Annotated in this window: 104 protein-coding genes (2 of these 104 only partly in view); 34 read left to right on the top strand and 70 right to left on the bottom strand. The window is 68.0% G+C overall.

Annotation, left to right across the window (positions count from 1 at the left end; all coding sequences use genetic code 11):
- Both AC4FS2_RS01245 and AC4FS2_RS01240 read left to right on the top strand, forming a co-directional pair.
- Positions 1-1,328, top strand: partial view of an O-antigen ligase family protein gene (locus tag AC4FS2_RS01245; protein WP_491176224.1) — the 3' portion only. The gene continues 97 nt to the left of window position 1, outside the view; 1,328 of the gene's 1,425 nt are visible here — the last part of the coding sequence; its start codon lies beyond the left edge, outside the window; the stop codon is at positions 1,326-1,328.
- A gap of 12 nt (positions 1,329-1,340) precedes the next feature.
- On the top strand, positions 1,341-2,117 hold the full coding sequence (locus tag AC4FS2_RS01240) for a chain-length determining protein (RefSeq protein ID WP_491176222.1): 777 nt from the start codon (positions 1,341-1,343) through the stop codon (positions 2,115-2,117).
- Between the two features lie 10 nt (positions 2,118-2,127).
- Here the strand turns inward: AC4FS2_RS01240 and AC4FS2_RS01235 are convergent, their stop codons facing one another.
- Entirely contained in the window at positions 2,128-3,024 is an 897-nt protein-coding gene (locus tag AC4FS2_RS01235; RefSeq protein WP_491176220.1) for a DUF6492 family protein, read from the bottom strand.
- 92 nt (positions 3,025-3,116) lie between these two features.
- On the opposite strand from AC4FS2_RS01235, the gene AC4FS2_RS01230 reads away from it, so the two are divergent.
- Entirely contained in the window at positions 3,117-4,349 is a 1,233-nt protein-coding gene (locus AC4FS2_RS01230) for a rhamnosyltransferase WsaF family glycosyltransferase (protein WP_491176218.1), read from the top strand.
- Here AC4FS2_RS01230 and AC4FS2_RS01225 read toward each other — a convergent pair.
- The 9 genes from AC4FS2_RS01225 to AC4FS2_RS01185 form a co-directional block, all read right to left on the bottom strand.
- The gene (locus AC4FS2_RS01225; protein WP_491176216.1) at positions 4,346-5,506 is read right to left on the bottom strand and encodes a glycosyltransferase family 4 protein; all 1,161 of its coding nucleotides are present in this window, start codon (positions 5,504-5,506) and stop codon (positions 4,346-4,348) included. The two genes, AC4FS2_RS01230 and AC4FS2_RS01225, sit on opposite strands and share 4 nt — an antisense overlap.
- Positions 5,507-5,587: 81 nt before the next feature.
- Positions 5,588-7,120, bottom strand: a complete 1,533-nt coding sequence (locus tag AC4FS2_RS01220) for a lipopolysaccharide biosynthesis protein (RefSeq protein WP_491176214.1) — start codon at positions 7,118-7,120, stop codon at positions 5,588-5,590.
- Positions 7,117-8,355: a glycosyltransferase family 4 protein gene (locus tag AC4FS2_RS01215; RefSeq protein ID WP_491176212.1), complete on the bottom strand. Its 1,239-nt coding sequence runs from the start codon at positions 8,353-8,355 to the stop codon at positions 7,117-7,119. The genes AC4FS2_RS01220 and AC4FS2_RS01215 overlap by 4 nt, the downstream gene beginning before the upstream one ends.
- Positions 8,356-8,360: 5 nt before the next feature.
- The gene (locus tag AC4FS2_RS01210) at positions 8,361-9,491 is read right to left on the bottom strand and encodes a DegT/DnrJ/EryC1/StrS family aminotransferase (RefSeq protein WP_491176210.1); all 1,131 of its coding nucleotides are present in this window, start codon (positions 9,489-9,491) and stop codon (positions 8,361-8,363) included.
- Complete coding sequence (locus AC4FS2_RS01205) at positions 9,488-10,114, bottom strand: NeuD/PglB/VioB family sugar acetyltransferase (protein WP_491176207.1); 627 nt, start codon at positions 10,112-10,114, stop codon at positions 9,488-9,490. The genes AC4FS2_RS01210 and AC4FS2_RS01205 overlap by 4 nt, the downstream gene beginning before the upstream one ends.
- Before the next feature lie 5 nt (positions 10,115-10,119).
- Positions 10,120-11,268, bottom strand: a complete 1,149-nt coding sequence (locus AC4FS2_RS01200) for a DegT/DnrJ/EryC1/StrS family aminotransferase (protein ID WP_491176205.1) — start codon at positions 11,266-11,268, stop codon at positions 10,120-10,122.
- Positions 11,265-12,260 carry an NAD-dependent epimerase/dehydratase family protein gene (locus AC4FS2_RS01195; RefSeq protein WP_491176203.1) on the bottom strand — a complete coding sequence of 332 codons (996 nt, stop codon included), beginning with the start codon at positions 12,258-12,260 and terminating at the stop codon, positions 11,265-11,267. The genes AC4FS2_RS01200 and AC4FS2_RS01195 overlap by 4 nt, the downstream gene beginning before the upstream one ends.
- A gap of 28 nt (positions 12,261-12,288) precedes the next feature.
- A complete protein-coding gene (locus AC4FS2_RS01190; protein WP_491176201.1) occupies positions 12,289-13,341 on the bottom strand; it encodes a Gfo/Idh/MocA family protein in 1,053 nt (350 codons plus the stop codon).
- A 46-nt stretch (positions 13,342-13,387) separates the two neighbouring features.
- Positions 13,388-19,930: a DUF4082 domain-containing protein gene (locus tag AC4FS2_RS01185; protein WP_491176199.1), complete on the bottom strand. Its 6,543-nt coding sequence runs from the start codon at positions 19,928-19,930 to the stop codon at positions 13,388-13,390.
- A 212-nt stretch (positions 19,931-20,142) separates the two neighbouring features.
- On the opposite strand from AC4FS2_RS01185, the gene AC4FS2_RS01180 reads away from it, so the two are divergent.
- Together AC4FS2_RS01180 and AC4FS2_RS01175 are read left to right on the top strand one after the other, a co-directional pair.
- Positions 20,143-20,751 (top strand): acyltransferase, encoded by a 609-nt coding sequence (locus tag AC4FS2_RS01180; RefSeq protein ID WP_491176197.1) that lies wholly within the window; start codon positions 20,143-20,145, stop codon positions 20,749-20,751.
- Between the two features lie 153 nt (positions 20,752-20,904).
- Positions 20,905-21,225 carry a hypothetical protein gene (locus AC4FS2_RS01175; RefSeq protein ID WP_491176195.1) on the top strand — a complete coding sequence of 107 codons (321 nt, stop codon included), beginning with the start codon at positions 20,905-20,907 and terminating at the stop codon, positions 21,223-21,225.
- Between the two features lie 179 nt (positions 21,226-21,404).
- On the opposite strand, the gene coaA is transcribed toward AC4FS2_RS01175, so the two are convergent.
- On the bottom strand, positions 21,405-22,358 hold the full coding sequence (coaA, locus tag AC4FS2_RS01170; RefSeq protein ID WP_491176193.1) for a type I pantothenate kinase: 954 nt from the start codon (positions 22,356-22,358) through the stop codon (positions 21,405-21,407).
- 533 nt (positions 22,359-22,891) lie between these two features.
- Between coaA and AC4FS2_RS01165 the strand changes: the two genes are divergently transcribed.
- From AC4FS2_RS01165 to AC4FS2_RS01145, 5 genes are all read left to right on the top strand, one after another.
- Entirely contained in the window at positions 22,892-23,773 is an 882-nt protein-coding gene (locus AC4FS2_RS01165) for a TIGR03620 family F420-dependent LLM class oxidoreductase (protein ID WP_491176191.1), read from the top strand.
- A 32-nt stretch (positions 23,774-23,805) separates the two neighbouring features.
- Positions 23,806-24,978: an MFS transporter gene (locus AC4FS2_RS01160; RefSeq protein WP_491176189.1), complete on the top strand. Its 1,173-nt coding sequence runs from the start codon at positions 23,806-23,808 to the stop codon at positions 24,976-24,978.
- 183 nt (positions 24,979-25,161) lie between these two features.
- Entirely contained in the window at positions 25,162-27,735 is a 2,574-nt protein-coding gene (locus AC4FS2_RS01155; protein ID WP_491176187.1) for a DUF4062 domain-containing protein, read from the top strand.
- Entirely contained in the window at positions 27,719-28,600 is an 882-nt protein-coding gene (locus AC4FS2_RS01150) for a hypothetical protein (protein WP_491176185.1), read from the top strand. The genes AC4FS2_RS01155 and AC4FS2_RS01150 overlap by 17 nt, the downstream gene beginning before the upstream one ends.
- 208 nt (positions 28,601-28,808) lie before the next feature.
- Positions 28,809-29,738, top strand: a complete 930-nt coding sequence (locus AC4FS2_RS01145; protein WP_491176183.1) for a Ppx/GppA phosphatase family protein — start codon at positions 28,809-28,811, stop codon at positions 29,736-29,738.
- Positions 29,739-30,109: 371 nt separating this feature from the next.
- On the opposite strand, the gene AC4FS2_RS01140 is transcribed toward AC4FS2_RS01145, so the two are convergent.
- From AC4FS2_RS01140 to rplM, 5 genes are all read right to left on the bottom strand, one after another.
- The gene (locus tag AC4FS2_RS01140; protein WP_491154250.1) at positions 30,110-30,604 is read right to left on the bottom strand and encodes a flavin reductase family protein; all 495 of its coding nucleotides are present in this window, start codon (positions 30,602-30,604) and stop codon (positions 30,110-30,112) included.
- Positions 30,601-31,152, bottom strand: coding sequence for an NADPH-dependent FMN reductase (locus tag AC4FS2_RS01135; RefSeq protein ID WP_491176182.1), 552 nt, complete (start codon positions 31,150-31,152; stop codon positions 30,601-30,603). The genes AC4FS2_RS01140 and AC4FS2_RS01135 overlap by 4 nt, the downstream gene beginning before the upstream one ends.
- 226 nt (positions 31,153-31,378) lie before the next feature.
- Positions 31,379-32,737 carry a phosphoglucosamine mutase gene (glmM, locus tag AC4FS2_RS01130; RefSeq protein WP_491176180.1) on the bottom strand — a complete coding sequence of 453 codons (1,359 nt, stop codon included), beginning with the start codon at positions 32,735-32,737 and terminating at the stop codon, positions 31,379-31,381.
- Positions 32,738-32,751: 14 nt separating this feature from the next.
- Complete coding sequence (rpsI, locus tag AC4FS2_RS01125; RefSeq protein ID WP_491154256.1) at positions 32,752-33,216, bottom strand: 30S ribosomal protein S9; 465 nt, start codon at positions 33,214-33,216, stop codon at positions 32,752-32,754.
- A 21-nt stretch (positions 33,217-33,237) separates the two neighbouring features.
- The gene (rplM, locus tag AC4FS2_RS01120) at positions 33,238-33,684 is read right to left on the bottom strand and encodes a 50S ribosomal protein L13 (RefSeq protein WP_491154258.1); all 447 of its coding nucleotides are present in this window, start codon (positions 33,682-33,684) and stop codon (positions 33,238-33,240) included.
- Positions 33,685-34,119: 435 nt separating this feature from the next.
- Between rplM and AC4FS2_RS01115 the strand changes: the two genes are divergently transcribed.
- Positions 34,120-35,127, top strand: coding sequence for a PAS domain-containing sensor histidine kinase (locus tag AC4FS2_RS01115; protein WP_491177781.1), 1,008 nt, complete (start codon positions 34,120-34,122; stop codon positions 35,125-35,127).
- 159 nt (positions 35,128-35,286) lie between these two features.
- Positions 35,287-35,721: a VanZ family protein gene (locus AC4FS2_RS01110; RefSeq protein WP_491176178.1), complete on the top strand. Its 435-nt coding sequence runs from the start codon at positions 35,287-35,289 to the stop codon at positions 35,719-35,721.
- 187 nt (positions 35,722-35,908) lie between these two features.
- On the opposite strand, the gene AC4FS2_RS01105 is transcribed toward AC4FS2_RS01110, so the two are convergent.
- Positions 35,909-36,763, bottom strand: coding sequence for a CPBP family intramembrane glutamic endopeptidase (locus AC4FS2_RS01105; protein WP_491176176.1), 855 nt, complete (start codon positions 36,761-36,763; stop codon positions 35,909-35,911).
- Between the two features lie 76 nt (positions 36,764-36,839).
- Positions 36,840-37,094, bottom strand: coding sequence for a hypothetical protein (locus AC4FS2_RS01100; RefSeq protein ID WP_491176174.1), 255 nt, complete (start codon positions 37,092-37,094; stop codon positions 36,840-36,842).
- A 204-nt stretch (positions 37,095-37,298) separates the two neighbouring features.
- Here AC4FS2_RS01100 and AC4FS2_RS01095 point away from each other — a divergent pair, with 204 nt between their 5' ends.
- The 4 genes from AC4FS2_RS01095 (at position 37,299) to AC4FS2_RS01080 (ending at position 42,326) form a co-directional block, all read left to right on the top strand.
- Positions 37,299-37,952: an arsenate reductase/protein-tyrosine-phosphatase family protein gene (locus tag AC4FS2_RS01095; RefSeq protein WP_491176171.1), complete on the top strand. Its 654-nt coding sequence runs from the start codon at positions 37,299-37,301 to the stop codon at positions 37,950-37,952.
- A gap of 86 nt (positions 37,953-38,038) precedes the next feature.
- Positions 38,039-39,514: a tyrosine-protein kinase domain-containing protein gene (locus tag AC4FS2_RS01090; RefSeq protein WP_491176168.1), complete on the top strand. Its 1,476-nt coding sequence runs from the start codon at positions 38,039-38,041 to the stop codon at positions 39,512-39,514.
- Positions 39,515-39,526: 12 nt separating this feature from the next.
- Complete coding sequence (locus tag AC4FS2_RS01085) at positions 39,527-40,444, top strand: hypothetical protein (protein ID WP_491176166.1); 918 nt, start codon at positions 39,527-39,529, stop codon at positions 40,442-40,444.
- A gap of 298 nt (positions 40,445-40,742) precedes the next feature.
- Positions 40,743-42,326, top strand: coding sequence for a sugar transferase (locus AC4FS2_RS01080; protein WP_491176164.1), 1,584 nt, complete (start codon positions 40,743-40,745; stop codon positions 42,324-42,326).
- 58 nt (positions 42,327-42,384) lie between these two features.
- Here AC4FS2_RS01080 and AC4FS2_RS01075 read toward each other — a convergent pair whose 3' ends face one another.
- The 5 genes from AC4FS2_RS01075 to AC4FS2_RS01055 all read right to left on the bottom strand — a co-directional run bounded on the left by AC4FS2_RS01075 (position 42,385) and on the right by AC4FS2_RS01055 (position 48,815).
- Entirely contained in the window at positions 42,385-43,461 is a 1,077-nt protein-coding gene (locus tag AC4FS2_RS01075; RefSeq protein ID WP_491176162.1) for a glycosyltransferase, read from the bottom strand.
- Positions 43,446-44,222 carry a glycosyltransferase gene (locus tag AC4FS2_RS01070; protein WP_491176160.1) on the bottom strand — a complete coding sequence of 259 codons (777 nt, stop codon included), beginning with the start codon at positions 44,220-44,222 and terminating at the stop codon, positions 43,446-43,448. Before AC4FS2_RS01070 ends, AC4FS2_RS01075 begins: the two co-directional genes overlap by 16 nt.
- 58 nt (positions 44,223-44,280) lie before the next feature.
- Entirely contained in the window at positions 44,281-45,444 is a 1,164-nt protein-coding gene (locus AC4FS2_RS01065; protein ID WP_491176158.1) for an NAD-dependent epimerase/dehydratase family protein, read from the bottom strand.
- The gene (menD, locus tag AC4FS2_RS01060) at positions 45,441-47,282 is read right to left on the bottom strand and encodes a 2-succinyl-5-enolpyruvyl-6-hydroxy-3-cyclohexene-1-carboxylate synthase (RefSeq protein ID WP_491176155.1); all 1,842 of its coding nucleotides are present in this window, start codon (positions 47,280-47,282) and stop codon (positions 45,441-45,443) included. The genes AC4FS2_RS01065 and menD overlap by 4 nt, the downstream gene beginning before the upstream one ends.
- A gap of 66 nt (positions 47,283-47,348) precedes the next feature.
- Positions 47,349-48,815, bottom strand: coding sequence for a lipopolysaccharide biosynthesis protein (locus AC4FS2_RS01055; RefSeq protein ID WP_491176153.1), 1,467 nt, complete (start codon positions 48,813-48,815; stop codon positions 47,349-47,351).
- Positions 48,816-48,883: 68 nt separating this feature from the next.
- Here AC4FS2_RS01055 and AC4FS2_RS01050 point away from each other — a divergent pair, with 68 nt between their 5' ends.
- Complete coding sequence (locus AC4FS2_RS01050; RefSeq protein ID WP_491177779.1) at positions 48,884-50,089, top strand: polysaccharide pyruvyl transferase family protein; 1,206 nt, start codon at positions 48,884-48,886, stop codon at positions 50,087-50,089.
- 98 nt (positions 50,090-50,187) lie between these two features.
- Complete coding sequence (locus AC4FS2_RS01045) at positions 50,188-50,985, top strand: glycosyltransferase family 2 protein (RefSeq protein WP_491176151.1); 798 nt, start codon at positions 50,188-50,190, stop codon at positions 50,983-50,985.
- Positions 50,986-51,776: 791 nt separating this feature from the next.
- On the opposite strand, the gene AC4FS2_RS01040 is transcribed toward AC4FS2_RS01045, so the two are convergent.
- Entirely contained in the window at positions 51,777-53,243 is a 1,467-nt protein-coding gene (locus tag AC4FS2_RS01040; RefSeq protein WP_491176149.1) for an O-antigen polymerase, read from the bottom strand.
- On the bottom strand, positions 53,240-54,307 hold the full coding sequence (locus tag AC4FS2_RS01035) for an acyltransferase family protein (protein ID WP_491176147.1): 1,068 nt from the start codon (positions 54,305-54,307) through the stop codon (positions 53,240-53,242). The genes AC4FS2_RS01040 and AC4FS2_RS01035 overlap by 4 nt, the downstream gene beginning before the upstream one ends.
- Before the next feature lie 33 nt (positions 54,308-54,340).
- Between AC4FS2_RS01035 and AC4FS2_RS01030 the strand changes: the two genes are divergently transcribed.
- A complete protein-coding gene (locus AC4FS2_RS01030; RefSeq protein WP_491176145.1) occupies positions 54,341-54,688 on the top strand; it encodes a UDP binding domain-containing protein in 348 nt (115 codons plus the stop codon).
- Between the two features lie 26 nt (positions 54,689-54,714).
- Here AC4FS2_RS01030 and AC4FS2_RS01025 read toward each other — a convergent pair whose 3' ends face one another.
- The 9 genes from AC4FS2_RS01025 to AC4FS2_RS00985 all read right to left on the bottom strand — a co-directional run bounded on the left by AC4FS2_RS01025 (position 54,715) and on the right by AC4FS2_RS00985 (position 68,144).
- Entirely contained in the window at positions 54,715-57,351 is a 2,637-nt protein-coding gene (locus tag AC4FS2_RS01025; RefSeq protein WP_491176143.1) for a glycoside hydrolase family 38 N-terminal domain-containing protein, read from the bottom strand.
- A 17-nt stretch (positions 57,352-57,368) separates the two neighbouring features.
- Complete coding sequence (locus tag AC4FS2_RS01020) at positions 57,369-58,604, bottom strand: AGE family epimerase/isomerase (protein WP_491176140.1); 1,236 nt, start codon at positions 58,602-58,604, stop codon at positions 57,369-57,371.
- Positions 58,601-59,410: a carbohydrate ABC transporter permease gene (locus tag AC4FS2_RS01015; protein WP_491176138.1), complete on the bottom strand. Its 810-nt coding sequence runs from the start codon at positions 59,408-59,410 to the stop codon at positions 58,601-58,603. The genes AC4FS2_RS01020 and AC4FS2_RS01015 overlap by 4 nt, the downstream gene beginning before the upstream one ends.
- Before the next feature lies 1 nt (position 59,411).
- On the bottom strand, positions 59,412-60,266 hold the full coding sequence (locus AC4FS2_RS01010; RefSeq protein ID WP_491154296.1) for a carbohydrate ABC transporter permease: 855 nt from the start codon (positions 60,264-60,266) through the stop codon (positions 59,412-59,414).
- 92 nt (positions 60,267-60,358) lie between these two features.
- Positions 60,359-61,645, bottom strand: coding sequence for an ABC transporter substrate-binding protein (locus AC4FS2_RS01005; RefSeq protein ID WP_491176136.1), 1,287 nt, complete (start codon positions 61,643-61,645; stop codon positions 60,359-60,361).
- A 100-nt stretch (positions 61,646-61,745) separates the two neighbouring features.
- Positions 61,746-63,584 (bottom strand): class I mannose-6-phosphate isomerase, encoded by a 1,839-nt coding sequence (locus tag AC4FS2_RS01000; protein WP_491176134.1) that lies wholly within the window; start codon positions 63,582-63,584, stop codon positions 61,746-61,748.
- Between the two features lie 31 nt (positions 63,585-63,615).
- The gene (locus AC4FS2_RS00995; protein WP_491176132.1) at positions 63,616-64,509 is read right to left on the bottom strand and encodes an ROK family protein; all 894 of its coding nucleotides are present in this window, start codon (positions 64,507-64,509) and stop codon (positions 63,616-63,618) included.
- A gap of 74 nt (positions 64,510-64,583) precedes the next feature.
- Positions 64,584-65,597: a LacI family DNA-binding transcriptional regulator gene (locus tag AC4FS2_RS00990; protein WP_491176130.1), complete on the bottom strand. Its 1,014-nt coding sequence runs from the start codon at positions 65,595-65,597 to the stop codon at positions 64,584-64,586.
- A 633-nt stretch (positions 65,598-66,230) separates the two neighbouring features.
- Positions 66,231-68,144 (bottom strand): glycoside hydrolase family 127 protein, encoded by a 1,914-nt coding sequence (locus AC4FS2_RS00985; protein WP_491176128.1) that lies wholly within the window; start codon positions 68,142-68,144, stop codon positions 66,231-66,233.
- A 556-nt stretch (positions 68,145-68,700) separates the two neighbouring features.
- Between AC4FS2_RS00985 and AC4FS2_RS00980 the strand changes: the two genes are divergently transcribed.
- Positions 68,701-70,095 carry an HNH endonuclease signature motif containing protein gene (locus tag AC4FS2_RS00980; RefSeq protein WP_491176127.1) on the top strand — a complete coding sequence of 465 codons (1,395 nt, stop codon included), beginning with the start codon at positions 68,701-68,703 and terminating at the stop codon, positions 70,093-70,095.
- 235 nt (positions 70,096-70,330) lie between these two features.
- On the opposite strand, the gene AC4FS2_RS00975 is transcribed toward AC4FS2_RS00980, so the two are convergent.
- The 6 genes from AC4FS2_RS00975 to AC4FS2_RS00950 form a co-directional block, all read right to left on the bottom strand.
- Positions 70,331-71,188 (bottom strand): ABC transporter permease, encoded by an 858-nt coding sequence (locus AC4FS2_RS00975; RefSeq protein WP_491154310.1) that lies wholly within the window; start codon positions 71,186-71,188, stop codon positions 70,331-70,333.
- Positions 71,188-71,958, bottom strand: a complete 771-nt coding sequence (locus tag AC4FS2_RS00970; RefSeq protein WP_491154312.1) for an ABC transporter ATP-binding protein — start codon at positions 71,956-71,958, stop codon at positions 71,188-71,190. Before AC4FS2_RS00970 ends, AC4FS2_RS00975 begins: the two co-directional genes overlap by 1 nt.
- Positions 71,959-71,967: 9 nt before the next feature.
- Positions 71,968-73,356 carry an NtaA/DmoA family FMN-dependent monooxygenase gene (locus tag AC4FS2_RS00965; RefSeq protein ID WP_491176125.1) on the bottom strand — a complete coding sequence of 463 codons (1,389 nt, stop codon included), beginning with the start codon at positions 73,354-73,356 and terminating at the stop codon, positions 71,968-71,970.
- A 35-nt stretch (positions 73,357-73,391) separates the two neighbouring features.
- Positions 73,392-74,561, bottom strand: coding sequence for an ABC transporter substrate-binding protein (locus tag AC4FS2_RS00960; protein ID WP_491176123.1), 1,170 nt, complete (start codon positions 74,559-74,561; stop codon positions 73,392-73,394).
- Between the two features lie 167 nt (positions 74,562-74,728).
- Positions 74,729-75,640, bottom strand: a complete 912-nt coding sequence (locus tag AC4FS2_RS00955; RefSeq protein ID WP_491176121.1) for an Lrp/AsnC family transcriptional regulator — start codon at positions 75,638-75,640, stop codon at positions 74,729-74,731.
- Between the two features lie 284 nt (positions 75,641-75,924).
- The gene (locus AC4FS2_RS00950; RefSeq protein ID WP_491176119.1) at positions 75,925-77,790 is read right to left on the bottom strand and encodes a sigma-70 family RNA polymerase sigma factor; all 1,866 of its coding nucleotides are present in this window, start codon (positions 77,788-77,790) and stop codon (positions 75,925-75,927) included.
- 520 nt (positions 77,791-78,310) lie between these two features.
- Between AC4FS2_RS00950 and AC4FS2_RS00945 the strand changes: the two genes are divergently transcribed.
- On the top strand, positions 78,311-78,514 hold the full coding sequence (locus AC4FS2_RS00945) for a hypothetical protein (protein WP_491176117.1): 204 nt from the start codon (positions 78,311-78,313) through the stop codon (positions 78,512-78,514).
- 27 nt (positions 78,515-78,541) lie between these two features.
- Here AC4FS2_RS00945 and AC4FS2_RS00940 read toward each other — a convergent pair whose 3' ends face one another.
- Both AC4FS2_RS00940 and AC4FS2_RS00935 read right to left on the bottom strand, forming a co-directional pair.
- Entirely contained in the window at positions 78,542-79,375 is an 834-nt protein-coding gene (locus tag AC4FS2_RS00940; protein WP_491176115.1) for an LLM class F420-dependent oxidoreductase, read from the bottom strand.
- Between the two features lie 11 nt (positions 79,376-79,386).
- The gene (locus AC4FS2_RS00935; protein WP_491176112.1) at positions 79,387-79,929 is read right to left on the bottom strand and encodes a YbhB/YbcL family Raf kinase inhibitor-like protein; all 543 of its coding nucleotides are present in this window, start codon (positions 79,927-79,929) and stop codon (positions 79,387-79,389) included.
- Positions 79,930-79,976: 47 nt separating this feature from the next.
- Here AC4FS2_RS00935 and AC4FS2_RS00930 point away from each other — a divergent pair, with 47 nt between their 5' ends.
- Positions 79,977-80,909, top strand: a complete 933-nt coding sequence (locus AC4FS2_RS00930; RefSeq protein ID WP_491176110.1) for an aldo/keto reductase — start codon at positions 79,977-79,979, stop codon at positions 80,907-80,909.
- A 208-nt stretch (positions 80,910-81,117) separates the two neighbouring features.
- Here AC4FS2_RS00930 and AC4FS2_RS00925 read toward each other — a convergent pair whose 3' ends face one another.
- Positions 81,118-82,116 (bottom strand): magnesium and cobalt transport protein CorA, encoded by a 999-nt coding sequence (locus AC4FS2_RS00925; protein WP_491154330.1) that lies wholly within the window; start codon positions 82,114-82,116, stop codon positions 81,118-81,120.
- Between the two features lie 839 nt (positions 82,117-82,955).
- Entirely contained in the window at positions 82,956-83,321 is a 366-nt protein-coding gene (locus tag AC4FS2_RS00920; RefSeq protein ID WP_491176108.1) for a hypothetical protein, read from the bottom strand.
- A 176-nt stretch (positions 83,322-83,497) separates the two neighbouring features.
- Here AC4FS2_RS00920 and AC4FS2_RS00915 point away from each other — a divergent pair, with 176 nt between their 5' ends.
- Entirely contained in the window at positions 83,498-84,481 is a 984-nt protein-coding gene (locus tag AC4FS2_RS00915) for a TIGR03557 family F420-dependent LLM class oxidoreductase (RefSeq protein ID WP_491176106.1), read from the top strand.
- 42 nt (positions 84,482-84,523) lie between these two features.
- On the opposite strand, the gene AC4FS2_RS00910 is transcribed toward AC4FS2_RS00915, so the two are convergent.
- A complete protein-coding gene (locus AC4FS2_RS00910; RefSeq protein WP_491154335.1) occupies positions 84,524-84,670 on the bottom strand; it encodes a hypothetical protein in 147 nt (48 codons plus the stop codon).
- A 273-nt stretch (positions 84,671-84,943) separates the two neighbouring features.
- Here AC4FS2_RS00910 and AC4FS2_RS00905 point away from each other — a divergent pair, with 273 nt between their 5' ends.
- The gene (locus AC4FS2_RS00905) at positions 84,944-85,942 is read left to right on the top strand and encodes a TerC family protein (RefSeq protein ID WP_491176104.1); all 999 of its coding nucleotides are present in this window, start codon (positions 84,944-84,946) and stop codon (positions 85,940-85,942) included.
- Positions 85,939-86,766: an endo alpha-1,4 polygalactosaminidase gene (locus AC4FS2_RS00900; RefSeq protein ID WP_491176102.1), complete on the top strand. Its 828-nt coding sequence runs from the start codon at positions 85,939-85,941 to the stop codon at positions 86,764-86,766. The genes AC4FS2_RS00905 and AC4FS2_RS00900 overlap by 4 nt, the downstream gene beginning before the upstream one ends.
- Here the strand turns inward: AC4FS2_RS00900 and AC4FS2_RS00895 are convergent.
- The 3 genes from AC4FS2_RS00895 to AC4FS2_RS00885 form a co-directional block, all read right to left on the bottom strand.
- Complete coding sequence (locus AC4FS2_RS00895) at positions 86,763-87,140, bottom strand: DoxX family protein (RefSeq protein WP_491176100.1); 378 nt, start codon at positions 87,138-87,140, stop codon at positions 86,763-86,765. The genes AC4FS2_RS00900 and AC4FS2_RS00895 overlap by 4 nt on opposite strands.
- A gap of 15 nt (positions 87,141-87,155) precedes the next feature.
- The gene (locus tag AC4FS2_RS00890) at positions 87,156-87,911 is read right to left on the bottom strand and encodes an SGNH/GDSL hydrolase family protein (RefSeq protein ID WP_491176098.1); all 756 of its coding nucleotides are present in this window, start codon (positions 87,909-87,911) and stop codon (positions 87,156-87,158) included.
- 470 nt (positions 87,912-88,381) lie between these two features.
- The gene (locus AC4FS2_RS00885) at positions 88,382-88,747 is read right to left on the bottom strand and encodes a DUF7882 family protein (protein ID WP_491176095.1); all 366 of its coding nucleotides are present in this window, start codon (positions 88,745-88,747) and stop codon (positions 88,382-88,384) included.
- A 187-nt stretch (positions 88,748-88,934) separates the two neighbouring features.
- Here AC4FS2_RS00885 and AC4FS2_RS00880 point away from each other — a divergent pair, with 187 nt between their 5' ends.
- Entirely contained in the window at positions 88,935-89,390 is a 456-nt protein-coding gene (locus tag AC4FS2_RS00880) for a MarR family winged helix-turn-helix transcriptional regulator (protein WP_491176093.1), read from the top strand.
- On the opposite strand, the gene AC4FS2_RS00875 is transcribed toward AC4FS2_RS00880, so the two are convergent.
- Positions 89,387-89,713, bottom strand: coding sequence for a DUF7882 family protein (locus AC4FS2_RS00875; protein WP_491154347.1), 327 nt, complete (start codon positions 89,711-89,713; stop codon positions 89,387-89,389). The two genes, AC4FS2_RS00880 and AC4FS2_RS00875, sit on opposite strands and share 4 nt — an antisense overlap.
- A gap of 229 nt (positions 89,714-89,942) precedes the next feature.
- Between AC4FS2_RS00875 and AC4FS2_RS00870 the strand changes: the two genes are divergently transcribed.
- The 3 genes from AC4FS2_RS00870 (at position 89,943) to AC4FS2_RS00860 (ending at position 92,732) form a co-directional block, all read left to right on the top strand.
- Positions 89,943-90,971: a glycoside hydrolase family 6 protein gene (locus AC4FS2_RS00870; RefSeq protein ID WP_491176091.1), complete on the top strand. Its 1,029-nt coding sequence runs from the start codon at positions 89,943-89,945 to the stop codon at positions 90,969-90,971.
- Between the two features lie 105 nt (positions 90,972-91,076).
- The gene (locus AC4FS2_RS00865) at positions 91,077-92,060 is read left to right on the top strand and encodes a response regulator transcription factor (RefSeq protein ID WP_491176089.1); all 984 of its coding nucleotides are present in this window, start codon (positions 91,077-91,079) and stop codon (positions 92,058-92,060) included.
- 387 nt (positions 92,061-92,447) lie between these two features.
- Positions 92,448-92,732, top strand: coding sequence for a GIY-YIG nuclease family protein (locus AC4FS2_RS00860; RefSeq protein WP_491154353.1), 285 nt, complete (start codon positions 92,448-92,450; stop codon positions 92,730-92,732).
- 714 nt (positions 92,733-93,446) lie between these two features.
- On the opposite strand, the gene AC4FS2_RS00855 is transcribed toward AC4FS2_RS00860, so the two are convergent.
- Positions 93,447-94,874 (bottom strand): glycosyltransferase family 2 protein, encoded by a 1,428-nt coding sequence (locus AC4FS2_RS00855; RefSeq protein WP_491155690.1) that lies wholly within the window; start codon positions 94,872-94,874, stop codon positions 93,447-93,449.
- Between the two features lie 249 nt (positions 94,875-95,123).
- Between AC4FS2_RS00855 and AC4FS2_RS00850 the strand changes: the two genes are divergently transcribed.
- Positions 95,124-96,788, top strand: coding sequence for a sensor histidine kinase (locus tag AC4FS2_RS00850; RefSeq protein WP_491154355.1), 1,665 nt, complete (start codon positions 95,124-95,126; stop codon positions 96,786-96,788).
- Positions 96,785-97,915 (top strand): hypothetical protein, encoded by a 1,131-nt coding sequence (locus AC4FS2_RS00845; protein WP_491154356.1) that lies wholly within the window; start codon positions 96,785-96,787, stop codon positions 97,913-97,915. Before AC4FS2_RS00850 ends, AC4FS2_RS00845 begins: the two co-directional genes overlap by 4 nt.
- Positions 97,916-97,917: 2 nt before the next feature.
- Here AC4FS2_RS00845 and AC4FS2_RS00840 read toward each other — a convergent pair whose 3' ends face one another.
- Positions 97,918-98,559, bottom strand: a complete 642-nt coding sequence (locus AC4FS2_RS00840; RefSeq protein ID WP_491176087.1) for a hypothetical protein — start codon at positions 98,557-98,559, stop codon at positions 97,918-97,920.
- A gap of 92 nt (positions 98,560-98,651) precedes the next feature.
- Here AC4FS2_RS00840 and AC4FS2_RS00835 point away from each other — a divergent pair, with 92 nt between their 5' ends.
- Entirely contained in the window at positions 98,652-100,445 is a 1,794-nt protein-coding gene (locus tag AC4FS2_RS00835; RefSeq protein ID WP_491154358.1) for a DUF4012 domain-containing protein, read from the top strand.
- Positions 100,446-100,494: 49 nt separating this feature from the next.
- On the top strand, positions 100,495-101,028 hold the full coding sequence (locus AC4FS2_RS00830; protein WP_491154360.1) for a cell wall protein: 534 nt from the start codon (positions 100,495-100,497) through the stop codon (positions 101,026-101,028).
- Between the two features lie 13 nt (positions 101,029-101,041).
- Here AC4FS2_RS00830 and AC4FS2_RS00825 read toward each other — a convergent pair whose 3' ends face one another.
- The 9 genes from AC4FS2_RS00825 to infA all read right to left on the bottom strand — a co-directional run bounded on the left by AC4FS2_RS00825 (position 101,042) and on the right by infA (position 106,954).
- Positions 101,042-101,734, bottom strand: coding sequence for an endonuclease/exonuclease/phosphatase family protein (locus AC4FS2_RS00825; RefSeq protein ID WP_491154362.1), 693 nt, complete (start codon positions 101,732-101,734; stop codon positions 101,042-101,044).
- A gap of 84 nt (positions 101,735-101,818) precedes the next feature.
- A complete protein-coding gene (truA, locus tag AC4FS2_RS00820; RefSeq protein ID WP_491176085.1) occupies positions 101,819-102,655 on the bottom strand; it encodes a tRNA pseudouridine(38-40) synthase TruA in 837 nt (278 codons plus the stop codon).
- 44 nt (positions 102,656-102,699) lie between these two features.
- Positions 102,700-103,737 (bottom strand): GNAT family N-acetyltransferase, encoded by a 1,038-nt coding sequence (locus AC4FS2_RS00815; RefSeq protein ID WP_491176083.1) that lies wholly within the window; start codon positions 103,735-103,737, stop codon positions 102,700-102,702.
- A 66-nt stretch (positions 103,738-103,803) separates the two neighbouring features.
- The gene (gene rplQ / locus AC4FS2_RS00810) at positions 103,804-104,397 is read right to left on the bottom strand and encodes a 50S ribosomal protein L17 (RefSeq protein ID WP_491176081.1); all 594 of its coding nucleotides are present in this window, start codon (positions 104,395-104,397) and stop codon (positions 103,804-103,806) included.
- A gap of 42 nt (positions 104,398-104,439) precedes the next feature.
- The gene (locus AC4FS2_RS00805) at positions 104,440-105,429 is read right to left on the bottom strand and encodes a DNA-directed RNA polymerase subunit alpha (RefSeq protein WP_491154368.1); all 990 of its coding nucleotides are present in this window, start codon (positions 105,427-105,429) and stop codon (positions 104,440-104,442) included.
- A gap of 134 nt (positions 105,430-105,563) precedes the next feature.
- Complete coding sequence (rpsK, locus tag AC4FS2_RS00800; RefSeq protein ID WP_023954078.1) at positions 105,564-105,962, bottom strand: 30S ribosomal protein S11; 399 nt, start codon at positions 105,960-105,962, stop codon at positions 105,564-105,566.
- A 40-nt stretch (positions 105,963-106,002) separates the two neighbouring features.
- Positions 106,003-106,377, bottom strand: a complete 375-nt coding sequence (gene rpsM / locus AC4FS2_RS00795) for a 30S ribosomal protein S13 (RefSeq protein ID WP_491154371.1) — start codon at positions 106,375-106,377, stop codon at positions 106,003-106,005.
- Positions 106,378-106,555: 178 nt separating this feature from the next.
- Positions 106,556-106,672 carry a 50S ribosomal protein L36 gene (gene rpmJ, locus AC4FS2_RS00790; RefSeq protein WP_005050492.1) on the bottom strand — a complete coding sequence of 39 codons (117 nt, stop codon included), beginning with the start codon at positions 106,670-106,672 and terminating at the stop codon, positions 106,556-106,558.
- A gap of 60 nt (positions 106,673-106,732) precedes the next feature.
- Positions 106,733-106,954: a translation initiation factor IF-1 gene (gene infA / locus AC4FS2_RS00785; protein ID WP_028496510.1), complete on the bottom strand. Its 222-nt coding sequence runs from the start codon at positions 106,952-106,954 to the stop codon at positions 106,733-106,735.
- A gap of 395 nt (positions 106,955-107,349) precedes the next feature.
- Here infA and AC4FS2_RS00780 point away from each other — a divergent pair, with 395 nt between their 5' ends.
- A complete protein-coding gene (locus tag AC4FS2_RS00780; RefSeq protein WP_491176079.1) occupies positions 107,350-108,312 on the top strand; it encodes a hypothetical protein in 963 nt (320 codons plus the stop codon).
- A gap of 124 nt (positions 108,313-108,436) precedes the next feature.
- Here the strand turns inward: AC4FS2_RS00780 and AC4FS2_RS00775 are convergent, their stop codons facing one another.
- The 10 genes from AC4FS2_RS00775 to rpsH all read right to left on the bottom strand — a co-directional run.
- Positions 108,437-109,129 (bottom strand): DsbA family protein, encoded by a 693-nt coding sequence (locus AC4FS2_RS00775; protein ID WP_491176077.1) that lies wholly within the window; start codon positions 109,127-109,129, stop codon positions 108,437-108,439.
- A gap of 2 nt (positions 109,130-109,131) precedes the next feature.
- Positions 109,132-109,974: a type I methionyl aminopeptidase gene (gene map / locus AC4FS2_RS00770; RefSeq protein WP_491176074.1), complete on the bottom strand. Its 843-nt coding sequence runs from the start codon at positions 109,972-109,974 to the stop codon at positions 109,132-109,134.
- Between the two features lies 1 nt (position 109,975).
- Positions 109,976-110,578 (bottom strand): adenylate kinase, encoded by a 603-nt coding sequence (locus AC4FS2_RS00765; protein ID WP_491154381.1) that lies wholly within the window; start codon positions 110,576-110,578, stop codon positions 109,976-109,978.
- Positions 110,578-111,897: a preprotein translocase subunit SecY gene (gene secY, locus AC4FS2_RS00760; protein WP_491154383.1), complete on the bottom strand. Its 1,320-nt coding sequence runs from the start codon at positions 111,895-111,897 to the stop codon at positions 110,578-110,580. The genes AC4FS2_RS00765 and secY overlap by 1 nt, the downstream gene beginning before the upstream one ends.
- A gap of 106 nt (positions 111,898-112,003) precedes the next feature.
- The gene (rplO, locus tag AC4FS2_RS00755) at positions 112,004-112,558 is read right to left on the bottom strand and encodes a 50S ribosomal protein L15 (protein ID WP_491176071.1); all 555 of its coding nucleotides are present in this window, start codon (positions 112,556-112,558) and stop codon (positions 112,004-112,006) included.
- On the bottom strand, positions 112,558-112,743 hold the full coding sequence (gene rpmD / locus AC4FS2_RS00750) for a 50S ribosomal protein L30 (protein WP_135063347.1): 186 nt from the start codon (positions 112,741-112,743) through the stop codon (positions 112,558-112,560). The genes rplO and rpmD overlap by 1 nt, the downstream gene beginning before the upstream one ends.
- Positions 112,743-113,447 (bottom strand): 30S ribosomal protein S5, encoded by a 705-nt coding sequence (gene rpsE, locus AC4FS2_RS00745; RefSeq protein WP_484510412.1) that lies wholly within the window; start codon positions 113,445-113,447, stop codon positions 112,743-112,745. The genes rpmD and rpsE overlap by 1 nt, the downstream gene beginning before the upstream one ends.
- Positions 113,444-113,803: a 50S ribosomal protein L18 gene (rplR, locus tag AC4FS2_RS00740; protein WP_491154387.1), complete on the bottom strand. Its 360-nt coding sequence runs from the start codon at positions 113,801-113,803 to the stop codon at positions 113,444-113,446. The genes rpsE and rplR overlap by 4 nt, the downstream gene beginning before the upstream one ends.
- Positions 113,804-113,805: 2 nt before the next feature.
- Positions 113,806-114,342, bottom strand: a complete 537-nt coding sequence (gene rplF, locus AC4FS2_RS00735; RefSeq protein ID WP_491154388.1) for a 50S ribosomal protein L6 — start codon at positions 114,340-114,342, stop codon at positions 113,806-113,808.
- A 6-nt stretch (positions 114,343-114,348) separates the two neighbouring features.
- Positions 114,349-114,726: the 3' portion of a 30S ribosomal protein S8 gene (gene rpsH, locus AC4FS2_RS00730; RefSeq protein WP_491154390.1), read on the bottom strand. Its footprint extends 21 nt past the window's final position; 378 of the gene's 399 nt are visible here — the last part of the coding sequence; its start codon lies off the right edge, out of view — the gene reads right to left on this strand; the stop codon is at positions 114,349-114,351.

Raw genomic sequence — 114,726 nt, 5'->3', positions numbered from 1 at the left:
CCGGGCAGCGCGGCACCGTGCCCCTGCTGCTGCGCCTGGCAGCCTTCTCGATCTTCTTCTTCCCCTCGAGCATGGTCATCGAAGTGATCGGTGCAGCGGGCACCGTCCCGCTCATGCTGTGCAGCCTTCTGCTGGCTTTCTGGTTCGCGTCCTGGCTGTGGAACCTGCATCGCCCCATCGAAATGCGCTTTCCTGGCCGGCTCGCAGGAGTGATGCTCTTCTTCGCCGTGGGCGGGTCATACATCGCGCTTCATGGCGGCTGGATCGGCCGGACCAACGAAACGGCGTTGGCGTCCGCGGACCGGTGGATGATCCTGGTGGCCGCGTCGATCGGCCTCATCCTCGCTGCCGGCGAGACGGTGCGCACCATGGGCGACGTCCTGCAGCTCACCCGCTGGATCCTGGCCGGGGCGTTCTTCTGCAGCCTCGTGGGCCTGGTGCAGTTCACCACCCACATCAACCCGATGGAGTGGATCCAGACCGCGATGGCCGGCTTCACCTACAACGGCGGTGACACCGCGTTCCAGCAACGCGGAAACCTGATGCGTGTGGCGGGAAGCACCTTCCACTCGATCGAGTTCGCGGTGGTGAGCGCGATGCTGCTCCCCCTCTCGATCTGGCGGGCGCTGTACGATCCGAAGGGCAAGCGGTGGTTCCACTGGCTGCAAACAGCCCTCCTGGTCTTCGCGATCGCATCGACCGTCTCACGATCAGGCACCCTCGGGGCAGCGGTCGCCCTGGCCGTCTTCGTACCGTTCATGCCTCGTGCCGCGAGGCGCGTCGTTCTGGTCGCCCTTCCCTTCGCGATCACGTTCCTCTTCATCGCCGTTCCTGGATTCATCGGCACGCTCACGAGCGCTCTCACCGCCGACAACTCCGACCCGTCGATCTCGACGAGGACGAACAACTATCCGCGCGTGGTGCGGCTGGTGGACGAGAATCCGTGGTTCGGTCTCGGTCCCGGCAACTATCAGGCCCAGAACGCGCTCCAGATCCTGGACAACCAGTATCTGAACGCGGCCGTCAGCATCGGTCTGATCGGCTTGGCTTTCCTGATCGTCTACCTGTGGCTGCCCGCCTTCACGACGGTGCTCGCCGCACGCGCGGCAAAGGCGCCGGCCTTACGCGCTCTGGCAGGCGCGGTCGCAGGCGGCCTGGCCGTCGGGGCCGTCTGCTCAGTGACCTTCGACTCGTTGTCTTTTCCGGTTTTTGCTCTGGTGTATCCGCTGCTCGTCGGCTTGTCGGGCGCGGTTTGGAGAATGGTGCAAGGTGAGACGAGTTTTCTCGGCCGCCGGACACTGTTCACGTCTCACAACTTGGGGGAATGAGACATGGATCCTATGGCAGTACTTCGCACGGTATGGCGGCAGAAGTGGTTCGCCCTACCCGCCATCGTCATCGCCATCGCGGCGGCGGTCTTCGTCTATGTCGAGGGCCCGCGCACATACGACTCCACGCAGTCGTTCGCGTTGGCCAACCCGAAAGTGCCTTCCGAGAAGGAGATCGACGCAGACCCGTCGCTGCTCGAGCTGAACTCGGATAACCCGTACCTCCGCTCTTCCGATCCGAACCTGGTGGCCAACGTCGTCATCACGCGACTGAATTCGCAGGAGACGGCAGACCGGCTCGAGGACATGGGCATGAGCACGGACTACACCGTCAACTCGGGTGCGCTCGGGGGCGGTCTCGTGGTTTCGATCTCGGCAGCAGGCGACACTCCGCAGTCGTCGTTGCAGGCGGTCAACGAACTCGGCGCGCTCTTGACGACGTACCTGCATGAAGTGCAGACGGTCAACGGGGCGGATGAGCGCTTCTTGTTCACCGCCATCACCGTCTCCGCCCCGAGCACGCCCACCGAGCAGCTGTCGAGCCGTCTGCGCACCGTCGTGGTGGTCGGCATCGCCGGCCTGGTACTGGTCTTCGGCGCCATCTCGCTGGGCACGTGGATCGGCAATGTGCGCGCGAAGCGCGCGATGCGCGCCGCCCGCGAGCGCAACTCGACCGACGAGACCGAACCCGACACGAGCACCGGAAAACCCCCGCGTCGGGGCCGCCGCGTGCACTACAAGCCGATGGATGCGACGGTCATCGTGCAAAGCGAAGTGCGCGGCCAGTAGGCCGGCGCCGTCAGCGTCCGGGGTCTGCGATCGCGGCGATCGAGCGGCGTCGCAACTCGAGATCCGTCCCTGACTTGGCGGAGATCATGACGGCGACGTCCCCACGGTCCAGCGTGCCGAGGAAACCCATCAATGCGGACTCGTCGAGCGCACGCTCATCGGAGAAGCTCGGGCAGTGCATGTCTGTGGTGAATGGCGTCGGGGAGTGCAGGGTGGCGGCGTGTTCCGCGTAAACACCGTAAAGGACCATCTCGGAGAAGTGGAGTTCCCGGCCGACCGCAACCGGCCACGGCTTGCCGGTCGTCCGTTCGACGGTGCGCAGCGCACCCCGCACCACAGCGGGATCCCATACGCACGGCCAGCAGATGTAATCGGGTCTGGCCGGAGTCGTGCTGGCGGGCAATCCGAGGAGACGGCGGGCAACGCCATCCCAGATCATGTGTCGCGGAAGCGCGCTGGTGACGGCGTCCTCGAGGCGGTACAACGGGACGCGCCCATCGATGAGGAAATCGGTGAGGGAGAACGGCCGGACGAACTCGATGTCCGAATCGGCGACGAGAACCGTGTCCGCGGTGCTGTTCGCTGCCGCCTGAAGCTTCACGATCTGCTGAGCGATCCACCCCCGCACAGGCGGCCAGGGCGACCGCGCACTGAGCCAGGCGTTCGCGAGGGGCATGCGAAAAAAACCGCGGGGCATGACCTCACGGGCGCTCTTCACGGTGGCTCCGTCCGCCTCGAGAGGCCGGAACACCGCCAGATCGCGGGAGGGAACGATCACCGTGTGGCTCGTCCCCTCGGGGGCGAAGCGGCGGACGCTCCGGACGAGGTCACCGGCCAGTTCGCGGTCGGGCGCGTAGCTGGGTGTGATGATCTCCATGGTCGGCACGCGCGTAACGTTACCGTTCACCGTCGCAGCCTGCCGGAGCAGGGCGTACATTCGTCGAGGGAATCGTGACGCGCCTTCGGTTGCCCGCACACAGCCGACGTTCTGGGGAGAAAATGGCCGCATCAGTCCGGCAGTTGTTCGGGAGTCTCGCACGTAAGAGCCCTCGCGAGATCGCACAGCATGCGGTGCGACGTTGGAGTGATCGCCTCCATGCCGCGGAGCTCGATTTCCCGCTCCTCCCCGGCGACATCGCCGACTCCCAGGCTGTGGCCGGTACCGCGCAGGCGGCCACGCGACTGCCGGGCCGCCGCCGGCTCGGCTGGATGGTGGTCCCCCCGGGGGCGGGGTCGGGCGGGCACACGACGCTCTTCCGGATGATGGAGGCCGCCCGCGCCGCCGGTTTCCAGAACACGCTCCTCTTCTACGACCGGTACCGCAGCGACCACGCCCGCAACGTACAGGTCGTCCGTTCCGCCTGGCCATGGCTGACCTGCGACATCGAGACGGTCGGGGACACTCTGGCGGGGTTCGATGCCGTCGTCGCGTCGTCGTGGCCGACGGCACACGTGGCCGCGCGCCGCCGGCTGCCGGGCCAGCCGGTGGTGTATTTCATCCAGGACTTCGAGCCGTATTTCTACCCCCGCGGCAGTGAATACGCGATCGCCGAGGACAGTTATCGACTCGGGCACCGCAACGTCGCATTGGGGGCAATGGTCCGCGATGTGCTCGCTTCTGAGATGGGCATCGCCGCCGACCACGTACCGTTCGGATGCGACACCGAGGTCTATCGGCTGCTGGAGCCGGCGACCCGCCGTTCGGGTGTGCTCTTCTACTCCAAGCGCGGCAACGATCGGCGCGGACACCGGCTGGCGGTGATGGCGCTGGCAGAGTTCCACCGCCGGCACCCCGACGAGCCCATCCACACCTACGGCGATCCGCCCCGCGAGCTGCCGTTCCCGGTCGTCAACCACGGAAGCCTGCCGCCGGAGCAACTCAACGAGCTGTACAACACCGTGATCACCGGCATCGCCCTGTCCTTCACCAACATCTCTCTCGTCGCCGAAGAGATGCTGGCCGCCGGGGTGGTCCCGGTCGTCAACGACTCCCCGCTCGCACGCGCAGACCTCCCGAATCCACACGTCGCGTGGGCGGTCCCCACCCCCGCGGGCATCGCGGACGCGCTGAGCGCCGCCGTGTCCGCCGGCAGTGACGACGAATACCACCGCGCCGTCTCGGCGAGTGTCACAACGCCGGGCTGGGATGAGACCGGCCGCCGCCTGGCCGTGATCATCGCCGAGGAAGTGGATGCTCCCGTCCCGGTCGCCGGCGACTCCGGAAGGGGTTAGCCGGCCTGCTCGAGCGCGTCGAGTATCCGCCCGGCCACGTGGTGCCACGTGGCGGACTGCGCAGCCTGGGCGGCCAGCGCGCCGCGACGCGCCGCTTCTCCTGGGTCTGCCAGGGTCAGCATCGCTTGGAAGATCGCTTCGTCTGAGGAGGGGTCGACCGTGATCGCACCCTCCCGCAGAAGCTCCCCCGCGCCACCCTCGATCGTCGCCACAACCGGGAGACCTGCGGACGCGGCCTCCAGGTAGGCGATGGGCGAGGGATCGAACATGCTGGGAAGCACGAACGCGGTGCACGACAGGTAGAGCCGGTCCAAGAGCCGCTGTGCGTCGAGGTCGTCCCGCCGCAGCAGTCCGTGATCGATGATTCCGGCCGCGCGTACGGGGACGTGTTGACCCACCAGGTGCAGCTCGGCGGCCGGGAACCGCTCACGCACGCGCGTGAAGGCGCGCAGGACCGCGGCGCCGTTCTTGCGCTTCCAGTCCACCCCGACGAACAAGAATGACGGATGCGGGGACCGGTCGATGCCGGGCTGAGCAGCGCGGGGGCGGTGTCCCATGCCGACCACGCGTACCTTGCCCGCGGGAAGCCCATAGTCCTCCACGAACGACCTCGCCGCCCACCCGGTGCTGACGCAGTTCACGGTCGCGGCACGGGAAGAGCCGCGCTGGACGTCGATCCATCGCTTCACCGCCGCCTCGCGGAACATCGCCGCCCGGGTGTCGGAATGCGGGTGCGCCCACATGGTCTGCAGCGTGGCGTCGTCGTACGTGGCTGTCCGGGTACCGGCGAGGCTCAATCGGCCGAGGCGATAGGAGTCGGTGCCGACTGCCACCACGGCGTCGACGCCACCGAGCCCGCGCAACGAGGCGTTCATAGCGCGTTCCCTGGCGCCCATTTTCACCGGGCTGTGGTCGCTTTCTGCGGTGCCGCGCGACCCCAGCGAAGCGAGGACGTGCACGGGTGCCGAGATCGCGCGGGGAACGTCGTAACCCACCTCTTGCACGTCAAGTCCCCGCCCACGGAACGCCGACAGAAGCGCAGCCGGCGTTCCCGACCAGTGGGCGGGTGTGAGAGGGCCACGGTCGGGGTAGAGGAAGGCGATACGTTCTATGGCCGCCTGCGTTCGGGGGCGCGCAGCCTCTGTCCTATCAAGCATCGGACGCCTTTCCAGCTGGGCGGTCGCGACTCGGGGCACCGAGACGCAGCCGCGTGCACGCACGCTCCCTGAGGTCGGAGTTCATCGCCGACCCCGTCTGCGGCCGACCCGGCCGCGGACCAACGTGAACAATTCTCGCGCGGACGCCGGAAGTATGACGAACGCCAGCAGCACGTGCACCGAGAGGATGACGAAGCCCGCCGCCATGACGACGAGGGGCGCCGGAAGTCCGGAGGTGAGGACGAGTACTCCCCAGCCCGCCGCCCCCGAAACCACGGCCAGCACCATGGCGGAGGTCAACGGCCGCGCAACGGTCCACACCGAAGAGCCGATCGCGCGGGCGACGAGTACCCAGCGCGCGATCGTGGCGGTCGCCGCGACGATGGCGAAGCCGATCGCAACCGCGACGATGCCTGACCAGACGGCGATGACGGTGGCCCCCACCGTGATCGTGTCGATCACGGTGGCATAGGCCAGCCACGTCCCCGGCCTGCCGAGCCCGTAGAAGAGTCCGTGATCCAGCACCGCTCCCAGTGTGAAGATGGCCGCCAGGGCAAGGGCCTGCGAAGCGATCGCACTCTCGCCCCACTGCGGACCGAAGAGCAACGGAACCAGAATCGGCGAAAGCACGACGATCGCCGTCAGTGCCGGCGTGATGATGAGATAAGCGAGCCCCAAAGCGCGCGCGTATCCCCGGCGGAGACGCTCCGGATCATCCCGCACCTGCGCGAAAACGACCGTAGAGATCGGGGAGATCGCGGAAGAGGCGATCTCCTGCGTGGTCTGCACCAGGCGCTGGGCGACGCTCAGCCGCCCCAGGGCCGCCGCCCCGAGCACGTTCGCGATGATCGCATTCTCCGCCCACATGCGTACCAACGCCACGACGTTCACGCCGACGACTTTGCCCCCGAAACGGACCATCGTCGCGAATGTCTGACGGCCGAACGTGAAGTCGGGTCTCCAGCGAGCCGCGATCCAGGCGCCGACGAGGATGACCGCTTGCGCCACACACGTCTGCGCGATCAGCGCCCACACACCCGCACCGGCCAACGCCAGGCCGATGGCGACCGCCTGAGCGATGAGCGCCGCAGCCGCCGACTGCAGCGCCAGAGCGCGGAATCGCATGCCTCGACGCAACAGGGCGACGGGCACCGCTGATATCGCCACAAGAAGGATCGCCGGAGTCATACCCAGGACGACCATGGAGACCCCGGGCACACCGAACAGTCCCTCGAGAAGCGGGGCGCAGAGGGCGAGACCGCCCGCGAGCACGACACCGGACGAGGCCGAGTACCAGAACGCTGTGCTCGTCGTGACCCGGTCCAGCTCAGCAAGCTGCATCACATAGGTACCGAAACCCAGGTCGGCGATGAGGTACACCAGTGGCAGAATCGTCATCGCGATCGCGACGAGCCCGAAATCCGTCGGCGTGAGCAGACGCGTCAGGATGACCAAGGTCAGGAAGCCGCCCGCCTTCGCCACCCACGTCTGGGCTGCGAGCCACCCGACCCCCGCTTTGGATCGTGCGGCGAGCGATGGCTCAGCGGCCGCACTCGACGCGGGCGTCGTGGAGCCCGCCTGTTCGGGTGCTTCCTCGCCGGCGTGCGTGGTCATATCGGGTACCGATACTCTCCGTCTTCGCGTCCTCGCGCAGGCAACCCGAGCCTCCGACGCACGAGGTGGGTCGCTGCGCGGCGCTCACGGTGGAGGTCGTGAAGCCACATGCGCCCGGTGTAGCTGGTGCGTGCACGCTCGTAGACCACGGCGAGACGAGCGCCCATTGCCCTGAGACCGAACTCGCGTTCAGCGAATTCGCGGCCGAACTTTCCGAGCGCGCGTGCGCCAGCCGGGTTGGCGACCAGAGCTGTGAGGTGACGGGCGAGATCGGCCGCACCATCCGGCGGTGCCTCTGCGCTCCAGAAGCTGTTGCGGAACAGGCCGGCGGCGGTTTCCGGCGTGAAGGTTTGAGACCACCCGTTCTCCCCGATGACCACGAGGGGGACCCCGAAGGCCAGACCCCGGGCTGCCGAGCTGCCCATGCCCACACTGATGTCCGCGGCAGCGTACGCGGGGCGGGGGTCGCCGAGCGCCCCGGTGAACACGATCGCGTCTCGACCGAGCCGGGAGTTCGCCTCCTCGCCGCGGTGCCGTAGCTCCGCTTCCGACCTGCCGCCACCGACGATGACGAGGCGCACGCGCTCGTCGCGCATGCGGGCGACGGCATCGATGAGAGTGCCGACGGCGGGCGCCTTCATCTCCGGATCGAGCCGGCCGACCCAGACGACGGCGGTCTCATCCGCGGCGATCCGCCAGTCGGCGCGGAAGCGCTGCGCGTCCGCGGCGTCGGCCGTGTCGCGGTCGAGATCGACGGGCGGACTGATGAGCGTCGTTTCCCCCACGCGGGCCTCACACTCCTCGAGAAGGTAGCGTGTGCCGACGATCAGTTCGGGTGCATCGAGCGTGTAGGGGTCGATGGCCATCTCGTACGCCGTCTGAACGAGCGGACGCCGTGCCAGCCGGCAGGGACCGAGATAGGCGCCGCGGATCGTGCCCTGCCCGTACACGTGCACCAGATCCGCTCCCGCCTCTGTCGCGAGCCCTTCGAGCAGACGCGCGGCTCGAACGGCCGATGTGGGTCGTTCGAAGGGCGTCACCTCGATGCCGTACTCGGAGGCGACGTCCCGAATCGACGGGCCCGCCGGGAGCGTGTCGGCCGGCCCGACCAGAACCGAGTCATACCCGTGCTCGCGAACCGCGGCCGCGAACTGGACGGCGTTGATCTCCGTGCCACCCAGACCCAGCCCGTTCATCTGCACGAGCACCCGACCACCTTCACGGGTGCGGGTCATCCCCTTCATCGAACCAGCGCGGGCTCGCGCACGACGGCGCGAGCCAGGCTCGCCGCTACTCGTTCCTGCTGCTCCTCGAGCAGGTGGGGGAACATCGGGAGCGACAGGATGCGGTCGGCCGCCGCCTCGGCGACGGGGAACTGCCCGCGCCGGTACCCGAGGGAGGCGTAGGCCTCGGTCAGGTGCACGGGCGTCGGATAGTGGATGCCGGCACCGATGCCGTCGGCTGTCAGCTGGGCGAGCACGCGGTCGCGCTCTTCGAGCCGGATGACATACAGGTGCCACACATCGGAGTTGCCCGGCCGTACGGACGGGAGCCGGACGCCCTCGATGCCGCTGAGGATCTGCCCGTACCAGGCCGCCGCCTCCTGGCGCGCGGAGTTCCATGCGTCGAGGCGCCGAAGCTTGGCCCGCAGAACGGTGGCCTGCACCGCATCCAGGCGTGCGTTGAACCCCACGCGGTGGTGCACGTACTTCACCGCGCTGCCGTGCGCGGCCATCTCGCGCACGGCCTGAGCGACCTCGGGGTCGTTGGTCATCACCGCGCCGCCGTCGCCGGCAGCACCGAGGTTCTTGCCGGGGTAGAAGCTCGTGGCCGCCACGCGGCCCATCGCTCCCGAGCGGCCCGCCGCCGAGTACGACCCCTGCGACTGGGCGGCGTCCTCGATGACGGGGATGCCGTGGCGCTCGGCGATCGGAGTCAGAAGTTCCACGGGGGCGGTCTGACCGAACAGGTGCACGGGCACGATGGCCCGGGTGCGCTCGGTGACGGCTGCGGCGACCGCGTCCGGGTCGATGAGGAGGTGCTCGTCCTCGACGTCGACGAAGACGGGAACCGCCCCGATGCGGGAGGCAGCTTCCGCCGTCGCGATGAACGTGTTGGCGGGCATGATGACCTCGTCGCCGGGGCCGACGCCCACGGCACGGTAGGCGAGCTCGAGCGCGTCGGTACCGTTGGAGACCCCGATGACCGACTCCACGCCGAGGTAGGCGGCGTATTCCTCTTCGAAGGCGGCCACTTCGGGTCCGCCCATGAAGGCGGCCGAGCGGAACTGCTCACGCCAGCGCGGCAGCACCTCGTCGATGATCTCCGCCTGCTGTGCGGACAGATCCAGGAATGGAACGTTCTCGGTCATTTCTTCTCCCCCAGTTGGCGGGCCGGTACTCCGGCCCAGATTTCACCGGCGGGGACATCGGAGACCACGACTGCCCCCATCCCCACCGTTGCGTCGGCGCCTATCGACAACCCCTGTCGCACCGCCGCATTCATTCCGATGTACGCGGCTTCCCCCACCCGCACATCGCCCGCCAGCGCTACCCCGGAGGTCAGCGTGACGAAGTCTTCCAAGATGTCATCGTGAGTGATGGTGCAGTTCGGCATCACCACGACGTGGGAGCCGACGCGCGCATCGGCCGTGACGACGACCCCATCGAGCAGGATACTGCCCGCTGCGACGTCACTCGTGGAGCCGATCCGCACCGACCGTGCGACGTAGGTCGCATACCGGTCGGATTCCACGCCCAGCCGGCCGAGCCGGCGCACCACTTGGCGGCGGCCTGCGCTCGGTCCGATGCAGACGAGCAGCTGTTCGCTGCGGGTTGCCGCATCGGCGATCGGCCCGAGAACGGGCACACCGCCGACCTCCTGGCCGTGCAATTCCACGTCGTCGTCGAGGATGCCGGTGACGCCGGTGATCCCGGCGGCCAGCACCTCGCGCGCGAGGCCGCTCGCCCCCACGAGCAGAACCCCGTCCCCCATGACCGTCACCCCTCTGGATTGCGCAGCACCGCGATCACGCGATCCTGATCCGCTGTCGTCAGAGTGTGGAACAGCGGCAGGATGAGTGTCCGGTCGGTGAGCCGCTCCGTGACGGGCAGTGAGCCCTCTGCGGCGAGGTGACGGTAGGGGGGCTGGCGGTGCGCGGCCATGATGCCCCGGCGCGCGGAAATCCCGGCGTCGGCGAGCGTGGCGAGGAGCTGCTCGCGATCCACCGGATACGTGTCTTCGACTTCGACCCACAGCGACTGGAAGTTGCTCGTGCCCCAGTCGGGATCGGCCACCAGACGGAGCCCGGCGATTGCGTCGATTTCTCGACGATAGCGCGCGGCGTTCACCCGACGGCGTCCCACCACTTCGGGCAGCTTCGCGAGCTGCGCGATGCCGACGGCAGCCTGGAGGTCGGTCATCCGAAAGTTATAGCCGATCTCGGCGTACACCTCCGGCGGGGAGACGAGGCTCGCGTGCCGGTCGGCGGCGGAGACGCTCATGGCGTGCTCGCGCAGCATGCGTGCCCGAGCTGCCCACTCCGGGTTGCTCGTGGTCAGCATTCCCCCCTCGCCCGTCGTGAGGATCTTCCGCGGGTGGAACGACCACGCAGCAAGCTCAGCCCCCGCGCCGACCGGCCGCCCCTTGTAGGTGGACCCGGCGCCGCACGCAGCATCCTCGATCACGACGATTCCTCGCGGGTCGCAGACGGCGCGGATGGCGTCGAGATCCACCGGGATCCCGCCCTGGTCGACGACGATGACGGCGCGGGTCGCCGGCGTCAGCGCAGACTCGACCGTCTCGGCGGTGACGTTGCCCGTGAGCGCGTCGACCTCGGCGAACACCGGCCGCGCACCGACGTAGGTCGGGGCGTTGGAAGTCGCAATGAACGAGAAGGAAGGAACGACGACGTCGTCCCCGGCTCCCACGCCGGCCACGACGAGCGCGAGGTGGAGCGCGGTGGTGCAGTTCGATACGGCCACCGCCTCACCGGCCTGCATCGCGGCGGCGAAGGCCCGCTCGAACTCGGCGACCTTGGGGCCCTGCGCTACCCAGCCCGACTCGATCACCGCGGTCACCGCGGCTACCTCTTCGGCGCCGAGCCACGGCGTCATCACATTGATGCGCGACTCCTGGACGACGCTCATGCCGCCACCACCGTCCGGCCCATGGAGATCTCGTCGCGCAGCGGGCGCCACCATTCCACGAGCATCCGAAGCCCCTCTTCGAGTTCGATCGACGACTCGAAGCCCAGGTCGCGACGCGCCGCCTCGGTGTCGGCGAGCCGGCGGACCACGCCGTTGACGGCCCGCTCGGGCCCGTGCTCGACGTCCAGGTCGGAGTCCATCGCTCGAAGCAGCGCCTCGGCGAGGCCCAACAGGCTCGTTTCGGAGCCGCTGGCGATGTTGTACACGCCCTCGACGATGTCGCTCTCCGCGGCCAGGACGTTGGCGCGCGCGATGTCGGGGACGCAGACGAAGTCCATCGTCTGCGTGCCGTCGCCGAAGATCAGCGGCGGACGTCCGTCGGCAATGCGCTCCATCCAGCGCACGAGCACCTCGGTGTACAGCCCGTGCACGTCCATGCGGGGGCCGTAGACGTTGAAGTAGCGCAACACGACGTAATCGAGGCCCTGCATCGCGCGGAAGCTCCGCACCAGACCCTCGTTGAAGGATTTGGCCGCGCCGTACAGCGTGTCGTTGTTGTGGTGGTGGTGGCGTTCGGTCGTCGGGAACTCCTCCGCCATTCCGTACACCGACGCGCTCGAGGCGGCAATCAGCTTGCCGACCTTGTGACGAGCGGCAGCCTCGACGACGTTGAACGTGCCATCCACCAGCACCTCGAGCGCAAGGCGCGGCTCTTCGGCGCACTGGGTGATGCGGATGGCGGCCTGATGAAACACCAGGTCCTTGCCGGCCGTGAGCTCGTCCACCAGCGCCGCGTCCCGGATGTCTCCGTCGATCAGCTCGACCCGCCCGGTAGCGAGAGCATCGTCGAGGTTGGCACGGCGACCGCGCACGAGGTTGTCGATCACCTGCACCCGACCCGCTCCTGCGGCGACGAGTTGGTCGACCAGTGTGGACCCGATCGTTCCTGCGCCACCCGTGACCAGCACGTCGGCATTGTGAATGTTCACCATTCGAATCTCTCCCCTGTGAATTCGTGAACTACGCGGCGACAGGCGCCGTCATGGGCTGCGGTGCGCCGAAGCCGGTGAGGCTGGCCGCCGCCGCCTCGAGAACGGAAAGCACCCGGAGTCCGGCCGCTCCGTCCGTGCGTGCGGTCCGCCCCTCGCGGATGGCGGCGGCGAACTCCGTCGCAACGCCCGCGAGCGCTTCGCCCTCGGGCAGAGCCGGAGCCCAGGTGTCGCCGAGACGGTACGAGATGTGCGCGGAGCGCGCATCGGTGGTGGTGGCCTTTGAGACCTCCGCGATGTCAACTCCACGGTCGTAGACGCTCACCCGCTGCTGCGGATTGAGGTCGTCCCACACGAGCGTCCGCTTGGTTCCGCCGATGACCATCTGACGGATCTTCGTCGGGCTGAGCCAGTTGACGTGCACGTGCGCCATCGCACCGCCGGCCAGCGGCATGGCGAGGTAGCCCACGCACGCCTTGCCGGTCTGCAGGGGGTCCGCACCGTGTGCCGAGACGCTCGTGACGTCGAGACCGCCGGGCAGCACGAAGTCCATGATGGACAGGTCGTGCGGCGCCAGATCCCAGAACACGTCGACGTCGGGCTGGATGAGACCCAGATTGATGCGGACGCTGTCGACGAACAGGATGTCGCCGAGGAACCCTTCGGCGATCAGCTCGCGGATCTTCAGCACCGCGGGCGTGTAGCAGTAGGTGTGGTCGGCCATCAGAACGAGACCCCGCTCCGCGGCGCGGCTCACCATCTCCTGCCCCGACGTCTTGCTGTCGGCAAGCGGCTTCTCGACGATGACATGCTTTCCGGCATCCAGCGCCGCCATGACGATCCTGTGGTGCGTGCCCGCCGGCGTCGCAATCGCGACGGCGTCGATCAGCGGGTCGGCCAGCACTTCGCCCAGGCTCGTCGTGACAGGCACGCCACCGACGCTCTCCGCCACGCGGCGCGCGCGGTCGATGTCGAGGTCGCAGATCGCGGCCAGGTTCCAGTCGTTGCTGTTGCGGAAATTCCGCGCCAGGTTCGGTCCCCAATAGCCAGCGCCGATGACGGCGATGTTCCTACGGTCAGTCACGGATTCCCCAATCCACTTCGTGATTCCCCAGATGATCGACGTGCCGTCAGCCGGCGCCGTCGAAGATGATGTCGACCCAGTAGTTGTGGGTCGAAAGTCCGGCCGGATACTCCCGACCGTAGACGAAGGCGCTCCCCTTGGCCGGGATCGTGAACGGTCCGATGCGTGTCTCGGTTGCCAAGGTTCCGACGTCGACGGCGTACCGCCCTGTCGTGCTGTACAACCCCACGCGGTACTCCGTACCAGCGACGAGCGCGACCGGTGCAGTGAACTTCGCCGTCTGCCACCCCGAGGCGGTCTCGTTGACGAACTCCACCTCGGCGATGCGCTGGCCCGCGGCGTTCCAGAGGTAGCCCGTGTGTTGACCGGTGTTGGTCTGACCCTTGTAGAAGCGAACGCCTGTTGCCTCTCCGGGCGAGTTGACTGTGAAACGAGTGGCCACCTGCACGCTGTCGTGGTCATCCCACCATGGATGCTGCGGGGTGGCGTCGCCGAAGATCGTCTGAGCGTCGACGACGGGCGGTGCGGCGGCGGTGGCGAAGCTCCACGATCCGCCGCTCACCGTGCCGGCGGACGAGGTCACCGTGGCGGTGTAGCCAGTCGACCACTCCAACGGCTTCGCCGGGACGAAGTTCACGACGCCGCTGGATGCGTTGTACTCGCTGGTTCCCGAAACAGTGCCGGAAGGCCCGGACACGCGGAGCGTCGCAGCTGCGGGGGCGGGCTGGAGCGTCGCCGACACCGTCGTGGTCGGCGCGACGTCGGTGCTTCCGCCGGCGGGGCTCTGCGCACTCACACGGATCGCGGTTGGCGTCGGCGTCGGCGTGGCGCTCGGTGTCGGCGTCGGCGTTGCGGTCGGCGTCGGCGTCGGCGTCGGCGTGGCGGTCGGTGTCGGCGTCGGCGTTGCGGTCGGCGTCGGTGTCGGCGTCGGCGTTGCGGTCGGCGTCGGCGTCGCGGTCGGCGTCGGTGTCGGCGTCGGTGTCGGCGTCGGCGTCGGCGTCGGCGTCGGCGTTGCGGTCGGCGTCGGCGTCGCGGTCGGCGTCGGTGTCGGCGTCGGCGTCGGCGTCGGCGTAGTGCCCGAACCCCCGAAGGTGACCTCTGCGTCGACGAAGTACGACGCGGATTGCCACGACTGCTCTGGGTAGCCTCCCGCGGTGCCGTATCGGAAGCGGCCGTTGTTCCCAGCCGGTCCGACGATGGCACCTGCCACGCGCTCGGTCGCGAAGTAGCGGGTGGTGTAGGAGTAGTTGCCGTTCGGCGCCAGATAGGACACGACGTACGTCACGCCAGGCACCAAGTCCACCGGTGTCGAGAGCGCCATACGCTGCCAACCGGCCGCCGTCTCGCCCGAGAAGGTCACGCGGGCCAGCTGTGCACCATTTGCGCCCCAGAGAGTGCCCCGGTGGGTCCCGGAGTTGCCGGGGCCCTTGTAGAAGCGGATAGCCGTGGCCTTGCCGGGCGCTGTCACGCGGAATGCAGTGCCGACTTCCACCGGATCCGACTCATTGGATGAGGCGATCGTCGGCGTGACGGAGCCGAACAGCGTCTGCGTCGTGGGCGTCGGCGTCGGAGTCGGCGTCGGCGTCGGCGTCGGAGTCGGCGTCGGAGTCGGCGTCGGCGTCGGAGTCGGCGTCGGCGTCGGAGTCGGCGTCGGCGTCGGAGTCGGCGTCGCGGTCGGCGTCGGCGTCGGAGTCGCGGTCGGCGTCGGAGTCGGAGACGGCGTCGGCGTCGGAGTCGCGGTCGGCGTCGGCGTCGCGGTCGGCGTCGGAGTCGCGGTCGGAGTCGCGGTCGGCGTCGGCGTCGCGGTCGGCGTCGGAGTCGCGGTCGGCGTGGGCGAGGGCGAGCCGAAGACGATCTCCGCATCGACGAAGTAGGACGCTGCGCCCCAGGACTGAGTCGGATAGCCCCCTTGCGCGCCATAACGGAAGCGGCCGTTGTTCTGCGCGGGACCGGTGATCGATCCGCTGGTCTTGGCGGAGGCGAAGTATCCCGTCTCCACGGCGTATCGCCCGTTGGGCGCGAAGTAGGAGACCACGTAGGTCTGGCCTGGCGTCACAGTCACCGGCGTCGTCAGCACGGCGCGCTGCCACCCGGATGCCGTCTCGTTCTCGAAACGCACCGACGCGATCGCGACGCCGCTTTCGTTCCACAGCGTGCCGAGATGCGATCCGCTGTTTCCCTGGCCCTTGTAGAACCGGAGAGCGGTCACCTGTCCGACGCGGGCGACGGTGAATGCCGTGCCCACCTCGACCGGGTCCGAATCGGTGGTCGCGGCCACTGCCGGAAGGCGATCGCCGAACAGCGTTTGGGTCACGCCGCCGAGCTCGGGAGTCGCCGTCGTGAACGTCCACTGGTCGAGGACCTGTCCGCCCACTCGAACGACCGCGGTGTACGTCGTCGCAGGCTCGAGCGCCGTAGACGGGTTGAAGCTGATTGTGCGAGTGTCGCTCGCGTACACGGAGCCGCCGGCAACCGGGTTGCCGCCGGTGCTGAGCGACAGAGACGGGGAATCGGCGGGGGCCGACAACGTCGCGCGGATGGCGGCGTTGGTCGCCACATCCGTTCCCTGGGGCGTCTTGGACGTCACAGACACGGCGGGCGAGCCGTCCGCGCCGGCCACGAACTCGACATCGACGAAGTAGTTCGCCGCCCGCCAGGACGAATCCGGCTTCACACCGCCCGCTCCATATCGGAAGCTGCCGTTGTCGACGGCCGTCGCGGTGAGGGGGCCGCGCGAGATCTCACTGGTGAAGTAGTCCACCGCGTTGACGTATCTGCCCTGCGGAGAAAGGTAGGACACGGTGTAGACGACGCCGGGCTCGATACTCACCGGCTGCGAGAGGACGGCGCGCTGCCATCCGGACGCGCTCTCGTCCCGGAAGGTCACTGTGGCCAGCGCACGCCCGGCAGCCGACCACAAGGTGCCGGTGTGGGTGCCGGTGTCGCCCGCGGCCTTGAAGAACCGAAGTGCCGTCACTGCCCCGCTCGCCGCCGAACGGAACGACATGCCGAGTTCGAGGGACGCGCCGTCATTCGCCGCGGTGGCGACCGGGGTGTCGGACCCGAAGAACGTCACCGTGCCGGCGACGACGTGGAATTCCCACTGGATGTCGCGACCGGCACCATCCGCGGAGACGATGCCCGAGACACTGACGGAGACTTTACTCGCGGCCGGTAGCGCCGACGACGGGTCGAAGGTGACTGTCCGCCGGTCAGTCGAGAGTCGGACCGCACCCGTGACTGCCGTCCCGCCGGCCGCCACGGTGAAGGTGGGCGCCGTCGTCAGCGGCACATCGAACGTGGCCGAGATGTCCGTCGAGCTGGCGACGTCGATGGCCCCTGCCTGCGGGGTCTGAGCCATGAGCGTCGGGCCGTCTACGGTGTCGTCGAACACCACATCGACGAAGTAGCTCGACGTCGAGCGCTGAGCCGGGAAGGCTCCGTCGTAGGTGAAGGAGCCGCCGCGAGCCGGTACCGTCAGCGGTCCGCGGGTGAAGGGTTGCGTGAACGCCCCCGCCGTCACGGCGTATCGCCCGTTCGGTGCGGTGTAGGAAGCGACGTACTCCACTCCCGCCTCGACCTCGAGCGGACGGTCGAAGTACGCCGTCTGCCAACCGGTCGCCGTCTCGCCGGAGAAAGTCACTCGTCCGACCTCGGATCCGTCGGCCCGCCAGAGGACGCCCACGTGCTGCCCCGTGTTGGCGGCGCCCTTGAAGAAGCGGAGAGCGCTGATGTGCCCTGCCTTGGAAGGGGTGAACCGCACGCCGAGGGTGACGCTGTCTGCGTCTGGATCGGACTGGATCGTGGGGCGGTCGTCGTCGGTGTACAGGGTGCAGGGGCATTCGCCGGTGGGGGGCGCCTGGCCCGCGGTGCGGAAGGTCCACTCGCCGCCCGGATCGAAAACGGACCCGTCGACTGGGGTTGCGGAGATCGTGACCGAGTAGCGCGTCAGCGGTGCGAAGGGCTCCGCCGGAGCGAAGCGAGCCGTCCGGCTGGCCGCGTCGTAGGACACCGTTCCCGCGACGGCCGCGCCGCCCTCAGGCGTCACCTGAATGGCAACGGACGCCGGCGTGACATCGCGTGTGAAGACAGCGGTGACCGGCGAGTCGGTCGGCACACTCCCCGCGCCGGACGCCGGGCTCTGGGTGGCCAGTCGTACCGGTGACGAAGCGGACGCCTCGAAGACCGCATCGACAAAGTAGTTACCTGCGCTGAAGGCCCGGTTGGGGAAACCCCCCGGCTCACCGAAGACCCCGGCCGCAGAGGCGCCGACGTTCGGTTCGACCACCAGCGGGTAGCTCGGCGTCGACTCGTACGGCCAGTAGTCCTCGTGGTACGCGTACCCACCGTTGGGCGCCGTGTACGACACCACGTACGATGCTCCCGCTGTCACGGCGATCGGCTGATCGAACAGCGCCGTCTGCCATCCCGTCGACGTTTCGCCGACGAAGGAGACTTGCGCCAGGCGCCGCCCGCCCGCGTCCCACAGGGAGCCCATGTGGGTTCCAGCGTTCGAGGGGCCCTTGTAGAAGCGCACCCCGGTGACGAATCCGTCCTCACCCGCGCTGAAGCGCAGGCCGAGCTCGACGGCCTCGTCGTCGGGGGATGAGGCGAGGGAGGGAGTCTCCCCCGCGAACACGGTGTAAGGCCCGGTCACGTCCACGTTGACGCGGACACCCGCGCGGGAGAAGTTCGCGCTGTCGTCGATCGCCCGAGCCAGGATCGGGGTTTCGGCGAAGCCCTGCTGCACGTACGAGTACGACCATTGTGTCGTGCCGTTGGCGGCGTGCCAGGTGTCTCCCCCGTCCGTGGAGACCTCCACGCCGGCAACACGCCCTCCGGTGTCGGAGGCGGTCCCGGTCACCGTCACCATGGCGCCGTGAGCGACTTGCTGGCCCGCGGCCGGCGAGGTGATCGTCGTGGCGGGCGGAGTACGGTCACCACTGGCGGGGGTCGCCACGAGCCCGGTCATCAGCGATCCGGGCTGGGCCCCCATGTCGGCGAGGAGATTGACCTGCGCCTGCTGCATGCGGGGGTCTGCCGCCGGGGCGTTGTCGCCGTCGTGCTCGCTGTCCAGACCCCATCCCCACTGGATGCTCCCCGCTGAGAACACCAGCGCATTGCTCTCCGCGCGGTAGAGCGTCACGTGATGGGTTGTCGTACCCGCCACCACCGTGTTTCCGTAGTCCACGAGGTACTGCGGAACCCGCCCGGTCGTCGTCGATAGCCGGATGAGGCCGTCAGGACGGTGACCATTGTCGACGTCCTCGTTCGACTCGTACCCGACAGTATTGGGGGCCAGGGCCACGGAGGCGCCGGCGGCGAGGTTCGACAGGTTGGTGTTGCGCCACAACCGCGTCTTGCCCTCATCCGCGTTCACGGTCACCGGCAGGTAGTCGTCGTTGACCATGTACATCGTGCCGGTCAGGGCGTTCTCCGGCAGCTGACCGCCCAGCTCGGGGCCGGCATACCGCGGGTCACGCCATGTACCGGTCCACTCGGGGCTCGGGTCGATCTTGCCCCCACCGACGTGGTCGTGGTCGCCCCACGTTTCCTTGTAGGACACGAGTGTCCGATGATCGGTGGCCTGACCGACGGTGGAGGGTTCGTAACGCGTTCGCCAATAGCCCTCATTTCCGCTGAGGAACTGCAGGTTGACCCCCGCATCGCGGGCGGCCTCGATGTTCGCCCGCTGCGCACCCGACCAGTACTCGTCATGACCGACGGACAGGAAGACCTTGTGATTCAGCAGCTCTCCGCCGCGTCGATCGGTGTCGACGCCGGCGATGTAGCTCATGTCGTAGCCGTTGCGCTCCATGAAGCGGACGGTGGCGTATTCGGACGCGAAGTAGAAGTCACGCGCCTCGATGCCGCCGCGGGTCGCGAAGGGGCGGTTGTAGCTGATCTTGTAGGCGCGGCGGTTGACCGCCCCCTGGTAGAAGTCCGATCCGCCGTATTTGTTGTACGCGTGCCAGGTCGGGTCGGACGTCTGGAACAGCACGTCGGAGGTGTTGCCGTCGCGCCGGACAATGAAGGTGATGTGGCTCGCGCCGCCGGTGTCTCCGCGCTCGAGGCGAGCGACATAGACACCCGAGACCGCATCGGCGGGGACATCCCACGACGCCGACACGTCCCAGGTACCGCAGTCATAGAGCTCCGTCGAGATGTCGGAGAGACATTCATCCTGCACCTGCGGCAGCGGAGCCGAGGGCTCAACACTGTCGATGAGGCGCGCGCCCAGGCCTTGGTACCAGCCGGTGCGGTAGATGTCGATGTCGTAGTCCGCGGCATCCGTGTCGATCTTGAAGTCGATGCGGGAGCCCGCATTCACGCTGATGTCGGTGGCGAATCCTTGAATGCTGGCGTCGCCGGCACCCTCGATGTCCCACACCTCGGGGTCGGTACCCGGTTCCCGGTTCTCGCACTCGATCGCATTGACGTCGGGGCCACAGGGACTGGATGCCTCGGCGCGGGCTGCGGAGGGAAGCGCCACGAGCAGCGACAGGACCAGAGCGGCCAGCGCGGCGACCGCGACGAGGCGCGCGCGCGGCGAACGTCGGTTGTGGACGACGAGCGTCGAGTTCCCCATTTTTCCCCAGACCACCCGCCGCACGTGAGAGCGCGTGCGGGTTTTCCGCCCCCCGGCGGACCCCAGTCCGCCCGAAGGCGGATAACGATGACGACGACCCCTGCCCGGTGACCGGTGCTGGAATCGTGCGTCTCCCCGCCGTGAGTATAGCGTTTGTCGGGACGCGTGCACGAGCAATTTCACGAATCCGCGGGCACGGAGAAGGAGCATCCATGGTTTCGCCGACAGATCAGCCGTTCATCGCCGCCACCGCCGACGTCGCGGAGGCCGCCCGAGTGGGGAACCGCACGAAGGTATGGCACCTCGCGCAGGTGCGCGAGAACGCCATCGTGGGCGCCGACTGCATCGTGGGACGCGGGGCGTACGTCGGTCCAGGCGTGGAGATGGGCGACGGATGCAAGCTGCAGAACTACGCGCTCGTCTACGAGCCGGCCCGGCTGGGGCACGGCGTCTTCATCGGGCCGGCCGCGGTGCTCACGAATGACGAGTTCCCGCGCGCGGTGACGCCGGACGGCCAGCTCAAGTCGGCGGATGACTGGCACGCCGTCGGCGTCGAGATCGGCGACGGTGCCTCGATCGGCGCCCGTGCGGTGTGCATCGCGCCCGTCCGCATCGGCGCGTGGGCGCTGGTGGCGGCGGGCGCCGTGGTCACGAAGGACGTGCCCGACTATGCGCTCGTCGTGGGGGTACCCGCGCGGCGGATCGGCTGGGTCGGCCGGGCGGGCCGTCCGCTCACGGCCGATGGCGACGATTGGGTCTGCCCCGAAACCGGCGAGCGCTACCGCGAGTCCGCCGGCGCGCTGCATCCCCTGGCGCCCTGACCCCGCTCCACCCCCCGTCGACTCGCCACAAAATGTGGTGTTTCGGCGGAAAAAGGGACGGATGTTGGCGACTCGACCGGGAGAAGGCAAGCCTCGCGGGGGAACAGGGCGCCGCGGCTATGCTCGGGCGGATCCCCGACCCCGGAGGCACATATGTCCGTCCGCCGATACCTCCGTCAGGCCGCCTCCGGCGCACTGACGGTCAACGCCATCCCGCACACGGTGAGCGGCCTGCGCGGGCAGCCCTTCCCGACGCCGTTCGCTGACCCGCCGGGCCGCGGGCTGTCCTCCCCCACCGCGAACATCGTGTGGGGCGCGATGAACCTCGGGCTCGCCGGGCTCCTGCACCGCCGGAGCACCGCCCTGTCCGCGCGCCTTCCCTTCGCCCTCGGCGCGCTCGGCATGGCCCTCTTCGTCGCGCAGTACTTCGCCTCGGTCCCCGCGCTCCAGCCCGCCAAACGCCGCGCCCGCTAACCCCCGGTCGACTCGCCAGGAAACGTCGGGTTTTCGCGCGAGAATGCGCGTTTCACGGCGACTCGACGGGCCCGGGACCCGACGGGCCCGCGACGCCCGCGCTCGACCGGCGGGGGCCGACGGGCCGCCCGGCCGGGCCCTGAGCGAGGGAGCGCAGCGACCGAGACGAAGGGGCCTCGCTAGAGCTTGCGGAGCTGCACCCGCTCGACCGTGTGATCGGCGGCCTTCTCAAGGATCAGGCTCGCCCGGTGCCGCGTAGGTAGCACGTTCTCGAGCAGATTCGGCAGGTTGATGTCGCGCCAATACCCGAGGGCGCGCTCCACGGCCTCGTCGTCGCTGATGTCGGCGAACACGCGGAAGTACGAATTCGGGTTGCTGAACGAGGCCTTCCGCAGCGCGAGGAAGCGGTCGACGTACCACTGCTCGATGTTCGCGGGGTCAGCATCGACGTAGATCGAGAAGTCGAACAGGTCGCTCACCGCCACGTCATTCGGCGCGGGCGGGGGCTGAAGGACGTTCAAACCCTCGACGATCACGACGTCGGGCCGGCGGACGGACACATGCGCGTCAGGCATGATGTCGTACCGCATGTGCGAGTAGAACGGCGCACGCACCTCTTCGGCCCCGCTCTTCACTTCACTGAGGAAGTTCAGCAGCGCGCGCCGGTCATACGACTCCGGAAAGCCCTTGCGGTCCATCAGGCCCCGCCGCTCCAGCTCGGCGTTGGGGTAGAGGAACCCGTCCGTGGTCACGAGCTCGACCCGCGGCGTGTCGGCCCAGCGGCTCATGAGTTCGCGCAGCAGACGCGCGATCGTCGACTTCCCCACCGCCACGGAACCTGCGACACCGATCACGAACGGCGTCGTGACGTCCTGCTCGCCGAGGAAGGATGCGGTGTCCGCTCCGAGCCGCTTGGTCGCCTTCGCATAGAGGCTCAGCAGCCGGCTGAGGGGCAGGTAGACCTCGTGCACCTCGCGGACGTCGAGCCGATCCCCGAGGCCCCGCAACTGCACGACCTCGGTCTCACTGAGGGGCTGCGGCATCCCGGCGGCCAGACGCGACCACTCGGCTCGATCGATCTCGCGGTACGGGCTCAATGACGGAGCGGGCACGGCGGTTCCGGCGGCGGGCACGCGCCCATGCTACTCCGCGCGATCAGCGCCCGGGCGGCGCGGGGGTGCCTGCCCGAACGGCCCGCGCCCGCCCTGCGTCCTCTGCATCGGCACGGGACCGGGCGGCCCGAAGCGAGGACATCTCCCGACGCGAGGACGCTCCGGCCCGCATCCATCCTCGCCCGGGCAGATCTCCTCGGCCCGGCACGCTCAGTCGCGTTCCCCGCGAAGGTGGGAGTCGTCCCTGCTATCCCCTGCGCCAGAGACCTCGAGTGCCTCATCGAGCGCGTCGCTGTAATGAACTCCCGCGGCCGTCCTCGCGGCATGCCGCCGACCGCGGCCGCACTGTCAGGAACAAATATTCCGCTTCTTCGGAATAGCATCGGCACCCACGCGTTTGTGTACTGCGGAGAATAGAATTAACAGGACTGCGATGACAGATGCAACTTCAAGCCTGATCGGTAAGTCCGCACTGGTGACGGGCGGTTCGCGGGGAGTCGGTGTCGGCGTCGCGAAACAGTTCGCCAAGCGGTGGTCTCAGAGAGGCAGCAGCCATGAAAATTTCCGTACCGATCGGGCCGGTCGGCATCTGGAGCATGGAGCTCCGTAGCCGCAACCCGGAGGTCGACCAGGTCGCCGCGGAACTCAACGATCAGGGGTGGGGTGCGATGTGGATTGCCGGCGCCGGCGGCCCCGGGATTTGGGCCAGCGCCGAACGACTCCTCGCGGCCGGTTCACGCACGAGTGTCGCCCTCGGAGTTGTGAGTATCTGGTCTGAGGACGCACGCCGCACATCCTCGGAGCACGCCAGGCTGCGAGACGAGTACGGCTCGCGTCTTCTCACCGGATTCGGGGTGAGCAACCCGCAAGCGGCAGCCGCCAGCGGACACACGTTCGCGAGCCCTCTTTCCGAGATGCGGCGTTTCCTCGACGAGCTGGACGCGGATGCCGGCGAACCACCACGGCAAGAGCGGCTCCTTGGGGCGCTCGGACCGCAGATGGTGTCACTCGCCGGCGACCGCACCGCAGGCATCCACCCCTTCCTGGTCACCCCCGGCCTGACGTCGAACTACCGTTCGCTGCTGGGACCCGAACCTCTCATCGCGCCTCACCAAGCGGTCGTTCTGGAGACCGACCCCGCCCGAGCACGAGCCACCGCTCGCGCCGGGATCGGCATGTATTTCGGCTTCCCCAGTTATCAGGCGAACCTGCGCCGAGCCGGCTTTGGCGATGACGACTTCCTCGGGGGCGGCAGCAACCGGCTCATCGACGCCACCGTCGCCTGGGGAGACATGGACGCCATCGTGCGGCGGGTCCAGGAGCAGCACGCTGCGGGCGCCGACCACGTCGCCATCCAGGTCCTGACGGACACCCGCGGCCTTCCACGCCACGAGTGGGCCGAACTTTCTCACGCACTACTGCCATCGGAGACGTAATGGACGGCACCACCACACGCAACACCGGTTCAATGCGAGCACACACCCCGCCCCTCCCGGGGATGCGGATGTGGCTGGCGGTCGCCTCCCTGGCCCTCGGCGCGTTCATCCTCGTCGCCACAGAGTTCCTGCCCATCGGCGTGCTGCCGCAGATCGCCGAGGAGTTGGAGGTCTCGACCGGAACCGCGGGGTTGATGATTCTGGTTCCCGGGCTGGTCGCGGCGATTTCCGCACCGCTGGTCGTGGTGGGCCTGGCACGTATCCCTCGAAACCGGCTCGTGCTTCTTCTCGGCCTGCTGCTGCTCGTGGCGAACATCATCGGAGCGTTCGCGCCCACCTTTGCGATCCTGCTTCTGGGTCGCGTGCTGGTCGGGGTCGCGTTGGGCGGTTTCTGGGCAGTCGTGCCCTCGCTGGGGTTCCGGCTTGCGGGCGAGAGGAAGGGTACGAAAGCGACGTCGATCATCTTGGCCGGCATCTCCGCGGGGACCGTGATCGGTCTGCCCGCGGGACAGTTCATCGGCCAGCTCGCGGGCTGGCGCGCGGTGTTTCTGAGCGCTGCGGCACTGTCGGCGATCGTGCTTCTCGCGCAGCTTGTGCTGCTGCCCCGGATCGGCCCCACCGTCGGCATGAAGTGGCGTGAACTGAGCCGGGTGTTCCAGTCGCCACCCGCCCGAGTCGCGCTGATCGCCTCTGTTCTGGTGGTCACCGGTCAGTTCGCAGCGTCGACGTTCATCACCCCCTTCCTGGCGGACGAAGCACACCTGGCAGCCGGGGTCGTCACGGCCCTGTTCGTCGCGTACGGTGTCGCGGGCGTGTTCGGCACGCTGCTCGGCGGCTACCTCATTGCGAAGAACCGGTTGGCGACGCTTGCAGGTGTGTCGCTCCTTCTTGGAACAATCCTGGTGCTGCTGCCGCTCATCGCGGGGTGGGGCATCGTGGTGGGCGCACTGTTCACCGTGTGGGGGCTCCTGTGGGGCATCGTCCCGCTCTCCCTGCAGACCTGGATGATGGCCTCCCAACCGGGCGCGCCGGAAGCAGCATCCGCTGTGCTGGTCTCCACGATGCAGGGGTCCATCGCGCTCGGATCCCTCCTGGGCGGTGTGCTCGTGGACATCGCCGGACTGCGGATCGACTTCGTCATCGCCGGTGTCCTCGCCCTCGCCGCGGGGCTGTACCCGCTCGTCCGTCGCGTGACACCCCACTAATCCGCGCGCGCTGCGGCTCGAGCCGCCCGGAGCGAGGACATCTCCCGACGCGAGGACACTCCGGCCCGCATCCATCCTCGCCCGGGCAGGTCTCCTCGGCCCGGGATGCTGCGTCCCCCACCGTTGCGCCGCGCGCCGCGATACCCTTGATGGCGAGAGTTCAAGCCCGGAGGGGCCACCGCCATGGAGTCCGACCCGATCAGGACGCCCGACCAGCGGCTCCGCGTATTCGTCAGCTCCACCCTCGGGGAACTCCAGCCCGAGAGAGCGGCGGTACGCGAAGCGGTGGAGAGCCTGCGCCTCGCGCCGGTGATGTTCGAGCTCGGCGCCCGTCCGCATCCGCCTCGTTCGCTGTACCGCTCCTACCTCGAGCAGAGCGACATCTTCCTCGGCATCTACTGGCAGAGCTACGGCTGGGTCGCCCCGGGCGAGGAGTTCTCCGGCCTCGAAGACGAATACCGCCTCTCCGGCGACCTCCCCTCGCTCATCTATATCAAGACCCCCGCACTTGAGCGCGAGGAGCCCCTCAAGGCGATGCTCGCCCGCATCCGCGCCGACGATCGCGTGTCGTACAAATCGTTCCGGAATGCTGAGGAACTCCGCGACCTCGTCATCAACGACCTCTCGACCCTGCTCGCCGATCGCTTCGACGCGGCCGCCCGCGCCTCCCGGCGCTCCCTCGCGCAACCGCCGACCACCTCGGCTGGCACCGCCATCCCCTCGGCCTACACGCCGATCATCGGGCGCGACGGTGAACGCGACGAAATCGTGCGGATGCTCCGCGACCCGGCCACGCGCATCGTCACCCTCGTCGGACCGGGCGGCATCGGCAAGTCCCGCCTGGCGATCGAGGTGGCGACCACCCTGGCCGCATCCGGCAGCGAGGTCGCCTTCGCGTTGCTGGAGTCGATCACGTCCCCCGACCGTGTGGTGCCCGCGATCGCGCGCGCGGTGGGCCTGCGCGACGACGGCGAACGCCCGGTGGAGGCGTCGCTGCTGGCCGCCCTCGAGGGTCGCGACATGGTCCTCGTGCTCGACAATATGGAGCAGGTGCTCGACGGAGCGGACGTCCTCGTGCGCCTGGTCACCGCGGTCCCCGACCTCACGATCCTCGTCACGAGCCGCTCGCCGCTGCGCCTGCGCGCCGAGCACGTGTACGCCGTCGCGCCGCTCGCCTCGCCGGGCGACGACGAGAGCGTCGAGGCGCTCGAGGCCACCGCATCGGTCGCTCTCTTCGTGCAGCGCGCGGCGGCGGTGCTTCCCGGCTTCCGGCTCACGGCAGCCGATACGGCGACCATCGCGGCGATCTGTCGAGCGCTGGACGGTATCCCGCTGGCCATCGAGCTCGCCGCCGCGCGGATGCGGTCGCATACGCCGCAGGAGATCCTCGAGCGCCTCGACTCCGCCCTGTCGCTCCTCGTCGACGGCGCCCGCGACCTGCCGGCACGTCAGCAGACGATCCGCGCCACGATCGAATGGAGCGTGCGCCTGCTCGACGCTCCGACGCGCTCGGCCTTTGCTGCGCTGGCGGTCTTCGCCGGACCCTTCACCCGCGCCGCCGCCGAGGCGACGCTCGCCGGCATACCCGATGTGGATGCGGCCACCGCGCTGGACGTGCTCGTGGATGCGAGCCTCCTGCAGCAGCGCGACCGCCGGGGGGTCCGCGTCTTCACGCTCCTGTCCGTCGTCCATGCGTACGCCCACGAGCTGGGCAGCGACGACGCCGTGCGGGAACGCTGGTCGGAGTACTACCGCACGCTCGCCAACACCGCCTCGCACGACATGAGCGGTCCGAGCCAGCTCGCGTGGCTGCACCGCCTCGACGCCGAGTCCGAGAACCTCGTCGCCGTCCTCCGCTTTCTCAGCGACGACGGGAGGTTCGACGACCTGGCGCGCATGGCCTGGTCGCTCTACCTGTACGCGTGGCTCTCGGGGATGCTGGGAGCCCAGCAGGCACGGATGGCCGACGTGCTCGAACGCAGCGCGCGGGAGGGCATCCCTCTCAGCCCGTGGACCGAGGCGGTCGCGCAGTATTACACCCATGCCATCGAGTTCTGGCAACATCCGGGCCTGGACGTCATCCCCGGCCTGACCCGCAGCGCGGAGCTGTTCGAGCAGGCGGGCGACGCGGGCGGTGCCGCGCTGGCACGCGTCTCCCTGGGTCTCGCGCTTCTCGGACGGAGGGAGGGACCCGACGTCGCCGGCGCGCACGAGATCCTCACCCGTTCGATCGACGGGTTCGCGTCGATCGGCGATCGGTGGGGCGAGGCGATGGCACTCGTGACCATGGGGCGCGTCGACCTCATGATCGGCGATACGGACGGTGCCCTCGAGCTGTTCGAGCGCAGTCTGAGCCTGGCCACCGCCAACCGGGAGCGCCTCGGCATCGTCATCGCCGAGCATCACCGGGGGTGGGCGCGTCTGGCGCGGGGCGACATCGAGGCCGCCGCATCCGACTTCCATGAAGGCCTGGAGACCTCGCTGGAACTGGGGCACGACGAGGGCATCGCCTATGGACTCGAGGGCCGCGCCGGGGTCGCGGCGCTCCGGGGCGACGTCGAAGAGGCGGGGCTCCTGCTGGGTTCCGCAGCCGCACTACGCCGGCGGATGGGCGCGAACGACAGGGGCCAGGCCGCCCTGTACGCACCCGCCTTCGAGGCGCTGGCCGACGATGGCGCCCGCGCCGAGTTGGATGCGGCGGTCGTGCGGGGCATGGCGATGTCGCCCCAGGAGGTGCTGGATGCCGTCGCCCGCTGACGCCCGCGACTCCTCCGCGCGAGCGGACGGTCGGGATAACGTCGTCCTGCGCACGACGCGAGGGGTGGCGTTGGCGATTCTGCCGTTCCTGATCGCCGCGGCGTTCCTCTTGTATGTGTTCCCCGACCGGACCGGCGAACTGTTCGCGTGGCCGATCACCCCGCCGCTGTCGGCGTACCTTCTCGCATCGGCCTACGTAGGCGGCATCTGGTACTTCGTGCGCGTCGCGAGAGAGCGGCGGTGGCATCGGGTGCAGCATGGCTTCCCGGCGGTCGCGGTGTTCGCGGGCGCTCTGCTGGTCGCCACGCTCCTGCACCTCGACCGGTTCTCCATGAACCTGTCGTTCTGGGTGTGGATCACGCTCTACGCCACGACGCCGTTCATCGTCGTCGTGCTGGCGATCGCGCAACGCCGGCATGCTCAGGTCGAGCCCGACCCGGGGGATGTCATCATCCCGTCGTTCGCGGCGCTGGGACTCGTGGCGATCGGCGCAGCCGCGTTCCTCTTCGGCGCGGTCGTCTTCCTCGCGCCCGCGTTCGCCGCATCCTTCTGGGCATGGGACCTGACCCCGCTGACCGGTCGCGTGACCGGCGCCGTGCTGAGTCTCACGGGCGTCGTGAACGTCGCACTGCTGTGGGACCGGCGGTGGAGCTCGTTCCGCATCCTGTTCGAGGCGCAGCTGGTGAGCCTCGCCGCGATCTGCCTGTCGCTCGTGCTCCGTTCCGCCGACCTGCGATGGGAGCGCCCGATGACCGCGGCCTTCATCGTGCTCGTCGCCGGCGCTGTCCTGGCCTACGGCTCCTTCACCATCTGGTGCGAGCGCCGCCGTCGCTCCCGTCCTCCCCTCCCCGCCTCCGGACGCTGAGCGAGCGCCGCCCCTCCCGGACGCTGAGCGAGCGCCGACCCTCGCGGACGCTGAGCGAGCGCAGCGAGACGAAGCGGCCCCGCTCGCCCTCCCCTGCCGACCGCCCAGCGAGTGCCCGTCCCCTTCCCGGACGCTGAGCGAGCGCAGCGAGACGAAGCGTCGCCCCGCGCGGTCACGAACCTGCACGCCGCCCCGCTACGCTCGATCCGTGCGCCTTGGGGTCCTCGACATCGGCTCGAACACCGTTCATCTGCTCATCGCCGACGCCCGCCCCGGCGGGCGGCCCACCGCATCCACGAGCCGTCGCACGGCGCTGCGGCTCATGCAGCACCTCACTCCCGACGGCTCCATCGACCCCGCCGGTGTGGCAGCGCTGGTGGATGCTGTCGCCGAGGCGCGCGCGATAGCCGCTGCGGAGCGGGTGGACGAGTTGCTGGCCACGGCGACATCGGCGGTGCGGGAGGCGACGAACGGCCCGGCCGTCATCGCGCGCATCGAGGAGACCCTCGGGCAGCCGCTCCAGGTGCTCGGCGGCGACACCGAGGCCCGGTTCACGTTCCTCGCGGTCCGTCGCTGGTTCGGCTGGTCGGCGGGGCAGATCCTGCTGTTCGACATCGGCGGTGGATCGCTCGAGCTTGCCGGCGGTGCCGACGAGTTGCCCGACCTCGCCGACTCCGTGCCGCTGGGAGCAGGGCGGATGACGCTGGAGTTCCTCCCCGACGATCCGCCGACCGACTTCCAGCTCGAGGCATTGCGCCGGCACGCCGCATCCGTTCTCGCACCGGTGGCCAAGCGCTTCGCGGCGCTCCCGCGCCCAGACCATGTCGTGGGGTCGTCGAAGGCGATCCGCTCACTGGCGAAACTTGCCGGGTATCCCGTACCCGGGTGGTCGGGCATCGAGCGGATGGTGCTCCCCCGGCGCGACCTGAAGGCGTGGATTCCGCGGCTTGCCCGCATCCCGGCCGAGACGCGGCAGGAGCTTCCGGGGATCACCGCGGATCGCGCCGTCCAGATCGTCGCGGGTGCGGTGGTGCTGCACCAGGCGATGAAGTCGATGGATGTCGAGGAGCTCGAGGTCTCGCCGTGGGCGCTTCGCGAGGGCGTGCTGCTGCGCTACATCGAGTCCCTCGCGATGTAGCCGCCCGGCGTCGACCCTTCGTCTCGTCGCTGGCGCTCCTCGCTCAGGGCCCGGGAACCCCGGGTCCGCCAGCGCAACCCGGACGCTGAGCGAGCGCAGCGAGACGAAGCGTCACAGCCGCTCAGGGCCCGGTACGGCGGAACCCCGAACCCCCGGCCGCACGGCGTCGACCCTTCGTCTCGTCGCTCCGCTCCTCGCTCAGGGCCCGGTACGGCGGAACCGAACCACAGCCGCACGGCGTCGACCCTTCGTCTCGTCGCTCCGCTCCTCGCTCAGGGCCCGGTGCGGCGGAACCCCCGGACGCTGAGCGAGCGCAGCGAGACGAAGCGTCAGGCCGCGCTCGCTCAGGCTCCGGGGTAGGCCGGGAAGCGTCAGCTCGCGAGCTCGCGGAGGTGGCGGTACACGCCCTTGAAGAACAGCAGCGGCTCATGCCGGTGCCATTCCGGCGGGCTCAGTTCGAGCACCCGGCCGATCACGATGAGGTGATCGCCGGCCTCGTGCTCGGCCCAGATCTCGCAATCCAGCCACATGAGGGTGTCGTTGATCACCGGATTCCCCGCCTCCGTGGGCGTCCACGAGACGCCGGCCCACTTGTCCGAACCCTTGCGGGCGAACTGCGACGACACGTCGTGCTGATGGTGCGACAGCACGTTGACGGCGAACCGGCCGGTGTCGCGGATGCGCGGGTACGTCGTCGACGTCGTCATGACGCTGAACGAGATCAGGGGGGGATCCATCGACACGCTGTAGAACGACTGGCAGGTGAACCCGATCGGTCCGTCGTCGTCGATGCCGCTGACGATCGTGACGCCGGATGCGAAGTGCCCGAGCGTGTCGCGGAACGCCCGGGGGTCGACGCCGCTCACCGGACGACCTCCGCGACCGCGGCGGGAGCATCCACGAGGGTGGCACCGGCGACGGAGGCGAGCCGCGCCAGGTTGCCGCGGTACTCGGCGGCCGCCGCATCCACGAGGTCGTCGAGGCGGTCCATCTGGCTCGAGACGAAGTAGAACCCGCGGCCCGGGACGATCGCGCCCAGCTCCGCGAGCAGCGGGGCGAGGTTGTGCGTCGGACCCATGGAGTGCGTCGCATCCGCCCCCGTCAGCACGGGGATCGCGACGACGCCCGACAGCCCGTTGGCGGGGTACCGGTCGAGGAATGCCTTCAGGAGTCCGGTGTAGGTCGCCTTGTACGTGGGCGACGCGAAGACGGCCAGGTCGCTGTCGGCGACGCCGGCGTTCAAGGCGGCCATCGTCTCCGACGGCCACGCGAAGATGTCGGCCTCGTACTCGGCCAGGTCGATCACCGTCAGCTCGTACGAGCCGGGGGCGAACAGGCGCTCGGCGAGGGTGGTGGCCACCTTCAGCGTTCGCGATTGCGGCTTGGGATTGCCGACGACGATGGAAACTTTCACAGTCATATTCGTTCTCACACTTTCACCGATTGGCAGGAGGGTGAGACGCGGTCGCCGAACATAGCCGCGAGGCGGGTTCGAGCGACGCCGACGTCTCTCACTGTTCCACCGAGTTTTTTTGTCCCGGTGGCCCGCAACGGCTTACGTTGCACGACCAGGATACGCAGCACATGTTTCGCGGAGGTAACCCCCGCGTCATCGGATGAAACGCCCGCGGAGCAGCGCGCTACGCCGCGAGGCGGTCGCGCACGACCGACGCGATGCGGTCGGCGTACTCCTGGGCCGATTCGGCGTCCGCCGCCTCGACCATGACCCGTACGAGGGCTTCGGTTCCGGATGCGCGCAGCAGCACACGTCCGGTGTCGCCGAGCTCGGCCGTCACGGCTTCGACCTCGGCCTGCAGCACCTCGTCGGTCGCCACCCGATCGCGGTCGACGTCGCGGACGTTCACCAGGACCTGCGGGAAGACGGTCATGACCGAGGCGAGCTCGGCCAGCGACTTCCTCTGCCGGGCCATCTCGGCCACGAGGTGCAGGCCCGTGAGCAGGCCGTCACCGGTCGTGGCGAATTCGCTCATGATGACGTGACCCGACTGCTCACCGCCGAGCGCGTAGCCGCCCTCGCTCATGGCCTCGAGCACGTAACGGTCGCCGACGGCGGTCTGGACGACGCGGATGCCGTTGTCCGCCATCGCGCGGTGGAGGCCCAGGTTGCTCATCACGGTCGCCACGAGCGTGTCGTCGACGAGGTGACCGCGGTCTTTCATCGCCACGGCGATGATCGCCATGATCTGGTCTCCGTCGACGATGCGGCCCTCCGCATCCACGGCCAGGCAGCGGTCGGCGTCGCCGTCGTGGGCGATCCCGACATCAGCGCCCACCTCGAGCACCTTCCTCGCGAGCTGGTCCAGGTGCGTGGATCCGACGCCGTCGTTGATGTTCAAGCCGTCGGGGTCGGCGCCGATGACCGTCACGCGCGCACCCGCATCCCGGAACGTCTCGGGCGAGACGCCGGCCGCCGCGCCGTGGGCGCAGTCGAGCACGACGTGGATGCCGTCGAGGCTGTGCGGGAGGGAGCCGAGCAGGTGCACGACGTAGCGGTCTTCCGCGTCGGCGAAGCGGCGGATGCGGCCCACCCCGGCGCCCGTCGGCTGGAGCTTGTCGGTTCCGAGCGCGGCTTCGATGCGCCGTTCGACCTCGTCGGGCAGCTTGACGCCGCCGCGGGCGAAGATCTTGATGCCGTTGTCGGGCGCGGGATTGTGCGACGCCGACACCATGACGCCGAAGTCGGCATCGATGTCGCCGATGAGGAACGCGGCGGCCGGGGTCGGGATGACACCCGCGTCGAGCACGTCGACACCGGATGAGGCGAGCCCGGCCGACACGGCGGCAGCGAGGAACTCACCCGAGACGCGAGGGTCGCGGGCAACGACCGCGGTGAGCCGTCGGCCTTCTGCTCGACGTGCCTCGGCGGTACGGCCCTGACCCAGGACGACGGCGGTCGCCTGGGCCAGGTGAAGCGCGAGGTCGGCGGTGAGGGGGCCGTTGGCCAGCCCCCGCACCCCGTCCGTGCCGAAAAGCGGCATGGAACGAGCCGAACTCAGCGCTTGGAGTACTGAGGCGCCTTGCGGGCCTTCTTGAGACCGGCCTTCTTGCGCTCTTTGACGCGGGCGTCGCGGGAGAGGAAGCCGGCCTTCTTCAGGGTGGCGCGGTTGTTCTCGACGTCGATGCCGTTGAGCGAACGTGCGATGCCGAGGCGCAGCGCGCCGGCCTGGCCCGAGGGGCCACCGCCGGAGATGCGCGCGATGACGTCGTACGCGTCGGTCAGGTTGAGCACGGTGAAGGGGTCCTTCACGAGCTGCTGGTGCAGCTTGTTCGGGAAGTAGTCCTCGAAGGTGCGGCCGTTGACGGTGATGACGCCAGTGCCGGGAACGATGCGGACGCGGGCGATGGCCTGCTTGCGGCGACCGACGGCGGCACCGGGCACGCTCAGGACGGGACGCTCGGCGGCGACGGCGACCGAGTCGGTCGGCGTCTCAGTGGAGTAGTTCTCGATGTTCGACACGAGTGATCCTTAATCGGCGCTTTACTGGGCGACCTGGTCGAAGGTGTACGTCTTGGGCTGCTGCGCACCGTGAGGGTGCTCTGCGCCGCGGTAGACCTTGAGCTTGGTGAGCTGCTGCGCGCCGAGGCTGTTCTTCGGCAGCATGCCGCGGACGGCCTTCTCGACGGCGCGCTCAGGGTTCTTCGCGAGAAGCTCTTCGTAGGTGACCGACTTGAGGCCGCCCGGGTAACCCGAGTGGCGGTACGCCTTCTTCTTCTGGAGCTTCTGGCCCGTCAGCGCGACCTTGTCGGCGTTGATGATGATGACGAAGTCACCGGCGTCCATGTGGTTGGCGAAGGTGGCCTTGTGCTTGCCGCGGAGGAGAACGGCGGCGTGCGAGGCGAGACGGCCGAGAACGACGTCGGTCGCGTCGATCACGAGCCAGTCGCGCTGAGCTTCGCCAGCCTTGGGGGTATAAGTGCGCGTCACAATAGTGCTGCTTTCTGATTCGAACGGAGGTGTTCGTGAATCCCGCTCCGGGGGCTTTTCTCCCTCGAGCCGAAGGCCGAGGAGCGAAGACACCAGTGGAGGGCTCACGTTCGCGGTGGCACGCCAGCAGACGGCGTGTACCAAACGACCAGCTTACGGCATCCGGATGCAGCGGACAAACTGCCTGAGAGGCGATGACCCGGGAGAATTTGTGGGATTGTCCCCCAAATGGGGGACAGTTGGCTAGAGTGTGAGGTCAACATCGCGATCCGTCCGGGTTTGGGTTGCGTCATTTCTGGGGGCACCGAAATGAGCCGTAGCGCACCTCACCGTGCACATCCGATCGACCCTGCGTTCCGCCGCGTGGCCGCCGCGGAGCGGACTGTCGACGAGCGAGCCCACGAGCCGCGTACCCCTCATGCTCCGTTGTTGGCGGTGGGCCAGTCGGGCGATTGGGCGTCTGAAGTCACGTCGATCTCGATCATCCGGCTCGATACCGCGGGGCGCGTGCGCACCTGGAACCCGGGCGCCGAGCGCATCAAGGGCTACAAGGCGTCGGAGATCGTCGGGTCATCGATCGAGCGGTTCTACCGGCCGCAGGATCGAGAGCGCCACCTTCCCGCGCGGCTGCTGGAGAGCGCCATCCGCAGCGGCTCCGCCGACGACTCCGGCTGGCGCGTGCGGGCGGACGGGTCTCTGTTCTGGGCCAAGGTCGTGCTGACAGCCATCCACGCCGAGGATTCGACCCTGACCGGTTTCGTGAAGATGACGCGCGACCTCACGGCCGACAAGCGCGAGGAGGAGAAGCGCGAGGCTTTCCTGCGCTCTTTCGCGCACGACTACCTCTCCCCCATCACCGCCCTCCGTGGGTACGTCGACCTGCTCGAGGAGGCCGCGCCCGAACATCACGCCCTCATCGACCGCGTCTCGACGGTGACCGACCACCTCGTGGAGATGATGGGGCAACTCACTTCCCACATCGGCGGTGGGGCCGCAGACCGGCTCGACAGTGTCGTGCTCGGGTCTCTGGCTCGCGAGGCCGGCGAGCTGGTGCTCCCCGGAAACGCGTATCAGCGGTTGGAGATCGTCAGCGATCGGCGTCTGCGAGCGCTCACGAACGCGTCGATGCTCCGGCGCGCGATCGCGAACCTGCTCGACAACGCCGCGAAGTACAGCGACGACATCATCCGGATCGTCATCGAGAACCTGGGCACCGAGGTCGTCGTCCGCATCTCCGACTCCGGTCGCGGAATCGCCCCCGAGGACCTGCCGACGATCTTCGAGCCGTTCCAGCGCGGCCGGTTGTCCGATCCCGCCGACGGCGGCTCGGGCGTCGGCCTGGCGAGCGTGCGCGAGATCGTGGAGCGCCTCGGCGGCCGGGTGGAGCTGGCGTCCACGGTCGGCGCCGGCACCACGGTCTCTGTCCACCTCCCCTCCGCCTGACCTTTCTCGGTCGCCGGGCGAGCGCTGCGCTTCCCCCGGGCGCTGAGCGAGCGCAGCGAGACGAAGCGCCCGCCACGCACCCCTCGAACCGGAGCCGCACCGGCCGATAATCCTCCGGGACGAAACGCCGCAGTAACCCCGAGCACCTATCGTGGCGGGATGCTCCGTCCCCCCACCGATCCGCGCATGCGTCGCGCGCTCGTTGCGGCGCTGCTCGTCTACGTCGTCGTCCTCGCGCTCATCGCCTTCTGGCCGACGCATGTCGACCGCGATGCCGGTCCGCTGCTGTCGGCGATCGAGCGGGTGTTCCCGTGGGCGACGTACCGGCGGATCGAGTTCACGGCGAACGTCGCCCTATTCGTCCCGTTCGGGGTTCTGCTGACCCCGCTCCTCCGCTCGTGGCCGATCGCCCTCGCGTGCGGCGTCGGGGCGTCGTTGGCGATCGAACTCGTGCAAGAGGTGGTCCTCCCGGGGCGCACGGCAAGCGCTTTGGATCTGCTCGCGAACTCCCTCGGCACGGCCGTCGGCGTGGTGCTGGCCCTCGGAATCGGTCGCGCGACCCGGACCATCCCGCCCCACCCCGAGGCCGGCTGAACCTCCGCACCTCACCGAAAACGCCGACTCCCCTAATTAATCCCCTAATCGGCGGGCAAAATGTGGCGGAAGAGGCGCTTGCAGGAATAGTGTGACGCCGATAACCCGATGCAACCCGGTGCACGGCACCTGTACCGGTCGGTTTCTACCCCTCCTCCGCTCTGCCGCGGAGGAGGGGTTCTCCGTTTCAGCCGAGGGTCGCGCCGGACGACCCGCCGAGCGCCGTGCCGATCGTCGCGAGTGCGACCCAGAGGCCGTTGTAGACGACGTGCGCGAGCACGGCCGCCCAGATCCGGGCGGTGAAGAGCACCAGAAGGCTATTGACCACTCCGACCAGGGCCAGCGCGACGGCGTCGTCCCACGGGATGGGCACCAGCAGCGCGTGCGCCAGGACGAAGAGTCCGGTCGACACGAGCACGGCGGCGAACGCGGCCGTCCCGCGTCCCGCGATGCGACGGACGGCGGTGTAGACCGCGACCAGGACGAGCCCGCGGAAGAAGAACTCCTCCAACACCGGCGCGATCAGCGTCGCTCCGAGCACTTCCTCGAACAACCACCCCGAAGGCAGCGCCCCACCGGCCGACGGATACGACGGCCATTCGCCCGTGCCCCCAGCGGCGAGCTCGATCCACCCCTGCGCGAGGCGCAGTAGGACGCCGAGGCCGATGCCATAGAGGAGGTCCAGCGGGCGGAAGCGCAACAGGGCCCGAGGGCGCGACCGGGTGAACGCGACGATCACCGGCACCGCGAAGGCGACCCACAGGACGAGGAGCGACAGGGTCGATCCGAGCGGCTGGGGGACGAATTCGTTGAGCGCTGCGGCGGCGACCATCCCCGCGCCGAGGGCGAGCACGGCCCACCCGAGCATTTCCCAGCCCCAGCGCTGCACCGAGGTGCCGCCTTCGATCCACGTGCGGCGCCGTCGTGGTGAACGGCGGCGTCCCGACCGCGGCGATTGCCCGCCGTCACCCGAATCCGCCGACTCGAACTCAGCCTCGGGCAAGAGGAGGTCGCGGCGCGCGGCGTCGGTCGGCTCGGTCATCGACGCCCACGTTACCGGGCTCCCGCGCCGAGCCGGGAGCGGCGCATCCGCCCCGGCCCGCGGTCGTCGCGACGCGTCACCTCTCGAGGAGTCGCTCGTAGGCGCTGAGCCCTTCCATGACGCCGCTCCCGATGAAGCCGACGTACCTATCCGGTCGAACCACGACCACTCCCCCGTCGTGCAGCCCGGTGCGCCGGCGCAGGAGATCGGCATCACTGTCGGACCCCGGAAGCTCGACGATCCCCTCGGGGAAGGCGGGCGCCGCATCCACACCCGCGCCGCGCAGCACGATCGCCAAGTGGCCGGTCGTTGCCGCGAGGGCCGCACCCACCTCCGGTGTTCACGACAACGGGATGCTGCCGCCCAGCGACCGCGCGCCAGCCGGCCTCGATACACTCACACCCGGCGCCCCCGGCGTCCCCGGCCGCTGAGCGAGCGAGCGACCTTCCCGGCCGCTGAGCGAGCGAAGCGAGACGAAGCGCCCCACGCACCACCGACACCACCCGATCCGACCCCAACCGCTCCGAAGGGCACGATGCTCGACCTCGACCTGAGCGGCATGTTCGCTCCCCGGGAAGACGAGTCCGCGTCACCGACGATCGAGATCCTCACCGTCTGCACCGGCAACATCTGCCGCTCGCCGCTCGCAGAGCAGCTCCTCCGCTCGCGGCTGTCCCCGCTCGACATCCGCGTCTCCAGCGCCGGGACGAAGGGTCTCGTCGACCATCCCATGACGCCCGAGGCGGCGCAGATGGCCGCATCCCTCGGCGTGCCGACCGATGACAGCGCCGCCCACCGCGCCCGCTGGCTCAGCGAGCGGGAGCTGAAGACGCCCGACCTGGTGCTCGCGATGTCGCGCGAGCACCGCCGCGACATCGCCGAGCTTTCGCCCGCGCGCGTGCGCTCCACGTTCACCGTGCGGGAGTTCGAGCGCCTCGCACACGGAGTACCCGACGCCGACATCCGCGCGGCAGCGGATGCGGCCGGCACCGACCCCCACGCTCGTGTCCGTGCCGCGGTCGAAATGCTGAACGCGCGCCGCGGCGATCTCGAGCCGCTCACCGACCCGGCGGATGATGACGTCATCGACCCGTACCGGCGCTCGTGGGAGACATACCAGCGCTCAACCGCGCAGCTCCTTCCGGGAGTTCTCGAGGTGGTCCGCGTCGTGGGCGCCGCCCTTTCGTGAGTCAAGCACGCGACCCATCCGACACAGGTCGGAAACATGTTGTATGGCAGGATGATCGCGTACAGCCCCACCCCCCGAGAGGCGTCATGGAGCTCAGCGACTACATCCGCATCCTCCGCAAGAACTGGCTTGTGATCGTCGCCACGACGCTCCTCGGTATTGCGGTCGCCGCCGGGTACTCCCTCACTCGTACTCCTATGTATGAGGCGTCCAGCCGGGTCTTCGTCTCGACGGAGGCAGGCGGCAGCGTTGCCGAGCTGCAGCAGGGTGGCAGCTTCGCCCTTCAACGTGTGAGCACCTACGTGCAACTCGCCGAGAGCCCGCTCGTCCTGAATCCTGTCATCGCCGAACTCGGTCTTGAAGGCACCGCCGACGCCCTCGCCGAGCAGGTGACATCGTCGACCCCGCTGAACTCCTTCCTCATCGACATCTCCGTCGAAGACGCCGACCCGGTGATGGCCGCCGATCTCGCCAACGCGATCGCCGCCAGCCTTACCGCCGCCGTCGAGACGATCGAGACGCGTGAAGGCCAGCCCACGAGCCCCGTGCAACTGAGCCGGGTAAAGGACGCGTTGCCTCCACTCAGGCCCGTCAGCCCGAATGTGCCGTTGAACCTCGCCCTGGGCGGGCTCGTCGGACTTGCCGCGGGGCTCGGCATCGCCGTCCTTCGCGGCGTGCTCGACAACCGCGTGCGCAACGCCCGCGACATCGAGACCGTCACCGACCGGCCCCTCATCGGTGCGATCCCCTTCGATCCGAAGGCGAGGGAGCGGCCCCTCATCCTCGACGCCGATCCGCACAACACCCGCTCCGAGGCTTTCCGCGCACTGCGCACGAACCTGCAGTTCCTCGAGATGGACGGCGGACACAGCTTCGTCATCACCTCGAGCCTGCCGAGCGAGGGCAAGTCGACCACCACGCTCAATCTCGCGCTCGCTCTCGCCGACGCGGGCAAGCGGGTCGCGCTCCTCGACTGCGACCTGCGTAAGCCCAAGGTGGCCGACTACCTCGGCATCGAGGGCGGCGCCGGTCTCACCGACGTCCTCATCGGCCGCGCGCGCGTCGCCGACGTCATGTTCCCCTGGGGCAAGCGCCCGCTGTACGTGCTGCCGGCGGGAAAGATACCGCCGAACCCGAGCGAACTGCTCGGGTCGAAGCAGATGGGCCAGCTTCTCGAGGCACTGTCAAAGGAGTTCGACGTCGTCCTGTGCGACGCTCCCCCGCTGCTACCGGTGACGGATGCGGCGATCCTCGCACGGGCGACGGCCGGTGCCATTGTCATCGTGGCGGCTGGCCGCACAACGACGAGCCAGCTCGGTGGAGCTTTCGACGCACTCGAGACCGTCGGCGCGAAGGTCGCCGGCGTTGTTCTCTCGATGGTGCCGACCCGAGGCCCCGACGCCTACGGATATGGATATGGATATGGCTACGGCGGATACGGCACTTACGCCGCGCAGCCGGCCGAGAAGCCGAACACCAAGGCCGACAAGGCCCGACGCAGCCGCCGCTCCGCCGGCCCCGCGACCCCGAACCCGACCACCGCACCCAATCTTCTGCCCTGACCCAGGAGCGTGATGGCCCGACGGCCGCCCGGTGTCAGCACCTCTGCGCGATGGCTCGCCGGGGTGCTCATCGCTGCGCTCGCCATTGGCACGGTCGTCCTGGCGGTCCTCGCGGTCAATCGAGTCCAGCCTGAGCACGCGGGCGCCGGGAGCACCCCGGCACCGTCCTTCTCTTTCGGAGCATCTGCGACCCCCACCCCGGACACCACCCCTTCGCCGACGCCAGGACCCGTGTCCTCGTACCCGCGTGCCGAAGAGCGCTTCCTCTCCGTGGGTTCCGGTGGGATGTGGCGCGGCGTCGCCGGTGAATGCGGGGAGACAGCGCCACTACTAGAGCGTTCCGCCGACGGCGGGGAAACCTGGGAAGACGTAACGCCGCTGTACCGCGGCATTGGTCAGCTGGTCTCCCTCGATGCCTTCGCGGGCACGGAGGCGGAAGCGCTCGCGCGAATGGGCGACGGCTGTGAGACGCAAGTGCTCCGCACCTTCACGCAGGGCGAGTTCTGGGAGCCGTATCCCGAGTTGCTCGCTTCGTCGCGATACCTCGACCCCGCCGCCCCCGCGACTCTGATCACTCGTCAAGGCCCGGTTGCCGCGCCATGCGCCGATCCGCGGAGCTTCCGAAGCGCCGGGTCGACGGTGGCCCTGGTGTGCGATGGCACCCCCCACGCGCTCGGCGGAAACGGCCAATGGATCCCGCTGCCGGCGACGGATGCTGTTGCCCTCGGCGTTGCCGGCAGCCGCATCGTGGTGGCCGCCCGCTCGCCTGCTTGCGAGGGTCTGGAGGTCACATCTCTGACGGGCAACGACTTCGCCCAGTCGGCTCCGCTCGGCTGCGCCGCGGTCGACCCTGCGGCACCGTTGGCCGTGGCCGCGACCGACCGGGGTGCCCTCATCTGGTCCGGCGACGCGCTCCACCGCCTCCCGTGAGAACCCGGTCCCGCGCCGGCCGCTGAGCGAGCGCACACCCCGGCCGCTGAGCGAGCGCACACGCCGGCCGTCGAGCGAGCGCCTGCACCGGCCGCTGAGCGAGCGAAGCGAGACGAAGCGCCACCCCGGACGCCCCCGGTCGCTGAGCAAGCAAAGCGCGACCAACGGCCCTTCCGCTCAGCGTCGTTGTCCCCAGGATGTCCCCCATAAAGTCATGCGCGCGTTACACGGTGGTGTTAGCGTTGCGCATCTGAGAACGTGTCCGCCGAGGTGCCCTACGACGGAAGGAACAGCCACTGTGACGTCGAACCTACGGGTCGACGCGACATCGACGTCGCAGAGTACCGAGGAACAGCCCATCAAAGTCGGCGCTGAGATGACCGATACGGGGCCGTCCACGACCGCTCCCGCCCTCTCAAGTAGCGTGGCGAAGACGGCTCGGGAGACGCAGGGGTGGCGACGTGCATACGCCCGGCGGCTCTTCCTTACAGACCTTGTGGTCCTGATCTGGGTCGTCTATGGCGCCCAGATCGCATGGTTCGGGACCGGGAGTGTCGAAGTTGCAATGTCCCACGACGCCAGGATCACGCCTCTCACCTATTGGGCCTTCTCAGCGTTCCTCATCGTCGCTTGGATGTGGGCGCTGTCGTTCAATGATTCCCGCAGCGACCGCGTGACCGGAACCGGCTCGCAAGAGTATGTGCGTGTAGCGGGGTCAAGTGTCCGCCTCTTCGGGCTAATCGCCATCGCCGCCTTCCTCACGCAGATCGACGTTGCGCGCGGCTATTTGCTTATCAGCCTGCCTCTCGGCATAGTAACCCTCGTTCTTGGCCGCTGGGTCTGGCGGCAATGGCTCATCATGAATCGTCAGAAGGGCCACTACTCGGCGAGAGTCCTGCTCGTGGGGTCTCTTGAGTCCGTGGCCCAGATCGCTCAAGAGCTGGCGCGGAACCCTGCAGCTGGATATCACGTCGTTGGCGCGTGTGTCCCTTCAGGGAAAATGGCCGAGACCATCGCAGGGACGACTGTACCCGTGATGGGGAGCGTGGACGCCGTACCCCGCGCTATGGCCGCCGCGGCGGCCGACACGGTAGCCGTGACGAGCACCGACGAACTCCCGCCCGACAAGGTGAAGGAGATATCTTGGTCCCTCCGGCCCGGATTGCAGCACCTCGTGCTCGCTCCGAGCATCATGGATGTGGCGGGCCCCCGTCTGCACACGCGTCCCGTATCGGGGCTTCCTCTGATCCACGTCGAAACGCCCCGATTCACCCTCGGCCAACGATTTGTGAAAAGGAGCTTCGACCTGATCGTGGCTGCGAGCCTCATCCTTCTGCTTGCGCCTCTACTGGGCATTCTGCTGATGGCGATCAAGCTGACCAGCCGGGGCCCCGTATTCTTCAGACAGGAGCGCATCGGGTGGAAAGGGCAGCCGTTCAATATGGTCAAGTTTCGGTCGATGCGAGTGGGCGCTGACCATGAGTTGCCGGCGCTGCTCGCAGCCCAGGGGACGACCGAGACGCCGTTATTCAAGATCAGGAACGACCCGCGCATCACTCCGCTGGGACGCTTCATCCGGAAGTACAGTCTCGATGAGCTCCCTCAACTGTTCAACGTTGTCGGTGGTTCGATGAGCCTCGTCGGCCCCCGCCCGCAGATCGCCGCCGAGGTCGCCCTGTACTCCGATGCCGCGCGACGCCGTCTCCTGGCGCGGCCGGGCATTACGGGCCTTTGGCAGGTCAGTGGCCGAAGTAGTCTCGATTGGGACCAAACGATTCGGCTTGACCTCTACTACGTAGAGAACTGGTCCCTCCTTGGTGACCTCGCGATCCTTGCGAAGACCGTCAAGGCAGTCGCGTTCCCGGGCGCCACGGCTCACTAACTGCGTCGGGGGCGGGTTCGAGAGCGCGCCGACTGAATTCTGACCGGTGTCACCCACCTCACTGCGTTCGCCGTGCCGACTCCCGCTCGAGATAGCCCCGTAACGTAACCGCGTTCTGACTCCACGTGAACAAGCGCGAGTGGCGGTCCACCCGCCCTCGAGCGAGGGCGCCGACGAGTGCGTCGGCGAGTCCACGGGCGGTTGGCGCTACAACCTCCGCATAGTCGCCAAATATCTCGCCCATACCGCTGTCAGTCGTGACGATCGCGGGTATGCCAAAATACTGCGCTTCCGCGATAGGGAGACCGAAGCCTTCGTCTGAGGAGGCCATCGCGATGACAGACGCTGACGCCACGATCCGCTGATAAGCGGCCTCATCCACGAAACCTGGGAGGTCGACGCGGGTGGAGAGTCCCATCGCAGCCGACAGCTCCCGAAGCTCCTCGGCGTAGGCTCCACGTGCCCCGAGGATCGTCAGGCGCACGTCGGCGGGAAGGCGATCGCGCGCCTCCGCCAGCGCTCTGATAAGCAATTCAGGGCGCTTGTTATTGTGGTGACCAAAGGTGACGATTTGCCGGACAGCATCATCCCGTGTCACTGGGGGCCAGCGGCGTGCATGATCACGGCCATTCTCGATCACCACGGTCTTTGCGTCAGGCACGTACTCGCGGGTTTCTGCCGCCGCCTTCGACGAGATGCACACGTTAACCAGCGCCCGCCCTGCGGAAACCTCCCACAGCCTTCTGTACAACCGCTGGTGCTTGGGAAACTCGTGCTCGTTCTTCTTATGGCGCCAGTCGTGCTGAAAACAGATCGCACGCGTGCGGCGCGCGAACGGAGAAACGATCGGGCTAAGTGAGACAAGGTAGTGCGAGTGGGTGATCACTCGGATCAAGGCTCCCGCGAACACCTGGCCTACGGCCCGCCCGACGACGTTCTCGTTCGGCCAGACGATAACCTTCGCACCGAGCGGCTCGAACTCTGCCTCTGCCCATCTCCCCCCCAGCACTATCAAACGGTCGCCCGGGAACTCGTCGAGCCAAGCCCGCAAAATCTCCGAGCTGTGGAGACGCATGCCGCCCGACCTCTCGGTCGAGCCCAGGATGTCGAATACGATTTTCATCGCCGCGGCCATCCAGCGAGCGCGAGTGCACGCCCGGTAGCCGTGGGCCGGGGCGATAGCAACCGGGGGTACCGTAAGTAGAACTTGAACAGAGACGGGATCTCTCGTTTCCAAGCGGAGAGTTTCAGTGAAGAGGTCTCACGCGCCCAGCCGTGGACCCACCGCGTACTTCCCGTCAAAGTGACGGGAATGCCAGCAGCGGCCGCTCGCAGCCCCAGATCGCTGTCCTCGTAGTAGACGAAAAAGTGGTCATCCCAGGGCCCGAGTCGCCGGAGAGTGTCTCGCCGACCAAGGACGGCCGCACCCATGAGCCACACCACGGGCGTCTCGGCGCCATCGGCGGCGAAGATTCGGTATGTCGAACGCTCAGCAGTGCCGTTGAGGCGGTTACGCACCTTCTCTAGGAGGAAGGGATAACCGCGCCCATTCGGCTGGGGAGTGCCGTCCGGATCAACTAGTTGCGGTCCAACGATGCCACGCGTGCGCTCGATAACACCCTCTAATGCGCCAAGAGAATCGACGGCTACCCGTACGTCTGGATTGACGAATCCCACGTACTGGCTATCGCTCTGCCGGAAACCGACATTGTTTGCGGCACCGAATCCCAGGTTTTTCGCCAGCTTTATGACGCGCGCGCCGAGTTCCCGCGCGACCTCCGCGGAACCGTCCGCGGAAGCGTTGTCGACAACCACCCACTCAACCCCAGAGGGGAGCGCGGAGCCCGACCAGAAGTGCCGCAAATCCTCCTCGCTGTTATAGGTGACCGTAATCAAGGTCCATCGCGGCAAGGCTACTCTCCTGATCGTTTCGAGTACGGGTGGATGCAGCGCATCACACCATCCCGTACTGCCTGTTTCTGTACCGACGGTGCAGCTTCCCAAGCGTCTTCTTGACGGAGAACAGAAGCCGGTTCCGACCAGCGAAGTAGCGCAGCAGTGAGGTGGGCGAATCGCGGAACGCTCTCGCGGCAGCAGCACCGAATGAGCTCCCGCCCACTGGTTTGGAGAGCTCACGTGTCAGGCGGTCAAAACGACCTTCCATCACAAAGTCCGTGTGAAGAGGGGACTTTGCGAGCGCCTCCCGCAGTACCTCCCGGTATCCGCTCTCAACCGAGTGCTCGAAGCGAAAATCGGGAACCGCCCGGTAAAGCTTGCTGTTGTCGAACACTCGCGCCCACCTCCGGTCGGACGCTTTGCCCTCCAGTTCCGGGAACTCAAGAAGGACCTGGGAGAGGGACGCGTCAGCAACCTCAAGGCGTCCATGCACGGCATTGGCGGCAATCTCATAGACCTGTCTCCACGTGACCGTCTGATCGGAACAAATATGAAAGTCCTCATTGAGTGCCAGAGGATTCTCAAACAAGCCGACGATCCCCGAAGCCAGGTCCCTTGCATGTGTGAGGGACGTGGGCGTTTCTTCAAGTTCGCGCCCGATCACGACCGGCCGCCCCTCCGTCAGCCGATTCAGCACGTCCCCGGCCTCCCACAAGCCAAACGAAAGGCGCTGCGTTCCGTAAGTGATGTACGGCCGGACGATTGTGTATGCCACCTCAGACGTCAAAGACCACTCAACCAATCGCCGCTCACACTCGGACTTCATCGTTGCGTAGCTCCACCGGCCATCGACCTGGTCGGCGACCTCGGTCAGCGCATCGGCCCCGGCAGCGCCGTAAACCGTGGCCGAAGAGATGAAGACGTACTGACGGCACCGCCCTTCCAACTGTTCCAACGTCCGCGACAGATCGTCCGGCGTAAACGACAGGAGATCCACGACGATCTCATAGTCGCCCGCGTCAAGTGCCGCGCCAACAGCGCCGGCCTGGCGAATGTCCATCGCTCTATGGACTATCTTTGCGCCCGGCTCCGACGGTCCACCGCCGCTCCTACTTACGGCCGTGACGCGGAACCCCTTGGAGGATGCCGCGCGACATACCTCCGAACCGATGATGCCCGTCCCACCGAGAACGAGAACGCCGACTCCCTCCGAATCGTTCATCGTCCAAGAATCGCCTTTGCCATGCGCTTCACCTCTGGGGGCAAGCGCTTGGCAATACGCCGTTCCAGGGACTCTATGGTGTTCGCCTCCCGGATCAGTCGGACACCCTCCGAGTCATCGTGCATGGTGGTGAATACCTCCATGAGGATCGGCCTCGAGCTCATGGGGTCGATGAAGTCGTCCATTCTCTCATGGAGGTCACTCTTCGACCGGACTGGGATGTACCCCCAACCCATCGACTCAACCCATGCTTGGGCGGGACCGTTGTGCCCCGCCGCAGCGATATGACGATTGGCGTTGTCCCCAAACTGGTCGGCGGCATGAGAGTAAAGACGGAACTCGCCACCGCCGTTATTGTTTACGAGAACAATGCGCGCGTTACTCTTGACGCCGCGGATCCCAAGCGAGTTCATGTCATAGAAGAAGCTCAGGTCCCCGATGACGAGGTAGGAAGGGGCTTCAGTCGCCGCTGCGTGTCCGAGAAAGGTAGACATACACCCGTCGATCCCGAAGGCGGCGACGTTTGAATGTCCTTCCACGGTGCTATCGAGCCCGAAGAAGTTCCAATTGCGTAGCGCGCTCAGGATCGCAAAATGTACGACAGCGCCAGCCGGAATCCTGGGAGCGAGCTCCGCGGCGACGAACGCGTGCGAGAGGGGCAGCTCCTCAGGGATCTTCCGGCGCGCATTTCCTTTCTGCCACAGGTCGAAGTATGCCGAACCGCGGGCTGCATCCCCAGCCGACACCATCAACGCCTCAAAGAAGTCAGCCTCAGACATCTCGAAGACCTTAGTGAGTCGTCCATAGGTGTCCCTTATCTTGCCGTCTAAGTTCACCGTCCAGTGGTCAAATCGCAGTCGCCGCATCATTCCGTCGAACCCGTAGTCACCGATCTGGCCTCCAATGGTGATCACGAGGTCAGGCGCATACTGGGCGAAGGATTTGGCATCCATATTCTCGATCAGTAGGGTCGCGTTTACCGCGTTCGGGCCGTGATAGTTCGAGAGATGATTGGTGTAGACGACTGCCCCGACCCTTTCCGCGAAGGACCCCAGCGCAATCTGCTCCCGGTGAGTAAATCTCGCATGCTGCCCGACGGCGACGAGTATCCGCTTGGCTTCGAGCGGTGGAAGCGGCTCCGATACGGTGAGCCGATCAATGCGTTTGACGGCAGGGAGCGTAGGCACGCCACCGTCCCAATGTTCCTCGATCGGCATGTCGATATGCACGGGGCCAGAACCATGGTGCTCGAGTTCCAGGAGAGCTTCATTCACGAGGCGAGCACAATACGCTTCATCGTCCGCGTCCTTCACCAACGGCAGCTTCACCGATACTTTTCGAGCGTCGACAGGGATGGACATCTGTTCCAGCGCCTGCATTGTTCCCTGTCCGATCTGGCTCGGCTTATAGTCCGCCGTCACCACGACAAGAGGCGTGCCGCGATAGTAGGCCTCTGTCATCCCCGGGATGTAGTTGCGGGTTGCTTGTGCGCTAGTGCAGCTAAGGAGTACGGGTTCCCCGTTCGCCAGCGCGACGCCAATAGCAAAGTAGGCGGCACTTCGCTCGTCAACGACCGAATAGCAGGTGAAGAATGGGTCGTTCTCCAAACTCACTACAAGCGGCATGTTGCGGCTGCCGGGGGAGATAACCGCGTGGCGGACGTTGTGCTCTTTGAGCAGAGCAACAAGGATCTGAACGTTTTTCTTGGACGAGTACATCTCAACCCTCACGGACCAGAATAGCGGCGGCTCCATCGTGGGTCCGGGGGTCGTCCGCAGGGGCGTCTTCGACCACGGCTCCCCCATTGATGAAGACCGGACCGTCTCGATGGGGTTCACGGTGAGTGTAGCGGTCTGAGGCGAGTTCACTGTTGCGTTCATGTAAACCGCGGGACCGAGCGCGGGCTAGCGAGGACCCCTGCGAAGCACCTCTCGGGCAGCGCTCGCAGCCCGGCGCATATCCCGCAACCCGCCGGGAATTACAAGCAGCGCCAGCCCGTACAACATCGAGCTGACGAGCGCTCCTACACAGACGAGTACCCAGCCGTCCAGGCTGGGCAGCTGGAGAACGATCCATCGCGACAGGGCGAAGCTGCCTGCCGCGGCGATAATCACTCGGAGGCCTCCTCGAAAGAACGCCCACGAGTCTTGCCCTACTGCAATTGCCAGCCAGATCAGGTTAATCGGCCAGGCGATCACCAGACTGACTGAAAACGCTAGTGCGACCGCGTCGATGCCGAACGGGGCCGCACCGACGACAAGCAGGACAGTAATCGGTTTAGTAACGAGATGGAGATACAGCAGCTGCCGACTCCGCTGCTCAATCAGGAAGGCCCAGTAGCTCACGTTACCGAAGGCCGCGAAGCAGCCGCCGATGGCGAGAAACTGCAGCACGACCACAGACCGACCCCATTGATCCCCAAGCACGATCGGGATGAGCCAGTCAGCCGTCACGGCCATAATCAAGTACACCCACGCGAGCACAGCGCTCAGCCCAAACTGAATACGCAAGAGCACGTTGGTTGCTTGCCGATCAGATTCGGCCGCCACCGCGTTCAGCGTCGGCACGACAACCTGCGTCAGCGGGTCCAACAAACCTGCTCTGGGCAGGATGTATAGCTGAAACGCGCGGTTGTAGAAGCCGAGCGTGGACGCACCCCATTGCGCTCCGATTACCAGCGTGTCGGCGTTGTTGGCACCAAAAGTGAGCAACTGGGCGACTCCGAGTTGGGCACCTGAGCGGAGCAGATGCCCCGACTCGTGTCCCCGTCGCGGAAGACTTGGTAGCCACCTGGTCGCCAGTATCCGGCCCACCAGCAGCGCCCCTGCGGTTGCGACCACCTGGACGACCAGCGACCAATAGCCGATTCCCACCAAGGCGGCGAAGACCGCCAGCCCGAGACCGATTGCCTGTGATGCGACCTCCGTGACGGCAATCGCGACGAACCGCATAGACCTCGCCAGCTGAACCTGAAGCTGCGCCTGGACGCCATTCAGAAACAAAGCGGCAGCCATCACTGGTGCTATCGCGCCGAGCCGCGGCTCGTCATATAGGGCGATCAGCAGTGGAGTGCACAAGACGAGCACAACAGCCGTCCCCGCCCCAAGGGCGGTGTTGATCCAGAACACGTTGGACGCCTGCTGGCGGCTCAAAGTCTGCATCTGGAGGGCCGCCGTTGGCATTCCGAAGTCGCGGACGAGATCGCCGAGAGCGATAAACACCGCCACCATCGCCACGAGGCCGAAATCGGAAGGGGTAAGCAACCGGGATAGCGCCACGACCCCCAGCAGCTGCATCAGCAGCTTGGCGAGCTGGCCGATAATCACTGTCCCGCCACCTCGGGCACCTCTTCTGAGCGCGCTCGAAGTCACGTCGGGAATCCTATCGGCCGACGCGACCGCGCCGCGCTCTCAAGGAGCGGAACGCGCTCGACACATGTCTGCGCTACGATCACCGCAGCCGCGAGAGCGATTCCCTCACGAACCGGGAGACATCACTGATTAGGTCAGCCACCATCCCACGAAGCGCTCTGATCAGAACGCTCCCCACTGAAAACGGCAACTACGGAGGAATCCTCCAGGCCTACGCTCTGCAGGCAGCACTGCGTGACATTGGGATAGCAGCAGACACGGATGTCTCGACGCCGCCAACCTTGAAAGGCGCGGTTTGGCGAGCAAGCTTGCCCCTGAAGCGCCGTGTTTGGCAGTCGCCGCTATTCCTCCGCGAAGTCGACACCATCGTAAATTCCCACCTGGCGAGCTTCGTGGCGTCTCACATGAGTACGGTTCGCGTCTACAGGTACTCTCGACGGGCTCGCCGCAGCGTCTACAGCAAATACGAGGCGTTCATCGCAGGAAGCGACCAGGTGTGGCGACCGTCGTACGCCGACGTGCGCTCGTACCTTTTCGATTTCCTGCAACCTGACGCCCCGACCACACGACTCTCATACGCTGCGTCCTTTGGCACGGATGACGACTCCGACTACCCCCCCGCGCTGGTCTCGTCAACGAAGGCCTTAGCGCAACTGTTCCAAGCCATCTCGGTCCGCGAGGCGGGCGCAGTGCAGCGCGCAAAAAGAATGTGGGGGCTCGAGGCTCTGCAGCATGTGGATCCAACCATGCTGCTTGAGCGGACGCACTATGACGCACTAATCGGTTCGGGTTCACGATCGGAGGATCTCCCGCGAACCGACGGGGACGTAATCTCATATGTGCTGGACAGGACTGCCGATACGGATTCACTCGAACACCACATCGCCGACCTCGTCGAAGCCCGCCTGTCGATCATCTCGCGTCCGCGTCCATCCAGCGTGAGGGAGTACAAAGAGCGGCCTGAGCAGTACAGCAAGCTTCCCGTCGAGCACTGGCTACGCAGTATCCGGGACGCCAAGTTGCTTGTGACGGACTCGTTCCATGGATGCGTGTTCGCCATCATCTTCAACACCCCTTTCTACGTCATCCCCAACGCGCACCGTGGTACATCCCGATTCGACTCGCTCCTCGAGCTCTTTGGGTTGCGCGGCAGAGTGATAACGAGCGTCAAACCGTCTCTCCGGCCGGACGAGTTAATCGACTGGTCTCTGACGAACGCCTCGCTGAAACGTGAACGTGAGCGTGGGCTAGCCTTCCTCAGGGAAAATCTCTAGTGCAGGCAGCAGTTGTCATCGCGAGCGTGGGCCGACGCGATGCGTGCGCACAGGCCATAGCAGCGATCCAATCCTCGGACTACTCAGACGGGGAGATCATGGGTTTCCTCTCGGTGCCGGATGCCCCGGACGCCCCTCCGGACATTCCCTCCAACTGGCGGGTCGTCACGGGCGCTCGCGGGGCATCTGCTCAACGGAACGCCGCCTGCCGGCTCATCCCCGACGATGTAGGTGCGGTGTTCTTTTTTGATGACGACGCGCTGCCGCGAACGGACTACATCCGGCGCGTGTGCGAGTATCTCCAGTCGCATCCCGACGTAGTCGCCGTCACGGGCACGCTCTTGGCTGACGGCGCGGCGCAGCGGCGAGAAATTCCGTTTGAAGATGCAACCCGCGCGCTCGACGACAGTTGGCGTGTTGTCCCGGGTAGCTCTGTGACCCATGGCGTCGCGCATCGCGAACTCTACGGCTGCAATGCCGCGGTTCGGTGGCCGCTCGGTAGGGAGTACCCGTTCGACGAACGACTCCCGCTATATTCCTGGCTGGAGGACCACGACCTCGCGCGTCGCCTCATGCGGGTGGGGAACATCGCAAAGCTCGACGCCGCCCTCGCCGTACACCGCGGCTCGGAGTCGGGGGGACGCCGAGCGCACCTGCGGCTCGGCTACTCACAAGTCGCTAATCCACTTTGGCTGCATGAGAAGGGATCCTTCCCTCTCTGGCTAACCCTCGAACAGATCGGGCGGCCTCTTTCCAAGAATCTGGTGATGTCAATCCTCCCGGGACGACGCCGGGACTTCCGTCGCACTCGCCTGCGCGGAAATGCACTCGCAGCCTGGGACGCTTTGCGGAGGCGTGGACATGCCACGCCCGAGCGCATCGTCGACCTGCAGTGAGCAACGGTGGCGACGGCACGAAAAGGCGTCTTCCTGCACTGTCTGGAAACACGATGCCCGACCACGACGTGCTCAGTGCCGAGACCACACGACCATCCGCGGACCGGCGGCGCTGAGACGGCGACCATCCAGTCGGACCCGGGGTGGCCGGGCGGGGACGCCAGAGCCCTCGACGGGACATTCACAAGCCCGCCGTCCGTCTAGTCGTACTGCCCTGGAAGGCTGGTTAGCCGGGTGATCGGTGCGACTTTAGCGATGGCGTTCGAGCCCGTCGTGATTTTACGGATGCAGCCAGGTGGGACTGCGTTACGGCGGGCGGCCTCGGAACTGCCGTGCCAGCCCGATGCCCCACCCGCGGCGCGGGTGTGGTGAAACCTTCCTATGTTCCGGTTCGTCTGCGCCCGGTGGGGGGCGGTCTTCCTCGTCCGAATGCCGAGCTAAGTCGCCCCGCTGTTAGTGGAGGCCGAGTTCTCCCAGGCCGGCTGCTGCTAGGAGTGATCTCACCGGAGTACTCCTTTCCTCCGCCGTACCCGGTCTCGTTGGGCGATCGGAGCGGCCGCGACGACATGCGCTTTCTCCCGGCTACGCCCGTCGCCGCGCAACGATCGCCGTCGCTTCACGGTCGTTCAGGACGTGAAAGCAGATGGCGGCGTGCACGATCGGCGATCCCTCGTCGATGATCAATCGCCCGGTCCGACGACGTTGGATCCGAGTGAGAGCAGCATCCGGCTTGGGGCATCGAGGGCCTCGTCGGAACGCAACCTAAGCAAGTTCGCTCCAACTACTGGGCCTCACCGCGGGCTGGCCAAAAGCGGGCTTCCTCGTCGCTCCGGCAGGTCGGGAACTGAATCGAGCCGCCCGGACCGGATGCTGAAAGCGAGAAGCAACAAAACCGGCAGGTAGATGGGCGCTTGCGCGCCGAGAGGGCCGCGGAGCACGCCGAACATGACCATCGCGAGGTAAGGCGCGATGATCGCGAGCTTCGACGTGGGATTGTGCAGCCACGCGTGATCGACGCGGGATGCAAAGTACCCGAGGGCGAACATTCCCGCGCCCACGCCAACGACGCCGAATTGCAGGTAGAACTCGGCGTGGATCGGTAGAGAAAGGTTGGTGAAGACGTACCCGGTATCGATCGCGATTACTTGCCCTGCCGACTCCGCCTTGCCCGGCCACACGGACCGGGGGATAAAGAACAGTAGGGCGGAAATGACCTCGTTTCCCCAGCTGTAGCCATGTCTTTGGACAAAGGAGATTGTGTTCACGACCTGCTGGAAGCCGTCGAAGTCAGGGGAGGTGAAGGTGAGCGCGGTGACATCGCGAGCGGTTCGCTGGGTGTACCGGAACACATTCAGTAGCGGGTAAATGAGCAGAGACCCGAAGAGGCCAGCGGTGAGAAACACAATGCCAGCGCGGGGAGATCGGGGTTGGACCAGGGTGATCAGCACTGATCCGATTGCTGTGAGAGCGATGAAACGGGACTGTGAAACGGGGTTCGTGAAGATCGCGATGCCGCCCACGCCGACGAGGAACGTAAACAGGTAGGTGAAGCGGATATAGAACGTTCCACGCCAGTCCGCGACGAGCCGATGTGCGCTGAGGAGAGTGATGGTGACCGCGAGCGCGCCGGGCAAGAGATTGAAGAAGGCGAACACCGGCCCACCAGCGTCTGCGTACGAGTTGCCAGTCTCGCGGAGTGCCCCACCGAACTCTCCGCGGCTGATGAAATAGGTCTGTATCCCAACCACGGCTATAACGACGGGGGCGACGAGCGCGAACGTCCCAACGAGGGCTGGCAAAGCTAGCCTCCGGATCGATGCGTGCCCACCGACTCGAGTAGATCGGCTAGGACGGGCTCGTGCGGCGCGGTCGCCGAGCCAAAACGCGATGATCGCGAGGGCGGTTATAAGGAGCGCCGTGTAGAGCCGTTCGGACGGAATGAGGACGGTCGTATCGCCCCAGGCGACCTGGCCAAGGGTCAGCTGTACGATCGGGCCGACGCCCATCCACGCAAACCAGAAGATGTACAGACAGGCAGACACGGGACGGAGCCCCTGAACCACGCTCTGAAGTGCGCCGACGAGAGCAACCAACGCGCTGATCCCCGCAAGAAGAAGGGCCGCGATGTCGCCAATCTCGGCTGTCAGGTAGAGCACGACGGCCAGCGCGATAAGAACAAGAGGCAGGAGCCACGGGTTGATCCGGAGACCGCCCATGAGGATTGCCGCGGGTGCCGCGAGGGATGTGCGTTTCGTCAACGAGACTCCCGGAGAGGACGCCTGAACCAAGGGCGATACCCCACCACCTTACGGAGCCTCAGCGCAGGCTTCTCGACGCCGAACCAGCTTGCGGCAGCGAGCGGCACCGTCAGCGCTACGGCTGCGAGCGAGAACAGTCCCGGGTCGAGCCACGTCAGACCGACAACGGCGAGCATCTGCTGGACAGGGAAGCCATAGATATAGACCCCATACGAGATATCGTCGGGAAGCTTGGCCCACTCCGGACGGAACAGCACTCCGAGCGTAATCAGCCCGACTGCGATGGCTGGAGCCTGCAACACGAACCCAGCCGGAACCCACACGGCAGCGATCGATGCGGCAATACCGACGATGGCCAAGGTCCACGATGCGCGGATGCGGTTCGCGTATTGGGCGACCAGGGCGCCAGCTAGGAAAAACATGGCGAATCGTCCAAGACGGGCGACGGCCTCGAACTCGAGCCCGGGGAAGCGGGTCGCGACGTAGGCGGCCGTCGCGACCCCGAATGCGGCAGGCAGCAGCCAGACTCGCTTCCGCATCCCGAGGACGCCGAGCAGCAGGAGCCCGAGGTAGCAGAGGAACTCCCAGGCGAGCGTCCACAGGGAGGCGTTCCACGACTCAGTCCATGGCACGTCTGAGGGCGTGTCCCCGATCCGCCACTGCAGCATGGGTAGGGCTGCGTTCTTCAGCACGTAAGCGAGGGACTCCCCGGAGAATGCCTGCTGGAAGGCGTTACCGCCCTGGATAACGACCGCGATCGGAGCGAAGACCATGGCCACCGCCAGGAGGCACGCCCAGAAAGCCGGATAAATACGGACAATGCGCGCGACGAGGTAGTCCCACACGACCGGACGTGCAACCCAGCTCCGGTAGATGAGGAATCCGGAGATGGCGAAGAACCCGTTCACGGGTAGCGTGCCGAGGATTGTCTCAATCTCCCCCGGCGCCTCGCGCCCGGTTACAGGGTAGGTGTGACCGAAGATGACGAGCGCTGCCAGAATCAGACGCAGGAAGTTGAGGCTGTTGGGCCGTCCTCGCTCGTAGAGCGTCGCCAGGGTGTTCACCCTCGCACAATAGCTGTCTGCTGTTTCCGGCCAATGACGCGAGGCGCTCCTACCGACGATATCCGCGACTCCCCCGCCCTCGACGTCGCCGTGCGCCTCCACGGGCTCGGGGCCTGGGTAACGATCACCGATCCTGCGGCGATCGAGAATGCCCGCCGCATCCACCCGCAACTCAACTACGTCGAAGACCGCGACGAGGCACTGCGCGGTGCAGATGCCGTCATCGTCGTCACCGAGTGGGATGAGTACCGCCGGGAGCTGTCGCCCGAACATGCCGGGTCACTCGTCAACGGGAAGGTGCTCGTCGACGGCCGCAACTGCCTCGACGCGGGTGCGTGGCGAGCTGCCGGCTGGGAGTACTACGGCATGGGACGTCCCTGAACGACTCGCTGCCCGTCCCTACGGTTCTACCGAGAGCGACTCTCCGGGACCACTCGCCACGCGTGCTCCGCGCGGGGTGCCAGGGTGCCTGAGAACGGCGGTGCGTCATCCTCCTCGAGCACCGTCGTCTCGACCGCGCTGCCAACCCCCTCGAGGATGCGGGAGACGTCGACGGGTAGCGCAGACTCCGTGACATTGCGCACGCGGAGGATCAGGCCGTCACCGAACGTAGCGGGCTTGAGAGTCACCTCGAGCCCCGACCCATCCGGCACCGCAAGGAAGTGTCCGCTCCGGGCACGCCGTGGGATGTAGTCGCGCAGCACGATCGGAGGCACGGCCTGTTCCTGGGCGAATCGCTGCGCGGAGGCGACGTCGCACCCGCCCGCGTGCGTGGTCAGGCGGTACCGGAGCTGAACCGGGCCCTCTTGGCTCGCCTTGAAGTTCACCATCCAGTGGTTGTTCATCGCCCACGAGACGATCGCGGGATGCTCCGGTTCGAAGTCATCCGCGATCTGGTTGGTGGTGATTCCACCCAACTGCACGAGCGGGGCATCGAGCGGCACGACGGTGATCCCGCGGTCCGCATCACTGACATCCACCCACCAGCGGATCGGGAAGAAGTCACGCACGGCGCCGGGCAGCTGCTCGACCCCGGGCTGGAGGGCGACGCCGTTGACGTCCGCGGTGTAGTGCTGGCCATCCAACGCCAGCGGGAAGACCACGTAGAGAGACTCCGGCTCCACCTGCGGAGCCTTGTCGAGGTGCCAGTCCAGGTGCAGCACCCGCTCCCCCGCCGGTAGCGCCACCCGCAGGGTGGCCGAACGGGTGCCGCGCAACGCCACGTCGGCCTCGATGGCCACGAGACCCGGCTCGCGGACGACCCGAGTGGCGAGAACAGAAGTCGGGCGCTGCCGGTCGAACGGCGGGTCGGTCTGCCAGTATCCGAAGTCCCAGCTTCCGAAGTCCTGGAGATAGAGCGCGTCCCGTCCGGCAGGCGAGTCCACCACCTCGTGCACGGCCTCGCCGAAGACTCCATCGTCGAAAGCGCCGGCGAAGTCGTGCCCCGTCTCCTTCTCCACCCACTCGGTTACACGGCCCGTGGCCTTGTCGACGGTGACCCGGTAGAACGCGTTCTCGATGGTGGCGACGTCATCCCCTTCCGAGGTGCTCAAGTCGACCTCGTCGATCGCTCCGTCGAGCGGCGCGAACGCATAGCCGGAGCCGGGAACCATCACCCGCACGCGCGCGAGATCCGTGTGCGGCGGGCCGCCCCACGGCACATCACGCGGGAAGAAGCTCTCCAGCATCCCGGCCGGCGCACCGCCTGACCGGAACTCGGGCACCTCGACGGTGACGGTCCGTTCGAACGGGAGGATGTTGAAGACCAGAAGTTCCGCGGCCGGGTCGGTCGGGTAGGCGACATCGGTGTCGACGTCTCCCAAGTTGAAGCGCCCCTCCGGCACGCGGTCGGCCAGGGAGTCCGCGAGCTGTCGCGCGTTCCGTGCGAGCATGTCGTGGCTGTGCATCGCGGCGTCGTACGCGTAGTTCGCCTTCTTGTTCCACTGCGCCTTCGTGAACAGCGAGTCTGGGGCGTCGATGCTGGAGAACCCGCCCCACGTGTGCTCGTCGTAGAGGGTCATCGACTCGTACACGTTCTCCACGAACTGGCCCGCGAGATCGGGTGAGCGGCCATCCGCGAGCAGCCAGGCCCCGAGTGTCTCGGCCGCCCCCAGGATCTCGTGGGTCGAGCGGTTCAGGGCCGTCTCGTAGGCGCTCGAGGCCGCACCGTCGGCCCACCAGTCCGTCCAGTCGCCGCGCCAGGTGGGCAGCTGATCGCTCCAGTTGTCGCGAAGGTAGTCGCGGAAGACACGGGGGGTCGAGAACTCCAGGGCGGGCGTGCGCCCCTCCGCGTTCCACCGTTGGACGAAGTCGGCCATGCGCGCGTCGGGCGGGCCGTTGTCCACCCGCATGGGATGCGTGGACTCGACGTACAGCGTGTCGTACGGGAACGACTCATCCTGCTCGAGAGCGTCGAGATAGAACGGCAGCGACTGGTCCACGAGCCGCCAGTCGCCGAGCTTGGCCTGGCTGCGGCCGAAGAGGTAATGGAAGCCGTTCCACGTCAGGAGCCGCCCACCGGCCGGCCCCTCCCACCAGAACCCGCCCGGGAAGGGCCGCGGCGCACGCCCGCGCGACTGATTGATCGCCAGCGTCAGGAAGTCCACGCCGATCGCCGGAAGCAGGTCGGCGAAGAGCCAGCTGATGCCGTTGACGTCGTCCTGCATCGCGGTCTCCACGGTGATGCCCATCTCCTCGCGGAGCACGCGCACCGGGTACAGGCTTCGCCGCATCTGCTCGGGGTTCAGCAGCGGCGTCAGGTTGTACTGCATCGCCGCCACATCGATCGCGCCCTGCTGCTGCCAGTACCGGAAGCGCTCCTGCTCGGCCTGACCGGCGTTCCGCAGGTAGCGGACCACGGGTGTCGTAACCTCGCACACCCAGCGGTATCTATCCGGACCCTCACGGTCGGCCGTCTTCTCGATCAGGTCGAGTGCGTCACGGACGAACTCGCCGTGCTGACGGAAAGCGACATCCTGGTAGTCGTTGAACCCGATGTCGTGGTGCGTGTGATTCGCGATCAATATGCGCGTGATCTGCGTCATTCGGCAGTCCTCTCTCGTCAGTGGGCCCGGCGATGCTCGGGGTGCAGCTCGCCGTTCAGCGCCGCCTCCATGACCCCGCGCGGCCGGTCGATGCGGGCATAGAGCGTGGCTTGTGCCGCGTGGTACAGATCGGGCTTGCCATCCCAGGTGGTGAGGTCGGGCCGGTTCATCGGATCGAGTTCGTGCCACCACGATCCCCCGGCACGGTCGACCAGGTGGGTGGTCGTGAAGTCCCAGAAGCGCTCGTACGAGGCGCGATAGCCCTCGTCGCCGGTCAGGGCGAAAAGCGATGCAGCGGCACCGAGTGCCTCGGCGAGCGCCCAGTGCATGCGATGCCGATTGACGGGCATCCCGTCGAATCCCACCGAGTAGACGATGCCGCCGTGCTCCTCATCCCACCCGTCCTGGAGGGCGCGGTCGAACAGGGCGCGTGCCGCCGAGGTCCACTGCGTCGCTCCGCCCGCATCGTGCACCGCCAGATAGGTCAGCAGCCGGGCCCACTCGAACGAGTGACCGGGAAGGGTTCCGAACGGACGGAACGGATCATCCGGGGCGTCCGCGCCGAACCCCGGGTCGACGGTCCACCGCGTCGTATAGTGCTCGGGCACGCGCCAGTCGTGGTGCGGCGCCACGTCGAGCACGAATCGCTGCGCGAGCCGGATGGCGCGCTCCAGCCACGGGGCATCCGCGGTTGCCTCGTAGGCGGCGATTGACGCCTCGGCAAGATGCATGTTGGCGTTCTGGCCCCGGTAGGAACCGACCGGCTTCCCCGCCTGGACCAGTTCGTCGGCCGCGCCGACGGCGTCATCCCAGAAGAGATCGTCGATCACGCCGGCGGCCTGCGTGAACAGGCGGTCGCCGCTGGGGTGACCGGCACTGAGGGCGCTCGCTCCGGCCAGCAACACGAAGGCGTGCGCGTAGGCGCCGTACGGCCCCGCCGCCCGCGTGCCATCGGCGTTCAGCGAATCGACGAACGCGCCGGTCTCCGGATCGAGGTGCCGGTCGAGGAGCGCGGCCAGCGCGTCGTCCGCGCCCTCCTTGGCGCCGGGGACGCCGAGGGCCGTAGCGAGGAGGAAGCAGTGGGCGAGCCTGGCCGTGCCATAGAGCGCGAATGGGCGGCTGGCGTCCACCGTTCCGTCGGTGCGGCGCCATCTCACACGATCGAGTCCCCGTGGCTCGGCGAAGAACCGCGTCAACCGCTCGAACTCCGCCGCCAGCTCATCGCTGTGGCGCGGCGAGGCGAGCCGCGTCATCCGACTCCCCGGAGGCTGCTGACGAAGAACCTCTGACAGGTGAGGAACAAGACCACCGTCGGAATCGACACGAGCAGCGCGGCTGCGAGCACCACGGGCGGGCCGAGGCTGACGAACCCGCCGTTGATCTCGGCCATCGCCGCCATGACCGGCCGGCGATCCGGGCTGGTCGTCAGCGTGATGCCGAACAGCAGGTCGTTCCACACCCAGGTGAACTGGAAGATGAACGCGGCGAACAGCGACGACCGGATGAGCGGCAGGTGGATCTGAGCGAACAGCCGGCCCCATCCTGCGCCGTCGAGCTTCGCTGCCTCCGTCACCTCGGGCGGCAGCGTCGTCAGGTAGTTCCGCACGATGAAGAATGCGAAGGGCACGCAGATGGCCGAGTAGATGAGGATCATCCCCAGGGTCGTGTCATACAGCCCGGCACCCACATACCCGCGGAACAGTGGCGCGAGGAAGATCTGCAGCGGCAGCAGCGTGCCGAGGTAGATCAACCAGAACCATAGAGTCGGCCACCGCGCGGGCATCACGACGACGGCGAAGCCGGCGAGGGCCGCAGCGAGCACCGCGATCCCGGCCGAGACGGTGGAGTAGATCAGGCTGTTGACCATGCCCAGGCCCAGCCCCGATTGACTCCACGCGGCCGCGATGTTCTCGAAGAGCGCGAAACCGTTCGGCAGCCACTGCGGTTGGCCGCGGTAGTTCGCGACGGGCGTGATCGCGTTCACGATGAGCAGATAGATCGGCAGCGTCCACAGGATCGCGAACACGGCCAGGAAGATATTGCGGACGGCGCGGGTCATGTCACACCGCCTTCAGCTGCTGGCGCAGGTACGTCCAGGAGGCGCCGACCACGATGATGGACAGGATGACGGCGACCGCCGCGCCGTAGCCGTAGTCGCTCACGATGAACGTCTGGCGGTACATCGTCACCGCGAGGGTCTCCGACGCCGCTCCCGGACCGCCCTTGGTGAGCAGCCAGATGATGTCGAACACCCGCAGGCTGTTCGCGATGGACATGCCGATGACGACGACGGTGACCGGGCGCAGCTGCGGCACGATGACGTGCCAGAAAAGCCGGAAGCCCGACGCGCCGTCGAGGGTGCCGGCTTCGATCGTCTCGGTCGGGATCGCCTGCAGCCCGACGAGGAAGAGGATGACCGCGACCCCGGTCGCCTGCCACGTGCTGGCGAAGATCATGACGATGGTGTTCGTCGGCCAGGTCAGGAGCCAGCCGGAGGCCGGAGCCGCTCCTCCGAAGAAGGTGATGGCCTGGTTGAGCGCACCGTCGGAGCGGAGGATGAAGCCCCAGATGACGGCGGTCGCGGTGCCGGACAGGGCGTACGGGAGGATGAAGGCGTAGCGGATCCAGCGCCCGCCGCGCATCTGGTTCGTGAAGACCGCGACGAGCAGGCCGAACCCGACCGGCAGGATCAGGGTTCCCACGATCCACAGCAGCGTGTTGATCAGAGACTGACCGAAGGTCGGGTCTTGAAAGAGCCGAATGTAGTTGTCGATGCCGTTCGGCCGTGAGGTGAAGCCGTTGTCCTGCGTGAAGCTCTGCGCGAACGTGAGCACGAACGGCAGAAGCAGCATGACCGCCACGAGCCCGGCCGCGGGCAGCAGGAACGGGATCGCGGTCCACCGGTCGCGCGTCAATTGCGCTCCGGGACGGGACGTGCCGGGACGCCGGGGGCCCCGGCCCGGGAGCGATCGCTCCCGGGCCGGGGCCTCCAGGGTGGAAGACTCCACTACTTCGCGGCCTTCCAGTTCGCCCATTCGGAATCCGCCAGCGCCTGCAGCTTCTCGAGGGTGGGCATGATGTTCGCTTCACTCGGGTCGGCCATGAAGGCACCGAAGAACTGCACGCCGCCCTCGATGAGCGCCGGCGGGCCGGCCTCCCAGTAGCGGACCAGTTCGACGGGCTGCTTCTCCTGAACCTGGTCGAGCACCGACCCGAGCACGGCATCGTCCGTCGTCACCATCGGATTGGCGGAGGTGTCCTTCAGCTCGGCGATCCACGGCTCCTGAACGTCGGGGTTCAGCCAGTTGGCCATGATCTCCTTCGCGCCTTCGGCGTTGGGCGCCTTGGCGGCAAGGGTCACCACACCGGATTCCACGATCACCGACGGGTCGACGCCGTCCATGGCGGGAAGAAGGTAGGCACCGTAGCTATCCTCATCCATCCCCTCAGCGAACGTGCCGTTGCGCCAGGTTCCCATCGGCACCTGGGCCACGGTTCCCGCCGCAAACAGCGACGGCTCGTTGTCCCACGCAGTGTCGGCCGCAGTGAACCATCCAGCCTGGTACATGTCCGACCAGATCTTCATGGCCTGCTGCGCGGTCTCGTCCGTGTACTTTGCCTTGCCGTCCATGAGGTCGGAGTAGAACTGCGGGTCGAGCTTCGACAGGATCTCGGCGAACCAGATGAACGACGTCCATCCGGCCTGCTGCGTCGCGAACAGCGGCGTGACGCCCGCGTCCTTGATCTTGGCGTTGTTCGACTCAAACTCCGCCCACGTGGTGGGCGCCTCGATGCCCACCTGCTCGAAGACGTCTTTGTTGTAGAAGACCACCCAGTAGCTCTTGTAGAGCGGCAGTCCGTAGACCTTGCCGTCATACGAGAAGCTGTCGCGCGTGTCGGGGTTGACCCAGCCCTCGTCGACTGCGGTGTCCCACTCCTCCGTCAGATCGGCGAGGCCGCCGGAGCGGACCAACTCCTGAAGGCGGTAGCCGTTCCACCACTTCACCAGGTCGGTCGTGCTCGACGTCTGAAGCGACGAGCGCACGATCTGCTGGTAGTTCTCGGTCGACGGAACGTCACGCGCCTCGAGCTGGAAGCCCGTGATCTCCTTGAGCGCGTCACCGGCGAGGGCGTAGCCGTCGGCGAAGTCGGCGCGGTCACCGTTCAGGGTGACCACGTCGGTGTCGCCGCTGCCGCTGGAAGAGCCCTGGCTACAGGCGACCAAAGATGCGGCAAGGGCCACTCCCACCGCGGCGGCTGCCCACCGGCGTCGTGTGCTGTGTGTGCGGTTCATGTGTGCGGAATCCTCCTTGATGTCCACAGATGGCACGCTATCCCGCGCGCATCGGCTTGGTAACGATATCAGAATGGCTGAGTGTCACCCTGATGTCCAGTCATTCGGCCTCGTTGCGGGTTCCCCGCACGTAGGCCTTGACGGTCGCGAAGCGTTCGCTCCGCGAGTTCTCGGTGCGTTCGATCGCATAGCGGCCGACGCCGGCCGGAACGATGAATGTCTCTGCGTAATGCACGACGAACGGGTCGAAGGCTCCGTCGGGGCTGACGACGCGGACCTCGTCACCTTCCACCAGGTTGAGCACGTTGACGGTGCCCTCCGTGTCGTGTGCGGCTCGGTCGACGAACCAGTGGCGCCGGGCCTCCAGGAACTCCAGGGAGTGGAGCCCGGTGCGCTCCTCGCGGACGCCGTCGGCATCGGACAGCACTTCCACCTGGTCGAGGAGGTTCTCCCTCACCCACGCGGTGTCGCGGTCCCACTGGATGTTCCGCTCTCCGTGGTCGAGATGCACAGGGCGGGGAACGCCGTCCAGACCCACACGCCCCCAGTCCCAAAGCTTGAACGTGAAGATGAAGGGAGTGGCCGATATCTCGAGCACCATCGAGTCAGCGCCCGAGCAGTGCACCGTACCGGCAGGAATCGCGAAGTGATCGTGCGCGCGAGCGGGGAAGACGTTGACGTACTTCTCGGCGTCGAATCCCTCCCCGCCGGCCTCCGCGGTCCGCAGATCTCGCATCATCGCCTCTGGATCGATCCCCTCGCGCAGACCGAGATAGACCACGGCATCGTCGGCCGCATCCAGGAGGTAGTAGCTCTCGTCCTGGGTGTAGTGCATACCGAAGGTGCGCTGAATGTAATCGGTGAGGGGGTGCACCTGCAGGCTGAGGTTCTGACCTTCCACTGTGTCGAGGAAGTCGAACCGAATGGGAAATTCCGCGCCGAAGCGCGCGAACGTTCGAGCACCGAGCAGCCCGACCGGCTCCGAGAGGACCAGGTCCATCGCGGGGATCTCGATGACACCGCCCTCACCCTCGAGAAGCAGTGAGTTCTCCTCGGGCACGCAGTCGAAGCACCACGCGTAATTCTGTTTGGCCTCATCGAGACCGATCACGCGCTTCATCCACTGCCCGCCCCAGACGCCCGGATCGAAGAAGGGCACGACCCGGAACGGACGCTGCGTCGCGCCTCGGAGAGCGGCGCGGAAAGCATCGCCGTCAATGCCCCCGGCTGCGGCCCTTTCTCCGGATTCGGCGGACGGTCTGATGGCGTTCCCATCGATCACAAAATCCAGCCGATCGAACAACTCCATCTTGTGACGGTCGGCCGCCCGCCATTCCACGAAGAATCCGCGCTTGTACTTGCGAAGGTTGTCCTCGGAGCCGTTGCTCGATCGCCAGTTGGGTGCACCCGCTCGCTGCCGCAGCTGAAGTTCCCACCGAGCCATGTCGATGAGGGCGAGCACGGTGCTCCCGGAACCTTGGACCAGCCCCTCCAGCAGAGCCGCGCCCCAGCCGGTCACCAGGACCGGGACGTCGGATGCGTCGATCTCGGCGGCCAGCGCAGCAAGCTGATCGGTGTCGTAGAAGTCCACAAGCCGGGCGTGGCTCATCACCCCGAAGACGCGGTCGTCGGTCAGATTGGCTGCGATCATGGCGTCGATCTCGGTGACGGGGCGAGCTGCTTCTTCGACGTCTATGACGCGCCACTGCGGAAGCGCGGCGGTGATCTCGGCGATCACCGCATCCACGTCAGCTCCCGGGTACGCATCCGCCAGGACGAGCGGCGTTCGCTGTCCAGCCCTCTCGGCGGCCGTCTCCGCGAGTCGTCGCCACAGTTCGGGACCGCGCAGGATGCGTGCGCCCTCGGGCAGCGGGATTGTCGGCTGCGTGTCGTAGGTGGCTGTTGCCGGGGTCGAAGGGGCGCGTGTCGCGTCCGTCATCGATCTTTCCTTCCTTCGGTGACGAGGCGGGTCACCGCGTCACGGGGTCATCCGAATCACGGGCATCCCTCGCCAGCGCAGCCAGCCCACGAACCACCGAGAATTGCGGTTGGGCCGCGATGCGAACCTGCGGGCGGTGTGCAGAGGGCCAGAGGTGCCGGTGGACGTACGCTTCGATAGGACCGCGCACGCCCTCCCCCGCCGCAAGCACGCCGCCTGACAGAACGACGACGTCGGGGTCGTACATGTGGCAGAGGGTCACGGCCGTGGCACCCCACACCCGGAGATATGCCTGCGCGAGCAACGCAGCCTCCGAGCCAGCGGCGGCCGCGAACAGCGTCTTCAGGTCAGGTGCAACTCCCGGAGCGCGATGCCCCAGCGCCCACGCGCTCGCCAGCGACTCGCCGCATCCGACGTTGCCGCATGGGCACGCCGCCGCATGGACGTCCGTAGTGAGGTGTCCGCCGAGAATGCCGGCGTGGCCGCGAGCGCCGCGCACGGGGCGACCCTCCATCACGGCGGCCGTGCCGATTCCGGTACCGAGGGTCAGGAGAACGACGTTGTCCACGTCGGACGCAACGCCGTGACGCCACTCCCCGACGAGCGCCGCACGCGCGTCATTCTCAACGATCGTCGGCACGCCGAACCGATGCGCGAAATGTTCGCGAATGTCACGATCACGCATCCACTCGTACTTGTCATTGGCGTGCAGCATCCGCCCCTTCGTGTCGACGACACCCGGTAATGCGACGCCCACCGCATCCGGTACCCGGCCCGCGAGGACCTCGTCAACCAGGTCGCTTGCGCGCTCGAAGTCGCTGGGGGTTCCGGAAACGGGGACAGCACCGGAGGCCACGACGGCGAAGCTACGGTCGACGACGCCGACTTTGATGTCGGTGCCGCCGAAGTCGATGCCCAGTTGCATCCCGCCCCCTTCGCCCGGTAATTGGTAACGTTACCAGCGCTATCGGTCGGTTGCCAATCAGCACTCCCCCGCGGTTATGCGCGGCCCGCCAGCCGGACGGGAAGCACGACCTCGCGGGGATCATCCACCTCGTCGGCCCCATCCAGGCGCGCCACGAGGAGGCGAGCGGCCTCACGGCCGAGCTCGCGCGGATCGTGCTCCACGACGCCGACTGGCACGGGCATCAGCTGGGAGAGCTCGAAGTCGTCGAAGCTGATGATCTCGATCGGCGCGATGGATCCCGCCTTCACGCGGGTCCCGATTTCCGCGACAGCACCGATTGCATTCCGGTTGTTGGCGCAGAAGATGGCGGTCGGCGGTTCGGGAAGGGCGAGAAGGGCTGCGGTGGCCGCCTGCGCCGCCGGCACGTCCTGCTGGCCAACGCGCACCAGGTCGGGATCGACGATGAGGCCCCGCGCCCCGTGCGCTGCCTCGAAACCGGCGAGGCGACGTCGACCGGTGAAGATCGCCGAGGCGTTACCGAGAAATGCGATCCGTCGGTGCCCCTGGCCCAGCAGCTGTTCGGTAGCGGCCCGGGCGCCGCCCTCGTCGTCCAGAACGACACTGTCGGCCGACACGCCGGGGAGCCGTCGCGAGGCCAGCACCACGGGAACACCCTCGGCGATGGACCGGCGCAGATGCGCACCATCGCTGTCGGTAGGAACGACGATGAGACCATCGACGCGCCGTCCGAGGAAGTCGTGCACCAGCTGACGCTCGCGGTCGGGGTCTTCCGCGGTGTTGCCGAGGATGATCCGCCGTCCCGACGCCAACACCGCCTCCTCCACCCCGAGAGTGAAAGTGCCGTAATAGGGATTGGCGATATTGGTGATCGCGACGCCGATGAGCCCGCTGCTCTGACCCGGCCGAATGCTGCGGGCGTTCTCGTTGCGGCGGTACCCGAGCTCCGCGACCGCGGCCATCACGCGCGCCTGCACATCCGGCCGGACGTTGGTCCCCCCGGCGAGTGTGCGCGACACCGTCATCGGGCTCACGCCCGCGCGGGCGGCGACCTCCTTGACGGTGGGTGGCCGTCCGACACTGACCACTCGACCACCTCCACCAACGTTCGCGCCCGCACCGCGACCGCCAGGGAACGCTACCATCAGGCGGCAGGCGGGCCCGGGCGACGTGCCCGCCTGCCGCAGGCGACGCACCCATCGGAGTGGGGCTCGTCCGCGACGGGCTGGCACGCATGGGTGGTCTTCTCCCTAAGGAGATGCCACCGCTCGATCGGAGCAGACGCGTAAGTACTCGTCGACGGGCGCAACTGCCTCGACGCGGGCGCGTGGCGAGCTGCCGGCTGGGAGTACTACGGCATGGGGCGGCCCTGAACGACGGCCGCCGTTGCGATCTCCGACGGATCCAAATATGAAGCCCCCGGCTGGCATCTTCCGATGCGAGCCGGGGGCTTTTCGTTGTTCCGAGGCAAACCAGCGGAACAGCTCGGTCTCCCCCACGCTGATCCGCTTCACCCGCAACCCCCAGTCGCGTGAAAGCGAATCTCCGTGTCTTCGGCAGACCCTTCCAGACGTTCGCGCCACCCCCCAGTGGCACGACCGCACTTGTAAAGCTATCCCCGGAATAACCATCTTTACGGTTCCCTGAGGAACCCTCGCGGCTACCTTGCGCGCACGTTCTGCTATGGGTATCGAAGGCCTCCGCGGGGTCCCGGGCTCCCCTCAACTCACCGGCATCCACACGCGCATCGTCGACGGTCCATGGTTGCCCCAGTCGTAGTACGGGATGAGCTCGACCTCGAACGAGTCGGCTACCGCGGGCTCGAAGGGCCGCTCGGCGAACGGCCACTCCTCGTCGGCGAACGACACCGCCCTCATCGGCAGGAGGACGCGCCCGTCCTCTTCCCGGGGCTCGCCCGCGACACGAAGCTCCTCCGTTGACCGGTCCTCCTCGGCGGCCCGCTCGAGACACATCACGACCGGGCCACGCTGCACCGCCACCTGACCGCGGAGTGCGTCGACGCGCGGGTCGGGGTAGATCAGTCGAGCCCGCACCGGGAGTTCGAGCACCACGGTGTCGCCCGCCTGCACCGACGTACGCGCCCAACCCGGGTTCACCTGTCGAGTCTCGCCGCCGACGGTGAGCACGGACTGATCCCCGGCCCAGCCGGGCACGCGCAGTGCCAGCTGGGCGCCGGCGGGCGGAGCATCCTGCACCGACACGGTGATCGTGCCCGCGTGCGGGTACTCGGTGGTCACTTCGGCGACGAGGCGACCGCCGGCCAGCTGGGCCTCGATGGTGGCGGGCGCGTACTGCAGCACGTAGAGGGTGTCGGCGTCGCTGGCCGCCACGTATCCGTCGAGGGAAGCCAGCGTGCGCGCCACGTTCGGCGGGCAGCACGACACCGCGAACCAGGGGGCGCGCATGCTCGCCGCTGCACGCGGGCTCACCTCATCCGGAGCGGGCACGGTGCCGGGGGTGCGACGCTGCAGCGTGTTCGTGTAGAAGAACGAACGGCCATCGGCTCCGGGAGACGTGGCGATGACGTTGTAGAGCACACGCTCGACGGCGTCGGCGTGCGACGCGTCGCCCGTGGCCAGCAGCATCCGGTGATGCGCCATCAGCGAGCCGACGCCGGCGCACGTCTCGCTGTACGCGCGCTCGGACGGAAGCTCCCAGTCGGCGCCGAACGACTCGCCCTCGTGGTGGGCGCCCATGCCGCCGGTCACGTACGTGCGGCGGGCCTCGGTGCGGGCCAGCTGCCGCTCGACGGCGTGCAGAAGGTCGGCGTCGCCGGTCTCGACTGCGGCGTCGATCGCTCCGGCGGCCAGGTAGGTCGCGCGCACGGCGTGTCCGCGCAGCACCTCGGCATCGCGCACGGGCACGTCATCTTGGTAGTACTCGCGGCCGAAGTCGATGTCGGCGAGGATGCCGTGTCCCCGGCGCTCGACGAACAGGCGCGCCTGTTCGAGGTAGCGCTCCTCCCCCGTCTCGCGGGCGAGTTCGACGAGGGCGGTCTCGACCTCGGGGTGGCCGCACACCGCCTCGATGCCGCCAGGCCCGAACACGTCGCACACGTGGTCGGCCGCCCGCCGCGCCGCGCGGACGAGGTCGTCTTCGCCCCGCGTGCGGGAGCGGGCGACCGCCGCCTGGAACAGGTGGCCGTAGCAGTACAGCTCGTGTCCCCATTCGAGATCCGAGTACCGGGGCGCCTGCCCGGGACGGCCGAACATCGTGTTGAGGTAGCCGTCGGGTTCTTGCGCACGGACGATGCGCGCGACGATATCCGCGTAGCGCTCCTCCAGCGCCGCATCCGCTGTGCGGCCGATCTCCCACGCCATCGCCTCGACGAGCTTGTACACGTCGGAGTCGCTGAACTCGCGCCCGGTGCGATCTTCCGGCACACGCCCCTCGACGGCGGCGTCGAAGTTGCCGATCCAGCCGAGCCGATCCATCCACTCGTAGCAGTGCAGGATCATCGTCGACGCGTTGAGGCTCTGCAGCTGCGCCCAGAAGCCGCCGGTGATGTGGGACGACGAGAGGCCGAGCGGGGTGAGCGCGCCCGTGCTCGGCACGACGGGGGCGTCGATGTGGCGCGGGGATGCGTCGGGAGAGGAGATGAGGCGATTGCTCACGGGTGAGGCCTTCCGGGGTGGCTTTGGGCGTGGCGGGGGTCTAGTAGCCCCGAGCCTTGTGGCCGGGTGGTGGCGGCGCATCGGGGTTGCAAGGGCTGATGGGCGGAGGTAGCGGTGCGGGCCATTTGGGGCGGCGGGGCGGTTCAGGCCCCGGGCCGGGCCGGGCGGGGCGGTGGGTGGTGGGCTTGTGGAGCAGCATCCCGCGGGGGCGGTGGGCCGCGGGCTTGTGGAGCATCCCGCGGAGGCACGGCGGGCGAGCGCTGACTTGGTAGGTGCGGCCGATAGGCAGCGGGCGGCGGCGGGCGAGGCCTGGGCGCGTCGGGCGACGCGGGCACTGACCTCGTGGAATGCGGCCGGCGGCGGGGGCGTGTGGAGGCGTCGACCATGGGGCCGTCGGGCGACGCGGACGCTGACCTCGTGGGAGCGGCTCGCGGGCGGGGGTGGCCGGAGGCGTCCGTAACGTCTCGACTCCTCCCCAGCATCCCCGGGTCGCGACTTCTCCACAGGGGTGATTTAGCCGAGCTCCAATGTCGGTGGTAGGTGCGAGACTCTGAGTATGAACAGCTCGGACAGTGTCGGACCTATCGGCGAAAGCGCGCAGCTCGCTGCCGTCGTCGACGGGCTCCGCGACACCGAGCAGGAGATCGCTGCGCTCGAGGCGACGAAGGTCGCACACCTGGCCGGTGCGATGCGGATCGCGCTGCGGCGGATGGAGGGCAAACACATCACCCAGCGCACCCGGGAGATGGAGCTGCGCTCGATAGCGGCCGAGATCGGCGCCGCGGTGCGCTGGACCGACCGGGTGGTGCAGAGCCGTATGTCTGACGCACTCGACCTCGTCGAGCGGTTCCCGGCGACGGTCGACGCTCTCGCCTCGGGACGGATCAGCGCTCGGCACGCCACGGTCATCCAAGACGCCGGGTGCGTCCTCCCTGACGCCGAGCAGCGCGCCGCGTTCGAACAGGTGGTCCTGGAATGGGCCGAGGCGGAGACCGTCGCCCGCACCCGTGACTACGCCCGCGGGCTCGCCGAACAACTGCATCCCGAATCGATCACGACCCGGTTCGAGCGCGCCGAGCAAGGCCGCTCCGTCACTCTCGCCGAGCTGGGGGACGGGATGGTGAAGCTCGAACTCATCGTCGCCGCCGCGGTCGGTCACGGGATTTACGACCGTCTCACGCAGCAGGGCAAAGCCATCCGCCAGGTCACGGCCGCAGACGGCGAACGACGCGAACGGGAGCGCCCGGCCGCGGAGACCGACGCGGGCATACACGCCGACACCGACACCCCCACGGTCAACAACACCGACGCGAGCACAGGTGGGCAGGCGGAGGTGGTCGATACTCGCTCGCTCGACCAGATCCGAGCTGACTTGGTCTGCGAGATGATCCTGACCGGTCAGCCCGCCATCGACCCGACGACCGACACGCTGCCGGGCGGCCTCGGTGCCATCCGCGCACAGATCCAGGTCGTCGTACCGGCTCTCACCGCCGCCGGGAAAGACGACCGGGGCGCGAGCATCGAGGGCAAGAGCCCCATCGACGCCGAGACCGCCCGGTGCCTCATGGCCGGCGCCCCCGGGTGGGAGCGCATCCTCACCCACCCGATCACGGGAATCGTGCTCGCCGTGGACGCGTATCGGGCCGCCAGCCAGATGCAACGGTTCGTCAACGCCCGCGACATCCACTGCCGGTTCCCCGGATGCCGCATGCCCGCGCGCCTGTGCGACCACGACCACAACCTCGACTGGGCTCTCGGCGGAAAGACCGCCATCTGCAACCTGGCCTGCCTCTGCAAACGACATCACACCTTGAAAACCGAGACGGATTGGGTCGCGGAGCAGCTACCCGACGGGTCGATCCGATGGACGTCGCCCCTGAAGCGGGACTACGTCGACAAGGTCCCGCCGCGGGTCGCGTTCATCCCCGACGCCGACCCACCACCCTTCTGAGCGCTGGTCACAGGACCTCCTGGTCGCCGGCGGTGTTGAGGCTGTCGCGACGAGCGGAATCTCCCCCTTGTACTGGGTAACGGAGCTCGCGAGCGCGCACCGGCTTGCTCTGCCCCGGCCGCGGCTCGGTATTCCATCGGCGGCGGGCGCGGCCGGATACACATCTCGCTTCGCGTCGGCGGCCACCGCGGCCCCGCCATCCGAGGCGCGCAGCAGACCGGTTACCTCACCGGCTTCAGGACCTGCTCGGGTCCCACCGCCCGACGACCAGCGTCCGCAGCCATCCGAAGAGGAGGAAGATGACAACCCCGAAGAGCGCCGCGGTGAGGATCGCCGCGAACAGCTCCGCGGATTGGACGCGTGATTGGTAATTGGAGATCAGGGCGCCGAGCCCCGGCTCCCCCTTGCGGAAGAAGAAATCGCCCACGATCGCGCCGATCACCGACGCGCCTGCGGCGATGCGGATGCCCGCGAAGATGGCGGGCAGCGCCGTGGGAAACTCCAGCTTTCGGAGCACGGTCCACCTGCTCGCCTTCTGCAGCGTGAACAGGTCGCGCTGACTCTTATCGACGGACTGCAGACCGAAGAGCGTGTTCGAGACCATGGGGAAGAGTGCGATCATGACGCACACGATCACGCGCGCGGGGAAGTCAAACCCGAACCAGAATCCGATCAGCGGCACGAGCGCGAGGATCGGAATGCACTGCAGGATCACCGCGTAGGGGAAGAGTGATCGCTCCACCCAGCGCGCCTGCGCCATGGCGACCGCCCACGAGATGCCGATGACGATGGCAAGCGCGAGGCCGACCACGGTGACACTGCCCGTCCGCCACAGCGACATCATCAGCTCAGACAGCACACGCGGGTCGAAGAACGCGTCCGTGAAGATGGCATGCGGAGGGGGCAGCAGGAAGCGGGACCTGTCGTCCAGCACCGCGTAGGTGACGACGTACCAGACGACGATCACCGCCGCCGCAACGGCAAGTGGTGGCCAGACCGCGCCCAAACGCGCAGACGCCCTGCCGCGGGATGACGTCCCGCGCCCCGCGAGAGATGACGCCGTCTCCGTTCGCTGCAGTTCGACGGTTGCCATCAGTTGTGTCCTTCTCGTAAGGCGTGCGAAATCCTGCCGCAGAGCTCGGCAAAAGCCGGATCGAACCGCACATCCGGGTCGCGAGGGTGCGCGAACGGCACCTCGAACTCATCCACGATGCGACCGGGCCTGCCCGACATCACCACCACACGAGTAGAGAGGTACACCGCTTCCGCGACGGAGTGAGTGATGAACAGCGACGCGAAGTCGCGCTCGGTGAAGATCCGGAGTAGCTCGTCATTCAGTCGCTCTCGGGTGATCTCATCAAGCGCGCCGAAGGGCTCGTCGAAGAGGAAGAGCTCCGGCTCGAGGGTGAGAGAACGGGCGAGCGACGTGCGCATCCGCATCCCGCCCGAAAGCTGCCTCGGTAGGTGGCGCTCGAACCCGCCCAGCCCGACGAGATCGATCGCCTCGCGAGCGCGTCGACGCCGCTCGTCCTTCGCCACACCGTTCAGCTCCGTCAACAGCTCGACGTTCGCCTCGACATCCCGCCACGGCAGGAGGGTCGCATCCTGGAACACGTAGCCGATGCGAGCGGTTCTGACCGTCGCGTCTCCCGCGGATGCTGCCTCCAGCTGCGAAGCGATCCGCAGGAGCGTGCTCTTCCCACATCCGGACGGGCCGACCACCGAAACGAATTCGCCGCGACGGACGGTGAGGTCGACACCCGACAAAGCGACCGTCCCGTCGGCGAATTCCATGTCGACGCCGGCGAACTCGAGCAGCGCGGTGTCGCTCGTGACCTGCGGCGGGGCCTCCGTGCTCGTCATCCCGGATCCTCAGGCGACCGCGGTAGCCCGCGCCGGTGCACGGTAGGCGGCCGCGGGGTGGGGCGCCTCGAGCCGAGCACGGCCCTCCCCGAACACGTGCTCCCGGAGGGTGCGCCCCTGGTAGTCGATCTTCGCGAGACCGCGGGCGCGCAGCTGAGGCAGCAGCAGATCGATGAAGTCGTCGTAGGTGCCCGGGGTCAGGTAAGGCTGAACCAAGAAGCCGTCGGCGTCGGTCTGCTCGACGAAGGCCTGCACCTGATCGGCCACCTCGACGGGATCGCCCACGAACGCCGTGCCGTTGACCCCGTTGCGCCGGTAGTCGTCCAGGATCTCCCGCACCGTCGGGGCGTTCTCACCCAGGAAGCGCTCGACGCTGCTCCGGCCCTGCTCGGTGGTCATGTCCTTCGGCAGCGGGGCATCCAGGTCGTATTTCAGGAGGTCGATGCCCGTGTAATACGCGTAGGCGGTAGCGGCGCCCTCGATGGTCGTGAGGGAAAGCATCTCTTCTCGCTTCGCGACGGCCTCCTCGTGCGTCGGCGCGACGACGAACAGAGCGCCGATGACGAACTTGATGTCATCCGCTGACCGCCCCTCTTCGACGGCGAGCCGCCGAATATCGCGGATGTTCGCGGCGACGTGAGCCGGATCGCCGCCGGCGAGGAACACCATCTCGGCATACTTCGCGGCGAGCGCCTTGCCCTGGCGTGACGTGCCCGCCTGAAGGAGCATCGGGGTCCGCTGGGGCGAGGGCGGCACGGCGAGCATCCCATGCGCCTTGAAGAACGGACCGTCGTGATCGATCTCGTGCACCTTCGCCGGGTCGGCGTAGACGCGGGCCTCCTTGTCAATGCGCAGCGCGTCGTCCTCCCACGACCCCTCCCACAACTTCAGAGAGAGCTGCACGTGGTCCTCCGCCATCTCGTACCGACGGTCGTGCGCGATCATCTCCTCGCCGAAGAGCTTGGCCGAGGCGGCTTGCCCCGAGCCCGTCACGATGTTCCAGCCGATCCGCCCCTTGGTGAAGTGATCGAGCGTGCCGTAGCGCCTGGCGACCTGCTGGGGCTTCTCTACCGTCGTCGACGAGGTGACCACGAATCCGAGGTTCTCAGTGGCGGCCGCGAGGGCCGAGACGATCGTCATCGGGTCACCGTTCGGCGAGTTAACCGCATCCTCCAGGGAGTTGGGGATGACCGCGCCGTCGAGCGTCGCGTAGCTGTACGCGTCGGCAAAGAAGATGAAGTCGATCTTCGCCTCCTCGAAGCGGGCGGCCAATCGCGTCCAATGGTCGATGTCGAGGAAGTTCAGCGGCGCCTCGTTGTCGGGGTGCGCCCAGCTTCCGACCGTGACCCCGCTCGGCCCGATGAACTGGAAGATCCCGAATGCAAGTTCTTTCGTCATGGTCGCTTGGCTCCTTGTCTCTCCACCCGGGATACTCACTCGAGGCCGATGGAGGGGTCGATGAACTCGTTCGTGAAGAGATCTTCCGGGGCGAGCCCCTCGGCCATCTCCGCGCCGGTCGCCGTCATGATCGGCCCCATCAGCTCGATGCTGTCGGTTACGCGCTGCTCCGACATATCCCCGACGGTCTCGTCGTCTCCGTTGCTCACAAGGCCCAGGTCTCGAGCCCGCTCGGCGGCGAATTCGGCGACGCCGGCTTCGTAGACCCACCCGGTGTCGTACTCCGCGACGAGCGCCACGATCAGTTCGTTGGTCTCGGCAGGATCGTCGAGGTAGGTCACGGCTGCCCGCTGCAGAACCGGCACGAGACCCTTCAGGCAGTCCGCCTCGGCCGCGGCATCCTCGGTCCTCACCGCGAGCGTGTTCGTGTAGCTCGGCCACCCTTCGTCACCGAATGTCGCGGTGGCGACCGGTCGCATCCAGGCCTCGACGTCATGTTCGTAGACGTAGGGTTCCGCCGTGATGTAGCCGGTCTGCGCGATGGTGCCGCCCTGCGCAACGAAACTCGCAGGGGTGCCGTCGTAGCTGCGGTCGATGAGCTCCGCGGGGTAGATGCCCTCGTTGATCAGCCAGTCCGTCTTCACCTCGCCGTCGTAAGTGAGCAGCGTCACACCGGCTTCTCCGAGGTCGTGGATACTCTCGGCATCCGGGTACGTTTCGGGGTCCCACATCACCATCGTCGGATCGCCCTCGAACTGCGCGAAAACGCTCACCACGGGAAGGTCGGCCGACGTCATGATCGCGTCGACGGTTTCGACGTACCCCATCAGGATGTCCGGGTCGGTGTAGAGCATGGACTGCACGCTCTGATAGCCGATCGCCGGGCCGCCCGCGCGCACCTGCACGTTTACGCCGGTGTACTCCCCGTCCGTCATCAGCGGACCCGTCACCGTCTTGTTCGCGCTGTCGATGACCGGGTCCGGGCCGACGAGCTCGTACAGAGTGCCGTGCTCCGATTCCGGGTTCCAGTCGGCCTGGATCACGACCGTTGCCGGGCAGGAGCCCGAGAGGTCCAGCGCGCCCACCTCGAGCTCGGCGGTCGCCGAATCGATCGGCGCGGTCGCGCTCGTCGCGCACCCGGCCATGGCGAGCGTGGCCACCAGCAGAAGCCCGCCCCCTAGACCCCGTCGGGAAGAAACATGCATGTGGGTGATCCCTTCGCGTTGCATGGTGGCGCGCCAGCATCCAGCACACTGTGACCGAATTTGGCGTTGAGGCCTCTTTCGGTACAGATAAGGGCATCAATATGTCGGCGAGGGACCCGGCTTGGTTTCGTTCCGGTTAAAACGCCGGAGAGAGGGGCGTGCAGCGGTCAGTCGGTCCAGCTGGCGCGGTGACGAAACGCGCGAACGCGCGAGACCCGAAGGGCCGACACGCGGGGGTCGTGCCGGAGGCCGTCGAGATAGGCCTCGAACGGCTGCTCGTCACGCGCGACGACGTAGCAGGCGACGTTGTAGGGGCCGGTCTGCTCGTTCACGTATCGGACGTGGTCCGAAGCGGTCAGAGAGGAGAGCATCGCGGGGACGCTCCGCGCCTTGACCGTCAGGTCGACGAGCGCGGCCCTCTCCTGCGCGTCGGGACCCGGAATCCGCGTGTGGAAGCGAACGATCCCATCGTCGACGAGACGGAGGACGCGGCGTCGCGTAGCGGCGACGGTCAGCCCCACCTCCGCGGCGAGATCAGTGAAGTTCGCGCGGCCATCGGCGGTCAGGAGCGCCACGAGGCGCAGGTCGACGTCGTCGGGCATGCGGTGCGGTTCCGCCGCGAGTCGCTCGGTGGGCGGGTGCTGGCCGAGCTCGTCCCCGAGGTAGATGCGCGTGAACACAACCAACTCCACGCTCTCCACCTCAAGACGCGCGCGGACGGTGTCTACAGTGTCGAGGATGCCCGCGAGATCTCGCGCGGTGAACTGAGCAAGGATCGTGTCACCCTCACCCACATATGCGACCCAGGGAGCCGAGGCGAGTTCCTCGGTGGCGAAGAGCGCCTCGTGATCCTCGCCGCGGATGCCGAGCCGCAGGTGGAACACGATGTGCTCGCGCTGCACGGCGGGATGCAGCACGACCGTGGGGACCGCGATGCCCTCGCGGATGATGCGCCTCAGACGTGTCCGCGCTGTCGCGGGCGCGATGTCGGCGCGGGCGGCGAGGTCCTTCACCGTGATCCGCGGCTCGGCCGCGAGCAGTGCGATGATCTTCCGATCGATTGCTGCGGCGTCCGACACGCTCCCATTCCTACCGTCAACGCGCCCCCGCGGGGTAGCGCGTCCCCCTGGCGCAGTTCCCGTGTCGCGCGGAACGCTCGGGGGCTCGATCAGCCCGCGAGCAGATCCTCGTCCCGCTCGAGGATCAGTCGGTTCCCGTCCTACGCCACGGGCAGGGGGGATCGGTAACGCCTCCCAGAACTTCCAGCGCCGACCTCGACCCTTCGTCTCGTCGCTACGCTCCTCGCTCAGGGTCCGGAACGCGGGCCACTCCCGGACAGTGTCGGGAAGAAGGCTCGCCGCGATCACCAGAGGTCGCTGAGCCGCCTACTCGTGAGCTCGCCGGCCTGATCGCCGAGGGTGTACCGGAGGTCGACGGTCACGTCGGCGAGGAGCTGCGCCAGCGTGGGGCGGACCACCAGCGAGCCGAAACCGCTGTCGTCGAGAGTCGCGGTCGCCCGCACGTCGCCGTTCGTCAGCGCCTGAACGTTCGCGCCAGGGGCCCCGGACAGGCTGATGCGCACCTCCGTGACCAGGTCGTCGACCAGAACGATCTCCGCACCCGCGATCGTCGGTGAACCGGTCGGCAGCGTGGGTGTCGGCTCCGGCTCAGGCGTCGGCGTCGGCGTCGGCGTCGGGGTCGGGGTGGGCTCCGGCGTGGGGACCGGAGTCGCTTCGGGCGTCGGCGTGGGCGTCGGGGTAGGAGTGGGCTCCGGCGTGGGGATCGGAGTCGACTCCGGCGTGGGGATCGGAGTCGACTCCGGCGTGGGGGTCGGCGTCGGCTCCGGCGTCCGCTCGGGGGCCGGCGCGGGCTCGGGGGCCGGAGCCGGCTCGGGGGCCGGCTCGGACGGTGGCACCGGCGTCGGAGCGGGCTGGTCTTCCCGCGCGGGAATCGGGGCAGGCACGTCCTTCGGTGCCGGCTCGGCGGATGGGGTGGGCTTCGGCCCCGGCGAGGCCTCCGGAGTCGGCGTATCGGTGGGAGTTCCCGGGAGCGTCAAGGCATCGCTGGGCGCGGGCGACGCCGCGTCCCTCGTGGACGTCACGACCGCAGCATCCTGCGGCCGGTCAGACGTCTCGACCGCGGCAACAGCATCCGTCCGCCCGCCCGCGAACCCGCCGTGCACGGCGCCCAGCGAGACGCCACCCACGACAGCGATGCCGGCGGCGACCAGCGCGATCGTCCCGCCCAATCCCCCGGCGGAGCCGGCTGCGGCCGTCGCTCCGGCGGCAACGCCGGCAGCCGAGGTGCCCGCCCCGACAGCGGCCGGGGATGCGGCGAGCGCCGTGCCACCGGCCACGCCCGAGGCCGAGCCGCCGGCGGCCAACGACGACGGCATCGCGGCCATCGCAACCGCCGCTCCCGCACCCTCCCGCAGGGCGGCGAGCGCCGCGACCGTCGCGCCGGCACCCACGACGATCGGTAGCAGGACGAGAGCAAGGCGTCCGGACACCTCCTTGGCCTCGGCCGCGATGGCGGCGCAGGGCGCGTGCTCGGACAGGTGCTGCTCCATGCGGCGCAGGTCGCGGGCGCTGAGGTTGCCGCGCGCGTAACTGCCCATGCGCTCGATGACCCACCGGCACTCGGAGTCGGCGTCCACCGTCTGCAGGTGCGCCTGGATCCACGCCACACGCAGGCCCTCGCGAGCCCGGAAGCCGAGCTGAGCGACAGCTGTCGCCTTAATCCCGAGGAGCGGCGCCACCTCGGCGGGCTTCATCCCCTCGACCTCGGTGTACCAGAGCACCTCCTGCCAGCGGGCGGGAAGGCTCCGGAACGCGTCATGGGTGAGTGAACGGTCAAGTGCCTCGTCGGTGACGTGCGCCGCCGCATCCGGATCGACGACCGCCTCGAGGTCGTCGATCGTCGTCTCGCTGCGGGCACGACCCCACGCGGCGGCGGTGTTGCGGATGCTGGTGAACAGGTAGGCGCGGAACGACCCCTCCGGCCCGCCCCCACGCTGCAACGACTGGAAGATGCGCGCGAACGCCTCCTGCACCAGGTCGTCGGCGTCCAGCGTCGAGGTGATGGAACGGGCAACAGCCACCCCGGAGCCGTAGTGCCGGCGCCACAGTTCTCCGAACGCGTCGGCATCGCCCGACCTCGAACGATGTACCAGGTCAGCGTCGGCCGGCATCGCGCCGTCGGCGCCCACGAGCTCGTGGTCGTGCGTCATTGTTCGTCCCCCCGACGCGGCCCTCGGGATCCATCCGAGGTCCGTAGCGCGGGCGACCGGAGTCAGCCCCCGCGACTCGACCTCCCATTCTGCCTCAGCGTCGGCGCTCTCGCACGAGGAAAATCAGGGTCCGGGAGATGGCTTCCCGGCGTACCGCACCCCCGGTCGCACCGTCGGATCGAGGTCGAACCGGGGAATCCGAAAAACTTCTTCAATTTGCGTAATAGATCGCCCGTCGCGTCGTCTCATCAACGGGGATACCGCGCGCCCTTCTGGGGAGAGGGGCCGGGTCACCCGGGCTCCTGCTGGGGACAGGAGCCAGGACGCCGACGTTCCACCCTGGGGGTCACGCAAGTGACGGAACGCCGATGGCGGGGCCTGGACTCTCTTCCGGAAAGAGTTCGGGCCCCGGCATACCCCTCCCCGGATCACCTTCAGGCGCTGCACACGCTCGCCGCCCCCACCGAGGTGCACAGTCGCGGTCACCCGGACCCGCTCCTGCGCCCCCAGAGAGAGTCAGATGCTCACCCTGCCCCTGTGGACGTGGCTGGCGATCGCCGCCGCGTGGGTCCTCGCCGCACTCGGTGTCGGCATCCTGGTGGGCCGCGCCATCACGGCCGCCGACCACCACGACCACCCGCGTCCGCTGCCCCGGGCGTCCGTCTCCGAGCGCGCGGATGCGGCGCCTTTGTCGCCGGACGCTGAGCCGGCGCCCTCCCGCTGACGGGTGCGCTCCCGCTGACCCCGGGCGCTACTGAGGAAGGGCCGCGGCCAGGTCACGCAGCGCACGCGGAGCATCCGACGTCGGCTGCACCTGCACGCACACGTGGTCGGCGCCGGCATCCAGGTGGGCCCGGAGTGCCGCCACCAGGTCGGGAACATCACCGTGCACCACGATCCGGTCGACCAGCTCGTCGCTTCCGTCGCCGGCGATGTCGTCGTCCGTGAAGCCCGCGCGCAGCATGTTGCCGGTGTAGTTCGACAGCCGCAGGTAGTTGCGGAGGAACGCCCGGGCCGACTCCCGCGCCGACGCCACGTCGGGATCGAGCACGACCGTCTGCTCCGGGGCGACGAGCTTGCCCGGTCCGAGCGCCTCCCGGCCCTCACGCGTCTGGCTCGGAACCGTGAGGTACGGATGCGTGCCACCGCTCCGCTCGGCAGCGATCGCCAGCATCCGCGGACCCAGCGCCGAGATGATCCGATCATCGACCGGGATGTCGCGCTCGTCGAGCACGTCGAGATACTCCGAGATCGCCCGTAACGGCCGCGCGCGATGGGGCGTGGCCTCGGGATGACCCGTGCCGATCCCGAGGATCAACCGACCGGGATGCTTCGCCACGATGCGGTGATACGAGTCGGCCAGCTCCGCCGCATCCGACTTCCAGATGTTCACGATGCCCGTCGCCACGATCACCGACTCCGTCGCATCCAGAAGGTGCTCGGCGTGCTCGAGGTCGGCGGGCGGCGACCCGCCCAGCCACACCGTCCCGTACCCCAGCGCCTCGATCTCCCGCGCCAGCGCGGGCTGGATGTCGCTGCCCCGCATCCACACGCCGAAGAATCCCAAGCGATCCGTCCAGGTCATCTCACTGCCCTTCAGCGCTGGAACGTGCCGTGGATGATCGCGCGCCCGAGGGTCTTGAACGCGAGCTGGAACGACACGACCGCCGGCGTCACCTCGGGCGTCACCCCCAGCGTGTCTTCGCCGACGGCGTGGACGACGAAGAAGTACCGGTGCACCTGGTCGCCCTGCGGCGGCGCGGCGCCGGCGAATCCGGGCTCACCGCCGTCGTTGCGCACGTGGAACGCGTTTCCGGGAAGCGGGGCGGCGGCGGCACCGGCGGGCAACTCGGTGACGGATGCGGGGAGGTCGACGAGCACCCAATGCCAGTACCCGCTCGGAGTCGGAGCATCCGGGTCGAAGCACGTCACGACGAAGGACTTCGTGCCCTCCGGCGCGCCCGACCAACGCAGGTGCGGGGAGACATCGCCGGTCGCGGCGCCTGTCGCAGCGGCGGCGACCTGCTCGGGCTTCAGCGGCTGCCCGTCAGTGATGTCGTCGCTCGTGACCTCGAACGAAGCGACCGCGGGAAGCAGCGGATACGGGTCGGGGGTCTGCGGGCGCGTGAGGTCGGTCATACCCCGAACCTACCCATCCCCGGCCGTTCGCGGGCTAGCGTGGGGCGATGAGAACCGTTCCCCTCGGCCCCACCGGCCTCCGCGCCCCCAACGTCGTCGCGGGCATGATGCGCATCACCGACAAGAGCGACGAGGAGATCCGCACGCTCGTCTCCGCCGCGCGCGACGCCGGCATCGACTTCTTCGACCACGCCGACATCTACGGCTCCGACACGCACCAGTGCGAGCGGCGATTCGCCGAAGCACTGCGGCTCTCGTCGTCGGAGCGGGCCGAGATCACGATCCAGACCAAGGCGGGAATCGTCAAGGACGGGCCGTACTTCGACTTCTCCTACGAGCACCTCATGGAGGCGGTCGAGGGCTCGCTGCGTGCGCTCGAGACCGACTACATCGACATCCTGCTCCTGCACCGCCCCGACGCGCTGGTCGAGCCGGAGGAGGTCGCCCGCGCGTTCGACGAGCTCGAGGCGGCCGGCAAGGTCCGCGCCTTCGGCGTCTCGAACCACACGCCCCGGCAGATCGACCTGCTGCGCTCCGCCGTCCGCCAGCCGATCGTCGCGAACCAGCTGCAGCTGTCGATCGCGCACGCCCCGATCATTACCCAGGGTCTCGCCGGGAACATGGACATCGACCAGTCCGTCACCCGCGACGCCGGCGGCATCCTCGACTACTGCCGCCTCAACCGCATCACGGTGCAGGCATGGTCGCCGTTCCAGTCGGGGTTCTTCGGTGGCGTGTTCCTCGGGTCTCCCGACTACCCGGAGCTGAACGCCGTGATCGACGACCTCGCCGCCGCCTACGACGTGCCGCCCATCGCGATCGCCACGGCCTGGATCACGCGGCATCCCGCGGGCATGCAGGTCGTCCTCGGCACGACCACGCCCGAACGCGTCACGGGCGCCGCCCTCGGATCGGACCTGCCGCTCACCCGCGCCGAGTGGTACGCCCTGACCCGGGCCGCCGGCTACCGCGTGCCGTAACGGTAAGAAGGGGAGCGTCCTCGCCCCGGGCGAGGGCATCGGCCCGAGCGAGGGCGTTATCCGCCGCATCCATCCTCGCCCGGGAAGATCTCCTCGCCTCGGGCGAGGGTGGCGGATGCTGCGGAGCGCCGAGCGGCGGATTCCGCGGGCCACCCGCGCGCGCCGCCGTGGGCGGGTCGGCGCGAGGTGCGCGTCAGAACCAGGGGCGTCAGAGCCAGTGGCGTTTGCGGAAGACGCCCCACAGCGTCACCGAGGTCGCAGCCATCAGCGCGAGCGCCATCGGATACCCCCACACCCAGTCCAGTTCGGGCATGTAGGTGAAGTTCATTCCGTAGATCGTGCCCACCAGCGTCGGACCGAAGAGGATCGCCGCCCACCCCGAGATCTTCTTCACCTGCTCGTTCTGCGTCAGCGCGGTCTCCGTCTGTCGCCGCGTCACCAGGGTCGCGTTGACGGTGAGCGCGTTCTCGAGGATCGCGCGCATCGACCCGAGCTTGTCGGTGATCCGGAGCGAGTGATCGAGCACGTCGCGCAGCGACCGCTGCAGCTCGAGGTCGACGCCGTACTTTCCGGCTCCGTCGAGCAGCGACTCCAGCATCCCCTTCAGCGGCTCGGCCGCCCGCTGGAAGATGATGACTTCGCGGGACAGGTCGTAGATGCGCCGCGACAGCTCGCCGCCGTCGTTGGAGAAGAGCTGGTCCTCAATCTCGTCGACGTCGTTCTGCAGGCCGGCGGTCACCGGCGCATACTCGTCGACCACCTCGTCGAGAATCGCGTACAGCACCGCCTCCGGGCCCCGCGCGAGGAGCTCGGGTTGCGCCTCCATCCGCTGGCGCACATGTGCCAGGTCGGGCACCTCGGCGTGACGGACGGTGACGACGAAGTCGGGGCCGACGAACACATGGAGCTCGCCGAACTCCACCGTCTCGGCGGAGTCGATGTACCGCGCCGGACGCAGGACGGCGAAGAGGATGTCGCCGTAGCGCTCGAGCTTGGCCCGCTGATGCCCCGACAGGGCGTCTTCGACGGAGAGGGGATGCAGCGAGAACTCCGCGGCGACCTGGTCGAGCTCCTCACGAGTGGGCCGGAAGAGACCGATCCACGCCATTCCCTGCTTGGCCCGCATGTACTCGAAGGTCTGCTCGAGGCTCTCGGGATTCTGGATGCGGCGGCCGCCGACGTACACGGCGTTGTCGATGATGGGCACCTGACAAGTCTCCCCCTCCCAGACCCGCCCCTTCGACAGGAGGCGCCACCGGGGCGTGTTGGGTGGTTCGGGGTGGGACCAAGACGCCACTCCCAATCGATGGGTGCAGCGAACGTGCGCCACAGGAGGAGATGTCACCTCGGGAGGTCGAATCCCCAGCATCCGCCCTCCCCTGTGCACATCCCCTCCCCAACGGCACACCCGGATCAAAGCACCCATTCCGCCAGACGCCCGCGCTGCCGGCGAGCGTGCACCTCAGGAGGAGATGTCACCGCGGGAGGTCCGAATCCCCAACATCCGCCCTCCCTTGTGCACATCCCCTCCCGAACGGCACACCCGACATCCCCAGGCGCATTCCACCGGACGCCCGCGCCGCCAACAGGCGTGCACCTCAGGAGGAGATGTCACCTCGGGAGGGGCGAATCCCCAACACCCGCCCTCCCCTGTGCACATCCCCTCCCCAACGGCACACCCGACATCCCCACGCGCATTCCACCGGACGCCCGCGCCGCCAACAGGCGTGCACCTCAGGAGGAGATGTCACCCCGGGAGGTCCGAATCCCCAACACCCGCCCTCCCCTGTGCACATCCCCTCCCAAACGCCACGCCGCTCCCCGAACGGCACACCGCTCCCCGAAAAAGCCGCTCGCGGGCCCACGCCGCGACGAACGGGGATGCGGCGACGAACGCCCGACGCCGCTGACAAACGGGCGCCCGGGGAGGAGATGTCGCAACGGGAGGTCCGGAGCCCCAAGCATCCGGCCTCCCCCACGTGCATCTACCTCCCGAACGGCGCGCCCATACGGGCGGGCGGCCCGGTACGGCTCAGCCCGGACGGGTCAGGACTCGGATGCGCCGGGACCGGCCAGTGACGCCTGGAGCGCCGGCTCGACTCGCGGTCCGGCCGATACCGGGGTCGCGCGCTGAGCCATGGCAGCCATCCAGCCGGGCGCACGGTCGGCGAAGACGAGCCAGACGAAGCCTGCCGCGCCCAGAATCATGGCCAGGAGACCCACACCCCCGAGGATGGCGGGGAACGCGGCGGCATCCGCCGCGCCCGCGCCCTGCGACGCCAGGGCGGCGTCGACGACGGCGCTCACCGAGATCGCTCCTGCCGCCAGCGCGATGCACGCTCCCCCGATCGCAAGTCCAGCGCAGATCGCAAGCCACACGGTGCGACGCCGGGCGCCGAGGAAGTCAATCACATGCCCCATGGTGCGGCCCGCACGCCGCAGAGCGTTTCAGGGTTGACACCGGAAGCGGGATCTGATGATGACTCGCGGCTCGGCCCCTGCCGCATCCATCCGCCGACCGCAACCCCCGATGTCGCCGAGGCCGCCTTCCGTATCGTGCCGAGGAGCAGCCTGCGAAGGAGGACGCCATGACGCGTTTCGGATACACCCTCATGACCGAGCAGAGCGGACCCCGCCAGCTCGTCGACTACGCCGTGAAGGCGGAAACCGCCGGGTTCGACTTCCTGGTCTCCAGCGATCACTACTCGCCGTGGCTGATGTCGCAGGGCCACGCGCCCTACGCGTGGACCGTGCTCGGCGCCGTCGCCTACGCGACCTCCGACATCGGGCTCATGACCTACGTCACCTGCCCCACCATGCGCTACCACCCGGCCGTGGTCGCGCAGAAGGCCGCCACCCTGCAGCTCCTCTCGGAAGGCCGGTTCACCCTCGGCGTCGGATCGGGCGAGAACCTCAACGAGCACGTCGTCGGCGAGGGGTGGCCGGCAGTCTCCGTACGGCAGGACATGCTCGTCGAAGCACTCGAGGTCATCCGCGAACTGCACTCCGGCGACCTCGTCACCTATGAGGGCCACTACTTCCGCGTCGACTCGGCGCGCATCTGGGACTGCCCCGACGATGGGGTCCCGATCGGGGTCGCGGTCTCGGGCGACGCGTCGATCGACAGCTTCGCCGACCTGGCCGAGCACATGATCGCCGTCGAGCCCGACGCCGAGCTCGTGCAGAAGTGGAGTTCCGTGCACCCGCTCGGCGGATCCGAGTCGGGCGAGTCACGCAAGATCGGCCAGATCCCGATCAGCTGGGACCCCGACCGCGAGAAGGCGCTCGAGCGCGCGCACGAGCAGTTCCGCTGGTTCGGCGGCGGGTGGGCGGTCAATGCCGATCTCCCGACGCCGGCGGGCTTCGCCGCCGCATCCCAATTCGTGCGTCCGGAAGACGTCGCCCAGTCGATCGCGACCGGACCCGACCTCGACGAGCTCGCCGAGAGCGTCCGCCCATACGTCGATGCGGGATTCACCGACATCGCGATCCTGCAGGTCGGCGACGAGCAGCAGGACCGCTTCGTGTCGGAGGTCGCCGAGCCGCTGCTGGAGAAGCTGCGCGCCCTGTGACCGGAGAGCAGCGCCCTGTGACGGGAGAGCAGCGCCGCCGGCTCAGCGGCCGAACGTGAGGAACGCTGCCACGACGAGCACGATCGTCCCGAGCGCGATGATCGACACCCCCACGACCAGCCAGATCGGCTGACGGTACGGCGAACGGATGGGCGCTCGCGAGCGCGACTTTCCCTTGCGGCTAGCCATGGGTCAGACCGTACTCCACGGCTGTGTCGCGGTGGTTACGAGTTTGCGAGCGAAAGCGCACACACCCGTCGCGCCGGCGCCCACACCGGTCGCGCCAGAACAGTGCGCGGCCCTCTCGCCGGCACGATCCGTTAGTGTCGTTGCAGCAAGGGGAGTACTCCCATCGCGGCGGACCCGTCAATACGGACTCTACGTAGCGTCCCGGCCCGTCGGCCCGGTTTCCGGGTGGAGGAGACCTTGGCGTCAGATACGCCGACCCTCCTAGGAGTCCCGATGCACGTTCCCTTCCTCGTCTGGGCGATCACGATCGCCGTCACGATCGCGTTCTTCATCTACGAGTTCTTCGCACACGTGCGCAAGGCACATGCGCCCAGCATCGGCGAATCCGCGCGGTGGTCGGCGTTCTACATCGGACTCGCGCTGCTGTTCGGCATCGTGGTCGGCATGGTGTGGGGGTGGCAGTACGGCGGGGAATATTACGCCGGCTACCTCACCGAGAAGGCGCTGTCGATCGACAACCTCTTCGTGTTCCTCATCGTGATGACCGGGTTCGCGGTGCCGAGGATCTACCAGCAGAAAGTGCTGATGATCGGCATCGTGATCGCGCTCATCCTGCGCGGCGCCTTCATCGCGGTCGGGGCCACCCTCATCGAGAATTTCTCCTGGATCTTCTACCTCTTCGGGGCGCTGCTGCTGGTTCTGGCCTACCGTCAGGCGTTCGTGCACCATGAGAGCAATCCCACCGATGGCCGCGGCATGCGCTTCGTGCGCCGCCATCTCCCGGTCACCGAGGAGTACGACGGCGACCGCCTGACCCTGAAGAGGGACGGCCGCCGGTACGCCACCCCGCTGCTGCTGACCATCATCGCGATCGGCTTCGTCGACCTCATCTTCGCGGTCGACTCCATCCCTGCCGTGTACGGCCTCACCGAGCAGTCGTACATCGTCTTCGTCGCCAACGCGTTCGCGCTCATGGGGCTCCGCCAGCTCTTCTTCCTCATCGGCGGGCTGCTCCAGCGGCTCGTGTACCTCGCTCAGGGCCTCGCAGTGATCCTCGCCTTCATCGGCGTGAGGCTCGTCTTCCACGCTCTGCACGAGAACGAACTCCCGTTCATCAACGGGGGCGAGGCCGTGGCGTGGGCGCCCGAGATCCCGATCTGGTTCTCCCTCACGTTCATCGCGGTGACGATCACCGTGGCGACGGTGGCGAGCCTGTTGCGCACCCGTGCGGTAAAGAGCTCCCCGGACTCCGCGGACTCCCCGACACGATGACCCTGAGGTCAAGGAGGGCGAGGGGGCGTCACCGCTTCCTGGCCCTTCTCGTGTGCGCCGCGGCTTTCGTTTCGGGATGCAGCGCAACCGAGGTCTCGCCGCGGATCATCCTCCCCCCGGCCGGCGCACCGCTGGACTACCAGCTCGGTGGCGCGTACCCGCCGCCCGCCGGAGTGGAGATCGTCGTGCGCGACCGGTCCGCGGAGCCGCTCGCCGACGCGTACTCCATCTGCTACGTCAACGGCTTTCAGACCCAACCCGGCGAACAGGACAGCTGGCCGGACGGCACGCTGCTGCTGCGCGACGGCGAACCGGTGATCGACCCGGACTGGCCGGATGAGGTGCTCCTCGACACGTCCTCACCCGAGAGCCGGGCCGCCATCGCCGCCATCGCCGGTCCGTGGATCGAGGGATGCGCCGCCGCCGGGTTCGATGCGGTGGAGTTCGACAACCTCGACACCTTCACGCGCTCCGACGGGGCCCTCGACGTCGACGACAACGTCGCGCTGGCAACGGAGCTTGTCGCGATCGCCCATCGCTCCGGCCTTGCCGCCGCGCAGAAGAACGCCGCCGAGTATGCGGCGCTCCTCTCCGCCGAAGCGGGCTTCGACTTCGCCGTCACCGAGGAGTGCGCGGCCTACGACGAATGCGGCGCCTATGCCACCGTCTACGGCGAGCATGTGCTCGACATCGAGTACACCGACGCTCTCCCCCGGCCGTTCGCCGAGATGTGCGCGGATGCGGCGGTGCCGGAGTCGGTCGTGCTCCGGGACCGGGAGCTGTCGACGCCCTCCGACCCCGAGTACGTCTTCGAGCGCTGTTAGCGGGTCGACCACCACGCCCAGGCGACGAGACCGGGCTGGAAGAAGAGGCGCACGAGACGCTTGCGGTCGGTGTCGAGCCCGAAGGCCGATCGCTTCTTGAGCCACTGGTCGACGTTGCCGGGGAAGACCGCCACGAAGAACGCGGCGAGCGCCGCCCCGATCCGGCGCCGCTCACGCGGGAGCGCGATGAGGGCCGCTCCGAACGCCATCTCCACGACGCCGGACGCCACCACGACGGCATCCTTGTCCAGCGGCCCGGCGGCCACCGCCCAGTCGGGCACCTGCGCCTGGAAGTCGCGGCGCGCCCAGAACACGTGGCTGAGCCCCGCGAACAGCATCGCGGCCCCCAGCATCCATCGGGCGAATGTGCGCACGTCGTCTCCTTGTCGTCAGTTGAGAATGTGCGCGCGAAGAGCCTCGCCGAGCAGTCGTGCGCCCTCGACGGTGGGATGCACGCCATCCCACGTCAATCCTTCGCGGTAGGTGTTCTGTTCGGTGCGCAGCCCCGCCGCGGCATCCGCGAACTCCCAGCCGCGGTCGGCGGCGAGCTGCTGCAGGGTGGCGTTGTAACGCGTCACCGCGTCGGCGCCGAAATCGTTGGGCGGGATGCTGGCGAGCACGACCCGCGCGACGCCGGTCGTGTCCGCGATCCGGGCGAGGTTGGCCGCCGTCTGCTCCGGCGGCACCCCGAAGGCCAGGTCGTTCGTCCCGGCGAGGATCACGAGGACGTCGGCGTCGTAGGGCTGGGCGTTGTCGGCCATCGCCTCGGTCTGCGCCCCGGGCACCGCCCATCCGCCGGCGAACGTCAGCCGGTCATCCACAGCCCACCGCACCCAGGAGAGCTCCCCGAGTACGCCGCGGGGAAAATCGGGGCTGTCACCGCCGTGGCTGATCGAGTCACCGACGACCGCCATCCGCAGCGGTGGCGCGGTGCTGGGCGTTGAGCCGGGCGTCGCCGTCACCGTCGGCGACGGTTCGGGCGAGGGGCTGTCCCCCGCGGCGGCGGACGGATTCGACCCTGCTGAGCGCGCACCGCCCTGCGCGAGCGCCAGGATGAGCACGACCGCGAGGGCGACGGCGGCGGTGGTCGCACCGACGGCGGCCCAGAGCCGCGCCCGCGTCTCGGGCGCGTGCGGCTTCGTCATTCCCCGACGCTATCGACACGGTCTGGATGGCGGGTGTACAGCGGAGCGAAAAGTGGGAATCCCCGCTCCGTCAACCCCGCGCCGTGCACGGCTGGACCGCCGCACAATGGGGTGGTCGTCGCCTCCCCCGGTAACGATGGGTCCCCCGGGCTCCCGTCGTAGAGCACAGGTGTCACGCTCCGATGGGACCGGCGTACGGTCGCCGAACGGTTCCCCCGCCGCTCGGCGGCCGTCGCCGGCCGCGGATCAGGTGAGTACCGGGCGACCGGACGGCGGAGCCGGTGTTACGTCTCGCATCCGGGCGCGCCCCTGTGCTGAGACGCATTCGGTCGCGCAGTCCGAGAGGCGCAGATGAGCGATACCCCGCCCGGTGACGAGGTCGACAAGGCGCGAAGCCGCCGCACCTTCCTGAGAGTGTTCGGAGCCTCGGCGACACCGTCGCCGAGCCCCTAGCGGAGGTATCGGAGGAACTACGCGGCGTGTGCGGGGACGGCTGCGCGAGCAGTCTTGGCCTGCGGCGCGTCACTGTGGACGGGCACCGGCGTGGTCAGGTCGACCGTCAGGCCACCCGAAGAGTTGGCCGAGTTGGCGAGTTCTTTCAGGTACACGGGGTTGAGCATCTCCGGCTCCGCCGTGGTGAAGACGAAACGCAGCGGGATGGCCGGGTGCATCCAGATCGTGGAGCGACCGCCCGGGATGTCTTCCGGGTGTCGCCAGGAGAGCGTGAAGCTCTCCCCGCGACGGAGCTTCGTCGCCGTGACGACCTTGATGTGCGCCAGCAGTCGGTCGGAGACCTCGATGGGCTGGTCCGTGTTCGCGTAAAACAGGTACCCCATGATGCGGTCCTCTCTGCCGACGAGCGGTTGATCTGTTATTCGTCACGTTACTAGGCAAACTAGCTACTCAGCAAGCGAGGGAAGGTGGCTACCGCGTGAACTAAGAAACCTCACCTCGTGAGTAGTCACCTCGGCTAACTACACTGGGCCTACCCGATACGAGGACCGCTTCCACGCGAGGACGCCCATGACTCCAACGGCCACTCAGGACAAGCTCGACGATGCCGTGCGGGCGGTCGAGCGTCTTCGCCTCTCCGAGTCGCGGCTCTCCCGCCGGCGCCAGAACGCCTGCGGTCCGACCGAGAATGCGCGCGCCGCGATGCGCTACATCCTCGAACGCGCGGACGACGGCGAATCAGTCACCCCCACCGAGATCGCGCACCACCTCGCGGTGTCCACCGCATCCGTCACCGGCATGCTCGATCGCCTGCACGCGGGCGGACTCATCGCCTTCGAGTCGAACCCGCGAGATCGCCGCAGCAAGTTCGTCGTCCCGTTCGACCGCAGCATCGACCTCACCGACATCGACCCGCTCACCGCGCGGATCCGCGAGTTCGCCTCGGCGCTCACACCGACCGAGGCGCAGCACGTCGCAACATTCCTCGACCGCGTGCGCGCGGCCGTCGACGAGGAGTGCGCTTAGGCGCGCTCCTGCAGGACCCCGACCGACTCGGCGTCGGGCTCGGGAACGAGGAACAGGCCGTTGGGTCCGTTCGCCTCGTGCATGAGGTCATCCACCCAACGCCGGTTGAGCGACGGCGCCCGGCTGCCGTAGAAGTGGAACACCAGCGGGACGGAGGGGTGAATCCACAAGCTCCGCGACCCGCTGCCGTCGCCGACGCTGTGATGGAACATGAAGGGCTCGCCGCGGCGCAGCTTGTTCATGAAGATCACGCGAAGGTGGGACAAAGTCCGATCCTCGATGTCGAACGATCCACCGGAGGTTGCGTAAACCAGTTTTCCCACGTCCGGAGCGTACTACGCGGATTCGGCTAACCATCACGAGGCCCCGTGCCTAACCATCTGCGCACCTCCACCGCGGGTGCTTCTTGTCCCCCAAAAGGGGGACACGTCACGTATACTGTGCCTGGCGGCCCGGCACCGGTCGCCGAGCCCCTGACGGCGTTCACTCCGATCCGCCGCCGGGGGCTTTTCTTCGCCGTTCGCGGGGCGTTCTCAGATAGAGTCCAGGGAAATGATGAGACCGACCTCGCCACCGGCGAATCGTCGTCGCATCCGAAAGATCCTGCTGCTCGGCGGCGTCTCTCTCGCGGTCGTCGGACTCATCGCAGCCATCGCTCTCGTCGGCATCCACGCCCAGACCTTCTTCCAGATGATCTCCGCCCGCCCACCCGCCGTAGGAACCACCGTTGTCGCCCCCGACGACTCGAAGGCGGCGCGCGCCCTGGCTGACGGGAATGCGGTCACCCCCGACGAGATCGCGGCCGCCGAGTACCTGGCGGCTCAGCCCACTGCCTACTGGCTGACGCCGGAAGCCGACCCGCTGGAAACGGTCGCGGACCGCATCGCCCACCTGGCCTCGCAGGCCAGGGAGCATGAGGCGTCCGTCGCCCTCGTCGTCTACGGGCTGCCCGGGCGTGACTGCGGGCAGCACTCCGCCGGGGGGCTCGAACCGGACGCGTACGTGGAGTGGACCGAGCGCATCGGGCAGGCGCTGCGCAACGCGCAAGACGTTCCCCAGATCGTCATCCTCGAACCCGACAGCCTGGCCCTCGCTCCCGAGTGCGGCAACCTGGACGAGCGCATCGAGCAGCTCTCCGGCGCGGTCGACCGGATGGCGGGCGTGAACAGGTGGATCTACCTCGATGGGGGCCATTCCAGCTGGCTCCCCGCCGAGGAGATGGCCCGCCTCATCCGTGACGTCGGAGTGCTCGACCAGGTGCGGGGCTTCGCGACCAACGTGTCGAACTACCAGACCACGTCGGCGGAATTCGAGTACGCGCATCAGCTGTCGGAGTTGCTCGACGGCGCCCACGCGGTCGTCGATACATCCCGCAACGGTGCAGGCCCGGACGGGGATGACTGGTGCAATCCGCCCGGGCGACTGGTCGGCGATCCGGGTGGCACGTACGGCGATGGGGTGGTCGACACCAACCTGTGGATCAAGCCCCCCGGCGAGAGTGATGGCACCTGCTCCGGCGGCCCCGCCGCTGGAGAGTGGTGGCCCGAGGCGGCCGTTGAACTGACGCGGAAGGCGCGCTGAAGCGCGGATCCGCCACGCATGGGGGCGCAGGCATATGGGTGGCCCCGAAGTATGCGAAGATTGCGCTCGACACACAGCGACCGGATCGAGTGAGGCGATGAAAGCATGAGCGACTCTGCGGACGCGCAGAAGACCGCCGTGATCGTCGAGGATGATCCGGATATCAGGCACCTTCTCGTAGAGGTCCTCGAATCGGCTGGGTTCTCGACCGTTTCGGTCGGCAACGGCATCGATGGCGTTCGCGCGGTGATCGCGTATCAGCCGCTGGTCACGACGCTGGATGTCAACATGCCGGGCATCGACGGATTTGAGGCGGCACGCCGCATCCGCGCCCAGTCCGACACGTACATCATCATGCTGACCGGGCTCGAGGACGAGGCCGATGTCGTGCTCGGCCTCGGTGCCGGCGCGGACGAGTACGTGGTGAAGCCGTTCCGCCCCCGTGAACTGCGTGCCCGCATCGAGGCGCTCCTTCGTCGCCCGCGCGCGGGGGGAACGCAAGCGATCTCCGGCACTGCGCAGCAGGGGCCGGTCGGGCCCACTTTCCCCGGAGCGCGTCCGGTCACGCAGACAATCCCGGGCATGCGTCCGGGCGAGCACGCTTCCGTCCCCACGCAACTGCCGGTGGCATATGACGAGCGCCCTTCGACGGGTCCGGTCCTGGTGCCTTCCACGCAGGGCCCCGAATCGCAGACTGCTCCGGGCACCGAGGTCGCCGAGCGCGTCACCGGCGAAGTGGCCGTCATCGACGCGACCTGGCTGGTGCACCGCGACCTGCAGCTCGACCCCGACAGCCGCATCGTGCTGCTGGGCGGTGAGGAGCTGGAACTGACCCGCACCGAGTTCGATCTGCTCGCGACCCTGCTGGAGTCCAAGCGCCGGGTGCGGAGCAAGGCCGATCTCACGCTGGTGCTGCGTGGTGAGTCGTACGTCACGAGCTATTTCGTCGGCGACGCCGACAAGCGGGCGATCGAAGCCCATATGACGAACCTGCGCCGCAAGCTGGGCGACAACCCCACCACGCCGCGGTACATCGAGACCGTGCGGGGTGTCGGCTATCGCCTGACCTCCGAGCACCTCGCCCCGTAGCCCCCGCTCCCAGCCCGTCCCCTCCCGGTCCCGCACCGAGTCGAGGGCGCCCGCCCCGGACCCTGAGCGAGGAGCCCCCGTCCCGGACCCTGAGCGAGGAGCCCCCGCCCCGGACCCCGAGCGAGGAGCGAAGCGACGAGACGAAGGGTCCGCCGCCCTCCCCAGCCCCGTCCCGGTCCCGGTCCCGGACCGAATCGAGGGGCGCCCGCCCCGGACCCCGAGCGAGGGGCGCCCGCCCCGGACCCTGAGCGAGGAGCGAAGCGACGAGACGAAGGGTCCCCCTCGGTCGACAACAGAGCGCTCTCCCCAAGGGCCGGCGAACGCCGGTTATCCGCATCCGTCCGCCCCGGCCCCGCACCCCGACGTGACGCGAGCTACCGTGCGGGCATGGGCTTCGTCTACATGTTGAGGTGTCACGACGGCTCCCTCTATACGGGAAGCACAACCGATCTCGACCTGCGCCTGGCGCAGCACCAGTTCGGGGAAGGCGCGCAGTACACGCGAACGCGTCTGCCCGTGGAGCTGGTGTGGTTCAGCGAGTTCGATCGTATCGATGAGGCGTTCGGCTGGGAGAAGCGTATTCAGGGATGGAGCCGGGCGAAGAAAGAGCTGCTCATCGCCGGCCGTTACGACGAGCTTCCCGGATGGAGCCGCCGCACACGACGGCGCTGACGCGTGGTCTCCCCGTCACTCGCTCCTGTCCGGCGGGAGCGCACACCAGAGAGTTTCCGGGCCGCGTACGGGGCGACGCTTCGTCTCGCTACGCTCGCTCAGCGTCCGGGGGCCAAGACGGACCGGTCCCGGACCCTGAGCGAGGGAGCGCAGCGACCGAGACGAAGGGTCACACCGAGCACGGGGCGACGCGGCACGGGGCGACGCTTCGTCTCGCTGCGCTCGCTCAGCGTCCGGGGGCCAAGACGGACCGGTCCCGACGGGGTACGGGGCGACGCTTCGTCTCGCTGCGCTCGCTCAGCGTCCGGGAGCCGAGACGGACCGGTCCCGGACCCTGAGCGAGGGAGCGCAGCGACCGAGACGAAGGGTCCCACGCCGGAGCGACGCTTCGTCTCGCTACGCTCGCTCAGCGTCCGGGGGGCAGGGCCGACCCGTTCCGACGCGGCACCGGGCGACGCTTCGTCTCGGTCGCTCGCGCAGCATCCGGGGGCGGCCACTCGATCGAGGGCCGGACGCAGGTCGGGAGGAGAAGTGCACTCCGGAGGCAGGGCCCGGGCAGCCCGCCCTTCCGATTGCACTTCTCCTCCCCGACCGCCCGGTAGATCACCCCAGGGATCTACCAGCCTCTGCAGCCCCAAACAGCAGAGGGGTTTCCGGGTGCTCCGGCCCTCCCCAGGGCCAGCGCACCCGCATTTCTGATGCGTTCAGGTCGCATCAGACCTTGTATCCGTGTTGGCGACGGAACAGCTTTCCCACCATGAGCACGGTCTGCAGCACGGTGACGACACCGACGATCGGCCAGCCGATCCAGAGGATCGAGGACTGCACGACCGGACCCACGAGGTTCCAGACGACGGCCATCGCCACCGCCACCGCGAGGAGGACGATCAGCGGGGCCCAGTGGCCGAGCCCCCCGCCCTTCTCCGCCTGCGCCTGCATGGCCCAGTTGTCGACCTTCTTGCGGGAGAAGAACCGGCTCCAGGAGCGGACGAAGTGGCTGAGACGCACCCACATGAACGCTTCGGCGGGGAGGAAGATGGCGGCGAAGAGGATGTCGCGAGCGTTGCATTCCTTCATCGTGCGGGCGATGCGTATGTTGAGCGCGATCGCCATCCCCACCGGGATGAGCCACCACGGCGAGAACACGAACGCATTGATCGACAGCGAACCGGCCAGCAGCGTGAAGAACGCCACGCGCACGAAGAGGTTCGTCAGCATGCCGAAGTTCTCCAACCAGCGCACCCGCAGATTCGGGTGGAAGGGCTGGCCCTTGGTGTCGCCACGCTGACCCGGCCACATGAGCTCGATGGCACCGTAGGTCCACTTGACCTGCTGTGCGTCGTAGCCGGAGAGCGTGGTCATCCCGCCGACGTTCGCGCGAGCGTAGGGGCTGATCTTGGTGAGGTAGCCGGCGCTCTTGATCTGCAACGACAGCAGAGAGTCCTCGACCTCGGAGTCGCGCACCCATGGCGTGCTCTGGTGGTTCTGCTGCATCGCGTCGCGCAGGGCGTTCGTGGCGAAGATCGAGAACTGTCCGCCGAGCACCGCCATGTTGCGGCCGCGCAGCAGATTCTGCAGGTTGAATGCCGCGAACTGTGTGCGCTGGCCGGCGATGAGGAACCTCGCCAGGAGGCCCTTGATGCGGCGGTCGTCGATCGAGTAGATCGCCGAGATGCCGCCGATACGCGAGTCGGCGACGGCCTCCGACTCGAGGTACTCGACTGCCTTCGGGTCGGCGATGGTGTCGCCGTCGACCCCGAGCAGGTAGTCGTAACCCTCGACCAGGGAGTAGCCGTAGTTGAGCGCGCCGACCTTCTTGTCGGGGTTCTTGCCGATGTCGTGGACGAAGACCTCGGTGAACTGCTCGCCCAGGTCGGTGGAGATCTCGTGCGGGCCGCTGTACTGCGAGGCGATCTTGACCGTGTTGTCAGAGGTGTTGTTGACCACCACGTGGATGACGTCGGGCACCCGCGTCTGGTTCAGCAGGGCCTCGATGACCTCGGCGATCGACTCTTCCTCGTTGTACGCGGGGATGATGCAGCCGATGGTCGACCGGTGGACCGTGGTGTTCTCCAGCACGGAAGAGAACTCGTCCGGGAATCCTGCATCCGATGCAGTCGGAACGTCCTGGTGCGCGAACAAAGGCGCATTCGCCGGGCGGGCGAGGGAGGTGCGCGGTTTGTTCACGGTTTCTCTTCCTGATCTGCGGAGGTCGTCGGCGCTGCCGGCAGGAACAACACTCCGACACCCGCCGCGAGGAACGCCCCATGTCTCGCCAGCACCACCGCAAGGTTCGCGCAAGAAAGCTGCGGCGAGCGCGGTCACCGTCATCAGAAACAGGCCCGCCTGGATGGCGCGGCCGGGGACACCCGGGTCAGTAGACTGCACCGTATGGCAGTCGCGAACAGCCTCCCGGCGACGTCGCCTGCCGATGGCCTTCTTCCCGAGGAAGAGGGCGATTCACCCGAGAGCCGGACCCGATCGATCTGGTTGCTGCAGCTCGTGCTGGCGGCGAGCGTCGTGGTCACCGTACTCGTGGTGCAGGCGCTGGAGCCGACGCTCTTCGGCCTCTGGACCTTCTCCACGGGCATCGCGATCATCATCGCTCTGACGGCGGTGACCCTCATCGTGCCGTGGCGTCGCGTGCCGCGGGACGCGGTCCTGCTGGTGCCCTTCGTCGACCTCGTCGGCGTCAGTTTCCTCGCGTTCAACAGTGAGCTGCGGTTCGGGTTCTTCTGGGTCTTCCCCATCATCTGGATCGCGACGCACTTCGCCCTGCCCGCGCTCATCACGGCCCTGGCCGTGGTGGGGGCCGTCATCATCCTGGACGCCACGCTGACGGGCCTGGGCCCCGATACCGCCGTGCGGCTCATGGTCGTCCTCCTCGCACTGACCTTCATCGGTCTCACGACGTACCTCTCCGCCCGTCAGAGCCGTGCGTTCAAACACCTCCTGCGACGGCAGGCCAGCCGGCTCCAAGGCACGCTCTCCCGCGTGAGCGGCCAAGAGCGGCGCGTCTCGCAGATGCTCAACGGCCTCGACACCGGCATCGCGCGCCTCTCCCGCGGTGGCGAGGTGCTCGCCCTCAACGAGACATATGTGTCGCTGTACGCCATCGACCGCGACGATCCCAAGCGCCCCGGCGGCTCGGTGGAGTACGCCGCGCTACGGGGGGAGCCTCTGCCCGAAAGCGACCGCCCGTTCGCCCGTGCCGCACGCGGCGAGCTGTTCGAGGATGAGCGGGTGTGGCTGTTCGACACGCACGGCGAATGGCACGCGCTGTCCGCATCCACGCGACGGCTCACCCCCTCCACCGACGAGCCCGACACCACGCTGCTCATCGTCCACGACATCACCGCCCTCATCGAGGCCGAGCGGGCGCGCGAGCGACTCGCGGCGGTCGTCTCCCACGAGTTGCGCAACCCGCTGACGGCGATCATGGGTCATGCCGAACTGGCCCTCGACGGAGACGCTCTGGCACCGAAGACCCGCGAGCAGTTCCAGGTCATCGAGAACGCCGCCGAGCGGATGCAGACCCTGATCTCCGAGATCCTCGCCGGATCGCGCGCCGAGGCGCGCGATCACAAGGTGGACTCCTCCGCCGACTGCCGCCGCATCCTCGACGCGTCGCTGGAGTCCTTCCGGCCGGCGGCAGACGGACGCCGTGTGCAGGTGACGATCGACGCCCCGGAGGCTCTTCCCGTGCGCGGCGACGCCTTCCGGCTGCGTCAGGCGATCGACAACATCCTCAGCAACGCCATCAAGTACACCCCCGGGGGCGGGTCGGTCCGCATCTCGGGCAGGCAGCGCGACGGGCGAGTCGTCCTGGACTTCGCCGACACCGGGATCGGCATGGCCGCGGAAGACATCCCGCGCATCTTCGACCCCTACTTCCGAGCGCGGACGGCTCAGGAAAGCTCGACCCCCGGCACGGGGCTCGGAATGGGGATCGTGCGCACAATTGTGGAAGAGCATCGGGGTACGCTTGGCGTCGAAAGCGAGCAGGGCACCGGCACCACGGTAACGATCAGCCTGCCGACCGGCGCGGAGGCATGACGCAGTCCATGGGTTCGCTCGCCGTTGAAAATCTCGGGATCGCTCAGGCCGTCGTTGCCGCGCTTGGCACGGTCATGATCATCGGGCTGGGCTTCCTCCAGCGCCCTTCCCGCCCATCGCTGCTGTGGTCGCTCGCCTTCATCCTGGCCATGGTGAGCACATGGGTGAGCCTCGCCGGCGAAGCGCTCGGCAACGAACCGGTGCGACTGCTCGGGCTGGGGCTCATGCTCGGCGCGCCCGCCCTCATCTGGTCGGGCTTCCGAGCGCGACGTGGTGTGCGCGCCCTCCCCTGGATAGGGCTGGTTCAGTCGCTGGTCTCCGCCGCCGCCCTCGTCCTCGCCGGCGGCACCGACGTGTATGGACTCATCTTCCGCGTGCTGTTCTTCGGCGCATCCGTCTTCGCGGGCCTGACGTTGCTGGAGATCCGCCGCTCAGCCGACCGCTACGACCGCCTGGTGATCCCGCTCGGTCTGGTTTCGGCGGCCTTCCTCATCGTCGGCGCCTTCACGCTGCTCGTCGGGCTCGTCTTCCCGACCGGCATCGGCAGTGATCTCGCCTTCGTCCGGACGCTCAACGCACTGGGCATGCTCATCTACCTCGTCTGCGCGACGGTGAGCCTGCTGTTCTTCACCTCCGTCTCGCCGGTGGGCGTCCACACCGCAGCGTCCTGGCCGCAGTTCACCGTCACCGCCACCGACCGCCTCGCCCGCGCGCGCGCCGGCGCCGAGACGTCGTGGGCGCTGCTGGCCGTGCGCATCGACGACCCCGAGGAGATCCGCGCGGCCGCGGGCGATGCCCCCTTCGCCCGCATCGTCGAGCGGTTCGAGCGAACCGTCCGGACCTCTTTCCCCGCCGAGGCGGACATCGGTCGTGACGGCCGCGGACGGATGGTCGTGCTCATCGACCGCCCCGGCGCCGTGCTGCGCGAACATGTCCGCACGCTGCTCCGGGAGATCACCGAGATGGATGCGGCGCAGCCGATCTCCGTGCAACTATCGGCGAGCGTCGGGTGGGCGCCGGCCGACGTCGTCGGATACGACTTCGCCGCCCTGCTCGCCGCCGCGCAGCACGCCTGCGACGAGGCATCGGAGCGCGGCGGAGACCGCTGGCAGCGGATCGGCGCATAGCCTCAGTCGTCGGTGGCGCTGGGGCTGGCACCCCCACCGGCGATGGCGATCCGGACGCCGTCGGTGGCGGTCTGCTTGGCGTACTCGTTCGAGGTCGGTGTGGTCTGCACGAGGAACTCGTACGTGAACTGCAGCGTCACATGCGTCGCGGCGTCGGGGACGGCGCCGATGCGAAAGGTCTGCGAGTAGCTGTACGGCGAAAGGACGGGATACCCGGCGGTCTGGTTCGACTGGTCGACCTGGGCCTCGAGCGGCGGGAAGGTCTCGGTCGCGTTGGCAGGGACGGCGATCATCGACACGCGCTGCAAACCCACCTGCTGGCCGTCGTTCGGTGTGACCGTCGTCGTCATCGACATGCTGATCGGCTTCAGAGCGCCGGGTGTCCACTCGTCCATGGAGAGCGTCGACCAGTAGTCGACAGCGGCCGCGACGGCGCCTGCCTGCAGCGCACGCTCGGTCGATCCGCTGGAGAGGTCGTTGGGTACCGGCTGGGGGACGGGGGGTGCGGAGCGCGTCGGCGTCGGCGTCGCGCCTCCGGCGTCGGCGACATCCCACGGGGCGGGTCCACAACCGGTGAGGGCGAACACCGCCGTCAGAGCGGCCGCGGCGCCGACTCGTGCGCGGCGACCGGCGGATCGAACCATGAGGCACCCTTCGTCGTTCGCCGCCAGTCTAGGGGGAGCGGACCCACCCCCTCGCGTAGGACATCCCCCCGGGCTCGCCTAGGGTGAATCGGGTGACCGAATACCCCGTGAGCCGCTCTCGAGAGGTCGCGGGCCGCGTCGTCGCGTGGATTCTCGCCGCCGTGCTGGCCGTCGTCGTTCTCGGCGCGGTGTGGATCGGCGTGCGGGGTGTGCTCGCCTACGGGCACCTCACCGACGCCCGCGCCTCCGCCGCTGACGCCGAGGCCGCTCTCGCCGACCCGTCGAAGGCGGCCGACGTCGTGGAGAGGATCGCCCGCGACACGTCCGCCGCCCGTTCGCTCACCGGCGACCCGGTCTGGGCGCTGGCCGAGGGCGTGCCGTGGATCGGCCCGCAGTTGAGCGCGATCTCGACGATCACTCAGGCCGCTGACGACGTCGCCACCCACGCCATCGCCCCCCTCGCCCAGGTCGCGACCTCCTTCTCGGTCGACTCGCTCCGGCCTCAGAACGGCCGCTTCGACATCGCTGCCCTCGCGGCCCTCAACGAGCCGGCCACCCGGAGCGCCGCGCGCCTCGCCGACGCGTCGGCCGAGGTGGCCAGCATCCCCACCGATGCGCTCGTCGCGCCGCTGCGTCAGCCGATCACAGAAGTGCAGACCCTTTTCCGTGATGTCGCATCCGGCGCCGACGCCCTGCAGCGGGCCACGGCTCTCATGCCCGCGATGCTGGGTGCCAACGGGCCGCGCGACTATCTCGTGCTCTTCCAGAACAACGCCGAGTGGCGCTCGCTGGGCGGTATCGCCGGCGCCATGGCCGTTGTGCACGCCGAGGGTGGCACGATCGCGCTCAGCGCTCAGGGCTCGACGAGCGACTTCCGGCGATACACCGATTCGGTGCTGCAGCTTCCCGCCGACGTCGAGCAGATCTACCACGAGCGGCCCGCGCTCTACGTGCAGAACGTCACGCAGGTTCCTGATTTCACCGTCGGCGCGCCCCTCGCGCGGGAGATGTGGAAGCGCGAGTTCGGCACCGAGGTCAGCGGAGTCGTCGCGGTGGACCCGGTGGCCCTGTCCTACCTTCTCGAAGCGACGGGACCTGTGACGCTCCCCACCGGCGACGTGCTGTCGGCGGAGACGGCGGTGCCCCTCCTGCTCAACGAGGTGTACCAGCGCTACGAGCGGCCGGTCGATCAAGACGCGTTCTTCGCCGCCGCCACCGCGGCCGTGTTCGGCACGCTGTCATCCGGCGCCGTGGATCCCGCCAAACTCATCGCGGCACTGGGCAAGGCCGGGCAGGACCGGCGCCTGTACCTGTGGAACGCCGACCCGGCCGAGCAGGCGATTCTGGACGGCACGAGCCTGCAGGGGCGCCTGCCGCACACGGATGCGAAGAGCACCGAATTCGGCGTGTACCTCAACGACGGCACGGGCTCGAAGATGGACTACTACATGAACGTCGCCACGGCGGTGGGATGGTGCACCGACACCGAGGGGTCGCCGGATGCGGTGCTGACGGTGCGGCTGCGCAGCGATGCGCCGGCGGATGCGGCGTCCCTGCCGGACTACATCACGGGCGGGGGCGCCTTCGGTACTCCCCCAGGCACGACGGAGAGCGTGGCCTACCTTTATCTGCCGGCCGGATCGGAGATCGTCACCGCGGAGGGTGCGAGCCCGGTACCCGGTGAGACGGTCGGCTTCGGCGGAGGAGTGCACGACGGTCGGCGCGTTCTGTCTTGGGCGACGTACCTCCGCCCAGGAGAAGAGGCGACGGCGTCGATACGGGTCCGGACGCCGCATACCCCGAGCCTTGATGTCGTCACCACCCCCACCGCTCACCCGGTCGAGGCAGCCGCCCTCCCCGACGGTTGCCGACCCTCGGAAGGATAGACTGGCGTCGCGCTGTGCGCAGTTCCTTCCCTCCCCCGGAAGCGGTTCGATGAATAAGCTCTTCCCCCGCGTCGTCGCCACCGTGGCGCTCGCAGCCGGCGCCGTGTTCGCCGTGCCAATGGCAGCCACGGCATACCCCGACGATGACGCGGCGCGCGTGTCGGATGCCGCGATCGAACCCGGCGGCACCGTGAGCCTCACCGTCGCTGACGGCACGTTCGCCCCGAACGAGCCGGCGACCATCACCGTCACCGGGGAGAACGGTGCCGACGTGACGTTCGGCATGGTGCGTGCTGCCGTCTCCACAGCGACCTTCCGCGACGCCACGACCAACGCCGAGGGCGGACTGGACCCCGTGCGCCTCACCTTCCCCTCCGACGCGCGAGGCGCCTATACGATCGCCGTCTTCACCTCGTCGTCGCCGGGTGACACCGTCACCGTCACCGTCAACGGCCTGAGCGCCACCGGGGCGGACTTCGGTCCGTACCTGGGCATCTGGGTCGGCGGTGGCGCGCTGGCCGTCGCGGGCGGGGCCGTCGCGGTGGCGACCGCCGTCGTCCGGCGCCGGCGGGACGCCGCCTAAGGCACCGTGCGGCTCAGGCCACGTCGGCCGCTCGCGCCGCAGACACCTGGGCGGTGACGAGGATCGGCAGATGGTCGCTCGACCCCTGTGGCAGCGTGCTGATGTTCTCGATATCGAACAGGTAGGACGTGGCGAAGTCGTAGTGGCCACGGAAGAACCGGTACCTCGTATACGTGCGCGCGTCGCTGAGCGTCAGTTCGTACCCCTGCGCTCGCACCTGCTGCCCGAGGTTCTCCTTGAACACCGGGTAGTTGTAGTCGCCCACCATGAGGGCCGGCAGCCCCGCCCCGAGGTTCTGCAGCTCAGCGAGCGCCGTCCGGATCTGATGCCGTCGGAGAGAGTTCAACGCGGTCAGGGGGGCAGCGTGGAACGACGCGACGATGATGTCGCGACCGTGGTCGATGTCGTGCAGACGCACCCCCAGCATCCGCTCTTCGGCGGGCCGGAGCACGTAGTCGTGCAACGACTTCTTCAGCGCGATGGCGCGCACCTCCACCGGACGGAAGGTGTTGGCCCGGTAGTAGACGGCGAGCCCCAAGCGGTTGCGCTGCGTGGCCTCGGCCAGCCGCAGGCCCCCGATCTCGTCGGGCATCTCCCGGGTGTCGCATTCCTGCAGACAGAGGACATCGGCACCGTGGCGCTGGACCAGCGTGACCAGCTCGCCGGCGGCGCGGTGCTTGCGCAAGTTGTACGAGATGACTCTCATTTCGTTCCCACCCTGGCATACCGTGCCGGCGGACGGAGAGGATTGACACGGACCCTCAGCGTTCCCCAAGTGGGCTCATAGCCGTCACTCCGCATCGCGGCGATTGCGGGTCTGGTCGGCCCGTTGGGCGAGCAGGTCGTCTGCCGGATATCCCACCTCGAGGAGCGTGAGCCCTCGGGCGGCGAGCACCTTCGTCGCTGGGGTGCGGATGCCCGCGTCCCGGATCTGCGCGACCTCGCCGATGTCCAGGCGCCCCTCTCCCACGGCGGCGCACGCACCCACGAGCGCGCGCACCATGCTGTGACAGAACGCATCCGCCTTCACCTCGGCGACGAGCACGCCGGAGGCGTCCCGCTCCCACCGGAAATCGAGCAGGGTCCGGATCGTGGTGGCCTCATCCCGCGGCTTGCAGTAGGCGGCGAAGTCGTGGAGACCGATCAGCGACCGAGCGGCAGCATCCATCGCCGCCTCGTCGAGAGCAGCACGCACCGTGGTGGTGCGGTGCCGCTCGAGCGGATCGTATCCGGCCGCGGCATCGGCCAGCCGATAGCGGTACCGGCGCCACACCGCGGAGAAGCGCGCATCGAATCCGTCGGGAGCGAGGCTCGAGCGCGTCACCGTCACGTCCGGGTACGCACCCAGGATGCCCCGCAGCCGGCCCGCGAGCGCGGCGACGGGGTCTCCCCCACGGCGCCCCTGCGGCAGGCGCTGCTGCTGCGCCTCGTCGAGGTCGATGTGGGCCACCTGGCCCGACGCATGCACACCCGCGTCGGTGCGGCCCGCCACCACGAGCCGGGGCCGCGTGCCCAGGATGCGGGTCAGCGCCGCTTCGAGCGTGCCCTGCACGGTGCGCAGGCCCGGCTGCGTCGCCCAGCCGCGGAAGTGCGTCCCGTCATAGGCGATATCGAGACGGATGCGCACCCGCTCAGCCTAATCGGGGTTGATGGAGGGCTCCGCTGGTCTCGTCAGAAGTGGCGGGTGAGCACGCGCTCGCGATCGGTGGCTGAGAATCCCAGGCGCTCGTAGAGGCTGTGGGCACCGGTCGGACTGGCCGTGTCCACGTCCAGCACTGCCTTCTGCAGCCCGGCCGCACGGGCAGCCTCCAGAGTGCGGGCGACGACGGTGGGAGCGTAGCCGCGTCCACGGCGATCGCGGACGACACCGATGAGGTCGATGTACGTGTTCGGCGCGCCCAGCGCCTCCCAGTCGTCCTCGTTCACTGAGGCGAGGCAGAACGCGACGATGCGGCCGTCCTCGACGAGGAGGGTCGACAGGTCAGGGCGCAGGAAGGGGCCGTCGACGAATGTCCGCCACGCGTCCTCGGCCGAGGGCAGGCTCGACCAGTGATCGCGGAACGCGTCGTTGCGCGCAGCGAGAGCATCCAGCGCCCGGTCGGGCGTGTAGGCCTCCAGCGACGCGCCGTCCGGCGCCGGTCGCTGCGGGATCGGGTCGCCGAGGTCGCGGACCATCGTGGTGAACCACCGCTCCGTGGCCATCCCCAGCCGCTCGGCGAGGGCCGCCGCATCCGTGTTCCGCTCCTCGGTGTAGAAGGCCACCTGGCCCGGGAGAGGAGCCTCGATCGAGCCGAGGTGCTGCAGGGCGCGGTCGTACGCCCAACGCAGAGCGACCGCGCCGATGCCGCGCCGGCGGTACGCGGGATGCACCGCGCCGTCGAAGTACACCTTGGGGGCGATGTCGCGGGAGGGGTGGAAGATCGCGCTCGAGGCCGCCACGAGGGTGCCATCCGCGGCGAACGCGAGGACGGTGTCGCGCGCATGGTCGATGTGCGCCACCGCGAACGTGTCGGCGATCTCCTCCCGCGGGGTGGTGTACGTCGGGTGGTCGACCCGGCCGGCTGCAGCGAGCAGCGCGTGCATCGCGTCGATGTCATCCGGTGTCGCGCCGCGCCAGCGCGCCACCTCGGGGTGCTGGGGCGCCGCGATCTCCACGGGCGCGGGTACCCGCGCGGCCAAAGGGAGATCCATCACTCGTTCATCCGTCACCGATTCAGCCTACGACGAGACCCCCGTCCGAAATGGACGGGGGTCTCGGTCGATCCGGGAAGGATGTTACTTCTTCGCGTCCTCGGCAGCAGCCTCGGCGGCTTCGCCCTCTTCGGGCGACTCGGCACCGGCCTCGGCCGACGCGTCGTCCGCAGCATCCGCCTCGGCGACCTCGTCGGTCACCTCGGTCTCGGCGGCATCCTCGGCGACGGGTGCGTCCTCAGCGGGTGCGTCCTCGGCGACCGGTGCGGCGGCGGGTGCCGTCGCGCGAGACGTCTTGGTGGACTTCACCTTCGGGGTCACGGGCTCCAGGACGAGCTCGATGACAGCCATCGGGGCGTTGTCGCCCTTCCGGTTGCCGATCTTGGTGATGCGGGTGTAGCCACCCGGGCGGTCGGCGACCAGCGGCGCGATCTCGGTGAAGAGGACGTGCACGACCTCCTTGTCACCGATAACGCTCAGCACCCGGCGGCGCGCGTGCAGGTCGCCGCGCTTGCCGAAGGTGATGAGGCGCTCGGCGAGCGGGCGCAGGCGCTTGGCCTTGGTCTCGGTCGTCTGAATCGACTTGTGCGTGAACAGGGCCGCGGCGAGGTTCGCAAGCAGCAGACGCTCGTGGGCGGGGCCGCCGCCGAGGCGGGGACCCTTCGTGGGCTTGGGCATGTCTCAGTTACTCCTGGAAGGTCTCGTGTCGGGAAGCCGCGGTCAGACGGTCTCTTCGTCGTAGCCGCCGTAGAACTGGGCGCCGTCGAATCCGGGCACCGAGTCCTTGAGCGACAGACCGAGCGAGGTGAGCTTGTCGCGCACCTCGTCGACCGACTTCTGACCGAAGTTGCGAATGTTCATGAGCTGCGTCTCCGAGAGGGCGACGAGCTCCGACACGCTGTTGATGCCCTCGCGCTTGAGGCAGTTGTACGAACGCACCGACAGGTCGAGGTCTTCGATCGGCATGGCCAGCTCGTTGGAGAGAACCGTCTCCACCGGCGCGGGGCCGATCTCAATACCCTCGGCCTCGACGTTCAGCTCGCGGGCGAGGCCGAACAGCTCGGTCAGGGTGCGGCCGGCGGAAGCGACCGCGTCGCGCGGGGCCATCGAGGACTTGCTCTCGACGTCCAGCACGAGCTTGTCGAAGTCCGTACGCTCCCCGGCACGCGTCGCATCCACGCGGTAGCTGACCTTGAGGACCGGCGAGTAGATCGAGTCGATCGGGATCTGGCCCGCCTCGGCGTACTCGTTGCGGTTCTGGGTCGCCGAGACGTAGCCACGGCCACGCTCGATGGTGAGCTCGAGCTCGAACTTGGCGGTGTCGTTGAGGGTCGCGATCACCAGATCCGGGTTGTGCACCTCGACGCCCGCGGGGGCGGAGATGTCAGCCGCGGTGACCTCGCCGGCGCCGGTCTTGCGCAGGTAGGCGGTGATGGGCTCGTCGCGCTCGCTGGAGACGACCAGCTGCTTGATGTTGAGGATGATCTCGGTGACATCCTCTTTCACACCCGGGATGGTGCTGAATTCGTGCAGTACGCCGTCGATGCGGATGCTGGTGACGGCGGCACCGGGGATGGAGGACAGGAGGCTGCGACGCAGCGCGTTGCCGATGGTGTAACCGAAGCCGGGTTCGAGCGGCTCGATGACGAAGCGGCTGCGGAACTCCCCGATCTTCTCCTCGGTCAGAGTGGGACGCTGTGCGATGAGCACTATGGGTTCCTTTCGATCACGTGCCCGCTATATGACACGTGCGGTGGGTGAGATGTTGAGTTGTACTCGGGGATGCCGGGGGCTCCGCAGGAGCGGAACCCCGCGGCATCCGCGTGGAAGAGAGGGGGACTGGGTCAGACGCGGCGGCGCTTGGGCGGGCGGCAGCCGTTGTGCGCCTGCGGGGTGACGTCCTGGATGGACCCCACCTCGAGGCCGGCGGCCGTCAGCGAGCGGATCGCGGTCTCGCGACCCGAACCCGGACCCTTGACGAAGACGTCGACCTTCTTCACGCCGTGCTCCTGCGCCTGACGGGCGGCGGACTCGGCCGCCATGCCCGCGGCGTACGGGGTGGACTTGCGCGAGCCCTTGAAGCCCACGCCACCGGAAGACGCCCAGCTGATGACAGCGCCGGACGGGTCGGTGATCGAGACGATCGTGTTGTTGAACGTCGACTTGATGTGGGCGTGGCCCAACGCGATGTTCTTCTTCTCCTTGCGACGCGGCTTGCGCGCAGCGGACTTGGCTTGTGCCATGGTGTGCGGTTCTCCCTAAATCCTGGGGCGCCGGCGGAGCCTAGCGCGCCTTCTTCTTGCCGGCGACCGTGCGCTTCGGACCCTTGCGGGTACGCGCGTTGGTCTTCGTGCGCTGCCCGCGCACAGGGAGGCCGCGACGGTGGCGGATGCCCTCGTAGGAGCCGATCTCCACCTTGCGGCGAATGTCGGCGGCCACCTCACGGCGAAGGTCACCCTCCACCTTGTAGGTGCCCTCGATGTGGTCGCGGAGCTCGACGAGCTGGTCGTCGGTAAGGTCCTTGACGCGAACGTCCGGGCCGATGCCGGTTGCCGCGAGGATCTCGTTCGAACGGGTACGGCCAACGCCGTAGATGTAGGTCAAGGCGATGACCACGCGCTTGTCGCGCGGGATGTCGACGCCGGCGAGACGTGCCATGCGGATCTCCAAAGGAGTGTCGTGGAGGTGTGGAGCAGGATCGGTGCCCGGGCCTCCGCCCCGAGGTGTCCCCCGCATCCGGTTTCCCCGATGCGGGTTCTGATCCTGCCGTTATGTGTTCAGTTGTGGTCGTGAGGGCTGCGGCTCGGCGGCTAAGCCGCCGCGCCCAGCCTGGACGTCAACCCTGGCGCTGCTTGTGACGCGGGTTGCTCTTGCAGATCACCATCACCCGGCCGTGGCGGCGGATGACCTTGCAGTGATCGCAGATGGGCTTGACGGAGGGATTGACCTTCATGATTTCCTGTTCGCTGTCTTCGTACCGCGCCGGAGCGCGGCCGTTACTTCTCGACCGGTCTTAGCGGTAGCGGTAGACGATTCGGCCCCGCGTGAGGTCGTAGGGGCTGAGCTCCACGACGACACGGTCTTCGGGGATGATGCGGATGTAGTTCTGCCGCATCTTGCCGGAAATCGTGGCGAGCACCTTGTGTCCGTTGGTCAACTCAACACGGAACATCGCGTTGGGCAGGGCCTCGGAGATGACACCCTCGATCTCGATGACACCGTCTTTCTTCGCCATATACTCGCTATCGCTTGTTGCAGACCGGTCGGTCTGCGGTGGATGGGGTTCGGTGCTGTGACACGCCAATAGAGGCGCAACGCACCAAAGATCAAGCATACGTGGTATTGCGCCGTCCAGCAACCAGAGCCGCCCTCCCCCGCCCTCGCCCCCTCGCCCGCCCTCGCCCTCGCCCCGCCCTCGCCCCGCCCTCGCCCCGCGCTCGCGCTCGCCCCGCGAGAAACGACGATCCGGACGAGAAACGGCGCGACGCATCCTGTCTCGTCCGGATTGTGGTTTCTCGCGGGCGTGGAGGGCGCACCCACTCCTCCTCCCCGGCGGGCGGATGGCGCGGGTTCTCCACGGGGCAGCGCGAGCGCGGGGATGCTGCGCATCCGCAGGCCCACCATGGCGGGATGCTGCTTCTCTCCGGCCACCCGCTCGCACCGTCTCCCGTCCCGCTCCTGCGCACGCGGGACGCCGAAGACGCAGGGTTGCGCCTCCGCAACGACGATCGCCGCGTGAGAGTACGACCCGGGGTGTACGCGCCGCGCCACCTGTGGGAGGGACTCAAACCCTGGGAACGCTACCTGGCGCGAGTGCACGCCTTCGCGTCGGTCTCGCCGGGAGCGGCCTTCTGCCTGGAGTCCGCCGCCGCTCTCCTCGGCCTCCCGTTGTTCGGCGAGCCCCGCGACATCCACGTGTACGACCCCGGCCGGGATCGATCGCAGCGGTTCGGCGACGTGGCCGTCCACACGAGCGCCGACCCGCGCGTGATCAGTGCGGGGAGCATCTCCCTCACGTCGCCGGCGGACACCACGGTCGATCTCATCCGCGCCCTTCCACCGGCCTTCGGACTCGCCGTCGGTGACGCCGCACTGCGCGCGTTCCCGACCATCCTGAGCCCAGAGTTCCTGACTCAGATCGCCGGCACCCAGGTGAACGGCCGAGGGAGCAGGCGCCTGCGGTGGGCACTCCCCAGGCTGGATGGTCGCGCGGAGTCGGTCGGCGAATCGGTCAGCCGGGCCGTGATGGAGTGGAGCGGCTTCCCTCCCCCGCAGCTCCAGCACGTGTTCCACTACGAGGGATTCGAGGACCGTTCCGACTTCTACTGGCCGACGTACCGCGCGATCGGCGAATCCGACGGCTACGACAAGTACACGACCGACCCCGGGGAGGCGGCGCAACGGATCCGCAAAGAGAAGCAGCGCGAAGACCGCCTCCGACGTTACGAGGGCGGTTTCGCCCGCTGGGATCTGGCCGGGGCGACGCGCGTCACCCCCCTCTGCACCGCCCTCACGCACGCCGGGGTGCCGCAGCTCTTCCCTCCCCAGCACCCGATGCTGGCGACCCTCCTCCCCAATCCGCGCTCCCGCTGAGCGAGAAACGACGTTCCGGACGAGACATGACGCGTCGCGCCGTTTCTCGTCCGGGATGTCGTTTCTCGCCGAAGGCGCGCGAGGCGCGGGAGGGAGGGACGAGGGACGGGAGGGACGAGCGGGACTAATTCAGGCGGGCCACGATGTCGGCCTGGGGGTCGCCGGTCAGGTCGGTGGCGTTCGCCAGCACCTGGCCGTTCACCACGATCGTCGGCGTCGAGATGCCGGGCGAGCCCTCCTGCTCGGGGGTTTCGCGGGTCATCGCCGTGGCGAAGCGCGTGTACGTGCCGTCGGTGATGCACGAGGCCACATCGCCGGATGCTCCGGCCTGCTGGGCGATCGCGATGATCTCGTCGTCGGTCAGGCCCGACGACCCCTCCTCCGGCTGGTTCGCGAACATCCCCTGCACGAACGGCAGCACGGCATCGGGAGAATCCTCCGCGACGCAGTACGCGGCACCGGCCGAGCGCGTCGAGAACTCCGTGCCGTCCGAGGCGCGGTCCAGGATCGAGATGGGGTGGATGTTGAGGGTGATGCTGCCGTCCGCGACGAGCTCCTCGAGCGTCGGACCGTACGCCTGCTCGAACTGGTTGCAGATCGGGCACATGAAGTCGATGTAGGTGTCCACCGTGTCCGGGCCGTCGCCGACGGCGATCGCTCCGGTGGAGGCATCCACGACGGGGCTGTCCGGCGCCTCGCCTGCGGAGTTCGCCACGGCGTTCCCCCACCACACGGCGACACCGACTCCGATGAGCACGACCACCACGGCGGCGGTGACGCCGATGGCGAACCAGTTGACCTTGCGCTCCGCAGCCATGATTACTCGATCTCCTTGGGAATCACGCCGAACGGGGCAAGCTGCTCCGCGCCGCCGTCGGGCGCAGTGAGCACCCAGATGCCACCAGCGTGCACCGCGACGCTGTGTTCCCAGTGTGAGCCGTCCGAGCCGTCGAGGGTCGAGACGGTCCACCCGTCGTCCTCGACGAACGTCTCCTGGTCGCCCGCGACCACCATCGGCTCGATCGCGACGGCCAGTCCGGGACGAACCTCGGCGCCGGGGTCGGGCGTTCGGTAGTTGAACAGGCTCGGCGACTCGTGCATCTTGCGGCCGATGCCGTGCCCCACGTAATCGCGCAGAATGCCGTACGCGCCCGTCGAAGGACTGTGCGCCTCGATGTGATCCTGGATGGCCGCACCGACCTCACCCAGGTGCGACGCCGACGCGAGCGCGGCGATCCCGGCCCACAGCGACCCTTCGGTCACCTCCGACAGCCGCCGCCGCGCGGCCACCACCTCCGCCGGGGCATCGCCGGGCACGACGACGCTGATGGCCGAATCGCCGTTCCACCCCTGCAGCTCCGCCCCCGCGTCGACCGAGACGAGGTCGCCCGCCTGCAGGACGCGGTCGCCGGGGATCCCATGCACGACCTGCTCGTTCACCGAGGTGCAGAGAGTATGCCGGTATCCGCGCACGAGCTGGAAGTTCGAGCGAGCGCCCCGCGAGCGGATGACGCGGGATGCCTCGGCGTCGAGCTCGAGCGTCGTGACACCCGGCGCGATCATCGTGCGCACCGCGTCCAGCGCGGCCGCGGTGATGAGGCCGGGTTCGATCATGGCCCGCAGCTGCGCGGGGGTCTTGTAGAGGGAGGAGCGGAAGATCACGTCAGGCGGCGGTCGAACGACCGAGGCCGCGCGACTCGAGGGCTGCGAAGATGCGCTCGGTCACCTCATCCAGCGTCCCCACCCCGTCGATCTCGTCGACGATGTTCCGGGTGCCGTAGACCCCGAGGATCGGCGCCGTCTCGGACTCGTAGATCGCCAGGCGGTGAGCGATGGCCTGGTCGCTGTCGTCTGCGCGACCCTGCTCCTCGGCGCGCTTGGTCAGCCGCTCGATCGACACTTCGCGCGGCACGACGAGAGCGATCACCGCGTCGAGCGTCTCCGCGCGCCCCTCGAGGAAGTCGTCGAGCTGCAGCACCTGAGCGAGGTTGCGGGGGTAGCCGTCGAGGAGGAACCCGCTCGCGGCATCCTCCTTCGACAACCGGTCGCGCACCACGGCGCTGGTGAGCTCATCGGGAACCAGGCGACCCGAGTCGATGATCTCCTTCACCTGCGTCCCCAGCTCCGTGCCGTCCGCGACGTTGGCGCGGAACACATCGCCGGTCGAGACCACGGGGATGCCGAACGCTTCGGCGATGCGGACACCCTGGGTGCCCTTGCCCGATCCTTGCGGACCGACGATGAGCAGACGTGCGGCTGAGGTCATCAGCGGAGGAGCCCTTCATAGTGACGCTGCTGAAGCTGCGCGTCGATCTGCTTCACCGTCTCGAGACCGACACCGACGATGATCAGGATCGACGCGCCACCGAACGGGAAGTTCTGGTTGGCACCGACCGTGGCCAGGGCGATGAGCGGCAGCAGAGCGATGAGGCCGAGGTAGATCGACCCGGGCAGCGTGATGCGGGTGAGGACGTAGTCGAGGTACTCCGCGGTGGGGCGCCCCGCCCGGATGCCGGGGATGAAGCCGCCGTAGCGCTTCATGTTGTCGGCGACGTCGACCGGGTTGAACGTGATCGCGACGTAGAAGTAGGTGAACCCGATGATCAACAGGAAGTACACCAGCATGTACAGCGGGTTGTCGCCCGTAGTGAAGTACTGCGAGATCCACACCACCCAGCCGGGGGCTTCCTGCCCCGCCTGCGGCTGGTTGAACTGGGCGATCAGCGCCGGGATGTACAGCAGCGACGAGGCGAAGATGACGGGCACGACACCGGCCATGTTCACCTTGATCGGGATGTACGTGTTGGTGCCGCCGTAGGTGCGTCGCCCCACCATCCGGCGGGCGTATTGCACCGGGATGCGGCGCTGGGACTGTTCGACGAACACCACGAGAGCGACGACCAGGATTCCGACGCCCAGCACGAGGAGGAAGACCTCGAAGCCGCGCGCCTGCCAGATCGACCACATGGCGGCCGGGAAGGTCGCGGCGATCGAGGTGAAGATGAGGATCGACATGCCGTTGCCCACGCCGCGCTCGGTGACGAGTTCGGCGAACCACATGATGAGGCCGGTACCGGCGGTCATCGTGATGATCATGAGCAGCTGCGCCCACCACACGTCGTTGGTGAGCAGGTTCTCGCACTCGGGGATACCGACGCCCAGCAGCTGCCCGCTGCGTGCCACCGTGACGAGCGTGGTCGACTGCAGCAGCGCGAGGGCGATCGTGAGGTAGCGGGTGTACTGCGTCAGACGGGACTGGCCCGCCTGGCCCTCTTTGTAAAGGGTCTCGAAGTGCGGGATGACCACGCGGAGCAGCTGCACGATGATCGTCGCGGTGATGTAGGGCATGACGCCCAGCGCGAAGATCGACAGCTGCAGGAGGGCGCCGCCGGAGAACAGGTTCACCAGGGACAGGAGGCCCTCAGTGGTGCCCTGCTGGTCGAGGCACGACTGCACGTTGGGGAAATCCACGAACGGCGTAGGGATGTGTGCGCCGAACCGGTAGATCGCAATGATGCCCAAGGTGAAGGCGATCTTGCGACGCAGGTCAGGCGTGCGGAAGACCCGCGCGATGGCGCTGAACAAGTGGATTCCTCCAGAGTGGTTCCGGCGCGCAGAGGCGCACAGACAACCAGGGTAACCCAGAGGGCCGGAGGCTAGCGCTCTCCGGCCCTCTGAGGTGCAGGCGAGGTCAGTTGACCGAGCCGCCCGCCGCGACGATCTTCTGCTCGGCAGAACCCGAGACCTTGTCGACCGTCACGTTCAGCTTCACCGAGATGTCGCCGGTGCCGAGCACCTTGACCTTCTCGTTCTTGCGCACAGCACCCTTGGCGACGAGGTCGCCGACGGTCACCTCGCCACCGGCGGGGTACAGCTCCGCGAGCTTCTCCAGATTCACGACCTGGTACTCGACGCGGAACGGGTTCTTGAACCCGCGCAGCTTCGGAGTACGCATGTGCAGCGGCATCTGGCCACCCTCGAACCCGATCCGCACCGAGTAGCGCGCCTTGGTGCCCTTGGTGCCACGGCCCGCGGTCTTACCCTTGGAGCCTTCACCGCGACCGACACGGGTCTTCGCGGTGTGGGCACCCGGGACCGGCCGGAGGTGGTGCACCTTGAGCACGCCGGGGCGCGTCGCGGGAGCAGCGGTCTTCGCCGCGGCGGGCTTGGTCGCCTTGGCGGCGGCGGGCTTGCGCGCCGGCGCCTTCTTGGCGGGCTTCTCAGCCGCCGTTTCGTTTTCAGCCATCAGTCGATCTCCTCAACCTTGACGAGGTGGGCGACGGTCTTGACGTAGCCGCGCGTCTGCGCGTCGTCGGGACGGACGACAGCGTCGCCGATCCGCTTGAGACCGAGGCTGCGCAGCGTGTCACGCTGGTTCTGCTTCTCGCTCACCTTGGACTTGATCTGGGTCACCTTGAGTCGGCTCGCCATCAGACACCTGCCTTCGCCGCAGCGGCGGCCTTGGCCTCGTTGCGGATGATGATGCCGGGCACGACGGCGTCGTACTCCAGGCCGCGGCGAGCGGCCACGGCACGGGGCTCCTCGAGCTGCTTCAGTGCGGCGACCGTCGCGTGCACGATGTTGATCGTGTTCGACGAGCCGAGCGACTTCGACAGGATGTCGTGGATGCCGGCGCACTCGAGTACGGCGCGCACCGGGCCACCGGCGATAACACCGGTACCGGCAGCGGCGGGACGAAGCAGGACGACACCGGCTGCGGCCTCACCCTGCACCGGGTGCGGGATGGTCGAGCCGACGCGCGGGACGCGGAAGAAGTTGCGCTTGGCCTCTTCGACGCCCTTCGAGATCGCCAGGGGCACCTCGCGGGCCTTGCCGTATCCGACGCCGACGACACCGTTTCCGTCTCCGACGACCACGAGGGCCGTGAAGCTGAACCGACGACCGCCCTTGACGACCTTCGACACGCGGTTGATCGTCACGACGCGCTCGAGGAACTGGCTCTCGTTGCGGTCGCGCGATCCACGGTCACCACGGTTGGGGTTGCGCTCGCGGCCGCCGCGGCGGGCCTCACGAGGCTCGCGGCTGGCGTCGGCCGTGCCGGCCGTGGCCGTCTCGGCCGTGGCCGGTGCGGCCTGGGACGCGTCGGTCACTTCGGTCTCCTTGTTGTCACTCACAGGTTCAGCCCTCCTTCGCGGGCGCCATCGGCGATCGCGGCGACGCGACCTGCGTACCGGTTGCCACCGCGGTCGAAGACCACGTCGGTGACACCGGCGGCCTTCGCGCGCTCGGCGACGAGTTCGCCGACCTTGCGGGCCTTGGCGGTCTTGTCACCGTCGAGGGCGCGCAGGTCCGTCTCGAGGGTGGATGCAGAGGCCACGGTGTGGCCCTTGCTGTCGTCGACCAGCTGGACGAAGACGTGGCGCGCCGAGCGGGTCACGACGAGACGAGGACGAACCTCGGTGCCGACGACCTTCTTGCGAAGGCGCCCGTGACGACGGCTGCGCGCGTCAGACTTTGACTTGAGAGCCATGGCTACTTACCACTCTTTCCGGCCTTGCGACGCACGACCTCGCCCGCGTACCGCACACCCTTGCCCTTGTACGGCTCCGGCTTGCGGATCTTGCGGATGTTGGCCGCGGCTTCGCCGACGGCCTGCTTGTCGATGCCGCTCACGGTGACGCGGTTGTTGCCCTCGACCGTGAACGTGATCCCGGCGGGGGGTTCCACGAGCACGGGGTGCGAGAAGCCGAGGGCGAACTCGACCGAGCCGCCGCGCTGGGCGACGCGGTAACCCGTGCCGACGACCTCGAGGCCCTTGGTGTAGCCCTGGGTGACACCGATGATGTTGTTGTTGATGAGCGTGCGGGTCAGGCCGTGAAGCGACCGGGACTCGCGCTCGTCGTCGGGGCGGGAGACGAAGACCTGGTTGTCCTCGACCTTGACCTCGATGGGGCGCGCCACGGTGAGCGACAGCTCACCCTTGGGGCCCTGAACGGCGACATCCGAACCGGTCACCGTGACGGTGACATCGGAGGGGATGTCGATGGGAAGACGTCCAATACGCGACATGTCAGATCACCACACGTAGGCGAGGACTTCTCCGCCCACGCCCTTCTGCTCGGCCTGGCGGTCTGTGAGCAGACCGGAGGAGGTGGACAGGATGGCGACGCCGAGGCCACCGAGAACCGTGGGGATCTCGGTCGAGCGTGCGTACACGCGCAGGCCGGGCTTCGACACGCGCTTGATGCCGGCGATCGACCGCTCGCGGTTCGGGCCATACTTCAGCGTGAGCGTCAGCGTCTGGCCGACGCGGGCGTCCTCGACGGACCATCCCGCGATGTAACCCTCCTGCTGGAGGATGTCGGCAATGTGAGTCTTGAGCTTGGAGCTCGGCAGCGACACGGAGTCGTGGTGTGCCGAGTTCGCGTTGCGCAGACGGGTCAGCATATCTGC

Source organism: Microbacterium sp. Z10_103 (assembly GCF_058310455.1).
Note: the sequence above shows the minus strand (reverse complement) of the source record. Positions and strands in the feature narration are given on the sequence as shown.

Excerpts from the sequence above, each read along its gene's own strand:
- AC4FS2_RS01225 (WP_491176216.1), bottom strand. The coding sequence starts at position 5,506 with ATGCTTGATAGGACAGAGGCTGCGCGCCCCCGAACGCAGGCGGCCATA.
- AC4FS2_RS01175 (WP_491176195.1), top strand. The coding sequence starts at position 20,905 with ATGTCCGTCCGCCGATACCTCCGTCAGGCCGCCTCCGGCGCACTGACG.
- AC4FS2_RS00885 (WP_491176095.1), bottom strand. The coding sequence starts at position 88,747 with ATGGGGTACCTGTTTTACGCGAACACGGACCAGCCCATCGAGGTCTCC.
- AC4FS2_RS00945 (WP_491176117.1), top strand. The coding sequence starts at position 78,311 with ATGCTCACCCTGCCCCTGTGGACGTGGCTGGCGATCGCCGCCGCGTGG.
- AC4FS2_RS01090 (WP_491176168.1), top strand. The coding sequence starts at position 38,039 with ATGGAGCTCAGCGACTACATCCGCATCCTCCGCAAGAACTGGCTTGTG.
- AC4FS2_RS00950 (WP_491176119.1), bottom strand. The coding sequence starts at position 77,790 with ATGACGCACGACCACGAGCTCGTGGGCGCCGACGGCGCGATGCCGGCC.
- AC4FS2_RS01105 (WP_491176176.1), bottom strand. The coding sequence starts at position 36,763 with ATGACCGAGCCGACCGACGCCGCGCGCCGCGACCTCCTCTTGCCCGAG.
- AC4FS2_RS00880 (WP_491176093.1), top strand. The coding sequence starts at position 88,935 with ATGACTCCAACGGCCACTCAGGACAAGCTCGACGATGCCGTGCGGGCG.
- AC4FS2_RS01045 (WP_491176151.1), top strand. The coding sequence starts at position 50,188 with ATGGGTTTCCTCTCGGTGCCGGATGCCCCGGACGCCCCTCCGGACATT.
- AC4FS2_RS00940 (WP_491176115.1), bottom strand. The coding sequence starts at position 79,375 with ATGACCTGGACGGATCGCTTGGGATTCTTCGGCGTGTGGATGCGGGGC.
- AC4FS2_RS00840 (WP_491176087.1), bottom strand. The coding sequence starts at position 98,559 with ATGGTTCGATCCGCCGGTCGCCGCGCACGAGTCGGCGCCGCGGCCGCT.
- AC4FS2_RS01020 (WP_491176140.1), bottom strand. The coding sequence starts at position 58,604 with ATGACGCGGCTCGCCTCGCCGCGCCACAGCGATGAGCTGGCGGCGGAG.
- AC4FS2_RS01000 (WP_491176134.1), bottom strand. The coding sequence starts at position 63,584 with ATGACGGACGCGACACGCGCCCCTTCGACCCCGGCAACAGCCACCTAC.
- rplF (WP_491154388.1), bottom strand. The coding sequence starts at position 114,342 with ATGTCGCGTATTGGACGTCTTCCCATCGACATCCCCTCCGATGTCACC.
- AC4FS2_RS00900 (WP_491176102.1), top strand. The coding sequence starts at position 85,939 with ATGACCCTGAGGTCAAGGAGGGCGAGGGGGCGTCACCGCTTCCTGGCC.
- AC4FS2_RS01230 (WP_491176218.1), top strand. The coding sequence starts at position 3,117 with ATGGCCGCATCAGTCCGGCAGTTGTTCGGGAGTCTCGCACGTAAGAGC.
- AC4FS2_RS00865 (WP_491176089.1), top strand. The coding sequence starts at position 91,077 with ATGAGCGACTCTGCGGACGCGCAGAAGACCGCCGTGATCGTCGAGGAT.
- rplO (WP_491176071.1), bottom strand. The coding sequence starts at position 112,558 with ATGGCTGAAAACGAAACGGCGGCTGAGAAGCCCGCCAAGAAGGCGCCG.
- AC4FS2_RS01205 (WP_491176207.1), bottom strand. The coding sequence starts at position 10,114 with ATGGGGGACGGGGTTCTGCTCGTGGGGGCGAGCGGCCTCGCGCGCGAG.
- AC4FS2_RS01015 (WP_491176138.1), bottom strand. The coding sequence starts at position 59,410 with ATGACCCGCGCCGTCCGCAATATCTTCCTGGCCGTGTTCGCGATCCTG.
- AC4FS2_RS01025 (WP_491176143.1), bottom strand. The coding sequence starts at position 57,351 with ATGACGCAGATCACGCGCATATTGATCGCGAATCACACGCACCACGAC.
- AC4FS2_RS01075 (WP_491176162.1), bottom strand. The coding sequence starts at position 43,461 with ATGGCCGCGGCGATGAAAATCGTATTCGACATCCTGGGCTCGACCGAG.
- AC4FS2_RS01210 (WP_491176210.1), bottom strand. The coding sequence starts at position 9,491 with ATGACCGAGAACGTTCCATTCCTGGATCTGTCCGCACAGCAGGCGGAG.
- AC4FS2_RS01240 (WP_491176222.1), top strand. The coding sequence starts at position 1,341 with ATGGCAGTACTTCGCACGGTATGGCGGCAGAAGTGGTTCGCCCTACCC.
- AC4FS2_RS00870 (WP_491176091.1), top strand. The coding sequence starts at position 89,943 with ATGATGAGACCGACCTCGCCACCGGCGAATCGTCGTCGCATCCGAAAG.
- AC4FS2_RS00935 (WP_491176112.1), bottom strand. The coding sequence starts at position 79,929 with ATGACCGACCTCACGCGCCCGCAGACCCCCGACCCGTATCCGCTGCTT.
- AC4FS2_RS01095 (WP_491176171.1), top strand. The coding sequence starts at position 37,299 with ATGCTCGACCTCGACCTGAGCGGCATGTTCGCTCCCCGGGAAGACGAG.
- rpmD (WP_135063347.1), bottom strand. The coding sequence starts at position 112,743 with ATGGCGAGCCGACTCAAGGTGACCCAGATCAAGTCCAAGGTGAGCGAG.
- AC4FS2_RS01005 (WP_491176136.1), bottom strand. The coding sequence starts at position 61,645 with ATGAACCGCACACACAGCACACGACGCCGGTGGGCAGCCGCCGCGGTG.
- AC4FS2_RS00960 (WP_491176123.1), bottom strand. The coding sequence starts at position 74,561 with ATGCATGTTTCTTCCCGACGGGGTCTAGGGGGCGGGCTTCTGCTGGTG.
- rpmJ (WP_005050492.1), bottom strand. The coding sequence starts at position 106,672 with ATGAAGGTCAATCCCTCCGTCAAGCCCATCTGCGATCACTGCAAGGTC.
- AC4FS2_RS01085 (WP_491176166.1), top strand. The coding sequence starts at position 39,527 with ATGGCCCGACGGCCGCCCGGTGTCAGCACCTCTGCGCGATGGCTCGCC.
- AC4FS2_RS01185 (WP_491176199.1), bottom strand. The coding sequence starts at position 19,930 with ATGGGGAACTCGACGCTCGTCGTCCACAACCGACGTTCGCCGCGCGCG.
- AC4FS2_RS00905 (WP_491176104.1), top strand. The coding sequence starts at position 84,944 with ATGCACGTTCCCTTCCTCGTCTGGGCGATCACGATCGCCGTCACGATC.
- AC4FS2_RS00965 (WP_491176125.1), bottom strand. The coding sequence starts at position 73,356 with ATGACGAAAGAACTTGCATTCGGGATCTTCCAGTTCATCGGGCCGAGC.
- rplR (WP_491154387.1), bottom strand. The coding sequence starts at position 113,803 with ATGGCTCTCAAGTCAAAGTCTGACGCGCGCAGCCGTCGTCACGGGCGC.
- AC4FS2_RS00830 (WP_491154360.1), top strand. The coding sequence starts at position 100,495 with ATGAATAAGCTCTTCCCCCGCGTCGTCGCCACCGTGGCGCTCGCAGCC.
- AC4FS2_RS01110 (WP_491176178.1), top strand. The coding sequence starts at position 35,287 with ATGCTCCGTCCCCCCACCGATCCGCGCATGCGTCGCGCGCTCGTTGCG.
- AC4FS2_RS00930 (WP_491176110.1), top strand. The coding sequence starts at position 79,977 with ATGAGAACCGTTCCCCTCGGCCCCACCGGCCTCCGCGCCCCCAACGTC.
- AC4FS2_RS00825 (WP_491154362.1), bottom strand. The coding sequence starts at position 101,734 with ATGAGAGTCATCTCGTACAACTTGCGCAAGCACCGCGCCGCCGGCGAG.
- AC4FS2_RS00980 (WP_491176127.1), top strand. The coding sequence starts at position 68,701 with ATGAACAGCTCGGACAGTGTCGGACCTATCGGCGAAAGCGCGCAGCTC.
- AC4FS2_RS01155 (WP_491176187.1), top strand. The coding sequence starts at position 25,162 with ATGGAGTCCGACCCGATCAGGACGCCCGACCAGCGGCTCCGCGTATTC.
- AC4FS2_RS01200 (WP_491176205.1), bottom strand. The coding sequence starts at position 11,268 with ATGAGCGTCGTCCAGGAGTCGCGCATCAATGTGATGACGCCGTGGCTC.
- AC4FS2_RS00775 (WP_491176077.1), bottom strand. The coding sequence starts at position 109,129 with ATGGCTGCGGAGCGCAAGGTCAACTGGTTCGCCATCGGCGTCACCGCC.
- AC4FS2_RS00975 (WP_491154310.1), bottom strand. The coding sequence starts at position 71,188 with ATGGCAACCGTCGAACTGCAGCGAACGGAGACGGCGTCATCTCTCGCG.
- AC4FS2_RS00995 (WP_491176132.1), bottom strand. The coding sequence starts at position 64,509 with ATGCAACTGGGCATCGACTTCGGCGGCACCGACATCAAAGTCGGCGTC.
- AC4FS2_RS01150 (WP_491176185.1), top strand. The coding sequence starts at position 27,719 with ATGCCGTCGCCCGCTGACGCCCGCGACTCCTCCGCGCGAGCGGACGGT.
- AC4FS2_RS00915 (WP_491176106.1), top strand. The coding sequence starts at position 83,498 with ATGACGCGTTTCGGATACACCCTCATGACCGAGCAGAGCGGACCCCGC.
- glmM (WP_491176180.1), bottom strand. The coding sequence starts at position 32,737 with ATGCCGCTTTTCGGCACGGACGGGGTGCGGGGGCTGGCCAACGGCCCC.
- AC4FS2_RS01160 (WP_491176189.1), top strand. The coding sequence starts at position 23,806 with ATGCGAGCACACACCCCGCCCCTCCCGGGGATGCGGATGTGGCTGGCG.
- AC4FS2_RS00860 (WP_491154353.1), top strand. The coding sequence starts at position 92,448 with ATGGGCTTCGTCTACATGTTGAGGTGTCACGACGGCTCCCTCTATACG.
- AC4FS2_RS01180 (WP_491176197.1), top strand. The coding sequence starts at position 20,143 with ATGGTTTCGCCGACAGATCAGCCGTTCATCGCCGCCACCGCCGACGTC.
- AC4FS2_RS00780 (WP_491176079.1), top strand. The coding sequence starts at position 107,350 with ATGCTGCTTCTCTCCGGCCACCCGCTCGCACCGTCTCCCGTCCCGCTC.
- AC4FS2_RS00970 (WP_491154312.1), bottom strand. The coding sequence starts at position 71,958 with ATGACGAGCACGGAGGCCCCGCCGCAGGTCACGAGCGACACCGCGCTG.
- AC4FS2_RS00850 (WP_491154355.1), top strand. The coding sequence starts at position 95,124 with ATGGCAGTCGCGAACAGCCTCCCGGCGACGTCGCCTGCCGATGGCCTT.
- rplQ (WP_491176081.1), bottom strand. The coding sequence starts at position 104,397 with ATGCCCAAGCCCACGAAGGGTCCCCGCCTCGGCGGCGGCCCCGCCCAC.
- AC4FS2_RS01195 (WP_491176203.1), bottom strand. The coding sequence starts at position 12,260 with ATGGTGAACATTCACAATGCCGACGTGCTGGTCACGGGTGGCGCAGGA.
- AC4FS2_RS01065 (WP_491176158.1), bottom strand. The coding sequence starts at position 45,444 with ATGAACGATTCGGAGGGAGTCGGCGTTCTCGTTCTCGGTGGGACGGGC.
- AC4FS2_RS00845 (WP_491154356.1), top strand. The coding sequence starts at position 96,785 with ATGACGCAGTCCATGGGTTCGCTCGCCGTTGAAAATCTCGGGATCGCT.
- rpsK (WP_023954078.1), bottom strand. The coding sequence starts at position 105,962 with ATGGCACAAGCCAAGTCCGCTGCGCGCAAGCCGCGTCGCAAGGAGAAG.
- AC4FS2_RS00765 (WP_491154381.1), bottom strand. The coding sequence starts at position 110,578 with ATGACCTCAGCCGCACGTCTGCTCATCGTCGGTCCGCAAGGATCGGGC.
- AC4FS2_RS00910 (WP_491154335.1), bottom strand. The coding sequence starts at position 84,670 with ATGGCTAGCCGCAAGGGAAAGTCGCGCTCGCGAGCGCCCATCCGTTCG.
- AC4FS2_RS01030 (WP_491176145.1), top strand. The coding sequence starts at position 54,341 with ATGACGCGAGGCGCTCCTACCGACGATATCCGCGACTCCCCCGCCCTC.
- AC4FS2_RS00890 (WP_491176098.1), bottom strand. The coding sequence starts at position 87,911 with ATGACGAAGCCGCACGCGCCCGAGACGCGGGCGCGGCTCTGGGCCGCC.
- AC4FS2_RS01215 (WP_491176212.1), bottom strand. The coding sequence starts at position 8,355 with ATGACCCGCACCCGTGAAGGTGGTCGGGTGCTCGTGCAGATGAACGGG.
- rpsM (WP_491154371.1), bottom strand. The coding sequence starts at position 106,377 with ATGGCACGTCTCGCCGGCGTCGACATCCCGCGCGACAAGCGCGTGGTC.
- AC4FS2_RS01165 (WP_491176191.1), top strand. The coding sequence starts at position 22,892 with ATGAAAATTTCCGTACCGATCGGGCCGGTCGGCATCTGGAGCATGGAG.
- AC4FS2_RS01220 (WP_491176214.1), bottom strand. The coding sequence starts at position 7,120 with ATGACCACGCACGCCGGCGAGGAAGCACCCGAACAGGCGGGCTCCACG.
- infA (WP_028496510.1), bottom strand. The coding sequence starts at position 106,954 with ATGGCGAAGAAAGACGGTGTCATCGAGATCGAGGGTGTCATCTCCGAG.